This is a genomic window from Neochlamydia sp. S13, assembly GCF_000648235.2.
Taxonomy (GTDB): domain Bacteria; phylum Chlamydiota; class Chlamydiia; order Chlamydiales; family Parachlamydiaceae; genus Neochlamydia.
Genome location: NZ_AP017977.1, coordinates 1,153,432 through 1,268,774, shown reverse-complemented (window position 1 = coordinate 1,268,774; position 115,343 = coordinate 1,153,432). Strand labels below are relative to the sequence as shown.

At 38.0% G+C, this 115,343-nt stretch carries 95 protein-coding genes, 2 tRNA genes and 2 pseudogenes (2 of these 99 only partly in view); 58 read left to right on the top strand and 41 right to left on the bottom strand.

Annotated elements, in window-relative coordinates; genetic code table 11:
- A protein-coding gene (locus TY21_RS04875) for an IS630 transposase-related protein (RefSeq protein ID WP_130589547.1) crosses the window boundary here: on the bottom strand, positions 1-77 show its 5' end (the start). The gene continues 292 nt to the left of window position 1, outside the view; only the first 77 of its 369 coding nucleotides appear in the window; it begins with the start codon at positions 75-77; its stop codon lies off the left edge, out of view.
- Positions 78-136: 59 nt separating this feature from the next.
- Between TY21_RS04875 and TY21_RS04870 the strand changes: the two genes are divergently transcribed.
- Both TY21_RS04870 and TY21_RS04865 read left to right on the top strand, forming a co-directional pair.
- Positions 137-2,236, top strand: coding sequence for a tetratricopeptide repeat protein (locus TY21_RS04870; protein WP_368668650.1), 2,100 nt, complete (start codon positions 137-139; stop codon positions 2,234-2,236).
- Between the two features lie 8 nt (positions 2,237-2,244).
- Positions 2,245-3,660: a tetratricopeptide repeat protein gene (locus TY21_RS04865; protein ID WP_368668649.1), complete on the top strand. Its 1,416-nt coding sequence runs from the start codon at positions 2,245-2,247 to the stop codon at positions 3,658-3,660.
- Here the strand turns inward: TY21_RS04865 and TY21_RS04860 are convergent.
- On the bottom strand, positions 3,641-4,102 hold the full coding sequence (locus tag TY21_RS04860) for a transposase (protein ID WP_052354650.1): 462 nt from the start codon (positions 4,100-4,102) through the stop codon (positions 3,641-3,643). The genes TY21_RS04865 and TY21_RS04860 overlap by 20 nt on opposite strands.
- Entirely contained in the window at positions 4,096-4,734 is a 639-nt protein-coding gene (locus TY21_RS04855; protein ID WP_130589545.1) for a hypothetical protein, read from the bottom strand. Before TY21_RS04855 ends, TY21_RS04860 begins: the two co-directional genes overlap by 7 nt.
- 32 nt (positions 4,735-4,766) lie before the next feature.
- Here TY21_RS04855 and TY21_RS11850 point away from each other — a divergent pair, with 32 nt between their 5' ends.
- Positions 4,767-4,973, top strand: a complete 207-nt coding sequence (locus TY21_RS11850; protein WP_368668648.1) for a tetratricopeptide repeat protein — start codon at positions 4,767-4,769, stop codon at positions 4,971-4,973.
- Positions 4,974-5,228: 255 nt separating this feature from the next.
- Here TY21_RS11850 and TY21_RS04850 read toward each other — a convergent pair whose 3' ends face one another.
- From TY21_RS04850 to TY21_RS04835, 5 genes are all read right to left on the bottom strand, one after another.
- Positions 5,229-5,438 (bottom strand): hypothetical protein, encoded by a 210-nt coding sequence (locus TY21_RS04850; RefSeq protein ID WP_042239648.1) that lies wholly within the window; start codon positions 5,436-5,438, stop codon positions 5,229-5,231.
- On the bottom strand, positions 5,435-5,743 hold the full coding sequence (locus TY21_RS04845) for a hypothetical protein (RefSeq protein WP_158623026.1): 309 nt from the start codon (positions 5,741-5,743) through the stop codon (positions 5,435-5,437). The genes TY21_RS04850 and TY21_RS04845 overlap by 4 nt, the downstream gene beginning before the upstream one ends.
- Positions 5,744-5,804: 61 nt before the next feature.
- On the bottom strand, positions 5,805-5,963 hold the full coding sequence (locus tag TY21_RS10995) for a hypothetical protein (protein ID WP_158623025.1): 159 nt from the start codon (positions 5,961-5,963) through the stop codon (positions 5,805-5,807).
- A complete protein-coding gene (locus TY21_RS04840) occupies positions 5,942-6,250 on the bottom strand; it encodes a hypothetical protein (protein WP_042239652.1) in 309 nt (102 codons plus the stop codon). The genes TY21_RS10995 and TY21_RS04840 overlap by 22 nt, the downstream gene beginning before the upstream one ends.
- A gap of 103 nt (positions 6,251-6,353) precedes the next feature.
- A complete protein-coding gene (locus TY21_RS04835) occupies positions 6,354-6,539 on the bottom strand; it encodes a hypothetical protein (RefSeq protein WP_042239654.1) in 186 nt (61 codons plus the stop codon).
- A 246-nt stretch (positions 6,540-6,785) separates the two neighbouring features.
- Here TY21_RS04835 and TY21_RS04830 point away from each other — a divergent pair, with 246 nt between their 5' ends.
- A complete protein-coding gene (locus TY21_RS04830) occupies positions 6,786-10,475 on the top strand; it encodes a tetratricopeptide repeat protein (RefSeq protein WP_158623024.1) in 3,690 nt (1,229 codons plus the stop codon).
- Between the two features lie 142 nt (positions 10,476-10,617).
- On the opposite strand, the gene htpX is transcribed toward TY21_RS04830, so the two are convergent.
- The gene (htpX, locus tag TY21_RS04825; RefSeq protein ID WP_042243854.1) at positions 10,618-11,529 is read right to left on the bottom strand and encodes a protease HtpX; all 912 of its coding nucleotides are present in this window, start codon (positions 11,527-11,529) and stop codon (positions 10,618-10,620) included.
- A 666-nt stretch (positions 11,530-12,195) separates the two neighbouring features.
- Positions 12,196-13,188 (bottom strand): ROK family protein, encoded by a 993-nt coding sequence (locus TY21_RS04820; RefSeq protein WP_042243856.1) that lies wholly within the window; start codon positions 13,186-13,188, stop codon positions 12,196-12,198.
- Between the two features lie 236 nt (positions 13,189-13,424).
- Here TY21_RS04820 and aroA point away from each other — a divergent pair, with 236 nt between their 5' ends.
- The 8 genes from aroA to TY21_RS04780 all read left to right on the top strand — a co-directional run bounded on the left by aroA (position 13,425) and on the right by TY21_RS04780 (position 21,813).
- Complete coding sequence (gene aroA, locus TY21_RS04815) at positions 13,425-14,711, top strand: 3-phosphoshikimate 1-carboxyvinyltransferase (RefSeq protein WP_042243858.1); 1,287 nt, start codon at positions 13,425-13,427, stop codon at positions 14,709-14,711.
- Positions 14,712-14,777: 66 nt separating this feature from the next.
- The gene (locus tag TY21_RS04810) at positions 14,778-15,305 is read left to right on the top strand and encodes a shikimate kinase (RefSeq protein ID WP_042243860.1); all 528 of its coding nucleotides are present in this window, start codon (positions 14,778-14,780) and stop codon (positions 15,303-15,305) included.
- Complete coding sequence (aroC, locus tag TY21_RS04805; protein WP_042243862.1) at positions 15,295-16,383, top strand: chorismate synthase; 1,089 nt, start codon at positions 15,295-15,297, stop codon at positions 16,381-16,383. The genes TY21_RS04810 and aroC overlap by 11 nt, the downstream gene beginning before the upstream one ends.
- Entirely contained in the window at positions 16,380-17,852 is a 1,473-nt protein-coding gene (gene aroE / locus TY21_RS04800; protein ID WP_052354651.1) for a shikimate dehydrogenase, read from the top strand. Before aroC ends, aroE begins: the two co-directional genes overlap by 4 nt.
- A gap of 159 nt (positions 17,853-18,011) precedes the next feature.
- Complete coding sequence (locus TY21_RS04795) at positions 18,012-19,142, top strand: ABC transporter ATP-binding protein (protein WP_042243863.1); 1,131 nt, start codon at positions 18,012-18,014, stop codon at positions 19,140-19,142.
- A 1-nt stretch (position 19,143) separates the two neighbouring features.
- On the top strand, positions 19,144-20,013 hold the full coding sequence (locus TY21_RS04790) for an ABC transporter permease (protein ID WP_042243864.1): 870 nt from the start codon (positions 19,144-19,146) through the stop codon (positions 20,011-20,013).
- A complete protein-coding gene (locus tag TY21_RS04785; RefSeq protein WP_042243865.1) occupies positions 20,010-20,774 on the top strand; it encodes an ABC transporter permease in 765 nt (254 codons plus the stop codon). Before TY21_RS04790 ends, TY21_RS04785 begins: the two co-directional genes overlap by 4 nt.
- Position 20,775: 1 nt before the next feature.
- Positions 20,776-21,813 carry a PotD/PotF family extracellular solute-binding protein gene (locus TY21_RS04780; protein WP_042243866.1) on the top strand — a complete coding sequence of 346 codons (1,038 nt, stop codon included), beginning with the start codon at positions 20,776-20,778 and terminating at the stop codon, positions 21,811-21,813.
- Positions 21,814-21,910: 97 nt separating this feature from the next.
- Here TY21_RS04780 and TY21_RS04775 read toward each other — a convergent pair.
- The 6 genes and pseudogenes from TY21_RS04775 to tsaA all read right to left on the bottom strand — a co-directional run bounded on the left by TY21_RS04775 (position 21,911) and on the right by tsaA (position 27,146).
- Positions 21,911-22,226 (bottom strand): annotated as a pseudogene (locus TY21_RS04775) (type II toxin-antitoxin system HicB family antitoxin).
- Complete coding sequence (locus TY21_RS11845; protein ID WP_130589712.1) at positions 22,226-22,417, bottom strand: type II toxin-antitoxin system HicA family toxin; 192 nt, start codon at positions 22,415-22,417, stop codon at positions 22,226-22,228. The pseudogene TY21_RS04775 and the gene TY21_RS11845 overlap by 1 nt, the downstream one beginning before the upstream one ends.
- Positions 22,414-24,498, bottom strand: coding sequence for a hypothetical protein (locus TY21_RS04765; protein WP_042243867.1), 2,085 nt, complete (start codon positions 24,496-24,498; stop codon positions 22,414-22,416). Before TY21_RS04765 ends, TY21_RS11845 begins: the two co-directional genes overlap by 4 nt.
- 597 nt (positions 24,499-25,095) lie before the next feature.
- Positions 25,096-26,280 (bottom strand): DNA-directed RNA polymerase subunit alpha C-terminal domain-containing protein, encoded by a 1,185-nt coding sequence (locus TY21_RS04760; protein WP_052354652.1) that lies wholly within the window; start codon positions 26,278-26,280, stop codon positions 25,096-25,098.
- Between the two features lie 68 nt (positions 26,281-26,348).
- Positions 26,349-26,588 carry a hypothetical protein gene (locus TY21_RS04755; RefSeq protein ID WP_130589543.1) on the bottom strand — a complete coding sequence of 80 codons (240 nt, stop codon included), beginning with the start codon at positions 26,586-26,588 and terminating at the stop codon, positions 26,349-26,351.
- 141 nt (positions 26,589-26,729) lie between these two features.
- Complete coding sequence (gene tsaA, locus TY21_RS04750) at positions 26,730-27,146, bottom strand: tRNA (N6-threonylcarbamoyladenosine(37)-N6)-methyltransferase TrmO (protein WP_042243894.1); 417 nt, start codon at positions 27,144-27,146, stop codon at positions 26,730-26,732.
- A gap of 68 nt (positions 27,147-27,214) precedes the next feature.
- On the opposite strand from tsaA, the gene TY21_RS04745 reads away from it, so the two are divergent.
- The 3 genes from TY21_RS04745 (at position 27,215) to TY21_RS04735 (ending at position 29,727) form a co-directional block, all read left to right on the top strand.
- Positions 27,215-27,784: a hypothetical protein gene (locus TY21_RS04745; protein WP_130589542.1), complete on the top strand. Its 570-nt coding sequence runs from the start codon at positions 27,215-27,217 to the stop codon at positions 27,782-27,784.
- A 189-nt stretch (positions 27,785-27,973) separates the two neighbouring features.
- Positions 27,974-28,999 (top strand): DNA polymerase III subunit delta, encoded by a 1,026-nt coding sequence (gene holA, locus TY21_RS04740; RefSeq protein ID WP_042243870.1) that lies wholly within the window; start codon positions 27,974-27,976, stop codon positions 28,997-28,999.
- An 11-nt stretch (positions 29,000-29,010) separates the two neighbouring features.
- The gene (locus TY21_RS04735; protein WP_042243873.1) at positions 29,011-29,727 is read left to right on the top strand and encodes an SAM-dependent methyltransferase; all 717 of its coding nucleotides are present in this window, start codon (positions 29,011-29,013) and stop codon (positions 29,725-29,727) included.
- A gap of 13 nt (positions 29,728-29,740) precedes the next feature.
- Here the strand turns inward: TY21_RS04735 and hemW are convergent, their stop codons facing one another.
- From hemW to TY21_RS04720, 3 genes are all read right to left on the bottom strand, one after another.
- Positions 29,741-30,886: a radical SAM family heme chaperone HemW gene (hemW, locus tag TY21_RS04730; RefSeq protein ID WP_042243875.1), complete on the bottom strand. Its 1,146-nt coding sequence runs from the start codon at positions 30,884-30,886 to the stop codon at positions 29,741-29,743.
- 50 nt (positions 30,887-30,936) lie between these two features.
- Positions 30,937-31,419: a hypothetical protein gene (locus TY21_RS04725; protein WP_039384409.1), complete on the bottom strand. Its 483-nt coding sequence runs from the start codon at positions 31,417-31,419 to the stop codon at positions 30,937-30,939.
- Between the two features lie 87 nt (positions 31,420-31,506).
- The gene (locus TY21_RS04720; RefSeq protein WP_052354653.1) at positions 31,507-33,627 is read right to left on the bottom strand and encodes a cytochrome c biogenesis protein; all 2,121 of its coding nucleotides are present in this window, start codon (positions 33,625-33,627) and stop codon (positions 31,507-31,509) included.
- A gap of 242 nt (positions 33,628-33,869) precedes the next feature.
- Between TY21_RS04720 and TY21_RS04715 the strand changes: the two genes are divergently transcribed.
- Both TY21_RS04715 and TY21_RS04710 read left to right on the top strand, forming a co-directional pair.
- Complete coding sequence (locus TY21_RS04715; RefSeq protein WP_042243877.1) at positions 33,870-35,033, top strand: hypothetical protein; 1,164 nt, start codon at positions 33,870-33,872, stop codon at positions 35,031-35,033.
- 275 nt (positions 35,034-35,308) lie between these two features.
- The gene (locus tag TY21_RS04710; protein WP_042243879.1) at positions 35,309-36,700 is read left to right on the top strand and encodes a hypothetical protein; all 1,392 of its coding nucleotides are present in this window, start codon (positions 35,309-35,311) and stop codon (positions 36,698-36,700) included.
- Between the two features lie 280 nt (positions 36,701-36,980).
- Here the strand turns inward: TY21_RS04710 and TY21_RS04705 are convergent, their stop codons facing one another.
- The 3 genes from TY21_RS04705 to TY21_RS04695 all read right to left on the bottom strand — a co-directional run bounded on the left by TY21_RS04705 (position 36,981) and on the right by TY21_RS04695 (position 40,943).
- Complete coding sequence (locus TY21_RS04705; RefSeq protein ID WP_130589541.1) at positions 36,981-39,587, bottom strand: hypothetical protein; 2,607 nt, start codon at positions 39,585-39,587, stop codon at positions 36,981-36,983.
- Positions 39,584-40,234, bottom strand: a complete 651-nt coding sequence (locus TY21_RS04700; protein WP_042243883.1) for a hypothetical protein — start codon at positions 40,232-40,234, stop codon at positions 39,584-39,586. Before TY21_RS04700 ends, TY21_RS04705 begins: the two co-directional genes overlap by 4 nt.
- 397 nt (positions 40,235-40,631) lie before the next feature.
- The gene (locus tag TY21_RS04695) at positions 40,632-40,943 is read right to left on the bottom strand and encodes a transposase (protein WP_042243887.1); all 312 of its coding nucleotides are present in this window, start codon (positions 40,941-40,943) and stop codon (positions 40,632-40,634) included.
- A gap of 477 nt (positions 40,944-41,420) precedes the next feature.
- Here TY21_RS04695 and TY21_RS04690 point away from each other — a divergent pair, with 477 nt between their 5' ends.
- The 14 genes from TY21_RS04690 (at position 41,421) to TY21_RS04635 (ending at position 54,708) form a co-directional block, all read left to right on the top strand.
- The gene (locus tag TY21_RS04690; protein ID WP_130589540.1) at positions 41,421-41,609 is read left to right on the top strand and encodes a hypothetical protein; all 189 of its coding nucleotides are present in this window, start codon (positions 41,421-41,423) and stop codon (positions 41,607-41,609) included.
- A 357-nt stretch (positions 41,610-41,966) separates the two neighbouring features.
- Positions 41,967-43,658 carry a leucine-rich repeat domain-containing protein gene (locus TY21_RS04685; protein WP_052354368.1) on the top strand — a complete coding sequence of 564 codons (1,692 nt, stop codon included), beginning with the start codon at positions 41,967-41,969 and terminating at the stop codon, positions 43,656-43,658.
- Between the two features lie 190 nt (positions 43,659-43,848).
- Positions 43,849-44,004 (top strand): hypothetical protein, encoded by a 156-nt coding sequence (locus TY21_RS10990; protein ID WP_158623023.1) that lies wholly within the window; start codon positions 43,849-43,851, stop codon positions 44,002-44,004.
- 47 nt (positions 44,005-44,051) lie between these two features.
- Positions 44,052-44,897, top strand: coding sequence for a leucine-rich repeat domain-containing protein (locus tag TY21_RS04680; RefSeq protein WP_052354366.1), 846 nt, complete (start codon positions 44,052-44,054; stop codon positions 44,895-44,897).
- A complete protein-coding gene (locus TY21_RS11840; protein ID WP_079979833.1) occupies positions 44,860-45,042 on the top strand; it encodes a leucine-rich repeat domain-containing protein in 183 nt (60 codons plus the stop codon). The genes TY21_RS04680 and TY21_RS11840 overlap by 38 nt, the downstream gene beginning before the upstream one ends.
- 1,123 nt (positions 45,043-46,165) lie before the next feature.
- Positions 46,166-47,299, top strand: a complete 1,134-nt coding sequence (locus TY21_RS04675) for a 2-oxo acid dehydrogenase subunit E2 (protein ID WP_042239387.1) — start codon at positions 46,166-46,168, stop codon at positions 47,297-47,299.
- Between the two features lie 243 nt (positions 47,300-47,542).
- A complete protein-coding gene (lpdA, locus tag TY21_RS04670) occupies positions 47,543-48,934 on the top strand; it encodes a dihydrolipoyl dehydrogenase (protein WP_042239384.1) in 1,392 nt (463 codons plus the stop codon).
- Between the two features lie 514 nt (positions 48,935-49,448).
- Entirely contained in the window at positions 49,449-49,823 is a 375-nt protein-coding gene (locus TY21_RS04665) for a DUF423 domain-containing protein (protein WP_042239381.1), read from the top strand.
- Positions 49,824-49,848: 25 nt separating this feature from the next.
- Positions 49,849-51,015, top strand: a complete 1,167-nt coding sequence (locus TY21_RS04660; RefSeq protein WP_042239378.1) for a class I SAM-dependent rRNA methyltransferase — start codon at positions 49,849-49,851, stop codon at positions 51,013-51,015.
- 415 nt (positions 51,016-51,430) lie between these two features.
- Positions 51,431-52,501 (top strand): AI-2E family transporter, encoded by a 1,071-nt coding sequence (locus TY21_RS04655; protein ID WP_042239375.1) that lies wholly within the window; start codon positions 51,431-51,433, stop codon positions 52,499-52,501.
- Positions 52,502-52,636: 135 nt separating this feature from the next.
- A complete protein-coding gene (locus TY21_RS04650; protein ID WP_052354364.1) occupies positions 52,637-53,146 on the top strand; it encodes a BON domain-containing protein in 510 nt (169 codons plus the stop codon).
- 72 nt (positions 53,147-53,218) lie between these two features.
- Positions 53,219-53,653 (top strand): DUF948 domain-containing protein, encoded by a 435-nt coding sequence (locus TY21_RS04645; protein ID WP_042239372.1) that lies wholly within the window; start codon positions 53,219-53,221, stop codon positions 53,651-53,653.
- A 2-nt stretch (positions 53,654-53,655) separates the two neighbouring features.
- Positions 53,656-54,258: a YtxH domain-containing protein gene (locus TY21_RS04640; RefSeq protein WP_042239370.1), complete on the top strand. Its 603-nt coding sequence runs from the start codon at positions 53,656-53,658 to the stop codon at positions 54,256-54,258.
- A gap of 3 nt (positions 54,259-54,261) precedes the next feature.
- A complete protein-coding gene (locus TY21_RS04635; RefSeq protein ID WP_042239367.1) occupies positions 54,262-54,708 on the top strand; it encodes a YtxH domain-containing protein in 447 nt (148 codons plus the stop codon).
- Positions 54,709-54,766: 58 nt separating this feature from the next.
- Here the strand turns inward: TY21_RS04635 and acs are convergent, their stop codons facing one another.
- The 3 genes from acs to TY21_RS04620 form a co-directional block, all read right to left on the bottom strand.
- Positions 54,767-56,749, bottom strand: a complete 1,983-nt coding sequence (gene acs, locus TY21_RS04630) for an acetate--CoA ligase (RefSeq protein WP_042239364.1) — start codon at positions 56,747-56,749, stop codon at positions 54,767-54,769.
- 1,058 nt (positions 56,750-57,807) lie between these two features.
- Positions 57,808-58,125, bottom strand: coding sequence for a transposase (locus tag TY21_RS04625; RefSeq protein ID WP_052354362.1), 318 nt, complete (start codon positions 58,123-58,125; stop codon positions 57,808-57,810).
- 164 nt (positions 58,126-58,289) lie between these two features.
- Complete coding sequence (locus tag TY21_RS04620) at positions 58,290-58,658, bottom strand: IS630 transposase-related protein (RefSeq protein ID WP_042239363.1); 369 nt, start codon at positions 58,656-58,658, stop codon at positions 58,290-58,292.
- A 501-nt stretch (positions 58,659-59,159) separates the two neighbouring features.
- Between TY21_RS04620 and TY21_RS04615 the strand changes: the two genes are divergently transcribed.
- From TY21_RS04615 to TY21_RS04575, 8 genes are all read left to right on the top strand, one after another.
- Positions 59,160-59,468, top strand: a complete 309-nt coding sequence (locus TY21_RS04615) for an F-box protein (protein ID WP_130589538.1) — start codon at positions 59,160-59,162, stop codon at positions 59,466-59,468.
- 146 nt (positions 59,469-59,614) lie between these two features.
- Positions 59,615-60,796 carry a leucine-rich repeat domain-containing protein gene (locus tag TY21_RS04610; RefSeq protein ID WP_197725088.1) on the top strand — a complete coding sequence of 394 codons (1,182 nt, stop codon included), beginning with the start codon at positions 59,615-59,617 and terminating at the stop codon, positions 60,794-60,796.
- A 350-nt stretch (positions 60,797-61,146) separates the two neighbouring features.
- Positions 61,147-62,838, top strand: coding sequence for a leucine-rich repeat domain-containing protein (locus tag TY21_RS10985; RefSeq protein ID WP_052354659.1), 1,692 nt, complete (start codon positions 61,147-61,149; stop codon positions 62,836-62,838).
- A 278-nt stretch (positions 62,839-63,116) separates the two neighbouring features.
- Positions 63,117-64,232 carry an F-box protein gene (locus tag TY21_RS11285; RefSeq protein ID WP_052354658.1) on the top strand — a complete coding sequence of 372 codons (1,116 nt, stop codon included), beginning with the start codon at positions 63,117-63,119 and terminating at the stop codon, positions 64,230-64,232.
- On the top strand, positions 64,233-65,063 hold the full coding sequence (locus tag TY21_RS11280) for a leucine-rich repeat domain-containing protein (RefSeq protein WP_368668647.1): 831 nt from the start codon (positions 64,233-64,235) through the stop codon (positions 65,061-65,063).
- A 7-nt stretch (positions 65,064-65,070) separates the two neighbouring features.
- Complete coding sequence (locus TY21_RS11835) at positions 65,071-65,358, top strand: leucine-rich repeat domain-containing protein (RefSeq protein ID WP_079979912.1); 288 nt, start codon at positions 65,071-65,073, stop codon at positions 65,356-65,358.
- A 292-nt stretch (positions 65,359-65,650) separates the two neighbouring features.
- Positions 65,651-67,477, top strand: coding sequence for a leucine-rich repeat domain-containing protein (locus tag TY21_RS04580; protein WP_052354521.1), 1,827 nt, complete (start codon positions 65,651-65,653; stop codon positions 67,475-67,477).
- Positions 67,478-67,776: 299 nt separating this feature from the next.
- Positions 67,777-71,142: a leucine-rich repeat domain-containing protein gene (locus TY21_RS04575; protein ID WP_130589536.1), complete on the top strand. Its 3,366-nt coding sequence runs from the start codon at positions 67,777-67,779 to the stop codon at positions 71,140-71,142.
- A gap of 650 nt (positions 71,143-71,792) precedes the next feature.
- Here the strand turns inward: TY21_RS04575 and TY21_RS04570 are convergent.
- The 5 genes from TY21_RS04570 to TY21_RS04550 all read right to left on the bottom strand — a co-directional run bounded on the left by TY21_RS04570 (position 71,793) and on the right by TY21_RS04550 (position 75,037).
- Positions 71,793-72,308 carry a peptidylprolyl isomerase gene (locus tag TY21_RS04570; RefSeq protein ID WP_042244255.1) on the bottom strand — a complete coding sequence of 172 codons (516 nt, stop codon included), beginning with the start codon at positions 72,306-72,308 and terminating at the stop codon, positions 71,793-71,795.
- A gap of 25 nt (positions 72,309-72,333) precedes the next feature.
- Entirely contained in the window at positions 72,334-73,152 is an 819-nt protein-coding gene (locus TY21_RS04565) for an ABC transporter ATP-binding protein (RefSeq protein ID WP_042244253.1), read from the bottom strand.
- 66 nt (positions 73,153-73,218) lie between these two features.
- Positions 73,219-73,752 carry a hypothetical protein gene (locus TY21_RS04560; RefSeq protein WP_042244251.1) on the bottom strand — a complete coding sequence of 178 codons (534 nt, stop codon included), beginning with the start codon at positions 73,750-73,752 and terminating at the stop codon, positions 73,219-73,221.
- A 233-nt stretch (positions 73,753-73,985) separates the two neighbouring features.
- Positions 73,986-74,315, bottom strand: a complete 330-nt coding sequence (locus TY21_RS04555; protein ID WP_042244249.1) for a TMEM14 family protein — start codon at positions 74,313-74,315, stop codon at positions 73,986-73,988.
- A 5-nt stretch (positions 74,316-74,320) separates the two neighbouring features.
- Complete coding sequence (locus TY21_RS04550) at positions 74,321-75,037, bottom strand: dienelactone hydrolase family protein (protein ID WP_042244247.1); 717 nt, start codon at positions 75,035-75,037, stop codon at positions 74,321-74,323.
- Between the two features lie 527 nt (positions 75,038-75,564).
- Between TY21_RS04550 and TY21_RS04545 the strand changes: the two genes are divergently transcribed.
- The 5 genes from TY21_RS04545 to TY21_RS04525 all read left to right on the top strand — a co-directional run bounded on the left by TY21_RS04545 (position 75,565) and on the right by TY21_RS04525 (position 80,602).
- Complete coding sequence (locus tag TY21_RS04545) at positions 75,565-76,008, top strand: hypothetical protein (protein ID WP_042244245.1); 444 nt, start codon at positions 75,565-75,567, stop codon at positions 76,006-76,008.
- A gap of 362 nt (positions 76,009-76,370) precedes the next feature.
- Positions 76,371-78,599, top strand: a complete 2,229-nt coding sequence (locus TY21_RS04540; protein WP_042244243.1) for a Tex family protein — start codon at positions 76,371-76,373, stop codon at positions 78,597-78,599.
- Between the two features lie 459 nt (positions 78,600-79,058).
- A complete protein-coding gene (locus tag TY21_RS04535) occupies positions 79,059-80,351 on the top strand; it encodes a 3-deoxy-D-manno-octulosonic acid transferase (RefSeq protein ID WP_042244241.1) in 1,293 nt (430 codons plus the stop codon).
- Between the two features lie 99 nt (positions 80,352-80,450).
- Positions 80,451-80,523 (top strand) — tRNA-Met (locus TY21_RS04530).
- A gap of 6 nt (positions 80,524-80,529) precedes the next feature.
- A tRNA-Met gene (locus TY21_RS04525) sits at positions 80,530-80,602 on the top strand.
- A 1,110-nt stretch (positions 80,603-81,712) separates the two neighbouring features.
- Here the strand turns inward: TY21_RS04525 and tdh are convergent.
- From tdh to TY21_RS04495, 6 genes are all read right to left on the bottom strand, one after another.
- The gene (gene tdh / locus TY21_RS04520; RefSeq protein ID WP_039384512.1) at positions 81,713-82,747 is read right to left on the bottom strand and encodes an L-threonine 3-dehydrogenase; all 1,035 of its coding nucleotides are present in this window, start codon (positions 82,745-82,747) and stop codon (positions 81,713-81,715) included.
- Between the two features lie 38 nt (positions 82,748-82,785).
- Positions 82,786-83,973 carry a glycine C-acetyltransferase gene (locus TY21_RS04515; protein ID WP_042244239.1) on the bottom strand — a complete coding sequence of 396 codons (1,188 nt, stop codon included), beginning with the start codon at positions 83,971-83,973 and terminating at the stop codon, positions 82,786-82,788.
- 205 nt (positions 83,974-84,178) lie between these two features.
- Positions 84,179-84,718 carry a carboxymuconolactone decarboxylase family protein gene (locus tag TY21_RS04510; protein ID WP_042244237.1) on the bottom strand — a complete coding sequence of 180 codons (540 nt, stop codon included), beginning with the start codon at positions 84,716-84,718 and terminating at the stop codon, positions 84,179-84,181.
- A gap of 203 nt (positions 84,719-84,921) precedes the next feature.
- The gene (locus TY21_RS04505) at positions 84,922-85,530 is read right to left on the bottom strand and encodes an HAD family phosphatase (RefSeq protein WP_042244235.1); all 609 of its coding nucleotides are present in this window, start codon (positions 85,528-85,530) and stop codon (positions 84,922-84,924) included.
- On the bottom strand, positions 85,511-86,365 hold the full coding sequence (gene mutM, locus TY21_RS04500) for a DNA-formamidopyrimidine glycosylase (protein WP_042244233.1): 855 nt from the start codon (positions 86,363-86,365) through the stop codon (positions 85,511-85,513). The genes TY21_RS04505 and mutM overlap by 20 nt, the downstream gene beginning before the upstream one ends.
- Positions 86,366-86,850: 485 nt before the next feature.
- On the bottom strand, positions 86,851-87,378 hold the full coding sequence (locus TY21_RS04495) for an HdeD family acid-resistance protein (RefSeq protein WP_042244231.1): 528 nt from the start codon (positions 87,376-87,378) through the stop codon (positions 86,851-86,853).
- A 94-nt stretch (positions 87,379-87,472) separates the two neighbouring features.
- On the opposite strand from TY21_RS04495, the gene TY21_RS04490 reads away from it, so the two are divergent.
- From TY21_RS04490 to TY21_RS04475, 5 genes are all read left to right on the top strand, one after another.
- Complete coding sequence (locus TY21_RS04490) at positions 87,473-87,757, top strand: DUF167 domain-containing protein (protein WP_042244229.1); 285 nt, start codon at positions 87,473-87,475, stop codon at positions 87,755-87,757.
- 704 nt (positions 87,758-88,461) lie between these two features.
- Positions 88,462-89,883 carry a lipase maturation factor family protein gene (locus TY21_RS04485; RefSeq protein WP_052354684.1) on the top strand — a complete coding sequence of 474 codons (1,422 nt, stop codon included), beginning with the start codon at positions 88,462-88,464 and terminating at the stop codon, positions 89,881-89,883.
- Positions 89,884-89,899: 16 nt separating this feature from the next.
- Entirely contained in the window at positions 89,900-90,076 is a 177-nt protein-coding gene (locus TY21_RS10980) for a hypothetical protein (RefSeq protein ID WP_158623022.1), read from the top strand.
- Between the two features lie 753 nt (positions 90,077-90,829).
- Positions 90,830-91,624 (top strand): S9 family peptidase, encoded by a 795-nt coding sequence (locus TY21_RS04480; RefSeq protein WP_042244227.1) that lies wholly within the window; start codon positions 90,830-90,832, stop codon positions 91,622-91,624.
- Positions 91,625-91,659: 35 nt separating this feature from the next.
- Positions 91,660-93,312, top strand: coding sequence for a diphosphate--fructose-6-phosphate 1-phosphotransferase (locus TY21_RS04475; protein ID WP_042244225.1), 1,653 nt, complete (start codon positions 91,660-91,662; stop codon positions 93,310-93,312).
- A gap of 325 nt (positions 93,313-93,637) precedes the next feature.
- Here the strand turns inward: TY21_RS04475 and TY21_RS04470 are convergent, their stop codons facing one another.
- Positions 93,638-95,233: a peptide ABC transporter substrate-binding protein gene (locus TY21_RS04470; RefSeq protein ID WP_042244223.1), complete on the bottom strand. Its 1,596-nt coding sequence runs from the start codon at positions 95,231-95,233 to the stop codon at positions 93,638-93,640.
- 309 nt (positions 95,234-95,542) lie between these two features.
- On the opposite strand from TY21_RS04470, the gene TY21_RS04465 reads away from it, so the two are divergent.
- The 7 genes from TY21_RS04465 (at position 95,543) to TY21_RS04435 (ending at position 105,121) form a co-directional block, all read left to right on the top strand.
- Positions 95,543-96,187, top strand: a complete 645-nt coding sequence (locus TY21_RS04465) for a hypothetical protein (protein ID WP_042244221.1) — start codon at positions 95,543-95,545, stop codon at positions 96,185-96,187.
- 16 nt (positions 96,188-96,203) lie between these two features.
- Positions 96,204-96,887, top strand: coding sequence for a hypothetical protein (locus tag TY21_RS04460; protein ID WP_042244219.1), 684 nt, complete (start codon positions 96,204-96,206; stop codon positions 96,885-96,887).
- Between the two features lie 385 nt (positions 96,888-97,272).
- Positions 97,273-97,629: an RNA-binding protein gene (locus TY21_RS04455; protein WP_039384534.1), complete on the top strand. Its 357-nt coding sequence runs from the start codon at positions 97,273-97,275 to the stop codon at positions 97,627-97,629.
- Positions 97,630-98,035: 406 nt separating this feature from the next.
- Complete coding sequence (locus tag TY21_RS04450) at positions 98,036-98,389, top strand: RNA-binding protein (protein ID WP_042244216.1); 354 nt, start codon at positions 98,036-98,038, stop codon at positions 98,387-98,389.
- 251 nt (positions 98,390-98,640) lie between these two features.
- Positions 98,641-98,862 (top strand): hypothetical protein, encoded by a 222-nt coding sequence (locus TY21_RS04445; protein WP_042244214.1) that lies wholly within the window; start codon positions 98,641-98,643, stop codon positions 98,860-98,862.
- Positions 98,863-99,137: 275 nt separating this feature from the next.
- Positions 99,138-101,408: a hypothetical protein gene (locus tag TY21_RS04440; protein WP_042244212.1), complete on the top strand. Its 2,271-nt coding sequence runs from the start codon at positions 99,138-99,140 to the stop codon at positions 101,406-101,408.
- Between the two features lie 62 nt (positions 101,409-101,470).
- A complete protein-coding gene (locus TY21_RS04435) occupies positions 101,471-105,121 on the top strand; it encodes a HEAT repeat domain-containing protein (protein ID WP_130589535.1) in 3,651 nt (1,216 codons plus the stop codon).
- A 66-nt stretch (positions 105,122-105,187) separates the two neighbouring features.
- Here TY21_RS04435 and TY21_RS11830 read toward each other — a convergent pair.
- Together TY21_RS11830 and TY21_RS04425 are read right to left on the bottom strand one after the other, a co-directional pair.
- Positions 105,188-105,328 (bottom strand): annotated as a pseudogene (locus TY21_RS11830) (group II intron reverse transcriptase/maturase); the annotation flags it as partial.
- Between the two features lie 298 nt (positions 105,329-105,626).
- The gene (locus TY21_RS04425) at positions 105,627-109,682 is read right to left on the bottom strand and encodes a hypothetical protein (protein WP_042244208.1); all 4,056 of its coding nucleotides are present in this window, start codon (positions 109,680-109,682) and stop codon (positions 105,627-105,629) included.
- Between the two features lie 697 nt (positions 109,683-110,379).
- On the opposite strand from TY21_RS04425, the gene TY21_RS04420 reads away from it, so the two are divergent.
- Entirely contained in the window at positions 110,380-111,324 is a 945-nt protein-coding gene (locus tag TY21_RS04420; RefSeq protein ID WP_042244206.1) for a cation diffusion facilitator family transporter, read from the top strand.
- Entirely contained in the window at positions 111,324-111,851 is a 528-nt protein-coding gene (locus TY21_RS04415) for a DUF2937 family protein (protein ID WP_042244203.1), read from the top strand. Before TY21_RS04420 ends, TY21_RS04415 begins: the two co-directional genes overlap by 1 nt.
- Before the next feature lie 89 nt (positions 111,852-111,940).
- Here TY21_RS04415 and TY21_RS04410 read toward each other — a convergent pair whose 3' ends face one another.
- Both TY21_RS04410 and TY21_RS04405 read right to left on the bottom strand, forming a co-directional pair.
- Positions 111,941-112,885 carry a hypothetical protein gene (locus TY21_RS04410; RefSeq protein WP_042244202.1) on the bottom strand — a complete coding sequence of 315 codons (945 nt, stop codon included), beginning with the start codon at positions 112,883-112,885 and terminating at the stop codon, positions 111,941-111,943.
- 212 nt (positions 112,886-113,097) lie between these two features.
- On the bottom strand, positions 113,098-115,343 hold the 3' portion of the coding sequence (locus TY21_RS04405) for a hypothetical protein (RefSeq protein ID WP_042244199.1). 289 nt of this gene lie beyond the right edge of the window; only the last 2,246 of its 2,535 coding nucleotides appear in the window; its start codon lies off the right edge, out of view — the gene reads right to left on this strand; it ends in the stop codon at positions 113,098-113,100.

Below are 115,343 nucleotides of genomic sequence, written 5' to 3'. Positions count from 1 at the left end.
TCACTAGCTGTGGCCATTGAGCCGCCATTCTCTATATAATTCAAAGCTTTTTTTCTTAAATCGTGTGAATATACCATGCCAATTGATTATACATACATCCTTAGAAAAATAAAATTCAAATAACTATAGCTTAAAAATATTTAAGGAATTAGGGTTCCAAGATTTGTGCCAAGCCAAACTCATATGTAGAGAATGGAAGCAGTTAATTGAAAGCAGTACTTTAGCGGAAGACATCTTCAAGATAGGTTTAAAACTCGCTATTCAAAAGAATAACCCTATGCGCGAAAAAGTTTGCGCAGAAAAGCTAGTCCAAGAAGTATATTGTATAGAAAAACTAGGAGATATTTATCAGGAAAAAGGTACATCCGAAACATTACTTCAAGCTGCAGGGCTTTACAATTATGCGTTACAAATTGTTTCTGATGACAGAAAGAAATTTTTTGAAGAAAAGCTTTTGAAAGCTCAACATTTACTTATCAACGTGTGTCAGGGAAAAGTTTTAGATAATAATAGAATAAGAAAAGAATTTAAGGGCAATAGCCAAGCATTAAAAAAGTTTAGAGAGGAAATAGAGGGAAAAATTCAACTTCTGTCAGAAACTCCTTCTTTTCAAGAAGTGAAAGAGCTTTACGGTAAGATCGCTCTGGATATAAAGGCTTTTTTTAGCTTACTAGTTAACCAGGCGCTTAATGTCTTAGGCCCTGCCCCTTGTGAATATGCCATGATAGGCTTTGGTTCCTTAGCTAGGGAAGAGATGACTCCTTATTCCGATCTAGAATTTGGCATTCTTATAAAAGAAGATAACGACGCAAATAAGAAGTATTTTAGGAATCTTACAAATCTAATTCACTTGAAAGTCATCAATTTAGGAGAAACCATTCTTCCTGCTTTAAACATTCCTTGCTTAAAAGCCATAGATTTTTTCGATGGTATTACACCACGAGGCTTTGCCTTCGATGGGGCAGGAGTAGAAGGGAAAGGCTGTAAAACCCCTTTCGGCAATAGCAAAACATTTGAGCTTATCCAGACTCCTGAAAAGATGGCTCAATATATTGCTAAAAATGAAGAAGGCCATTGGTGGCATGAAAAAGAGCCTCATCTTCCGATGGAGCTTTTAACCTTTGTTCATTTAATAGGTAATCCTGGCTTAACTAGGCAGTATGGTGAAAAACTTCAAGAAAAGCTGATCATTACTTATCACGAAGGGCTCAACCTTCGGCAATACTTAGCTAAGCTGCATCTTTTACTAGCTGATATGAAAGCTTTTGATCCGAAAATGGGCGATTTAAGTAGACAGGGCATGCTCTTTAAAGTTAAAAATGATCTTTATCGGTTTCCTCATTTAGCTTTAGACCGGCTAGCCCTTCTCAAAAAAGTAGAGGCTTCTAACACTTTTACTAGGATTGATGAGCTAAACAAGCTAGGAATTATAAAAAATAACGCTGCTGTAAAGTTAAGTGAATGGATGAGTATAGCGCTATTTATGCGCCTTAAAACCTATTCACATTATCAAGCACAACAAGAGATGATGAATCCTCTAATTAAGCCATTTGGATTTGAAAATCCTGAATTAATCAAGAAACAATTTGCGCTAGATCTGGGAACATTAGAAAAAATAAAAAAGATTTATCGCACTTTTATTCCTTTCTATCAAACTATTGAGGAGTTTTTAACAGGCACTGAAGATAGCCTTAATTCTTCTGATTTGGAGGATAACTCGTTAGAAACTCAAGGTAGCATAGCCCTCAGGCTTTTTCAAAAAGAAGAAGCAAAAAAATGTTTTAAATTAGCAAGAAAAGCAAATCCAAGCGACCCTTATATTTTAGGTTTTCTTGGCAGCATTTATGAGGCTAGCGGGAACCTAGATAAAGCGGCTAATTACGCTGAAAAGGCTCTCCAAATTAGCCTTGATCTTTTGGATGAAAATTATTCCTTTTTGATAGCAATTTATTATAACCTTAGAGGCATCGATCAAAAACAGTGCATGTTAGAACAGACGGCTGAGCATACAAAAAGAGTACTCACTATTAATTCTAAGCATTTTGAAAATAATCAGTCCCGTATAGCAACAATTTTTAATACCTTGGGAACGATCTACAGAGAACAAGGAAATTTAAAACTTGCGGCTAAGTATACTAACCTAGCTCTCGCCATTAAGCTTAAGCTTTTAGGGGAAAACCATCCCGAAGTAGCAATATGTTACAATAGCTTGGGACTGATCTACAAGGATATTTAAAACAGGCGATCGAGTATGCTAAAAAAGCGCTCATTATTAACCGTAAGCTTTTTGGGGAAAGTCATCTGAGCATAGCAAAATCCTACAATAACCTAGGAGCAATCTATGATGATCAAGGCAATTTAGATAAGGCAGCCGAGTATGCTAAAAAAGCGCTAGTTATTAACCTTAAGTTGTTTGGGGAAAGCCATTCTCATATAGCGGAAAATTACAATAACTTGGGAACAATCTACCATAAGCAAGGTAATCTAGGGCAGGCGGCTGAGTGCACGCGCAAAGCTCTGGTTATTAACCGTAAGCTTTTTGGTAAAAATCATCCGAGCATAGCAAAATTTTACAACAACCTGGGAATAATTTGCGATGAACAAGGAGACTTAAAACAGGCTGTTGATTATAGCAACAAAGCTCTGACAATCAACCTCAAGCTATTTGGTGAAAACTACCCCATTACAGCAGAAAATTACAACAACTTGGGAGCAATTTACTATACACAAGGCAATTTAAATCAGGCAGCTGATTATATCAAGAAAGCTTTAAGTATCAATATTAAGTTATTTGGCGAAAGTCATTCCCATATAGCGGAAAATTACAACAACTTGGGAACAATCTACCGTGGACAAAGCAATCTAAAGCAGGCGGCTGAGTATCTCAAGAAAGCTCTGGCTATTAACCTTGAGCTATTTGGTGAAACTCATCCTTATGTGGCCATTATTTACCACAACTTAGGAGCTCTCTACGAAGATCAAGGCAATTTAGATATGGCTGCCGAGTATGTCAAAAAATCCCTTGTCATTGACCTTAAGCTTTTTGGGGAAAATAATCCCACTATAGCAAAACAATATATCATTCTAGGAAAAATTTACAGAGAACAAGACAATTTAGAGCAGGCAGTAGAGTGCTTTGAAAAAGCGCTTATTGTTACCCGTAAGGCTTTGGGAGAAAATCATCCTACAGTGGCAATAATTTATAATAACGTGGGGAAAATCTACAAAGAGCAAGGTATGTTAGAATCGGCGGCTGAGTATATAAACCGAGCTCTCGCTATTGACCTTAAAGTTTTCGGTAAAAATCATCCACATGTAGCAGCAATTTACAACAACTTAGGAACGATCTATCATAACCAATACAATTGGGAAAAAGCGACTAAATATGTCAAGAAAGCCCTTACCATTAGCGTGAAGCTTTTTGGTGAAAATCATCGATATGTTGCAGCAATTTACAACAATTTGGGGCAAATCTACAAAGCACAGGATAATCTAAGGGAAGCTCTTGAATATAGCCAGAAAGCTTTCGATATTAACCTTAAGCTTGTGGGCGAAAATCATCCCACAATGGCAATTTGTTACAATAGCTTAGGGCAAATTTATACTAAGCAAGCTCTGTACAGGACAAAAAATAATTTTTTCATAAAAAAACCCTCTTAGGTATGCTTGAAGATAACAATGGGTCAAAAAGTTTTAGCAACCAAAGAAAAAGGTTAAAACACCTAGGTGTTCCCAATAAGATTTTCCTTATTTTATCCAATCCACAGCGAAACAAACTTTTGGCTTTTCTGCCATGCTTCTTAATGCTAATAGGGACTACGTTTGCAGCTATATTACCTAGTTTATACGCCCAACAAAAAGCAATACTTAAGGCAAAGATAAGTTTCTCAATTCTGTCAGGATATGTTAAATGCGTATCTTCCAAACAAAAGCCTCGTGTTTTTAGACATGCAAATAAGGTTTCTATTTCCCATCTAGTTTTGTAAATGCTTACAGCTTTTTTTGGATTTTTATTAGTGACCACGATTAAAAGCTCATCTTTTAGACGGCTTGCAGCCACATAAAAGGAATGGCCAAGCATCTGTAAAGGTTGACCTAACACTTTTTTTTACCCTCTTTTAGATGACGAAACAAGTCTCTAAGAGAAACTGCATAGCCATTTCTTGCTCCTTTTACTAAAGTGTCTTCCTTAATACGCATATAAAAAGGAATCTCACTTTTTATCAGATAATCAAACCATTGACTCCCTATAAATTCTCTATCGCCAATAAGACCTGCAATCTTTGATGGGCCTAATTGCCTGATAACTTTTTCTAAAAGTTTAATGCGTTCATCAGTACAGGAATTACCAGCTTTATTCATCACAAACCAGGCCAAAGGAATAGCTGTTCCTTCATAGGCCATCGCTAAGGTTAAAATATTAATGTTTTTGCTGCCTACCTGCCAATTTGTTCTATCTATAATCAGCCATACTTTCCTTTTAATAGGAAATATTTGTAAAATGATTTTAAAAGCATCCAACATGTCAAATTTTAGTTCTCGGAAAAAGCGCTGTAATCTTTTGTAGTGGGAGTCTAGTTTTGCTTTTCCTTGAAATGCTGTGGCTAGTTGAGTAAGATTAACGCTTCTAACCCTAAAAAGAGCTAGAACAATTTGGCAAAAGCATGTAAGTCTTGCTCGGTTCCAACCTAAAGTTTGACTTAAAACTTCTCTTAGCTCGTCTATTTCTTTCATCTGTTTTCTCCTCGTAAAAGATAACAGTATAAATTTTTAGACGGGCTTTTTCAATTTTTGTCCTGTACAAAGCTAAGCAAGGTAATATAGCTAAGGCGGTAGAGTATTTCAATAAAGCTCTTGCTATTGACCTTGATATTTTTGGCGAAAGTCATTCTAACGTAGCAAGAGATCACAATAACTTGAGAATGATTTATCCAGAGCAAGGTAAATTAAATAAGGCTGCTGGAATATATTAATATGGATGTTAATTTTGAGAGCTAAAAATTGCCTAACATGTATTTTTAAGTCCTATCTATTACAGATAATGCTTACTCTTACGCGTCCTTTTCGCAGTATAATCGTTTTCTTACTTCCGAAAAGTAGATTATAAATTTACAGGCTGTTTAACTAAAATCTTAGATGATAGGAAACCTTTATTTAAAAATTTAAATAATCCAGGATAACAAGTGAGCGTGCCAACGGGTGTAAACAAAAGTGTTGGCAACCTTTTTTTAAGCAGCAGCTTTGTAAGAATTCCAGTAAGCTTCCCAATAGCTATTTAATCTACCTATTCTTAAGTTCAGCATCGCATTAGCATTTTCTGTCTTCCACAAAGCTTCCGCTATCTTCAGCCTTTTTTGTACCACTGCCTTAAGACTACTTTCTATCTCGCCTGACCCAATCGGTAAGCCTTTATCTAAAGCGCTTTTATAATTCATCATATCCAGTCTTTTTCCATATATCTATAACATCTCACTAAGCCATTTTCCTGCTCGGGATGATCTAGCGCCCTGAACTTGTTTTCAATCTCTTTGAAAACCTCTCGGCTTTTACCAGCTTTTAACTTCTCTTTACTTTCTTCTAACCACTTTTTTGGCTCAAAAATATTGCACCAAATGGCGGCCTCGGATAAATATCCACACAGATGATAAAAATCAATTAAATGGCCGCTTCGATTGCAAAAGTTTAGTTTTATTTGTTCAGCTATCCACGGAGCGCTATCACTTATGGCATGCACATATAGCATGCACATAGCTGCCTTCTTTCAGGCCCGCTATTAAAGCACACTCTAGCATCTGTTGACCTGCTTATTCTGCCGTTCCAATACTACCAGCATAAAAGCGGTTGGCTCTGTCCTTGCCTCTTGCCAAACTTAGTTTGGCTTCTTTCCAACATACTTTCCGTGCTTTTCTTGCATCTTTTTTTGCTTGTTTGTCGGCCTCATCTATCTCCACAATGGGTACCATACTCCCATCTGTTTCACTAATAATGATTGCTTCTTGACTAACCGCTTCTTTTTTAGCTTAGCTATTTTGCTTGCATGCTTTTGGGTAATCAATCTAACCATGGAAGAAGAACCTTCAATTCCATAATGCTCTTTCATCTTTTCTCCTACTTTTCCAAAAGCAATATCTGCTCCAAAGTCGGTTATTGCTCGCTCTAATGGTAAAGAATAGCCTTTGCATCTAACCTTGGAAGAAAAGGAAAGGGGTCTAATCAATTTTCCTGCTTGTAGGGAGCATCTTTCTTCCATACCTACTATCCCAAATGTTGTATGCCAACTTAGTTTTTTTGGAATGCTGTCTTAATTTCATTTCCCGAGCCTTAGCTTCTTGTTCATTTACTTGATGCTCTGCTCAATCCTCAAGGCATTTTTTCCCTAAACCCCTAAATTCGGGAATAAGAGCAAATTCAGCATCATCCGCCACTTCTATCCCTTTAATTCCTTCGGTAATATCTAATAATTCTCTAATGGATTCTAATAAGCTGGGATGATTCTTTAAGCGATTTACTACATTATTAACTTCTTCTTCGTTAAGCATATGCAACCTCCTTTTGCTATACTTTCAGTATGTATTAATCCTTCCTTATCTTGCCAACACTTTTAATTACACCCAGGCTTTCATGCCACTTTCTATGGTTTTAATAAATGATTATTCTCATCAAATTTTTTATTGGCGTTTTTATAAATTTTCCGTATTGTTTAGAAAAAACAATTTTATTTTTACCATTCAGCTGGAAGCATACTTTGGCCAAAAATTATAACTAGCTAAAAAATGGATAACCATATGAATCAGCTTTCATCAGACTCTCTTCGTATACATCCCTTAATATTTCCCGCATTTGAGAAAAAAGAAGAACCTTCTTTTTGTATAAGAGAGACTAATGCCTATAGAGAAATTAGCTTAAAAATATTTAAGGAATTAGGGTTCCAAGATTTGTGCCAAGCCAAACTCATATGTAGAGAATGGAAGCAGTTAATTGAAAGCAGTCCATTAGCAGAAAACATCTATACGATAGGTTTAAAACTCGCTATTCAAAAGAACAACCCTATGCGTGAAAAAGTTTGCGCAGAAAAGCTAGTCCAAGAAGCATATTGCATAGAAAAACTAGGAGATATTTATCTGGAGAAAGGTACATCCGAAACATTGCTTCAAGCCGCAGGGCTTTACAACTATGCGTTACAAATTGTTTCTGATGACAAAAAGAAATTTTTTGAAGAAAAGCTTTTGAAAGCTCAACATTTACTTATCAACGTGTGTCAGGGAAAAGTTTTAGATAATAATAGAATAAGAAAAGAATTTAAGAGCAATTGCCAAGCATTAAAAATTTTTAGAGAAGAAATAGAGGAAATGATTCAATCTCTTCCAGAAACTCCTTCTTTCCAAGAAGTGAAAGAGCTTTACGGCAAGATCGCTCAGGATATAAAGGCTTTTTTTAGCTTATTAGTTAACCAGGCTCTTGATGTTTTAGGCCCGGCACATTGCGAATATGCCGTGATAGGCTTTGGTTCCTTAGCTAGGGAAGAGATGACTCCTTATTCCGATCTAGAATTTGGCATTCTTATAAAAGAAGATAACGAAGCAAATAAGAAGTATTTCAGGAATCTTACAACTCTAATTCACTTGAAAGTTATTAATTTAGGCGAAACCATCCTTCCTGCTTTAAATATCCCCTGCTTGCAAACCATAGATTTTTTTGATGGTGCTACACCACGAGGCTTTGCCTTCGATGGGGCAGGGGTAAAAGATAAAGGCTGTAAAACCCCTTTCGGCAATGGTAAAACATTTGAGCTTATCCAAACTCCTGGAAAGATGGCCCAATATATTGCTAAAGACGAGGAGGGCCAATGGTGGCATGAAAAAGAGCCTCATCTTCCGATGGAGCTTCTGAATTTTACCCATTTGCTAGGAAGTGAGGAGCTAACTAAGCAATATAGGAAAAATGTTCAGCATGAGCTTGAGAAGCCTTATCAAAAAGGATTAACCCTTCGCCAGTACTTAGCCAAGCAACACCTTGTGCTAGTTGATATAGAAGCTTTCAATCCAGGAATGCATGAGACGGGCAGACAAGGCATGCTATTTAAAGTTAAAAATGACCTATACCGTTTTCCTCATTTGGCTTTGGACCGGCTAGCCCTTCTCAAAAAAGTAGAGGCTTCTAACACTTTTACTAGAATTGAGCAGCTAAATAGATTAGGAATTATAACGGCAGATGCCACTGATAAATTAAATGATTGGATGAGTATAGCGCTATTTATGCGTCTTAAGACCTATTCCCACTATCAAGCACAACAGGAGATGATGAATCCCTTGATCAAACCCTTTGGCTTCGATAATCCAGAGCTTATTAAGAAGCAATTTGCTTTAGATCATAAAGCCATAGAAAAGATAAAAAAAATCTACCGAATTTTTATTCCTTTTTATCAGGCTATGCAAGATTTTTTAGCAGGCAATGAAGATACACTTAAATCTTCTAATTTGGAGGACAACTCGCCGCAGGCAGAAGGTGATATAGCTTTTAGGCTTTTCCAACAAAAAGAGGCAAAAAAGTATTATAAATCAGTCATAAAAACAGATACATATAACTTAGAAATTTTAAATGCTCTTGGAATGATCTATAGTTATCAAGGAAAATTAGGCAAAGCGGCTAAATATATTAAAAAAGCACTTGCGATTGACCTTATTTTTTTTAACGAGACTCATTTCACGGCCGCAATAATTTACAATAACCTGGGAACACTTTATCTCGAACAAGGAAATTTAAAAAAAGCAGCTGAGTGTATTGAAAAAGCAGTTGCTATTGATCTTAGGATTTATGGCGAAAATTATCCCCACCTGATCACAGATTACAATAATCTGGGCCAAATTCATCACCACCAGGGCAATTTAGCCAAGGCGGCTGAGTATAGCAATAAAGCTCTTACTATTGGCCTTAAGATTTTTGGCAAAAACCATTCTACTACCGCGACGATTTACAGTAATTTGGGACAAATCTACAGAGATCAAGGCAATCTAGACAAGGCTGCTGAGTACGCCAAAAAAGCACTCACTATTAGCCTTAATCTTTTTGGTGAAAACCATCCTACTATAGCAGCAAATTACAACAACTTGGGAATGATTTACAAGGATCAACCAGATTTAATGCTGGCGGCCGAGTATATCAGGAAAGCGTTCGAAATTGACTTTAAGTTTTTTGGTGAAAATCATCCGAAAATCGCAATAATTTACAACAACCTGGGGCTAATTTATCACGAACAACAGGATTTGGAACAAGCATTAAAATATATTAAGAAAGCCCTTGCCATTGAACGTAGGCTTTTTGGAAAAAATCACCCCTCTATGGCCATACGCTATCACAACTTAGGAGCTATCTATCGAGATCAGGGGAATTTTGAACTGGCGACTGAATATGTCAATAAAGGCCTCTCCATTAGCAATAAGCTTTTTGGTATGCATCATCTTACTAGGGCAAGCTTTTACCAGACCTTGGAGGAAATCTATTACAAGCAAGGAAATTTAGAGCAGGCAGCTAAGTATGCTAAAAAAGCTCTAGCTATTAATCTTAAATTATTTACGGAAAATTCTTCTAAGGCAGCAATGTGTTATAATAACTTAGGAAAAATCTACTTAGAACAAGGCGAGTTAGAACAAGCTGCTGAGAATGCTAAGAGAGCACTCGCTATTAATGTTAAGATTTTTGGTGAAAATCACCTTGATGTAGCAATAGCTCATAGCAACCTAGGAATAATTTACCGTACACAAGGAAATGTTGAGCAGGCTATTGAAAATACCGAGAAAGCACTCGCTATTACACTTAAGCTTTATGATGAAAATTATCTTAATGTGGCAAGGTACTATAATAATCTGGGAGAACTCTATGCAGCTAAAAAATGTTTTGAACTGGCAGCTAGGTGTTTTAAGAAAGCTCTTATTGTTAATCTTAGGATTTTTAGTGAAAATCATCCCAGTACCGCTACAATTTGCGGTAATTTAGATTTTATTCAAGATGTGGCAATAGCTTATGCTAAAGCAGGAGAAATCTGCTTAGAAAAAGATTTGGAAAAGGCAAGAGAATATGCCAATAAAGCGCTTGCCATTGATCTTGAGCTGTTTCGTGAAACTCATTCCAACGTGGCCATAGATTACAACCTCTTAGGACTAATTTACCAAGAAGAATGTAATTTAGGACAAGCTGCTGAGTATACCTGCAAAGCCCTTGCCATTGACCTTAAGCTTGTGGGTGAAAATCATTCTAATGTGGCAATTTATTGCAGCAACTTAGGATCCATTTATTATAAGCAAGGCCATTTAGAGCAAGCGGCTAAGTATAGTAAAAAAGCTCTTACCATCGCCTTTAACCTTTTTGAAGAAAATCATCCCATTATAGCAAGAAATTATAAAACTCTGTGGCAAATTTACAACGATCAAGGTAATTTTGAGCAGGCGGCCGAATATAGCAATAAAGCTCTCACCTAATTACTTTCCTTTTCAAAGAAGCCTCATTCCCGGTGACAGCTTAACCTTTATCTAAAAAAGAAACCAAGCACGAAACTTTTCATGTAGAGGAGATTGCAGAAGATCGCAATCTCTCTCTATTTATTTTGTTTAGCTTAACATTTTAAAATCGATAAAGCTGCTGCAAGCGGGCAATACGATCATCTAAAGGAGGGTGGGAAGCAAACCATTGCATGAGCCCTTTTTTTGTCCCTGAGATTTTAAAAGCGTTGATCGCTTGTTGATTTTGATTAGGGTCTTTAACTTCAAAGTTGCTTTTCAAAGCTTGTAATGCAGCAATCATAGAAGAAGCGCCTACTAAGCGTGCACTTCCTGCATCCGCTCTATATTCGCGATAGCGAGAAAAGCTTGCGACTACTAGGCTGCCTAAAATCATAAAAACAATTTCTAAGCCAAAAACGATCATTTGGTACATAAAAGGAGAAGGTTCTTCATCCCGTTCTTTAGAGAAAGTTTTGCTAATACCATAAGCTACTATTCTTGCAAGGAACATTACAAAAGCATTAATAACCCCTTGTAATAAGGTCATGGTTACCATATCACCGTTAGCTATATGAGTAATTTCATGACCGATGACCGCGTCCACTTCATTTTTTTCCATACGCTCTATTAAACCTGAAGAAACGGCTACTAAGGAATTAGAACGAGAAGGCCCTGTGGCAAAGGCATTAAGTTCAGGGGAATAATAAATACCTACTTCTGGCATTTTAGGTAATCCTGCTTTTCTTGCTAGCTGATAGACTGTTTCAAGTACCGCACGTTTTTGTAAGTCGGGGGTATCTGGATCGATCATTTCTAATCCGACCATCCATTTGGCCATTACCTTGGACAAGAGTAGAGAAATAACCGCTCCTCCCATTCCCCATAATAAGCAGAAAATGGCTAAAGAAGGTAAATTGATCCCTTTTTTCATCAAGAAAGGTTGTAGATTAAAAAAGTAGGTAATGAATGAAATGAAGGCGACAACTAGAAAGTTAACAACGAGGAAAAGAATAATACGTTTAGCTAAGGCCATAAATAGACTCCCATTTTATCAGACGTTCTACGTAATCTTACAATTTAAAGGTTTTAATTGTGAATGGATTTCTGCTTGCGAAGGGCAACTCTTAAGAAGCAAGCTTTCTTGGCTAGAAGGTAGCTATTCAGGTTCTTATACTTTAAACTTCTATTAGGCATTAACTTGGCAATTTAAAAACTTTTTTAATTGTTAATTACCCAATACAAGAGCGAATAATTTTCCCACCCTTATTTTTTACTTATTTTCTTATGTATAGGTATGTAATATCCTTAGCCTCTCTTTATTTTAAGCAATTTGATGAGCATTTTATCCTGCTAGAAGCCTTATCTTTTAACTTCTTTTGTAAGTTGTCGTTAGATAAGAAAAAAACACCTGTTGGTAAATTTCTTGGAAGTAACCCCCCGCGTGTTTTTAGATAGGAGGTGATGGATACTCATTTGAGAAGGGGTAATTTCTTAGTCCTATCGGTCTAACCTGCCTTTATTTATGCATCGAGAAAACGTGCTACTCATTCTTTTCAAGCACTGGAAAATATTTTCGATTTTTGCCAACATTTGTGCAGCCCCTCTTAAGTTTGCCTGCTCCATTTCATATACAAAAACTCGCACAGTATAAAAAATTTCTTGTAGGGCTAAATCCAATAAAAACCAGACTTTAAGAGTGTTAAATCAGAGTTTCTTTATTTTTGGAAGAGTTCAAATGCTGATGCCAGGCTAAAGCTCCAGCACCTATAGTGCCGGCGTCTTCAGTGAAGATGGCGGGTAAAATTTCAAGCGTGGAAGTGGCTGCTTTTAGCGCATAATTTTTAACTCTCTTTTTTATATAATCCACTGCTTCGGGTAACCCATGAATAATACCGCCTCCTAAAATTAACCTCTCAGGATTAAAAATATTAATCATGTTGCTACAGCCAATCGTTAAAGCCTCCATGACTTCATTTAGAATTTGGCCTGCTAGGATATCACCTTCCTTATAGGCTTGAATGACAAGCTTTGCTGAGATCGTGGAAATATCTCCATTGGTAAGATTTAATAAAGCTTTTCCTTGGGAAGGATTATTGTAGGCCCATTCTTTGGCTTTTTTGGCTATCGTCCATCCTGAGGCCATCGCCTCGAAACATCCATGGCTTCCACAGGTGCAAAGTGGACCATTCATTTGAATAATTGTATGACCTAACTCGCCCGCACAGTTAGTGTAGCCAGACATAACTTTGCCTTCATTGACGATACCGCCGCCAATTCCTGTGCCAACAAATACACACACAATATTATTGCTGCCTTTTCCTGCGCCATTTAACCACTCTCCCCAGGTAGCTGCACGTCCATCATTGGTAATAGTTACAGGCAAGGAAGTTACCTCTTCAATCTTTTTCTTTAAAGAAATGTTATGCCAATTTAAATTGGGAGCAAAAACGATGGAACCATCCTTAGCGCTGACCTGCCCCGGTACACCAATTCCAATCCCGCAGATAAAATTTTTCCCCAAATCATGAAATTCTTGAATCGTTTGGATGATCTCCTGTTCAATCACTTCTTGCTGGCGATTAGCTTGGGTGGAAATTCTTTTTTTGTGATGAATAGTGCCATAACGATCGACCAAGCCTATTTCAATCTTAGTGCCTCCAATATCCATCCCAATTGCATATTTTTTTGCCATGCAGTTAGTCTCCTACTTTAGAAGTTGGATATAGCTAAATAATAATTATAAATAAACAAAGTTATTGGCAATTTTGCCAGTTATCCATACATGTTACAAAAAGTCACCTAATCTGATCCAAACATAAGAACGATAATTAAGAAAGAGAATTTGACTTCAGTTGTTTGCCTAAGCTATCCTGCCGTCTGTAGAGAAGAAAGTAAGGTTAGACAGCCAAGGGGAACGAGAAATTTTTTATGAAAACATTAGTAGTAAGGCCTTCATCTCTTTCAGGGGAAATTCAAATTCCTTCTTCTAAGTCACAAACACACCGAGCCATTTTATTAGGATCTTTAGGAAAAAATGTTTCTCTTGTCTACCATTATTTAAATTCTCCCGACTGCCTGGCCATGATGGAAGCTTGCCGTTATCTGGGAGCTAAAATTACTGCTCAAGGCGATCATCTACAGATTGAAGGTATCGGAGGAAACATTTGGGGAGCAGAAAATGTGATTAATGCCCATAATTCTGGTATAGTCTTACGTTTTATTTCTGCCATTGCTGCTTTAGGGAGTCACCCTATAGTCATTACGGGTGATGAATCAATCCGGCATCAACGTCCTATGCATGTCCTTCTTAAAACTTTAAAGCAATTGGGAGTACAAGCGATCTCCACGCGAGGAGATGGATTTGCGCCTGTGATTATAAAAGGACCTTTAAGGCCAGGGCAGGGTGTTATAGAAGATGGTTCTGACTCTCAAAATATCTCTTCTTTGCTAATGGCTGCTATTTTTTTAAAAGGTACTTTAGAGCTAGAGGTGCATCAGACTGGTGAAAAACCTTGGATTGATTTAACTTTGGATTGGCTCAAAAGATTAAAAGTGCCTTATGAAAACCATCGCTATAAAAATTTTAAAGTTCAGGGAATAGGTAGTTATGATGGCTTTGAATATGCAGTACCAGGAGATTGGAGCTCTGCTGCTTTTCCTATAGCTGCTGCTATCGTTACCCGGTCGGAAGTTGTGCTTAATAACCTTTCTATGCACGATCTGCAAGGGGATAAAGCTATTGTCAATATTTTTAAACAAATGGGTGCTGGCATAGAGATTGATGAGCAGGCCCACAGCATACATGTCTATCCAAGAGCATCTTTAAAAGGTATTACTGTAGATATCAATGATTGCATAGATGCTCTTCCTATCCTTGCTGTTGTGGCTTGCTATGCGGAAGGTCAAACCTCGATTATCAACGCAGCGGTGGCGCGTCAGAAAGAATGTGATCGCATAGCTTGTATAGCTACAGAATTAAATAAAATGGGAGCTCTTATTCAGGAGTCTCACTCGGGCCTCTGTATTACAGGAAATCCATTAAAGGGAGCCTCTGTTTTTTCTCATAAAGATCATCGGATGGCGATGGCCTTAGCGGTAGCGGGAATGGGCGCAAAAGGTGAAACAGCTATTTATCCTTCTAATTGTATTGAAAAAACATACCCAACTTTTGTTCAAGATTTTAAGCGCTTAGGTGCTCATATAGAGGAAGTTTAAAAGTAGCTTTTAAGGAAAATGTTTTTACCGACTAATCTTTTATCGTATGGATAAGGAAATTCTAACATGAATATTATTTTAGCAGGACCGCCACTAACTGGAAAAACAACGTTAGGTAAGCAAGTAGCCTGTAAATTCGGTTGGCCATTCATCGATACCGATATGTTAGTTGAGAAATGCTATAAAAATGAAAAAAATATTGAAGTTTCTTGCCGTGAGATCTTTAAGAGGGAAGGGGAGACTCAATTTCGTGCGTATGAGCAAGAAGCTGTTTTATCCTTGCAAGGTTATACTCATTCGGTTATTTCTCTAGGTGGAGGAGCTTTAGAAAAGTTAGATAATGTAAGGATTCTTAAAAAAATAGGTAAAATCATTTATATAAAAACTTCTTTGGCACTTTTAGAAAAACGATTATTAGATCATTCACTTCCTTCCTATCTGGAGAATGAAGAAAAGCCTTTGGAAGCTTTTCAGAAGCTAGTAAGAAGGCGCTCTCCTTTTTACGAATTATATGCTGACCAAATCATTGAAACAGGTTCCCTAAGTGCCTCTCAAATTGTAGCAATTATTTACGAGAGTTATCATGGCCAGTAATTCAATGGGAAATATTTTTAGGATTACCACATGGGGTGAATCCCATGGGCCCGCCATCGGCGTAGTTATCGACGGTTGTCCAGCAGGTTTACTGTTGCAAGAAGAAGACATCAACCAAGCATTGGCTTTACGTGCTCCTGGGCATAATATATACACTTCGCCTCGTCAAGAGAGCGATCGATGTCAAATCTTATCAGGTGTTTTTGAGGGTAAAACCACGGGCACTCCTATTTCTATTTTTATTAAAAACAGAGATGTAGACTCTAGCAAATATGAGCCTATCCAGAACCTTTTAAGACCCGGCCATGCTAATTTCACCTATTTGGAAAAATATGGCCTTTTTGACTATCGAGGAGGAGGGCGTTCATCAGCAAGAGAAACAGCCTGCCGAGTGGCAGCAGGAGCGGTGGCTAAAAAATTATTAAGGCATTACGATATTCAGGTTATAGCTTATCTTTTGCAAGTGGCTAATATAGCCGCGAAAGTTTCTTTTTCAGCTGATCTTTTCGATAATGTTTATAAAAGCCCTATTTACTGCCCGGATGCAAAAGCTGCTAAGTCTATGCAAAAGGCTATCATGCAAGCTAAAGAAGAGGGGGATTCTTTAGGAGGGATAGTTGAATTAATTGCTCATAACCTTCCTGTAGGATTAGGAGATCCTATTTATGAGAAGCTGGAAGCTAATTTGGCTAAGGCGATGATGAGCTTGCCTGCTACCAAGGGTTTTGAAATTGGCGCTGGCTTCCAAGCAGTGAAGATGCCAGGTTCTACCCATAATGATTCCTTTCAGCAGCACCAAGAAAAAATTACCACTGCTACTAATCATGCCGGTGGAACATTGGGAGGGATTTCTACTGGAATGCCTTTAATAGCACGTGTGGTATTTAAGCCTCCCTCAAGTGTGATGAAAGAGATGGCAACTGTTAATAGGCTAGGGGAGGCGGCTACATTTAAGCTGCCGGCAGGTTCGCGTCACGATCCTTGTGTCGCTATTCGAGCCGTGCCGGTAGTGGAAGCTATGGCAGCACTTGTATTAGCTGACGCTCTTCTTATGAATCGTTTATCGAGGTTAGAGTGATTTGCATAGTCATTTTAGGACCGACCCTAGAAGAAGCACGCTTGCAAATTCAGCAAGCCAGCTTGCATGCTGACTTAATTGAGCTGCGTTTAGATTACTTTATTCATCGCGAGCCTACTACCCTTAAGAGTTTATTAAAGGAATTTCCTTTACCGATGATTTTCACTCTGCGTTCTAAATCGCAGGGAGGTCATTATCCTTACGATGAAAAAACCCGTTTACAAGAAATTAAATGCTTGGCTGCTTGTAAGCCTGCCTATTTAGACATTGAAGCAGATGTGCCTCACGCTTTTATAAAGCAAATAAGCCAGGACCAGCCGGGCATTAAATTGATTATCTCTTCTCACCATTTTAAAGATACTCCTGCAAATCTGAAAGATATTTTGGATAAATTGCCTGTCATAAAAAATGGAATCTACAAAATCGCTACTCATTCCTTTTGTACTGCTGATATATTAAAACAGATGCAAGAGGCTAAAAATCAGCAAAACATCATTTCCATTAGCATGGGAGAAGATGGGCAAATAAGTCGAATTTTAGCTCCAGTTGTTGGAAGCCCAATAACTTATGCTAGCTTGGATGAGAAGCGTAAGGCAGCACCAGGCCAGCTACCTGCCCAGCAGCTGAGGGAAATCTATGGCTATAAAGCTTTAAACCCTCAAACGGCGCTATACGGCCTAATCGGAGATCCTGTATCAGCTAGCATAGGCCATCTCACTCATAATGCTCTTATGCAAGCTCTTAATTTAAATGCAGTTTATGTAAAAATGCGAGTAAAACCCCAAGATCTTAAAGTTTGTTTGAATCTCATGAAAAAATTAGGATTTCAAGGGTTAAGTGTCACCATGCCGCTTAAAAGAGAAATTATAGGCTTTTTAGATCAGGTGGATGAGGAAGCTCTCGCGATTGGGGCTGTAAATACTTTGCTATTAAAAGACGGGCAATGGATAGGCTACAATACGGATGGCAAGGGTTCTTTAGAAAGTATAGAAACGTGGGGAGCCGTTAAGGATAAGAAAATTATTCTTTTAGGAGCTGGAGGTGCTGCCCGCGCGATTGCTTTTGAAGCACGGCGCAAAGGAGCGGCACTCATCATTTTAAACCGTACTATCCAAAAAGCTAAGCAGCTAGCTTATGATTTTGGCGGCCAAGCGGGAAGCTTGGAAATGATGCAGGCATATTTTCAAGCTGGCTATGACATCTTAATTAACTGCACATCGCACGCCTTTCCTATAGCTCCTAGCAATCTTAGCAAAGAAGCGCTTGTTATGGATATTACTTCCAATCCTAAAGACACTGATTTTTTAAAAAGCGCCATCAAGAGAGGCTGCCGCATTGTATATGGATATCAGATGTTTATTAGACAGGCCGTCAAGCAGTTTAAGCTTTGGTTTCCTGAAAAAATTGATGAAAAAGTTGCTTTAGAAATTTTAGAAAAGAAAGCTTTAGAATCCTTACTTGTTAAGTAAATTGTTTAAAAGTTAATTTGAATGATTGCCGATTCCTCTTTATTTTTTATCCAAGTCTTCTGATTAATTTCCTGTGTAATTTCTTGATGTATTGCCTAGTCTTTGCTATCATGCTACCTGCTGGGTAAAAAGAACATTTAATTAAGATAAGGCTTGTTAATGACAGATTCCTTAGAGTTTATAGGTATATCCAAAGAATTTGGTAATGTAAAAGCCCTTCAAGATGTTACTTTTTCAATCAAGAAAGGAGAGTTTTTCTCTCTCTTAGGTCCTAGTGGCTGTGGTAAAACTTCTTTGCTGCGTATTGTAGCAGGTTTTGAGCGTCCAACCCAAGGAAAGATTCTTTTAGATGGGCAAGATATTACCCATATTCCTCCTCATCAACGTCCTGTTAATACTGTCTTTCAAAATTATGCGCTTTTCCCTCATCTTAATATTTGGGAAAATATTGCTTTTGGTCTACGTGTCGCTAAAAAGTCTCAAAAGGAAATCGATTTTGAGGTAGACCGCATGCTGCATTTGATTCAGCTTAAAGAATTAGCCTATAAGATGCCTGACCAGATTAGTGGAGGTCAAAAGCAACGGGTAGCTATAGCAAGAGCTTTAATTAATAAACCACGCGTCTTATTGCTAGACGAACCTCTGGCAGCATTAGATCTTAAGTTGCGTCAAAAAATGCTACTCGAATTAGATTTGATTCATGATGAGGTAGGTATTACCTTTTTATTTATTACCCATGATCAGACTGAAGCGATGGCCGTAAGCGATCGTATTGCTGTTTTGCGGCAAGGTAGCCTTGAGCAAATAGGAACTCCTATTGAACTCTATGAAGCTCCTAAAAGCAGCTTTGTGGCAGCTTTTATTGGCGATACTAATTTTTTGGACGGCCATGTAGCTGAAAAAGTTTCGCATGACTATAGTCTTTTAACGTTAGATAATTTTCCCAATGTTCTTTGCTTTAATGACAAACAGCTTAATGTGGGAGATCTTGTCCATCTGAGTGTGCGCCCGGAGAAAATGCATATTTCCCGCGAACAGCCTCCTCATCATCCTCGTCACAATCAGGTACCCGGAGTGGTTGAAGACGTGGTATATAAGGGAGCGCACACAAACTTTTGGGTAAGAGTTGAAGGTCATCGCATTGCTGTTACTCAGCAACACCGCCGCTTTTTACTTGATGAGCATCCTATTCGTTGGAATGATAAAGTGTGGATATGGTGGCATGCAGATGATGGCTTTATTTTAGAGAGATACAATCCCCAAGTTTCCATTGAAAAGCAGGGCGAATAAGATGAAGAAGGCTAAGCTAGAAGAGCTTGCTCTAACCATACCCTCTTTTATATGGCTCATTATTTTCTTTTTTATTCCTACGCTTGTAATCTTTACTTTTGCCTTTAAGCCTAGTGATCCTTTTGGAGGCATAGGGCAAGGGTGGACCTTAGAGAATATTTATACTTTGCTGGATGCTAGCTATTTATTATTAATATGGCGAACTGTTTGGCTGAGTGTGCTAACCACAGTTTTTTGCCTTGCTTGTGCGCTACCGGTTGGCTATCAGCTTGCTCGTGCTTCTACAAGAACACGCCAGCTTATTCTATTACTAATCATTGTTCCTTTTTGGAGCAGCTTTCTCGTACGTATTTTTGCCTGGAAAGCTTTATTGCATCCTGAAGGCTTTTTTAAAAATTTTTTAGTGCAATTACATCTTGCAGATCCTTCCGTATCTCTTCTTTATAATTCCGGGACGGTGCTATTAGTGATGGTCTATACCTATCTGCCGTTTGCTGTCTTACCCATCTATGCTTCAGCTTCAAAATTTAATTTTCAATTGCTGGAAGCTGCAGCAGATTTAGGTTCTACTAGGCTCTATGCTTTCGTAAAGGTTTTTCTGCCCTCTATTCGAAAAGGCTTGGGAACAGCTACATTAATGGTATTTATTCCTGCTATTGGCGCTTATGTGATTCCTGATCTTGTAGGAGGGACGCAAAGTGAAATGATAGGTAATAAGATCGCTCAACGTACTTTTATAGATCGCAATCTACCTTTAGCAAGTGGCTTATCGGCGTTACTCTCTATCATTATCTTACTGCCCATGAGTATTTTTACCCTTATACAAAGTAAAGCGAAGAAATTAAGCTTTGAAGGGCGAGCAAAAGAATGAAAAAAAGCCGGTTCCCTTTTATCATTACTATTATCGTTCTGATTTTTCTTTATCTTCCCATTATTGTGCTTTTTATTAATTCTTTTAATGATTCGCGTTTTGGGGGAGAATGGGCGGGATTTACCTGGAAATGGTATGAACGTCTTTTACGCGAGCGAGCCTTGTGGCAATCTTTTCGCAACTCGTTAATTGTAGCCTTAAGCGCTACTTTTGCCTCTTCAATCTTAGGGACGACAGCGGCTCTAGCCCTTTATCGCTATAAAACGCGTTTTCAAAAAGCCCACTATGGTTTAGTCTATGTGCCTTTAGTTATCCCAGATATTTTGACTGGGATGAGCTTGCTATTATTGTTTATGGCTTTAAATATTAAACTAGGCTTGTTTACGGTATTTATCACGCATACAACCTTTTGTCTTAGTTATGTGACGATGGTGATATTAGCTCGCCTGCAAAATTTTGACTTTTCCATTATTGAAGCAGCCCAAGATCTAGGAGCTAGCAGTTGGACGGTACTTCGCAAAGTTCTTATTCCTTTGCTTGCTCCAGGCATTGCGGCAGGCGCCATGTTAGCTTTTACCCTTTCTATAGATGATTTTGTCATTACTTTCTTTGTGGTAGGCCAAGGGACAACCACTCTACCTATCTACATCTATAGTATGATAAAATATGGATCCACCCCTGTGATTAATGCATTATCGGTAATTTTACTGATCTTTACTTTTATAATTATTTGGCTGACACAACATTTGTCAGAGGAGTAGTATGAGAAAGTGGCTGTTTTTTATGATCGCTTTTGTCTATTTAGCCATCCTTGTTACCACTTGCAGCACCCCTGAGAATGAACTGCATTTGTATATTTGGGCGGATTACATTAAACCTGAGCTTATTGAAAAATTTGAGCGGGAGCATAATTGCCGGGTAGTATACGATACTTTTGATAGCAATGAGTCCATGTACGCCAGATTAAAGTTAGGCGTTACAGGTTATGATGTGATCTTTCCTAGTGGCTATACCTATGAGCTGATGCTGCAGCAAAAAATGTTGAATCCTATCCCTATCACCTCACTTTCCTATTTAAAAAATCTTACCCCTCATTATACGCCTGAAAAGTTTGAGGGGGGCAGTGTCATCTATGGAGTACCTTTTGCGATGAGCTACAGTGGGATTGCTTATCGCAAAGATAAAATTAAAGTGGAAGATCAAAGTTGGGGAATATTTGGCCGATTAGATATGCGTGGACGCATGACGATGCTTAATGATATGCGGGAAACCATAGGAGCAGCCCTAAAATATTTAGGCTTTAGCGCCAACAGTATTAATAAAGCAGAGATTAATCAAGCGGTTGATCAGCTGCTTGTATGGAAGAAAAATTTAGCTAAATTTGAGAGTGAACAGAATAAACATGGAATCGCTAGTGCTGAATATATTGTGGCGCAAGGATACAATGGTGATATGCTCCAAGTCATGAGGGAAAATAGCCACGTAGGATTCTTTATCCCTCAAGAAGGCTCTATTATTTCACTTGATTATGCTGTTGTTCCGCAACACGCTCCTAATCCTAGCCTAGCACATGCTTTTATTAATTTCTTATTGGAAGGAGCGGTAGCTGCAGAAAATATGCAATTCACCTGTTTTCCTTCACCCAACCAAGCTGCTTATGCTCTTTTACCTAAAGAACTGCAGGAAAACCCCTCTCTTTTTCCTCCTCAAGCAATATTAGATAAATCCGAGGTACTGAGATATTTAGGTAAAGATGGCGAACTTTATAATCAAGCTTGGGATAAAGTTAAAAAGAGTTGAACTTGACCCGAGAAGCTTGCTAATGAGAGGGCTAAAAATTATGAAAAAGAAAATGAGCGAGGACTGGGAAGCATTTCCATTACTTGATTATTGAATCTTATAAAGATGTTTTTAAGACCGTGCTAATATAGCTGTTTAAGCTCATATGATTTAATTTAGCTTGGACGCTAAGCTTTGCATGTTTCTGGTGAGGGGTGTAAATTAAAATTTCCGGAGAAATGCTTCTCAGGTTCTTCTTTTCTTTTTGCACAAAAAGCAAGATAATCCTGCACAGAGTCTTTGAAAGCCTGCTCTAGTTCATCAACTGTTTTTCCCTGAAATGTAATGACGTCTCTTATTCCCAGAACTTCTCCGTGAAAAATTTTGGCTTCATCATCATACACGACATGGCTCGTATATCCTTTATATTTCATCATGGTTTTACTCCTGCATTTTCTAAGAAACGCCGCATCGAAACTAGAGCGCTTTTATCAGTCTCTTTTTTAGGATAAGGACGGTGGAAAGTAGCCCGTATGCCATTTAATACAAATCGTATGTGCGATCCTTCTCCCTCGGTAATCTTTACCTCAGCAGGGCGTAATAGAGCTTCTCTAGTTTTACCTATTCAACTAAGTATCGCCCTTCTTGTACAGTAAGAACGGTAACACCATAAGGCTCTACAGCCTGCTTTAATACATCGACATGTTTCTCATCTGTAAACGCAAATTGTATATCTTTGCCAAGTTCAGCATGACCAGTAACTAGGCTTTCTCCTTTAACATCTAGCTGATAATTTTTGGAGTCAATCGTGCTGGAAGCCCATATTAGAGGAAATGAATTTTTAATTAGTGATGCCTGACTAGGGGATAACTCTAAAGGTTTTACTTGATTAAACAGTTTAAGAATCTTTCGTATTTCTTGTACTTGGCTTCTTAACAAGTTCTTTAAAGTTATTGTTTGAATGCTATTTAGTTTAGGCAATCCTTTAAAGATTTCTATTAAATCTTCTTCCTTAGGGATCCTTATTTTTCTGGGTTTATAGATTCTTTTTCCCCCACCTTCTATTTCGACTAAGATGGTATAATTGTAGCTATCTTCTTGAGCTGTGACCTCGCAAACCATTCCTAGTTTTCTCTCCCCAGAAGATCGAGGAATTACTACAATTTGTCCTTTGGTTAAGATTTCTTTCTCATTAATTTTTCTGCCACGTTTTGGGAAAGGACTCCCAATTAATTTTCCTTTTGCTTCCCATCCTTCTTCTAAAGGGGATTTTTGGAAGATAGTTTCTGCTTGTAAAGCTTTTGCTAAAATTTTTGTTCGAATATGGTGCTTTAACCTAGGCCATCGAGTAGGATGCTGGTTCATCAATATTAATCTTAATACAGCTATTTTTAAACGATTGGTACTTAATCCAAGCATAGGATCAAAATTCAGAATTTTCTCTATTTCTTTTTGGGTATCAAATAAAGAGCGGGATTTTTGCGCGTAAGCCCAGCAGGTTTCAAAGCCATTCATAGCCATTCCTGATAAATTTTCCTTATTCACTGCTACCGGAGATATTCCTAACCCAAGCTCGCCTGTGAGAGGAGCAAGTTTATAATGTAGTAGAATACTAGTGGAGACTAAGGTGGGTGCTTTAAAAATCTGCTTTCCCGTTTTATCAGCTACTTGGGCGATCCTTTGCATTAAAGGTAGAGCGGCAGATCGAGAGCTTGTTATCCATTGAATTTTCTTTCCTTTCATTTTGCTATGCAAGGCTTGATTAGTAGAAAAAATCTCTTTACGGTAAGCTTGTAGTTCGGTTTTTAAAAAGTTTTTATCTTTAAGCTTTTCAGAAGGGATGCCTTTATGATATAAATAATGCTGAAATCTAGCCAGAATAAGGTTTTGCTTCCCTTCCATTTTATTAGTGTAGACATTCTCTTTAGTTTTTAATATGGAAGAGTTCATTTCTTCAAATTTATTATTTAAAGCTAAACTAGAAAGCTGATGCTCAAGGCTGGTAAATTCGAAAATAAGCTCCACAACTTTATTCTGGCTGCTTAACTTACTTAATGCATCTGCCAGTTGGACTGCTAAAGGGTTTTCAGGAGATAGGCTAGCCTGTATTCTACTTATTCTTTCTATTTCCACTTCCATTCTTTCAAATGTTTCAAAATCCAGCTCCTCAAAAGATTTTCTAGAAACATAGGTAGAAAATTTAAGAAGATCATTAATATTTATCTTTTCTTTAAGGTTCTTAGGGGATCTTAAAATGTTTTTGGAGGTAGGTGATACTGGATACCTGATGGGTGGGTTTTTCTTTAAACCCTGGACCTGTAGCCTAGCATTTTCTTTAGGGGAAAGGGGAAGGACTAAATTTTTGGGATTTAAAACATTTTTGCCCTTTATCGAAATTTTATTACCAGAGAGTAAACTATTTGCAGGAGAAATAACGACAATCACGTTTTTTCCTTTAAGGCCTTTCTCAAGCCAAACACGAGCAGCAATATTTTGAAAACATACTTTTAGCAGCACACCATAGATTAAGCAAATCAAGCGTTTAAGTGGATTAAATGCTTTGCTTTTATCTTTTAAAATGGCTAGGCGAACCTCTTTACCCTTCCAATTGGTAATTACTGTTGGTTGGAGAGAATAAGCATGCTTTTTGTAGCACAAATTCTCTTCATTGCCACTGATTTCAACTTGCTCGTATGTTAGAGCCATAAATAATCCTTTCTCTTAGGGATGGAAGCTAAACATAATAATGTTAAATGCATGAATGATTGCTCTAATTTTAGCAAAAATCTTAAGTAAAAGTTTTGTTTTAAGCAATAAATTATGCGCTTAAAAAAACTGGGCCTGCATACACAACCTCTGAAAGCTATCTCTCTATTTAAGAAGAGGCTTTTATATAGCAGTTGATTGTATAAAGAGCCGCTCAAAAGCCTATTAGCTTATATAAAAATCTGTTTTTCTTTTAACTAATCTTATACCTATGCAGCTTGAAAAATCAACAAGCATAAATAATCACTATTATGATTAGCTGCTTTCCGAGATGTCCATTCGGTCGATTGTTTGTCCCTGGTAAATTCTTTAACCACTTTCTTTCTCATCAAGGCATAATAATCATTTTTATTGCTAGAGGGGACCTTTTGAAAGGCGCTTAAGCATTTAAAGGAATAGTTGTTATGTTGAATTTATGTGTAGGTAAATTTCAGCAATAAAACATAAGAAGAAAAGGCAAACCAGGAGGGATAAAAGGAAAAACTTTTTAAAGATATTAAGTAAAAAGCTTCTGTCAATAATTTTAAGATAATCTTTTTATAGAGAAAATTTTTGGCAATGAACTTCCAACTGTCCCGAGGAGCCTCTAATAATACAAAAAGTGGGAGATAAGCGTATAATCTTTTCCACGTAACCCTCTTGGTATCCTATCCACGTTTTTGCCAATTCTTTTTCTACCAAGGTAATTAGCTCGGGTAATCGATAGTGAATAGAGGGCTTATAAAAATAAGAGAAAGCCTTAGATATTATTTCCTTATATTCCTGAATGCTGTGGTTATCGCAAGCATAGATTTCTTCCTCAATTTCTTGTAAAAATAAAGAAATACAATCTTTACGATCAAAAAAGTGGGTTTGCAGAAAGTTAACTACGCTTATACCCATCGCTTTGTTGGCGCTGATACGTTGCATGCGCTCGATAAGTTCATGGCGAGTGGCTATGCCCCCACGGCGGCGAATCCAGGGTTTAAAAAATACATTAAAAACCAGCTGCATATTCTCGAGGACTCTCTGCTTTTGCAGAGGAGTAGCCATTTTATTTACCACTTCTTGGATCCACTCTTGCTTTTTTTCTAAACTCAATTGACGCAATTCTACTTTTTCGCTAGGGGAGAGGACAAAAAGCTCCGTGAGATTGTAGGGTTCTAAAAGTGCATAAGCTTTTTTTCGTTCTTGCGTAGCGACCAAGCTTTGCAGCCAAACTAAAAAATCTACTTTTTTGCATTTGCCAAGCGAGCGACTTTCTAGATAACTGTTTAACTTTCGATTAATTTCTTCAAGATGTCCTTGACCTATTCCACGTAAAAAAACAAAGTCCTCTATAGAAGCTTTCGTTAGATCCCCGATAGTTTTTTTGCCGTTTTCTAGAAGAGCTTTTTCAATATATTTAGATAATTCTAAAACTTGGATGGGAACTTTTGTGGTGAAAGAGGGTATCCAGCCTCTAAACTCCTCTCCTAGGTCTAATTCATCTTCCTCATATGTGAACAATTCTTTTTTGCTTTTTAAGGGAGGAGGGGCTTTTGGAGAAAGCGTTTCTATACGTCTTATGGACTTGATATCAACATTTTCTAAAGCATAAATATTTTCTAGGCCATGGCTATAAGAAGTTTTATAGGTTTCCTCAAAGGATGGCAAGGTGGCAGAAGAAGGCTCTGTAGAGCGCTTCCGATGCCCTTTTGAAGGGAATAAATGCGTTTCTTGCTTAAATTCTAATACTGCCATACTTCTTACTCAACCATTTTCCATCCAGATGTTAAGGGATTAAGAATTAAGCTCCAAGTAAAAAGAAATTAAAGTCCACTTAAATTAAATTTTTTTAGAAATTCTCGATGGATATCTACATCATTCCAGACAGATTTCTTCTCTCCCTTGATCGTTTCCCTATCATAGCCTGTACTAATTTTTATAACGTGGATAGAAGGTAAGATGATTTTAAAAAAGAACCTCCATGCTTTATAAGCGAGTAGATAATCATTATCTTTACAGCGATGAATACGATTATTTGAGGAGGGGTAGGGATGGGTTGCCAATCTAAAATTAATTTCCTCTTGAAAGTTAAAGCTGCAGAGGTTGTTGAGGTAGCTTACTTGTGCAAGGGCTTCTTCCTCCCAGATAATTGGATAAGAGCTTCTCTTCTTGCAAGACTCTAGCCACCCTTGTTGGGTATCTGTCTAAGCATCTACATATTCAATATAAGGTTTGATGTCAAAAATAGGCGTGCCATCTAGCAAATCATGGTTAATGACATCTATCTCAAGTTGGCTTACACCCGTAATTTCCAAGCAGCTTAACCCTAGAGGATTAGGCCGATGAGGAGAGCGAGTAGCAAAAAGCCCACGCTTAGGAGGGCCGTGGGGCGTTAAAACTTTTGGCTTCCAATGGTGATTACGATGAAACCAGAAAATGACCCATATCTTATTAAAGCCCTCTAAATCGTGCAAAGCCTGTTCAAAATTTTGATGCCGGTTTAAGATTATTTTTCCTTTATTATTTTTAAATAGGCCTGCTTGCTTGGGTAAGGAGTAGCGTTCCTTTTCTAAAGTGTAAAAATAACCGATAGGGCTACATGATAAGGATGGTGATTGCATATATTCTTAAGTTTGGATATATCATTAGAGTCTAATTTTACTTAATACTAGGAGATATTCCAATGAAAATGATGAGATATGTAACAGTTGTATGGCTCCCTTTAACTTTAGCGCTTTCCCTTATCGCTTGCAAGAAGGAGCCGAGAGTAGAATCTCACCATACAGGCACCCAAGCGAAAGAAACAGAAAGAAGTAAGGAAAAGATTCAATATTCCCTGAAAGCTGATGGACGCCTATGGAAATTAGCGACTGAGGATACTCAAGAGCAAATGAAAATTACACAATACATTCTAGAAAATGAGCAGCCAGAAAATGCAACCGAGCTATTTTCTGTTACTGAAATGACTGATATCAATATTACCCCTGCCGAATATTTTTCTCAGTTCATCACGCAGCTACAAAAACGTTATGCGAATGCAAAAGTAGAATCTAAAGTGAGTGTGCAAAAAATAAATAGTCTTTTAGGTGAATGGTGGATTAATGGAAATTCTCCTGATAATACTCAACATGAGTGGATTCGCATCATTAAAAAAGGCAATGAAATTGCAGTTCTTCGCTACAGCACAATCCATACAGAAGATTTGGAGCATGCACGTAAAACATGGGAAGCTATCTTGACTGAAGCTAAATTTGAATAATTGTAAATTAGGAGCAAGTTTGCAGCTTTTTTAGCTGGGAAGTTAAAAATTACTTAACAAGTTTATTTCCATTAGAGCTAATCAATTTTGTTAAGCTAAAGGTGGCAAGCTTGCTTTTTATATCTTGCATACTCCCATGGGCATCTCTTTGTAGACTTCTTCTGGCGAGTTCTTTATAATAATTTTCTTATGAAATATAGTCATTTAAAAGCTTTTGAAAAACATCTAGAGAGCGCGGCGCCAGTACACTTTGCACCTGTTTATACGATTATTTGTAAAGATGAGTTTAACAGAAAAATAGCTTATGAAAGGCTTATTTCTCATCTTTTAGGAGAGCAGATCTCCAATCCAATGGCTCTTTGCATTTACAGCGATGAAAAAGTCGACATAAGCAAGGTTATGGCTGAATTACATTCTTTAGGCTCTTTTGTTTCTAAAAGGGTAGTGGTGATCCACCATGCTGAAAGCCTTTTAAAAGCGGCAACAGAAAAGCTGCTGGCTTATTACGAAAATCCTAATAAAAATGTCTACCTTGTTTTAACAGCAACCTCCTTGAATGCCTCTACGAATTTTTATAAGAAAAGTGAACGGGTAGGGATCATTTTAGAAATAGCGGAAGAAAAACCATGGGAAAAAGAAAAGTCTTTAAAAGAGTGGATTGATCAAACGATTAATCACTATGGAAAACAGATCAACCCTTCTGCTAGTCAGGCGCTTTTAAAACAGATGGGTACCGAACAGGCAATTATAAGCCAAGAGATAGAAAAATTAGTCTGTTATGTGGGCGAAAAGCGCCAGATCTCCTTAGAAGATGTAGACGCGGTTTGCATTCCTGTAAATACGGAAACGATTTGGCAACTAGGTGAAGCGCTCTTTCGCCGAGATGCCTCTACTGCTTTACGTATAGCTGTAGCTTTGCTTCAAGAGGGCACACCTTTGCTCATCTTGCTGAGGCAAATTCGTAGCCAATTTCAAACTGATTTTCAAGTATGCACCATTCTAGCCCAGGGGGGAAGTGGGGCAGAAGTGTCTAAACAATTTGGCTATATGAAAGGGCAAATTCTGGAAAGACATGTCCAGCTGGCTAGAAATTATGGGATGGCTCGTTTTCGCAGGGGGATGATTTTAATAGATGAGGCTGAAACGTCAGCCAAAAACAGCTCAACGGATCATTCTTATCTGATCGAGCGTCTTATAGCAAAACTTATCATTTAAGGTTAACAACTATGAATAAACCCGCTTTGTTACTTTTACCTAATCTTTTAGGGGAGCATCGTTATCATGAAATTTTCTTGCCCAATAGTGTAGATAAAGTCGTCTCTACTCTTGATGGGCTGATTTGTGAAAGTGAAAAGGCAGGACGTCGTTATCTAAGCCGTTTCAAAACTAAAAAACCACTCTCTGAGATGACGGTAGCTATTTATAATGAACATACTCCTGAAGAGGATATCGACTTTTTATTAGAACCTATTCGTAAAGGTGAGCGCTGGGGTTTGATATCGGATGCAGGCTTGCCTTGTGTAGCAGATCCTGGCTCTAAGCTGGTACGTCGTGCACGTCAATCGGGTATAGCCGTGCAAGTCTTTAATGGTCCTTCTTCTATTCTCCTGGCCCTTATACATTCTGGGTTTTCAGGACAACGCTTTACTTTTCACGGTTATTTAAAAGCGGATGAAGCAGGTCGCTTGAAAGATATTAAACGATTAGAAGCTTTATCGCGAACAGACCAGGCTACTCAAATTTTTATGGAAGCCCCTTATCGCAATATGCATATGCTTCAAAGTTTATTAAATACGTTAGCAGAAGATACTTGGCTTTGCACTGCTTGGGAATTGACTATGCCTGAGCAAGGAGTTGTTTCGGAGCCTGTACATAGATGGAAAAAGATGCCTTTACCCAATTTAGAGAAAAAAGCGGCCATCTTTCTAGTTAGTTGTCGGTAGAATTTATAGAAGTTTAGATAAGCTCGGTTGCTACCGTATCATAAAAAAGAACGCCTTGCTGGGAAAGACTTATCCTACTTGATTCTTTATTAATAAATCCTTGCTCTTCTAAGCAGGTAAGATTTTGTAATGTCTCTTGGCTAAGTGCACCATGTGCTTGTTGAAAAGTTTTTAAATCAATTCCTTCTCTCATTCTTAGGCGAATCGCCAATAACTCTCTTTGGCTTGCCTCAGGATCAAGCTGTTCTTCAAAATCAAGAGGGAAATTCCCATTATTCAATAGATAAGCATAACGATTAAGGTGAGCAATGTTGCGAAAACGTTTACCTTTCCAATAGCTAAATGCCGAGGGGCCCAATCCTAAAAAAGGACGACCTGCCCAGTAGCCTGTGTTATGCTTAGACTGAAAGCCCTCTTGAGCAAAAGCTGATATTTCATATTGTTTTAAGTTGCAGCTGTTTAGCATGGCTTGAGCCAGCTCATACATTTGTAAACTTAAGTCAGGATCTGGCAAAGTTTTCAGTAAAAGATCACGATATTTGAAAAAGGTAGTATGAGGTTCGATAGTTAAATTATAAAGCGATAAGTGTTTAATGGGTAATTTGCTTACCTGCAAAAGAGTTTCTTTCCAAATGGCTAGAGTTTGGTTAGGAAGGTCGTACATGAGATCGATGGTAAGATTTTTTAAGCCAGCTTCATAGGATGCCCAAACTGCTTCGATAGCTTTTTCTGCGCTATGCTGTCTTTCTAGCTTTTCTAATAAGGTATTACTGAGTGTTTGTATGCCTATGCTCACCCGATTGACACCGGCTAGTGCATAAGCTTGCATAAGAGAAAAAGTAATAGTTTCTGGATTGGCTTCAAGGGTAATCTCAGTGGTTAAAGGATCAAAGTTCACGTCTCGTTTGATCCATTCAATAATTTCACCTAGATACTCGACTCCTAATAAAGAAGGCGTACCCCCACCAAAATAAATACTAACAATTTCTTTATCCATAAGATCCGGAAGGCGTAACGACCATTCCTTAGCCAAAGCTTGCATGAAAATATTTTTCAGATCTTGACGATTAGGTAGCACATAAAAGTGGCAATAGCCACATTTATGTGTGCAGAAAGGTACATGAAAATAAAGGCTAATAGGCTCTTTAGGGGACGGCATTTAGATTAAACATCTTAATTTTTAACAAAGGAGGAGGCTCTTTATAAATTCTACCATTCATCTGCATCAGGGTCTATGATCCCTCCACGGCGCCATCGATTGCGATCACTAAAATAAGATTCCTCTTCTTCTTCCTCTTCTTCAGCATTTTCGTCGCGTGTAGCTCCCTCTTCATCTTCAGTTTCATCCTTTTCCTCAATCACAGAGCTTTCTACATCAATGGCATCAGTTTCCATGTCAAAAGCTGTATCGCCTATGCCTGCCCCTGTATCTCCCATATCTATGTCAGGGATAGTTGGCATCTCGGTGTAGCCTGCTCGGGCTGTAGGACGTTTGGGAGCTATATATTCTTCAGCTTCACCACTTTCTTTTAGAAACTTAAGTCTTTCTTTTTCTTCTTCAATTTTAGTCTGAATAGCGCGTATTTCTTCCTTATGTTTATCCATATCCTTTTTAGGAACGAGGCCAAGTTTAAGCCATTGTTCAAGATCGTTAAGTTCTACTTCAAGTTTTTTTAATCTTTCACTTTTAATATGTTTCATGGGGTTCCTATAAGCTAACCTATTATTGGGAGATTTGTGTAGGCTCTATGTAGCATGCTAAAATTTTAACAAATCATTTTATTTCCGTTCAAAAGATTTTACCTGTACGGCTTTTAAATGAAAATAGCCAGCAACTATTAAAAAAAATAGTTCCGCTAAAATAAACAGATAATAATAAATTTCTCCCCCTGCTCCGAATCCATAGCTATGTAATCCTGTACCTAAGATGTAGTTCACTCCATACCATGTAAAGCTAATAGCTAGCAAGCCTAATATTGAACCCATCGCTAATCCAAAGAAATAGATATGTTTAAAGGTGTAGGCATGGATAAAGATAAGATAAATGCAGCTAGAGATAAATGCCCAGGATTCTTTAGGATCCCAATCCCAAAAACGACCCCAACTTTGCGCTGCCCAAACCCCTCCTAATAGAGTGCCGGGAATAAGAAGGATAACTCCCACATAGACCGCTTGCAAAATTGTTTGGCCTAATTCACGCATCTCGGACGTTTCATGTTTATGAATTATATATTGACAAAGGTAGATTTGTCCTAAAACGCCTGCTAAGGCAAAAACTCCGTAGCTGCCTACTACCATTAAAACATGAATAATTAACCAATAGTGAGAATCTAAAACAGCTTGAACATTTTCTAAGCCGCTTCCTAAGCCTGTCACTTTAATCATAATAATTAAAGCTAAGGCTACGATAGATGCGCTTAACATAATGAAGGAATTTTTCATTTTCCTAGCAAGGACAAGGCTTGTTAATACAGCGATCCATGGTACATAAATCACCGTTTCAAACATATTAGATACTGGAGGACGCTCTAAAATAAGGCATCGAAGAACTAAAATTAAAGTATTTAAGCAAAATGCTAGGAAGGTACAGCAAGAACCAATTTTATTAAATTTTTGCTTTTTCTGGCTAAGTCCAATGGAGAATAGAATAATAGCTAAGCTATAGAGAGCGATAGTGGCTTCGATTAAAGGTAGTTGATAATACCAATGCTCCATTCTTAACTTTTTGATAGAAGGGTAAGTGAGAGATTTTCCCCAAGCCTTTTGAATAGGCTGTCCAATTAGGATAGGATAATTATCCATCAGTAGATAAGCTAGCTGCTGCTTGTATTCTTTATTGTTATAATCCTTGATAAGCTTATAGTAAAGATCGCGTAGCTGCTCAAATTGTTCATTTGGATAAAGAGTAAAATTGGGAATAGGCTCTAACAGATTTTTTTCTACATTGTAGTGATGCATGGTCAGAGTATTAAGAGAATACCATTCACCATCTTTGGAGGGCAAAACCTTGAAGATTGTGCCCGCATAAGCTAGCCGTTGGTTTAAAGGATATTCTTGCTCAAGAAATTCTGCGATTTGATAGGGAGCTAAGTTTTTTGCTGTTAATTGCCGATAAAGTGCTTGATATTCATTATCTCCCTCGGCGTAGGGGCCTTTTAGATAAGAAAACTGTTTTACAGCTTGTAGAATTCTTAAAATTTCTTCGTTAAGAGGACGATGTTTTTTAACATAGTCGGAAGTAAGTTCCTCAATGGGATCAGAAGTCATAAACCCGGCTTTAAGGTATTGCCAAGGAGGATTTTTAGGATGGTCGGTAATAAAAACCTGACCTTTTTTGAAGGTAGCCCACAGCCCAGAAGATAGATGCCTCAACTCCATTTTTTCTCTATTAGCGGGGTTAGGAACTTCAAAATAAGCTTTAAGGAAATGGTAGGTGACTAATTCTTTAATCAACGCAAGATTAGTTTTTTTACGTTCATAAATCGCTTGATGAAGCTGTTGATAGGTAAAATAATTATCTTTCACGGGCAGGTCTAATAATTCTTTCAAGCGGGCTGAGTAGATCCAAAAAAGAGGAATATCATCCCAGTTATAATGAGCCTGAAATTGAAGATGCCAAAGAAGAGATAAGGCCGAAGGTCCAACCTTATGAAAAGCCTGATAATGCTGTGCCTTGATAGATTGTCGATGATAATATTCTTCAAGCCATAAACGAGCTGTTACCTCTAAAGGCCTGAACCGGCCCTTAAAAGAGGCAGGCACTTCCTTCAAAGCTAGTTCACTTAGTTCATAACTATTCAAGGAAGAGGAAGGAATCAAAATTATTAGTAATAAGAAAGTTAATAAAAGATAAAAAAACGTTTTCAGCCAACCTAAATAAATTTTGTACACCTTATCCATTTACTTAACCTCTAAGTCCTACTACTTTTCGCTATCTTATTGAAAATAATCTTTTGCAGCAAATAGATGATGAATTTATTCTTTAAGGGAAAGCTTGGCTTAAAGCAAGCTTTACAGTGTTCTAAGGTAATATTTAAAATATAATTAACATTTTTTATTAGTTTATTAATTAATTAACTGTAATAGTTCTTTATTATAAATAAGAAATGTGTTATTGTGTAAGATTAAATTTTGGACACAATATGGCAGTAAGAAATATAAGCAAATTGGGCTCACGTGCTTTTCATATTTATGAAGGACCTGCCCATCAGGCGGATAAAAGAGAAAAAATAGGAAATTTTTTTTATTTTTTTGCTAATGTAGCGTTCGGTAAGAAAATAATCTTTCAAAAAGATGGGTATTCGGTAAAAGTCAGGAGTCTTGCTCTACGCATCTTAGCAGGTATGGCTGCTATTCTTTGCTTTAAGCTTACCCTCATAGGTAGGATTTTAATTGAAAGCTCAGCTTCCCATCGCTTAGCATTCAATACCCTTGTAAACATGCATATTTCTTCTGCAAATAGCCTCTTACCTCCTAAACATAATAGCTCTGTTGATTCCTATTTAAGTCGGTCGTGCGCAAATACCGTTACTAAGCCTAGGTCCCAAAAAGGCCTTGAAGGTTTAAAACTTGAAGGTTTAAAAAAAGTAAATAGGCTCACTCTTAAGAAATGTAGGTCACTCAAGCCAAAATCGGCAGTTCTTAATGCTCCTTTTGTGGTAACTCCCCAGATTTTATCTAGAGTTAAACTAAAGCCTATTCAACCAGGTCTTTCTCATGCTTCAGCTAAACTAAGTGTAAACACTAGCCTGATCCCTGCGCAAGCACAAGCTAAGCAGATAACTAAGAGCAGCTGTCCTATATCCAGTTTATCAGTACCGTACCGAGAAACTCTAAAGAGGACTCATTCGGCTGATGCAGACTCAGAATTAAGCCAGAAAGATTTAGTGGCTCATAAATCTGTGAGCATGTCAGATCTTTTGTTAAATATGAGTGGTGCATTCTGGTGCAAGCTTTCGCAGCTTACGGAGAAGAATGCTTCATCTGCAGGAGAAGAAAAATCTCCTATTGAGGAAAGTGAATGGGAGCTGAGTGAGGATGATCAGAATGGTCAATTTGATTATACCGAGCTTGACCGTGAATTTTTAAATAAAAACCGCTCTTATAACTCCTCTTGTAGCTCTAAGAGTTTTACAAGTAAGAACTTTCATGATGCTTTAAGAAAAGAGGAAAAAACTTCAAACGAAGACAAACTAGAAAAGACCTCATGCCAGGAATTGTTAACGAGTAGCTTAAATAGTTTACGCCTAGCTATAGCACAAGATGAAAGCGAGAGTGAAGAGGAAAGCTTAGATTTTGGCTTTTAGAAATGAGGGAGTAAAACTATCCCGCTGTTCCTTAAGATTCATAGGTTAATACCTCTGCATAGTGGAAATACTTTATGGTAATCTTTTTATTTACCCAAGCTTATCTGTTAAGACTTTGCTCATTTGTCAAAAAATAGGAAATCACTTTCCGCCTCGTATCTCTACCTCTTATTTCTATAAACTTCTAAACAGGCTTATTAAAGTTGTAATTGTAAACTATTTGGGTATTTATTAATATGCACGTTGGTATTCAAATTTTTGCATAAAGGTGTCATATGGCTACAAGTGTTACTAGATCTAAGTTTTTTTCTATAGATGCCTCTCCCGCTAATTGGGCTCTCCATAAAGCTGTTTTAAGTGAAGCAGGTAAATATCGTTTAGCTGCGCGAAGTTGGGTGTTTGTATCGACAATATCTTGTGTGCCCTCTGCAGGCCAACAACTAGCTAATCTTATTATCAAAATGGCTGCCGCTACTTATATCACTACATTAGGTCAAATACCTGCTTTGAAAAAAAGAAGTTGGAGTAAGCTTGAAAGCTGTAACCTCATTTCTGAAAATCTTTCCAAAAGTTGGATGAATGTTGCTTTGCATGCCTATAAATTTGTGATGTTTTTAACTATTTCTCCTATTTGTTGTTTAATAACTGGTATCGTTTCGCCTAAAACATGCAAAGATATTCATGATAAATTGCACCTTACTAGTCCGCAGCAATCCCAGGCTGACCTAAATAAATCACCTTCTGACCCTACCTCTTTACCATCTTCTCAAGCAGTTGAATCTTTGCCTGCTGCTAAAAAAGCTGCGCTATCTACAGATACACAATCTCGTCCTCTCCCTGCCATTCCTGGTAATGGAGTGCCTCCACCACCACCTCTCCCACCTAATACCTTCATCAATTCCTCAAACATAGAAGAGGACAAGGATGTCGAAGATTTGCTAGACCTTATTTTAGCGATGAAATTAAAAAGTGTAACTCCCCAAGAAGATGAACAGCATTCCGAAGCTGAAAACGATCTCTTATTACAAACATTAGGAAGTGCTTTTAATCAAATGGCCAATAAACTAAGTGACGAGCCAGGATCGATAAGCAGCTCAGCACGTAACTCGGTAAACTTGGATGAATGGCGGGATACCCCTAGTCATTCTGCACGTAACTCAACCATGTACGCACAAGAATCACTCTCAATGGGGATTGAACGAGAAAAGTTAGCGGAGGAAGAGCTTTTACAAAGGTTAGAGTCAGTCAAAAATGACGACGAGCATGTAGAAAGTCAGGTACAGCTTCCTGCTCAAGGTGATATTAAAAAAGAAGAGCAGACTTTGGAAGACAAGAGAGAAAAAGACAATGAGCAAGAGAAAACTTTATCGATGGAAGATATTCATCAGAAGATAAAGAGAAGACGTCGTGCGCTTGAGACTTTTAATACGCTAACGGCAGCTCAGCAATCTCTTATCCGTACTAAACTTAACCCTAATCAGAAAAATATTCTTAACAAGCTAGTTGAATTGCCACCTGAATCCAAAGCTACCCAACAACCTCAGCATGGAAGCATGGCCAACAAATCAACAAAGGTTGCTGTGGAAGCTAATAACCCATCTGCTTCTAAAAGCAATAAAAGGCGAAGAAGAAGGAATGCTGCTAAAAAAAATGTTAAGCCTTCTTAGAGCTTTACATGGAGGCAGGGCGGTAGCAGAAGTATTAAATTATACCAGCTTATTTAATAACTTCTTCGCCTTACCTCCAGCTATGTTTATAAAGATCCCTGTCGCATGCTCATGTGTAAGCTAAAAAATATATTAAAGCATTTAGGTTTTTATAAATTAATTATAGGCTTTTGAGCAGCTCTTTAGGCGACTCTTAATCTTTAGACAGGCCTTGATAATGAGGGAGCTGATAGAGTGTGAAACAAATGGCAGGCGCTACTATTAGATCCTGCAGACTCTTTTAGCGTCTTTTGTAGGGTTGCATCCACCAGAGTAACCCAATTCCTAAACTTATCATCAGCACCCCTGGATAGGTTAGCCAATACTTAGCAGGATCATAATTCACTAAAATCTGTGCATGTTGGACAGCCACTTCCGAAGAGGGGGAGAGGTTGGCTAAGTAAAACCGATAGCCCTCAGCTGTTTGGTAGATATTATTCATGCTAAGGGTTTTTTCTATTCTAGTATTCCTTTTTAAATCATGGATAAAAATGTCACTTTCATAGCTATAAGGCTGGCTTGTACCTGGATAATTAATCTGCCGAGCATCATGTAAACGTATTTTATAAGGAATATCCCTAAATAAAGGTTGAAAACGTATAAGATACTTCCCTTTCAAAATAGGCCAAAGAAGCTTTTTGCCGTATGGATCATAGGTGAGAGTGATAAGCTCTTTATAAGTGCCTTCTTTCAATTCCAAGGTAAGCAAAGGAAGATTATGCTCCCATTTGGGCAAGGATTTATCTTTGGTTTGCTTTAAAGTTAAAGGGGTCTTGAGTATCACTTCATCGGCGTTTAAACTAGCTGAAAGGGCACTAGCTTCCTCGCTAGAAAGGCTTTTTGTAGCTAAAGGAGCGTTGTAAAGTAAATGTGTGATTAGTTCTGCTTTAGAGGGCTGGTAGCTAAGAGTTTCTTCTTTATTCTGAATTTGATAGCTTATATAAGCTTTTTTTATCTCTTCCAAAGCATATGAATTGTCTGGCAGCGCGTTGATCAACAGGGCCAATTGCGGTGCCCTCATGGGTGCTAAGGGAGATAATATTTTTAGGACCTTATCAAAATATAAGCGGCTTGCATGGTAAGAACGAATGATCGGCTGAGATTGCATAGGCTCGCGCAGGTTAGATAAAGTGATACCGTAAGCTTTTAAATAAGCTGACAGGGCTTTAGCAGAAAACATAGGTGGCATCTTAGGAGGGGGCGGTAGCTGTGAAGCTACAGAAAATAATTGCTGCGCAAATAAAGAGATCATAGGATCAACAGAGTTGTTATCTAATGACATGAAAGGGAGTGCAAAAGGCCATTCTCTCTTTATTAAAATTTGCGAAAAATTTTTTTCTTTCTCTAATTCTTTTTCAATTTCTTCAAGGAAAAGACATAGCCATCCGCAGGCATACTGCTCTTGTTGGGTAAGAATGTTCCAGTTTAACTTATGGAAAAGCCTCTCTAATGAAGGCGAATAAGGAGCTGTAAATAATAAAGAGGATGAGTTTTCCCAAGCTTGTAAAAAATTTAATGTGGCCTCTGCAAACTCTTGTTGAGACGCATCAGCGGCCTGCTTTAGCAATTGTAGGGGAGGAGAAAGAGTAGAATAGTGTGCTAAGCCTTGCCGTAACTTTATGGCAATCCGTAAGAGTTCTGCCTGCTCTTTATCTGTACGGCTGCAAGGAAAATCGTCAAAGGGGAAGGGCATTTGCACTTTATATCCTTCAAAGCCATCATCATAAGCGCTAATGGAGGTAAGCTTTTCCTTTTTGAATGATTGAGTATATACCTCACCATGGGCATTAAAAAAGTAAAGATAATTATCTTCTTGCTCGTCTTGCATAATCAAGCAGGTGGGCTCTTTAAAAAAATCAAGAGTAAAAAGCAGCTTTCCCCTATGAGGGCTAGAGATATTTTGATTAAGCAAGCTATCGGGACCAGCAAGTCTGATCACCATTTTTTCATGGTTAATTTGCACCTGTAAAGTAGGCTGGGCCAGCTCATTCAATGTTGGGTCGTTCCACTCCAAAGCAAAAGAAAATTGAGCTGTATTTATATCTAAAGGAGCTAACAAAAGTTTAGCTAAAGACTCTTCTACAAGAATTTTTCCTCCTGCGGTTTCAGAAATCTTTACGGTTAGATTATGCAGATAGAAATTTTTAGCAGTCTCACTGATAAAAGGGGTTTTTAAGGCAATCAAGTTCCATGGCTGAGCCTTTTCATGATGAAAATGAGCTTTAAAAGAAGGGGGAAGATGCTTGTTATCCTGGAATTCTATTAGAGGAATGGGAGTTATACCTGCAATGATAGCTTGATTACCTTTAACCCATGTTTCTTTACGTTCATAAGAATGAGGAGCATATTCAATAACCCGCATCTCTACATCTTCAAACTTCACTGGTTGGTGCATCAATTGATTTAAAGGATACTCTCTTTGAATATTCTTAGGAGAGTTTTCTATTCCCTTTTTCTCTAAATGGATAGCATAAGTATTCGGAAGAAAAATTTGGTGGCTAGCTCCCCCTTCTATGAGACCCATACAGCCTTGAATGCCACAGTAATTGTTGATAATAAGGCCGCTTAATAGCATGAGTAGTCCGCAGTGAGTTATCAAAAAGGGAATATGTCTAACACGAAAAGGCCATCTTCTCAATGCGGAGACCAAAATATTAATAAAAAATCCTCCTGCTAGGCTACGAAATAGGGGATTGTGGTAGGTAAGATAGGCAGAGGCAAGATGAGACTGGCTTTGCGCTTCTAGAATTGTTCCTAAAGCAGCTCCAAGAATTGCTAACGCCATTAGCATGATGGCAAGTTGTATACTTCCTAAAAAATGATAAAATTTTAAAAGATGTTTCATCATAAATCTTCAATAAGGTGGAAACTTCGAGCAAAAGCAATGATAGACTGCCGATATTTTTTCATGAGGGATGGGGGGCCTATAGCTTTGATGGTTACATCGCTTCTCATTTGTCTATATTTTTTTAGAAGGTAGGGCAAGTTCGGGGCGACAAGGTGGTGATAATGCTCGGGAGCTAATTGCAAGATCCATGCAAAAATTGTTGCTTGCCTTCCCTTTATCTCTCCTGTAGCTTCAAACAAAAAGCCACAATACCCTCCAAAGGCTTGAGATGTTAGGGAGACGGTTTCTAGATTCAAAGGATGAAGTTGTCTTTTCCAACGAGAAATGTAGGTAAAAGGGGAAGGTCGCTGATAAATGCTATCGGAAGGAAAATTATGGATAGCCACAAAGACTTTTTCATCCTGATGAACGATATAAAATTCTATAATTGCTTGCCTAGTATCAGCACGAGGATCTGCAGGAGAAGGATGGTGTTGTATCCAATTAGCATCCACTTTTAAGCGGTAGATGATGGGCTTGCTTTCAGAAGTTCCCTCCCCACGTGCGGCAATTTCTACGTATTTTAAAGAAGGATTGAAAGAATCTTGAGTTGAACAGCTCCAACTAACCCAAGTGAGCAATATAATTGCGAAAATTTTTATTCCCATCAAAAGTTTTTATAAATAAGTGATTTTTAATAAAATTAGAGGCCTATAAAGCTAAAAAATTTTTTATCTGCCTAAAGCGCTCTAAACGCTTGTGACTTCTCAAGTCTTAGTTTTTTTACCTAAATCAGGCCTTGTTGCGTAAATGATCTAATAGCTCGTATCCCTAAGTTAGCACCCATTGCCTTGGGCATTCCAAGTTTTGTCCTCTTGTTCATAACCAAGGATTTGGCATATAATTCTGCTTGTTGATAGGCTAATTTCCTAGAACGAAAGTCTCCTCCAAAGCTTCTTTTAAAGCGGCACATCACCGTTTCGGCAAGCGATCTTCTGTGATAGCCGCAAAGCTTCTTCCAGAGCTGCCTAGCCTCCTCATCTCCTCCAAAGCCTTGAATGATTTTTAAAGCATCCTTTCTTTTTTCATCCAGGGCTTGTCTGCCTCTTGGCTTAGCGTTCTTCCTCTTCTGGGAGGTACCAAAGGATCTATACCCCGCACATAAGATGATCGACAGAAAGCTTGCCTATCATAAGCGTCATCTCCATAAGCAGTTTGTACACTCTTTGGTAGCTCAAAGATCATTTTGCTCGCCACTGAATCATCGGCTTTATTGCTCTTCGTTAATTCACTTAAAATAATCTCATGCGAATCTGGGCAAATGGTTAGATGAATCTTTCTCCAAATTCTTCGTTTGGCTTTGCCACGCTGGCGCACTTTCCACTCTCCCTCACCCTAGACCTTTACTCCAAAAAAATCAAAGGCTATGTCTATTGGACGCTTTAAGGCTTAACTTTTTAAGCCCTTGCCTAACCTTCTTAGCACGCCTGCAAATGCGAGTATAACTGCTGGTATAACAAGGAATAGGCAATCCCAAAGTCAGCATAGTAATCAGCGATAACAAAAATCCTCGTAAGGCTTAGGAGATGCAAGTGATAAACCGCTTGCGGTAGTTAAGCTTTTTTCCATAGCTTGCCTATATTTTTGTTTTTGTAAACTAATTTTATAGCTCTTAAGCGTTAAAGAGCAATCTTATCGCATACACTTCTTATCATTTACGCAACAACGCCACTTTAAGGCGAAAATGCTTTAAATCATGTTGGGGGCTATATAGTAGGGGATAGCGCTCTCTATACGCAAACTACCTTACAAGTCTTTAAAAGAGAACAAAGCTTTTTTGCCACGCATGTGCCCATGCAAATCAAAGAGTCCAAAGAACTCATATGTGAAGCGCCTTACGACAAAACGGTAGAGATAGTAGAGGGCTATCGAGCTCTTAAGACTACCCCTTGCCATGCAGGCGTTGAACTAAGGATGGGTAGTCATCCTCAGCCAAGTGGCCTATCCAAGAGAATGCCGTACTTTAGCCAAGCATTACCTTAAGGACAATGAAAAAGAAGCCGAAGCCTTTATTAAGCTCATGCAGTAAGAGTTTTCATGTCCAAACGATGCTAAGCGCCAATTAGATAAGTTTGTAAAAAAACTTAAATATATACAAATTATAGAACCTCGATTTATTGCAACTCAAAAGCATACTACGTCTGGTCGGCCCAAAGCTGCGCAAAAACCTTCTATATCTAGCTATCGCCTACAAGGCATAGTAGCTTGCTCTTTACCTAACAAGTTAGCTGATCCCCCCGGTGATAAGGATGCTAATTGGTTTGACTTACTTTTTTAATTTTTTTATATTGCCTCTAATAAATAAAATGCTGAAAAGTCATCACTACCCAAGGAAATAAAATGCATCCTATCTCTTCGGCATCTATTGAAAGCTTGCCCAATGAATTGCTGCTCCCTATCTTAGAGGCTTGCGCAGTTCCTTCCTTATTTAGCGTCTGTAAAAGATGGCATCATCTGCTGGGTTCTGAAGTGATGCCTTCTCTTTATAAACAGATAGGTAAAGTACATGTTTCCCAAGGGGATATTAACAAGCAGGCTTTTATTTTAGATAGGATTTATAAGCTGGATGATAGGCTTTCTGAAGGAGAAAAAGCTAAGGCAATCTTCAAGGAGGCCTTTACTCTAGCTAAATCCCTTGCTCCTGCGGAGCTAGAATTTAAATGGAAAACCCAGGAAAAAAGGTGTTTTACTCTGGCTAACTATGCCTCTTATCTGCTCAATATTAATCGCCTTTTACTTTGGAAAAAACTTCCTGGTAGAGGGGAATACTTAAATCAAGAAAAAATCAAGTATTTACCTTTAGAAAAACAAGGGGAGCTTCTTAGAGGTTGGATTGAAGAAAATTGTAAAAACATCACGATTTTAGATTTATCTGGAGTAGGCTTGACTTATTTACCCCCAGAAATATGCCAGGTGTCTCAGCTGCAAGAGCTTAATTCAAGCCAAAACCAACTCACCAGTCTGCCTACAGAAATCGGGCAGCTGTCTGAGCTGCAAGATCTTTCCTTAAATCAAAACCAGCTCACCAGCCTTCCTGTAGAAATCGGGCAGCTGTCTCAGCTGCAAACGCTTGAATTAAATCGAAACCAGCTCACCAGCCTGCCTATAGAAATCGGGCAGCTGTCTCAGCTGCAAGATCTTTTCTTAAATCAAAACCAGCTCACCAGCCTGCCTATAGAAATCGGGCAGCTGTCTCAGCTGCAAACGCTTGACTTAAATCAAAACCAGCTCACCAGTCTGCCTACAGAAATCGGGCAGCTGTCTCGATTACGAGTGCTTTGCTTAAATCAAAACCAGCTCACCAGTCTGCCTGCAGAAATCGGGCGGTTGTCTCAGCTGCAAGTACTTTACTTAAATCAAAACCAGCTCACCGCTCTGCCTACAGAAATCGGGCAGCTGTCTCAGCTGCGAACGCTTTCCTTAAATCAAAACCAACTCACCCACCTTCCTGTAGAAATCGGGCAGCTGTCTCAGCTGCAATGGCTTTACTTAAATCAAAACCAGCTCACCAGTCTGCCTATAGAAATCGGGCAGCTGTCTCAACTGCAAGAGCTTTACTTAAGCCAAAACCAGCTCACCAGCCTGCCTATAGAAATCGGGCAGCTGTCTCAGCTGCGAACGCTTTCCTTAAATCAAAACCAACTCACCCACCTTCTTGCAGAAATCGGGCAGCTGTCTCAGCTGCAATGGCTTTACTTAAATCAAAACCAGCTCACCAGTCTGCCTGCAGAAATCGGGCAGCTGTCTCAGCTGCAATGGCTTTACTTAAATCAAAACCAGCTCACCAGCCTGCCTGGAGAAATCGGGAAAATGTCTCGGCTGCGAAGGCTTAACTTAAATCAAAACCAGCTCACCAACCTTCCTGCAGAAATCGGACAATTGTCTGAGCTACAATGGCTTTACTTAAATCAAAACCAGCTCACCAGTCTGCCTGGAGAAATTGGGCAATTGTCTCAGCTTATCATACTTAAATTAGCGGAAAATCCTTTGAAAGATATTGCAGAAAAAATAAGGCAGCGTTTTCAATTGTAGAATGGCCAAAAGTACTTTTAAATTGGGAGGGGCTAAAACGACATTCTGGGCTAATTTTAAGAAAATTGTAGCAGCAAACTTAAGCAAATTTTCTACTCTTGCTCAAACCATTGATTACTCTTTTTTAAGTATATGTCGATGATAAAAAATATAAAATTTAAATCACTAAATTACTACCCAAGGAAATAAAATGCATCCTATCTCTTCGGCCTCTATTGAAAGCTTGCCGAATGAATTTCTACTCCCTATCTTAGAGGCTTGCATAGTTCCTCCCTTATTTAGCGTCTGTAAAAGATGGCATCATCTGCTGGCTTCTGAAGTGATGCCTTCTCTTTATAAAAAATAGCCCAGCTTCATTTCCTCAAGGGAGATGCCACTACCCAGCAAACTCTTATGTTAGCTAGAGTTTATCAACTCAATCATGTACCTACCTCTACTGAAAAAGTCTATCTATCTTTTAAACAAGTTTTTACCTTAGCTAAATCTATTTCTCCTTTAGAATCTAAAGAGAAAACAGAAGAAAAAAGAGGCTTAACGCTGGCTAATTACTCTTCTTATCTCTTAAATATTAATCGCCTTTTACTTTGGAAAAAACTTCCTGGTGGGGAAGAATACTTGAGCCGAGAAGAAATTAAGCACTTGTCTTTAGAGGAAAAAGGGGAGCTTCTTAGAAATTGGATTGAAGAAAATTGTAAAAACATCACGATTTTAGATTTATCTGGAGTAGGCTTGACTTATTTGCCCCTAGAAATATGCCAGTTATCTAAGCTGCAAGCGCTTGACTTAAACCAAAACCAGCTCACCAGCCTGCCTGCAGAAATCAGGCAGCTGTCTCAGCTGCAAACGCTTGAATTAAATCAAAACCAGCTCACCGCTCTGCCTGTAGAAATCGGGCAATTGTCTCAGCTGCAAGGGCTTGATTTAAGCCAAAACCAGCTCACCAGCCTTCCTACAGAAATCGGGCAGCTGACTGAGCTGCAAACGCTTTACTTAAATCAAAACCAGCTCACCAGCCTGCCTGCAGAAATAGGTCAATTGCCTCAGCTGCAATATCTTTGCTTAAATCAAAACCAACTCACCGCCCTGCCCGCAGAAATCGGGCGGCTGTCTCAGTTGGAAGCGCTTGACTTAAATCAAAACCACCTTACCAGTCTGCCTGCAGAAATTGGGCAGCTGTCTGAGTTGGCATGGCTTGACTTAAATCAAAACCAGCCCTGCAGAAATCGGGCAGCTGTCTGAACTGCAAGAGCTTTACTTAAATCAAAACCAGCTCACCAGTCTACCTGCAGAAATCGGGCAGCTGCCTCAGCTTACCGAGCTTGAATTAGCGGAAAATCCTTTGAAAGATATTCCAGAAAAAATAAGGCAGCGTTTTCAATTGTAGAGTGGCCATAAGTACTTTTTAAATTGGGGTGAGCTAAAATGAAATAAATAACTTTTAGCCATCTTATCTTTAAACAAGTAATCCGCACTTAAATCAAAACCAGCTCTCCATTCTGCCAGCAAAAATCGGGCAGATATCCAAGCTGCAAAAGCTCCACTTAAGTGGCAACCTGCTTACCATTCTTCCTATCATCTTATGTGCGGGTATAGATCCTTTGGTACCTCCCAGAAGAGGAAGAACGCTAAGCCAAGAGGCAGACAAGCCCTGGATAAAAAAGAAATGATGCTTTAAAAATCATTCAAGGCTTTGGAGAAGATGAGGAGGCCAGGCAGCTCTGGAAGAAGCTTTGCGGCTATCACAGAAGATTGCTTTCCGAAACGGCGATGTACCGCTTTATAAGAAGCTTTGGAGGAGACTTTCCCTCTAGGAAATTAGCCTATCAACAAACAGAATTATATGCCAACTCCTTAGTTATGAATAAGATGATAAAACTTGGAATGTCCAAGGCAATGGGTGCTAACTTATGTGATATATCTTTAGAGTAGCTATTAGATCATTTACGCAACAAGGCCCCCTAAATCATCAATTTTTTCCTTTAAAATTTATTTAGCAATATTAAAAATGGGTTAAAAGTCCTAGCATTAAAAGCAATTTGGTTAGGCAAGTCTTAATGGAAATGACTAAAAGAAAAAGGAAACTTTACCCTCTATTTTAGAAACAATCATTAAAGCATGGGTGAAGGGCAAAGGAAATTTTTGTAGGCATGAGGCTAAAAATGCTAGCGAAGGGGAGAAACGATAGTCTAGAAGGACTTCATCAGAGTTCTTAAGTTACAGAAAATTAAAAAAATTTAATAAAAGCTTTAAAATTGGCTAGAAAAAGTGCCGGAGGAGTCTAAAAAGAGCAATAGTTATAATTTTTCCTCCTTAGTTGTTGCTAAGGATTTTTTTAACGCCCTTTCCTTGCCAAATAGAGGAATGAAATAATTAGTGCATTTTCTGTTAGAGAGGGTTATGTTTTGCATAAAATGAAACACACTGTCATCATGCTAATTTTATTTTTCTAGATAGAAAACTTCATAATTTTAGACTAGCGACTAACCTTAAAATGAATGAGATTAATAATGAAAGTTGAATTTAAAGTTCCTTCAATGGGAGAGTCTATTTTTGAAGCAACTGTAGTTAGTATCATTAGACCCTCTGGTTCACATGTAGGAATTGAGGATGAAATCCTTGAGTTAGAGACTGATAAAGTCAATCAGATGGTATATGCTCCTCAAAAGGGGATAATCCATTTTAACATACAACTCCACGATAAAGTTACCATCGGTCAGGTATTAGGATATATTGATACTGAAGCTGCAACCAAATCTTTAGAACTTAGTTTCCCACCTCAGCAATTTTTACCCTCTATACAAGCTGCCGTGGAAAACTCTAAAGAATCTTCTAAAAGCATGCGTTACCTAAAAGAGGATTTTATTAAAGAGCTTAAAGAAGAAGGTCAAAAAAGGTCTCTTTCTTCTCTTTCTGAGCAGGAATCTCTTGCTTGGTCTTTCCATCCGCAGCAATCGCATGGCAATAAGGACTTTACCCAAAAAGCCTCAGTTTCTCAGGTCGCCCAGGTAGAAAATACAGCCACAATGCTGACAATATTTAATGAAGTAGATCTGTCACAGATTATCCACCTACGTGACAGATACCAAAAATCTTTTATTAAAAAATATGAAATTGAGCTAGGTTTAATCTCTTTCTTTGTTAAAGCTTGCGTGGCTGCTTTACCTCAATTTCCCTCTATTCATTCGTACCTTAAAGAAGAGCAAAGCGTTCAGGGCTCTTCTTACGAAATGGGTATAGCTGTGGAAACTGAGCAGGGTGTCGTGGTACCACTCCTTTGCCATAGCGATAAGCTTTCTTATGCAGAGATTGAAAGGACTATCGAAAAACTTACCCATCAGGCTTATGAAGGCTCTCTTTCTGTAGGAGACCTTCATACAGGCAGCTTTGCCATCACTGATGCTGGCCTTTATGATTCTATGCTTTCTACTCCTCTTCTTACCGGTAACCAAAGAGCTATTTTAGCCCTACATAATATTATTAAACGTCCTATTGTTGTTGCCGATCAAATTACCATCCGACCTATCATGTATTTAGCTTTAAGCTACGATTCTCGCTTTGTTAGACGTAAAGAAGCTGCCGCTTTCCTAGCTTATTTAAAAGGTATTTTAGAATGCCCTGCGGTTATGCTCCTTGGGCTATAAGCAAATAATTTAGGATTTTAAAGAGAGAGTAAGGAAGGATTAAGGGTAAAGGATTGGTAGCTTTTGTAAAACTCTCATTAGATCTCTACTAAAACAGTAGAAGAGCTATAAAAGCAACCAATAAAAATTGGCGGAGATTTAGCAGGCAAGCTAGCAACTGCTGCTTTTCCTGATAAGGCCCTTTTTATTGCAAAAAAGTCCATTATTGAAATAAAAGTAAAAGAAAAAAAACAGGCGGCTGGCATGAAACAATTCGATGTAGTAGTAATAGGGGCTGGACCAGGCGGTTACGTGGCAGCCATACGTGCAGCTCAATTAGGAATGAAGGTAGCCTGTATAGAAAAGGCCCAAACGCTAGGAGGTACTTGTTTAAATGTGGGCTGTATTCCTTCTAAAACCTTACTACAGTCTACAAGATATTGGGAATGGCTTGAAAAAGAGAGTAAAGGCCTAGGAATAGAATATAATGAAATAAAAGTTAATTTTGAAACGATGATGCAACGTAAAGCAAAGGTTGTATTTAGCCTTACAGAGGGGATAACGAGCCTATTTAAAAAAAATAAGGTGGAAAGCATCAGAGGTACAGCCAAATTTGTGGATCCCCATTTGGTTGAAGTAACAGATAATGGCCGCATAGAGAAGATAAAAGGTAACTATTTTATTCTAGCCACAGGATCAGAAGCCGTAGCATTGCCTTTCTTAGCTTTTGATGAAAAGAAAATTATCTCTTCTACGGGAGCCTTGAGCTTGGAAAAAGTGCCCAAACAAATGGCCGTAATTGGTGCAGGGGCGATTGGAGTGGAGATGGCCTCAATTTATCGCCGCCTAGGTACTCAAGTTCATATCATTGAAAGGGCAGAAGAAATATGCCTAGCTATGGATCCGACGATTAGAAAACTTTTGTTAAGGGGATTAAAACAACAAGGAATAAAATTTCATCTTTCGGCTCAACTCCAATCCGCAAAATATGAAAGAGAAGGAGTAACTATTGAATTTGAAGAGGGAGGCGAAAGGAAAAATTTACATACCGATCTCTTGCTAGTAGCTGTGGGAAGAAAGCCTCATACAGAAGGACTCGGCTTAGAGCAAATGGGTATAAAAAAATCAAGCAGAGGAACATTAAATATTGATAATTTTTTCAGGACCAGCCTACCGCATATTTTTGCCATTGGTGACATTGTGGATGGCCCTATGCTAGCTCATAAGGCTTCAGATGAAGGCATGGCGGTTGCTGAGATCATAGCTGGAAAGGCAGCCTATGTTAATTATATGGCTCTTCCTCAGGTGGTTTATACTCATCCCGAAGCTGCGGCTGTAGGGCTTAATGAGCCTGAAGCACGAGAAGCTGGATTAGAGGTAATGGTAGGTACTGCCTTTTTTAAAGGAAACGCTAGAGCACGCTGCATGGGCGAGAGTGAAGGAATAGTAAAGATCATTGGCGATAAGAAATCGGAAAGGGTGGTTGGGTTGCACATATTAGGCTCGCATGCCTCAGAAATGATTGAAGAAGGAGCTCTTGCTATCCAAAAGAACGTTACCTTGGAAGATATTGCTCGCTTGCCTCATTCCCATCCTACTTTAACAGAGGCTATCAAGGAAGCTGCCATGGATGCGTTAGGGTATGCGATGCATTAGCAAAAAAGTAAGTGAGATGGGTAAGTTTTTGCCTATGAAAGGAGGCTTAAATTTTTCCCCTTAGAGATTTCGCCCTGCTGCTTTCATAGTTTCCTAGGAAAAAATATTAATAATAATTGTTTCCTATTTCTTCAAAGTTTGTTCTAAAATTTTAAAGTCTTTGTTAGCACAGCTCAAATAGGCTCTGTAGGTATACTCTAGCAAGGGAAGTAAACCTTGGAAGCCAACCCTTTTCTTAAGAACAGCGCCCAGGCTTCAAAGAACTTTTTTCGAGGGTAGGCGTTCCATTCCCTCTGCAAGCCCTATTATCTTTATTCCAACAGTACAGAATAACTACTGTCCAGTAAAAAAATTACTGGAGTATTTTTAATAGGCGCCTATCAAAATATATCTCTTAAAAGATATTTAAAGGGCTTTTAGCAGAGATAAAAGCTAAGTTGAAAAAGTTATCTAAATCCGATTGATATTTAGTAGCCATCCAAGCTAAGCTCTTTTTGTTTGGAGCCTTTATAATATGACATTTTCTTATTTATTCTTTTCTATAGGTGCATTTTTTGCAATGACTGCAGTCATTTTAGGTGCTTTTGGGGCTCATGCTTTAAAGCAGAAAGTTTCTAAAGAAAGGCTGGTTACTTTTGAAGTAGGTGTTCGTTACCAAATGTACCATGCTTTAGGATTAATTCTATTAGCCTTAGCGCCTCAGCATCTTTCCGGGATTTTACTAGAAACGGCTGGTTGGTTATTTACGGCCGGCATTATTGTATTTTCTGGAAGTTTGTATTATATGGCTTTATCCGGCAATGCATTAGCAGGGCGGATAACTCCTCTCGGCGGCCTAGTTTGGATTATAGCCTGGTTTTGTGTCTGTTATGCACCTTTAAAAAGTTAATCCTCTCTCCTTAGTAGTTTAATTTATGCTCGTTAAAAAAGTTACGTTGAAAGTCGGTAAAGAAAAAGCTATTTTAAATCGCCATCCGTGGATTTTTTCAGGAGCTGTCGCTCATCTGCCTCAAAATTTATGTGGAGAGATTCTTCCTCTTTATTCCCATCATGGTGATTTACTAGGCAGTGCTTATTTCAATTCAAAAGCAAAAATTTTTGGGCGGATGCTCTCTTTTGGAAGCCAGCCTCCTTTAGAAGCTTTTAAAAATAATTTAGAATTAGCTACCGCCCTGCGCACCAAGTTTTTCTCTTCTGACACCACGGCCTATCGTTTAATCAATGGTGAAGGTGATTTTCTACCAGGACTCATCATCGATCGGTATGAGAAAGGGTTTGTGGTGCAGATATCGACTTTAGGAATGGAAAATCTTAAGCCTTACTTATTGGATTATCTTATAGAGACCTTTCAACCCACATTTATTTATGAAAAATCTTTACTGCTTTCTCGAAAAGAAGAGGGTATGAAAGCCACAGAGCAGTTGCTGTATGGAAAATTAGAAGAGGAAGTAAGCATTCTCGAGAATGGAATAAAATTCTTAGTCAATCCTGTGCAAGGGCAAAAAACAGGCTTTTTTTTAGATCATCGTGAGATGCGTGCACAGGTTAAGAACCTGTCCAAAGATAAACGTGTTTTAAATTGTTTTGCTTATACGGGTGGATTTAGTATCTATGCAGCTGCAGGCGGAGCTACTCAAGTAGATTCTGTCGATATTTCTAAGGTAGCTTTAAACCTTGCCCACAAGAATGCAGAGTTGAATGGTGTTTCTTCTTGCATGCACTTTTATCCTAAAGACGTTTTTCAATTTTTAAGAGAGTCCTCGTTGGATTACAATTTGATTATCTTGGATCCTCCCGCCTTTGCCAAACATCGCAAAGATATCATTCCCGCTTGCAGAGGGTATAAAGATATCAATCGTATAGCCTTACAAAAAATGCCTTCTCAAAGCTTATTGTTAACATCATCGTGTTCCTATTATGTTAACGATCAGCTCTTTCAAAAAGTTGTTTTTCAAGCGGCAGTTGAAGCTAGGCGCCAAGTGCGTATTATTGGCAGACACCGCTTAGGGATCGATCATCCTCTTAATATTTATCATCCAGAAGGGGATTATCTAAAAAGCCTATGGCTATATGTAGAATAAAGCTTATTTAGCCAAATATAAAAGCTTTAGAGGAGAGATTACAAGCGGCAGTAAGCTTATGTTTTATTAAGCAATCTATTAAATTTAAAATTTGGCGAATGAAAACCCTTATAATTTCCTGATATCAATAGCTTTTATTGATGACATGCTGGTCTCAAGAGCGTTTATAAACTGCTAGGAATAATTCATTTTTGTACATTAAGGCCCTGAAAGTTCCTTTAAACTTTGTTTCCTTCATGCTAAGTGGTATTCAGGGGGCTTTAAGAGGCGAACTTTTAAGAGTTTTCCTAGAAGAGTTTTTAAAGTATAAGTAATTCTACTCTTGCTGGGATATCCATCAATGTAGATAATGAGACCATAAGAAAAATTACTTCTATTAATCCGCACTGCATCAGACAGGACAGAACAGTTGACTATGTGGTATAATCAAAAATTTTTCAGTAATGCTCTATTAAGTTTAGTGATCCTGCTAACATTATTTATAGGCTTTCAGCTTTTCCCTTTCTTTAAATTAGTTTTTCAGTTTGTTACCACCCTTTTGCTGCCTGTAATTATTGCCGGCTTATTTTATTATATCTTCCGCCCTATTGTCAGATATCTTGACCAAACTAAGATCCCTCGTTATTTGGTTATCATTTTTATTTACTTGTTCGTGATGGTAGCCGGTAGCCTGTTGATTAGTCTTGTTTGGCCTTACATTGAGAGACAAATCACAGCTTTTAGATCTTTTCCTCAACAAAAGCTTAAGGAAGTAGAAAATAAAACTGTAGATTTGATGAATGTATTTAACTTTTATTCTCTCTCTCCTGAGCAGCTAAGAAATTTATTTTATCATTACCTTCAAGAAATAACGCAATGGGCTAGCGGAGGAATTGTGAGCAGTATAAGCTCTTTAACCACGGTCGCCTCTTATTTTATTATCACTCCTTTTATTTTGTATTATTTTTTAAAAGATGATCAGCATGCTTTTGAGAAATTTATAAACCATGTGCCTTTTATCTACAGAGAAAGTGTCACAAAGGCGTTAAATGATATAGATGAAATATTATCTAGCTATATCAGCGGGCAGATAATCATTGCTTTTATAGTAGGTGTTTTAGTTTTTATCGGCTATTGGGGAATTGGGTTAGAGTATGCATTTTTACTTGCCCTAATCGCAGGCCTTTTTAATTTAATTCCTTTTTTTGGAACTCTTATTTCGACATTACCCGCTTTACTTGTAGGATTAACCTCCACTCCTTTTATGGGCTTAAAAGTGCTAGCAATCGTTTTGATTGTCCATTTAATAGATTTAAACTTTATCTCGCCACGGATTGTAGGAAAGCGTTTGAATATCCATCCTATTACAATTATTATCCTTTTAGCTACAAGTGCTTCATTGTTTGGCTTTTGGAGCCTTTTTTTTATTGTGCCTTTCTATGCTATCCTCAAAACGCTGAGTATAGACCTTTGGGAAAGAAATATAGCCGAAAAAATGGCTGTTTAGCTTAAACGAATGGATATTATCCATTTAGGTGTGCTTTTAAATAATATTTGCAAAAGAGCTGTATATTTTTTAACATTTAATATACAGATCAAATTAAACATGAATGTCAATCTAAATAAATCAAGGAGAACCTCGATGAAAAATCTTTTCAAACTGTCTTTAGCTACTATGACTGTTCTAGCTGGCGCTTCTATGCTGCATGCGCAAGCTGTAACTTCACAGGAGGGGCTTTCTAACCTAGAAAAATCCTCTTATCTTAACTCTGCTCCTTCCCAGACAGAAATAAAAAATTCTTCTGTGAATACAAGCGGTGTTCAAACTCCAGGACATTCTGCTGGCCAAACTTATACACAACCATCTAATCTTCCAAGACACTCGGACGCTAAGATTAGTTACAGTGAAACAAAAAAAACTGCTGCTTGGACAGATGGAGATATTTCCCAAAAAATTCGTTGGGCGATTAAAGATGATAAAAAACTTTCCTCCTATGCTAAAACTGCAGAAGTTAGTGTAAACAATGGGAATGTGATTATAGCAGGCTCTGTAAATAACGAAGATGAGAAAAATCATATCGCTTCAATAGCTCGTCAGGTTCCTGGCGTGAAAAGTGTGTCAAATAACCTTGTAATTGCAAACAGCAAATAATGAGTGTATGCTGCTAGGGAAAGTTAGGCTTGAACTAGCAGCATTTTTTCCAAAGAAATCAAGGAATAAAAAATGGATAGTCATGTGATTTATGCAGTTTGTGCCGTGTCAGCTACGTTAATATTTAGTATTATAGCTTTTTTCTTAGTTAAAGCTCTTAAAGCCGTGCTCGAATCCGTTCAACATGTTAATTCCAGCCTATTTCGAATGGAAAATAAAATCGAGCCTCTTGTTCAAGAAACTTTGCGACTTTTAGAGAACTCTAATAAGATTGCAATAGCAACTCAAGATAAGCTCTCTAATTTAAATCCCATTTTAGATTCTATCAACCATGTGAGCGCAGCAGTCAATAAAGTCACTCAATCATTTAATGAAAATGAAGATGAAAACCCATGTAATTTTTATCACGTTGAGAAAAAAAATGATTGGAATGAAATTGTAGGTGATTTGATAAAATTGTCTACAATAGGAGTCAAAACCTGGCAAAAAATAAAAAAAGGGAGATAATTATGGTTAAAGTTAAACCCCGCAATAAAAAGCCCTTAACCCCTCCAGAACCTTCTACAAATGATCAAGTCTCTAACATTGCTTTAGGAGCTGCCGCAGGATGCCTCATTGGTGCAGCTGCTGCTTTATTTTTTGCTCCAAAGCCTAAAGGTCATAAGTTTACAAGAGCGCTTGATTCTATGTATGATCAAGTCAGTGATACAGCTCAAGAGTATGCTCATGAAGCTATGGAAAAAGGGCATAAAATTTATGATAATGCTAAAGATTCCATCGATCATATTTGCCATGCTGCTTCCGATGCTTTTTCAAGCTATAGTACTAATAGAAATATTGTACTTGGCATTATTGGAGCAGGATTGATCGGAGCCTCAGCTGTATATGCTTTATCCCAACAGTCTTCAGAAGAGGAAGAAGGGCTGGTAGATAAAATAAAAGCGTGCAATTGGTTAGATGTAGCCAAATTTGTTGCCGACAAATTTTCTGGTAAAAGCCAGGAGGAGGATGACTCCGAAGACAATGAAGAGCACTATCACCCTGTTCACCGGATGATGGATTGGGCAATGACCGGTCTTAATATCTGGCAGGAGATGAAAAAAAGGAGGTAGCTTGTGCGTAACACCCCCGGCATAGTTTTAGGTGCTTTGGTGGGCGCAGGGCTTGCTAGTGCATGTGCTCTTCTCCCTTTTCGACAGCAAGGAAAGAAAAATTTTAATCATCAAAAAAAAGAGGGGAACATAAAAGGAAAGCCCTATGCTAAAGAAACTTTTTTAAATAAAGTTTCTCCTTTTACAGCGGTAGCTATCCCCTCCACTGTTAAGGCCTTTGCGGAAGGAACGGTTATAGGCCTAGTGCTAGGCATTAGCTGTGCTGTGCTGTTAACGCCCCAAAGTGGCCGGCAACTACGTAAAGAACTAAGGAATAAATATCAGCGTATGCTAACTAAAAAGCCTGATTTTATTCCTTCTTCTGACCTCACTCCAGCGCCTCCAAAGCGGACTAAAAGAGTGAATCAAGTTGTTGAGAATAAAAAGAAAAAGCGTTCTCCGCCTAAATGAATAAGTAAAAAGTAAAGCATAAAGTTAAACGCTCTTTAACTTTATGCTTTACTCATTTCTAGTCGCTTTTCAATAAAAATTCAAGCACTGAAGGATCAGCTAAAGTGCTTATATCTCCCAGTTCATCTACATTACCTTCTACCACTTTTCTTAAGATCCGACGCATAATCTTGCCGGAGCGAGTTTTAGGTAAAGCATCAATAAATCGAATGTAGTCAGGAACAGCAATAGGGCCAATCTCTTGGCGTACATGCTGGGCCAATTCTTTCTGTAAGTCAGGATGGCTCTCTACATTGTCTTTAAGGATGACAAAGGCATATAAGCACTGTCCTTTGACCTCATCAGGTTTAGGGACTACAGCAGCTTCCGCTACAGCTGGATGGCTCACTAAAGAACTTTCGACTTCTGCTGTACCCATACGATGCCCAGAAACATTGACCACATCATCAATTCTTCCTAAGAGCCAATAATCGCCCTCCTCGTCTATCGAACATCCATCTCCACTAAAATAGACATTTTGGAAAGTTTTAAAGTAAGTATTAATAAATTGTTGATGATCTCCCCAAGTAGTGCGCATCATTCCTGGCCATGGTTGCTGAATACATAAGCATCCTCCTTCATCGACATCGCAAGGAGTTCCATCATCACGTAAAATAATAGGATTGATACCGAAGAAAGGTTTGGAAGCGCTTCCAGGCTTGGCTTCATGACAACCCGGTAGAGGAGAGATCATGATGCCACCCGTTTCTGTTTGCCACCAAGTATCTACTACGGGACACTTTTCTTGTCCAATATTTTCATAATACCACATCCATGCTTCTGGATTAATGGGCTCTCCTACAGTACCTAAAAGCCTTAAGCAACTAAGATCATAGCCTTTTAGATAAGATTTCCCATAACGAATTAAGGCTCTAATGACTGTCGGAGCGGTATAAAAAATATTTACTTGAAATTTTTCAATGATTTTCCAAAATCTTCCCGCATCAGGGTAATAAGGGGTGCCTTCAAACATAAGCGTGGTAGCACCATTTGCCAAAGGACCATACAGCACATAACTATGACCAGTAATCCACCCCAAATCTGCAGAACACCAATAAACATCCGAATCTTTAATATCAAAAATATATTTATGGGTTAAAGAGGCATACAGTAAATAGCCAGCTTGAGTATGAACCACCCCTTTGGGTTTACCAGTAGAACCGGAGGTGTATAGAATAAACAAAGGATCTTCAGCATTCATCGGTTCTGCAGGGCAAAATTGAGAGGCATTTTCCATTTCCTCTTCATACCAAATGTCGCGTCCTGGTTGCATTGAGCAAAGCTCATGCGTTCTTTGAACTACAATTACCGTTTCAATAGATGGAATGGAGGCTAGCGCTTCATCGGCAATAGATTTTAAGTAGATTGGCTTACCTCCACGCAGGCTAGTATTTGCAGTTACTAGCAATTTACAAGAACAGTCATTCATGCGATGACTTAGGGCTTCAGCACTAAAGCCTCCAAAAACTACCGAGTGAATAGCACCTATACGAGCACAAGCTAGCACGGCGACCGCGATTTCTGGAATCATGGGTAGGTAAATGCATACTCGGTCACCTTTATTAACGCCCCATTTCTTAAGCACATTAGCAAAACGGCAGACTTGGATATGCAGCGTCTGATAATCCCAAATTTTCGTTTCCTCTTCATTGTCTCCTTGCCAGATGATCGCAGGCTTTAACTTTCGATGCCCTTCTAGATGCCTATCTAAGCAATTATAGCAAAGATTGAGGATACCATCTTCAAACCAGGTATGATGGATAAGGTTACTGTTGGATTCCCAACTATAACGGGCTGCAAGGGTAGGCTTTTTAAACCAATCCAATGTATTTGCCTGTTCAAGCCAAAATTCATTGGGATGATGAATAGACTTTTGATACATTTCTGTATATTGAGACAGATCCTTCATATGCGCCTGGTTCACAAATGACTGAGAAGGAGCAAATTTGCGTTTATTATGACAAAAGGTCTCTACAGGGGCTAATGTTTTATTGTTATGCATATAATGTCCTAAAAATATTAAGGTTGTAAATATACCAAAAGAGCTACCAAGCGTGAAGTAATTTTTTATAATCTATGCATATCCCTAGCTTATTTTATTAAAAAATTTGACCTTAACATGATAAACATGCTCTCTTAGCACACATACATTGTAATAATGGGGGCGGGTGGGCACATTTTGTTAAGAGGGATAAATATTTAGAGACAAAGAAGGAATGAACAAGATAATCACCTTAGATTAAGGGAATCATAGGGGAGTGCGTGATTTATTTTAAAAAATATAGGGATAAATCAATGCGATTATAACTATCGGTTAGCCCTAAAGAGTACCTTAGGTTTTTTTTAAATGGGCTTTTTATGTGAATAATAATTATATTTTTTGACAAACTTGTCTTGTCTTTTCGCAGAAGAGTAAAATATGAATGGATCTTTAGCTGGTGAGAAAACTTTTCGAATGGCTGTGGAGAATTATGTGGGTAAGGCAAAGTTTTCATGAAGCCTCTCAGGACGGGCAAAAAGTCTATCTAAATAATAAGAAAATTAAGCTTATAGCTTATTTTTAAAACTAAACCAAGCTACGAACGAAGCAAAGCAGAGTTTGCGGCTGCAATAATTTATACCTAAAGACATTCAATATATCACTTCATGAAAATTTGCTCTAACAATCCGGGCTAGCTAAATGTAAAACTGTCGACTACTTAAGCAAGAAAAAATGGCCTGGTTCAGCACCTAATTGGCAACATGTTGAAGCAAAGGAAAATAGATATTTCAGATTGGCTAATTACTCCTTATATCTTGTAAAGATTAGTCATCTTTTGACCTAAAAAAAAATTTGGTGGAAAGAAATATTTAGTCGCAAAAAGAAATCAAGTATCTACCTTTAAAATAAGAAGAAAGCCTTTCAGCGAATGGAGTGAAAGGCATGGCAAAAATATGATGAGGTAAGATTTAAGAGAAGTTAGGTTAATTTCTTTATCCCCATGAGATAAGGCAACTATCGCAGCTGCAAGGGCTTTACTTAGTAAGGCACCTATATTGATTTAAATTTTATATTTTTTATCATTGACATATACTTGAGAAAGAGTAATCAATGGTTTGAGCAAGAGTAGAAAACTTACTTAAGCTTGCTGCTACGATCTTCTTAAAATTAGCCCAAAAGGTTTCAATAGGGTTTGAATCTGGAGAATAAGGCGACAAAAATAAAATCTCACACCCTGCCTTTTTGATAGGCTCATGAGTGGTTTGCAATTTATGGAAGGTAGCATTACCCCTAATTAGAACTTGCTCCGCTTTAAGTTTGGGTATCAATGTTTTTTCTAGCCAGAAGTTAAATAAAAGACAATTACAGGTACTTGTATAACAAAAAGGAGCTACCATCTAGGACTTCCATTTAGCTGCTATAAAGCTTTCTGTAGCAAATGAACGACCTGCTAGAGCACCATAAATCTTTTCTCCTAGAGGTGATCTTGCATGCTGGCGCTGTGAGTAGGCATTCATCCCGCTTTCATCTATGTAAATTCTATTTTCTTCCGAAATATTTTCTAGCTTTTGTCTACATTCCTCTCGCTTATCCTCATCTCTTTCCTTATAGAAGGGTGTATTTTTTTCAAAGTGATTTTCAGTCTTTTACAGGCATAAAAAACTGCAGCTGTTGTCACTCCGAATTCCTCAGCTATTTCCCTAAGGTATGCATCGGGAGTTTGTTTTATATATAGTTTCAGCTTTTCACTATCTATTTTAGTGGGGCTCTGCCGTCTTTTTTTAGGAGCTAGATTACCTTGTTTTTTCCGCTTAATCCAGTTTGTTAACGTACGAGCTGCTACGCCAAACACCACACTAGCTGTGGCGATTGAGCCGCCATTCTCTATATACTTCAAAGCTTTTTTTCTTAAATTGTGTGAATATACCATGCCAATTGATTATACATATATTCACAGAAAAATAGAATTTAAATAATTATAGCTTAATTTTTCTTTCAGAAGTATAGCAGCTGCAAACGCTTGGCTCAAACGATAACCAGCTTACTAATCTTTCTAAGGATATAAGTCAGTTGCATGATTATCTGCCTCTTAATTTGGACGGAAATCCGCTGCTAAGCATTCCAAGTAAAATAAAGCAAAGTTTTCACCTCTCGTTAAAAAGTTTGCTTCTACTTCATCTAATAGGCTAAAGAAAAGAAGCGGCATGTTTAGAAGACTTTAAGGATATGATAAACTTCTTAGATCATCATAAAACATTAACGTCTAATAAAAGAAGACGAAGAATTTCCAAAAGCTTTTTATAGCCCTCTATTTTTAAGTTTAAAGGCTAAGAATTTGTCTCTAAAATCTTTTTGTACATTTTGGATTGTTCATGTATATAATGTCCTAAAAAACGGCTGAAAATATGAATAATTAAAAGAAGGACATATAATGAATCCTAGCTCTTCTATCAGTATTGAGCATTTACCTAATGAAGTGCTCACCTCTATTTTGGAGTATTGCCCTAGGCCTGCCCTACTTAGGGTTTCTACTAGATGGCGCCATCTGCTAGCTACTGAAGTCATGCCTTCTCTTTATAAGCAAATAGGTAAAGTACATGTTCCTCAAGGGAATGATAGCGAGCAGGCTTTTATTTTAGATAGGATTTATAAGCTAGAAAGTGGACTTCCTGAAATAGCAAAAGTCAATGCAATCTTTAAGCAAATCTTTACTTTAGCTAGTTCTCTCTCTCTCCGTTAGAATTAGAATTTAAATGGAAAACCGAGGAAAAGAGATATCTTACCCTGGCTAACTACTCCTCTTATCTTGTAAATATTAATCGCCTCTTAATTTGGAAAGAAATTCCAGGTGGAAAGGAATACTTAAACCAAGAAGAAATCAAGTATTTGCCTTTAGCAAAAAAAGGAGAGCTTTTTAGAGATTGGATTGAAAGGCATGGCAAAGTTATTACGAGCTTAGATTTAACAGAAATTGGTTTGACCTTTTTACCTGCAGAGATAGGGCAGCTATCGCAGCTGGAAGTGCTTTACTTAAATGATAACCAGCTTACTTCCCTTCCCGTGGAGATAGGGCAGCTGTCTCAGCTGCAATACCTTTACTTAAACAATAACCCGCTAACCTCCCTTCCTGCAGAGATAGGGCAGCTATCGCAGCTGCGAACGCTTTTCTTAAGCGACAACCAGCTTACTTGCCTTCCCGCAGAGATAGGGCAGCTGTCTCGGCTGAGAAATCTTGGTTTAAGCAGAAACCAGCTTATCTCTATTCCCGCAGAGATAGGGCAGTTACCTCAGCTGCAAACGCTTGGCTTAGACAATAACCAGCTTACTTCCCTTCCTCTAGAAATAGGGCAGCTTTCTCAGCTGCAATACCTTTACTTAAACAATAACCCGCTTACCTCCCTTCCGACACAGATAGGACAGCTGTCTCAGCTACAAACGCTTAACTTAGAAAATAACCAACTTACTTCCCTTCCGGCAGAGATAGGACAGCTTTCTCAGCTTCAAGGGCTTTACTTGCAGAATAATCAGCTTACTTTCATCCCTGCAGAGATAGGGCAGTTATCTCAGCTGCAATACCTTTACTTAAACAATAACCCGCTTACTTCCCTTCCTGCAGAGATAGGTCAGCTATCTCACCTGCAAACGCTTAGCTTAGAAAATAACCAGCTTACTTCCCTTCCTGCAGAGATAGGGCAGCTATCTCAGCTAGAAGCTCTTATCTTAAGCAGCAACCAGCTTAACTCCCTTCCTGCAGAAATAGGGCAGCTCTCTCAGCTGCGAAGGCTTGGCTTAAGCAGCAACCAGCTTGCCGCTCTTCCTGCAGAGATAGGGCAGCTATCTCAGCTAGAAGCTCTTATCTTAAGCAGCAACCAGCTTAACTCCCTTCCTGCAGAAATAGGGCAGCTATCTCAGCTGCAAGACCTTGACTTAAATAACAACCAGCTTACTTGCCTTCCTGCAGAGCTAGGGCAGCTGAATGCGCTTCAACGGCTTAACTTAGAAAATAATCAATTAACCACCCTTCCTGCAGAGATAGAAAATCTACTTGCTCTAAGTAGACTTTACTGAATGAGAATCCGTTGTAAAGCATCCAGATGAGCTAAAGCAGCGTCTGCGCTTTTAGCTGAAAAAGTTTGTTCCTTCATCATCCAATAGGTTAAAGAAACTAATGGATATCCTTAGAAGGTTTTAAGAATATAGATAAAATTCTGGGGGCATTCAGAGACATCCATATCTGAAATCGTATCTTTCCTGCTAAAAAAGAGGAAGAATTTCCAAAAGCTTTTTATAGCCCTCTATTTTTAAATTTAAAGGCTAAGAATTTGTCTCTAAATTTTTTTTGTACATATTAGATTGTTCATGTATATAATGTCCTAAAAAACGGCTGAAAATATGAATAATTTAAAGAAGGACATATAATGAATCCTAGCTCTTCTATCAGCATTGAGCATTTACCTAATGAGGTACTCACCTCGATTTTGGAGTATTGTCCTACGCCTGCCTTACTTAGAGTTTGTACTAGATGGCGCCATCTGCTAGCTACTGAAGTCATGCCTTCTCTTTATAAGCAAATAGGTAAAACGCATGTTCCTCAAAGAGATGTTAGCGAGCAAGCCATTATTTTAGATAAGCTTTATAAGCTAGAATCTGAGCTTCCTGAGGTAGAAAAAGTCAAAGCAATCTTTAAGCAAACCTTTGCTCTAGCTAGCTCTCTTTCTCCTTTAAAATTAGATTTTAAATGGATAACTGGGGAAAAGCAATATTTTACCCTGTCCAATTATTCCTCATATTTTGTAAATATTAATCGCCTCTTAATTTGGAATAAAATCCCTGGTGGAAAGGAACACTTAGATCAAGAAGAAATCAAGTATTTGCCTTTAGAAAAAAAAGGAGAGCTGTTTAGAGAGTGGATTGAAAGGCATGGTAAAGATATTACGAGGCTAGAGATAACAGGAGTCGGCTTGACCTTCTTACCTGCAGAGATAGGACAACTTTTTCAGCTGGAATGGCTTGACTTAAGCGGCAACCAGCTCACCACCCTTCCTGCGGAGATAGGGCAGCTATCGCAGCTGCAAACCCTTAAATTAAATAGCAACCAGCTTGCTTCTCTTCCTACCGATATAGGGCAACTTTCTCAGCTGGAGCACCTTGACTTAAACAATAACCAGCTTACCTCCCTTCCTGCAGAAATAAGGAATCTTTCTCGTCTGCTATGGCTTTACTTAAATAACAACCAGCTAGCAAGCCTTCCTCCAGAGATAGGACAGCTATCGCAGTTGCAATGGCTTGGCTTAAACAGCAACAAGTTTACCGTCCTTCTTCCAGAGATAGGACAGCTTTTGCAGCTGAAAACGCTTAATGTAAGAAATAACCAGCTCACCTCCCTTCCAGCAGAGATAGGGCAACTTTCTCAGCTGCAATACTTTTACTTAAATAGTAACCAACTTACCTCTCTTCCTGCAGAAATAGGAGGGCTTTCTAAGCTTGAAGCGCTTTACTTAAGCAACAACCAGCTTGTCACCCTTCCTGCAGAGATAAGGCAGCTGTCTCAGCTGCGAAACCTTTTCTTAAACAACAACCACCTTATTTCCCTTTCTATAGAGATAGGACAACTGTCTCAGCTGCAAGAGCTTTACCTAGACGGTAACCAGCTCACATGCCTTCCCGCAGAGATAGGACAGCTGTCTCAGCTGCAATGGCTTTACTTAGATGACAATCAACTTATCTCCCTTCCTGCAGAGATAGGGCAATTATCGCAGTTGCAAATGCTTTACTTAAATAACAATCAGCTTACCATTCTTCCTGCAGAGATAGGGCAGCTGGGACAGCTGCAAAGGCTTGGCTTAAGCAGCAACCAGCTTACTGCTCTTCCTGTAGAGGTAGGGCAGTTATCGCAGCTGCAGACGCTTATCTTAAGCAGCAACCAGCTTACCCGTCTTCCTGAAAAAATAGGGCAGCTATTGCAGCTGCAAGATCTTTTCTTAAGCGAGAACCAGCTTAACTCCCTTCCTGTAGAGATAGGGCAACTACCTACTCTGAAAATTTTTCAGGTGAAAGGAAATCCGCTGCAAAGCATACCCGATGAAATAAAGCAGCGTTTTCGGCTGTAGCTGGAAAGTTTGTATCTTCATCACCTAATATGTTAAAGGAACGAATGGGTATGTTCAAAAGGTTTTAAGGATATAGATAAACCTCCCGGCTCATCAAGAAACATTAACGCCTGATAAAAGAGAGGAAGAATTTCCAAAAGCTTTTTTATAGCCCTCTATTTTTAAGTTTAAAGGCAAAAATTTGTCTCTAAAATTTTCTTGTATATTTTGTTTTATTCATTTATGTATTACTCCAAAAACGCATAAAAATATGCATAAAATCTAAAGAGGCCCATACCATGAATCCTAGCTCTTCTTTCACTATTGAAAACCTACCTAATGAGGTACTCACCTCGATTTTGGAGTATTGTCCTACGCCTGCCTTACTTAGAGTTTGTACTAGATGGCGCCATCTGCTAGCTACTGAAGTCATGCCTTCTCTTTATAAGCAAATAGGTAAGATGCATGTTTCTCAAGGAGATGTTAGCGAGCAAGCCCTTATTTTAGATAAGCTTTATAAGCTAGAAGCTGAGCTTCCTGAGATAGAAAAAGTCAATGCAATCTTTAAGCGAATCTTTAGTTTAGGTAAATCTCTTTCTCCAGTAGAATTAGAATTTCAATGGAAAACCGCAGAAAAAAGATATTTTACCTTTTCTAATTATTCCTTATATTTTGTAAATATTAACCGCCTTTTAATTTGGAAAAAAATCCCGGAGGGAGAAGAATACTTAAACCAAGAAGAAATCAAGTATTTGCCTTTAGAAAAAAAAGGAGAGCTTTTTAGAGATTGGATTGAAAGGCACGGCAAAGATATTACGAGCTTAGATTTAACGGAAATCGGCTTGACTTCTTTATCCCCAGAGATAGGGCAGCTACCTCATCTGCAAACGCTTAACTTAGAAAATAACCAACTTACTTTCCTTCCAGCAGAGATAGGGCAGCTACCTCATCTGCAAACGCTTAACTTAGAAAATAACCAACTTACTTTCCTCCCAGCAGAGATAGGACAACTTTTTCAGCTGCAATGGCTTCACTTAAACAATAACCAGCTCACCACTCTTCCTGCAGAGATAGGGCAGCTAACTCAGCTGCAAACGCTTAACTTAGAAAATAACCAACTTACTTCTCTTCCCCAAGAAATAGGACAGCTTTCTCAGCTGCAATACCTTTACTTAAACAATAACCAGCTCACCACTCTTTCTGCAGAGATAGGGCAGTTACCTCAGCTGCAAACGCTTAACTTAGAAAATAACCAACTTACTTCTCTTCCCCTAGAAATAGGACAGCTTTTTCATCTGCAATGGCTTGACTTAAACAATAACCAGCTCACCACTCTTCCTGCAGAGATAGGGCAGCTACCTCAGCTGCAAACGCTTAACTTAGAAAATAACCAACTTACTTCTCTTCCCCAATAAATAGGACAGCTTTCTCAGCTGGAATACCTTCACTTATACAATAACCAACTTACTTCTCTTCCCCTAGAAATAGGACAGCTTTCTCAGCTGCAGGACCTTTACTTAAACAATAACCAGCTCACCACTCTTCCTGCAGAGATAGGGCAGTTACCTCAGCTGCAAACGCTTAACTTAGAAAATAACCAACTTACTTCTCTTCCTCTAGAAATAGGACAGCTTTCTCAGCTTCAAGGGCTTTACTTGCAGAACAATCAGCTTACTTTCATCCCTGCAGAGATAGGGCGGTTATCCCAGTTGCAAACGCTTGACTTAGAAAATAACCAACTTATTTCCCTTCCCATAGGAATAGGACAGCTGTCTCAGCTGCAGGACCTTTTTTTAAACAATAACCAGCTCACCACTCTTCCTGCAGAGATAGGGCAGCTACCTCAGCTGCAAATGCTTAGCTTAGAAAATAACCAACTTATTTCCCTTCCCAGAGGATTAGAACAGCTGTCTCAGCTGCAGGACCTTTTTTTAAACAATAACCAGCTCACCACTCTTCCTGCAGAGATAGGGCAGCTACCTCAGCTGCAAATGCTTAGCTTAGAAAATAACCAACTTACTTCTCTTCCCCTAGAAATAGGACAGCTTTCTCAGCTGCAATACCTTAACTTAAATTGCAACCAGCTCACCGTTCTTCCTGCAGAAATAGGACAGTTATCACAGCTGGAATACCTTCACTTATACAATAACCAACTTACCTCCCTTCCTGCAGAAATAAGTCAGCTGTCTCGGCTGAAGCAGCTTAACTTAACAGCAAACAGCTTACCTCCCTTCCTGCAGAGATAAGGCAGCTATCACAGCTACAAGGCTTGGGTTAAGCAACAAACAACTTATCTCCTTTCCCGCATGGATAAGGCAGCTATCGCAGCTGCAAGGACTTGACTTAAGCAACAACCAACTTATCTCCCTTCCTGCAGAGATAGGGCAGCTATCTCATCTGCAAGGACTTGACTTAAGCAACAACCAGCTAGCCTTCCTTCCTGCAGAGATAGGGCAGTTACCTGAAAGGTTAAATCTTAATTTAAAGGAAAACCCGCTGCGAAGCATTCCAGATGAAATAAAGCAGCGTTTTCGGCTGTAGCTAAAAAAGTTTGTATCTTCATCACCTAATATATTAAAGGAACGAATGGGTATGTTCAAAAGGTTTTAAGGATATAGATAAACCTCCTAGATCATCAAGCTAGATCATCAAGAAACATTAACGCCTGATAAAAGAGGGGGAAGAATTTTCAAAAGCTTTTTATAGTACTTTATTTTTAAGTTTAATGGCTAAGAATTTGTCTCTAAAATTTTCTGGTACGTTTTGGATTGTTCATGTATAGAATGTCCTAAAAAACGACTGAAAATATGAATAATTTAAAGAAGGCTTTACAATGAATTCTAGCTTTTCCATCACTATTGAACATTTACCTAGTGAGATACTAGTCCCTATTTTAAAGGCTTGCGCTAGCCCTTCCTTATCTAGTGTGTGTACAAGATGGCGTCATCTGCTAGCTACTGAAGTCATGCCCTCCCTTTATAAGCAAATAGGTAAAATGCATTTTCCTCAAGGAAATATTACCGAACAAGCTTATATTTTAGATAGGATTTATAAGCTAGAAGGTGGACTTCCTGAAGTAGCAAAGGTCAATGCAATCTTTAAGCAAATCTTTACTTTAGCTAACTCTCTTTCTCCTATAGAATTTAAAGGAAAAGAGGTAAATACAATTTTTAAGCAAATCTTTACTTTAGCTAGCTCTTTTTTTGCTTTAGAATTTAAAGATAAACCTAAGGAAAAGAGATATTTTACTTTGGCTAATTACTCATCTTATCTTGTAAATATTAATCGTCTTTTGATGTGGAATAAAATTCCTGGCGGAAAAGAGTACTTAGACCAAGAAGAAATCAAGTATTTGCCTTCAGAAGAAAAAGGAGAGCTTTTTAGAGAGTGGATTGAAAGGTATGGCAAAGATATTACGAGCTTAGATTTAACAGGAATTGGCTTGACTTCTTTACCCTCAGAGATAGGGCAGCTGTCTCAGCTGGGATACCTTGACTTAAACAATAACCAGCTTGCCTCCCTTCCTGCAGAAATAGGCCAGCTATCTCAGCTGCAATGGCTTTACTTAAACAACAACCAGCTAACAAGCCTTCCTGTAGAGCTAGGACAGTTATCGCAGTTGCAATGGCTTGGCTTAAGCAGCAACCAGCTTACCGCCCTTCCTCCAGAGATAGGACAGCTTTTGCAGCTGAAAACGCTTAATTTAAGAAATAACCAGCTCACCTCACTACCGGCAGAGATAGGGCAGCTATCTCAGCTGCAATACCTTTACTTAAATAGTAACCATCTTACCACTCTTCTTGCAGAGATAGGGCGGTTTTCTAAGCTTAAAGCGCTTTATTTAAGCAACAACCAGCTTATTTCCCTTCCTATAGAGATAGGACAACTGTTTCAGCTGCAAGAGCTTTACCTAGACGGCAACCAGCTCACATGCCTTCCTGCAGAGATAGGACAGCTGTCTCAGCTGCAATGCCTTCACTTAGACGACAATCAGCTTACCACTCTTCCTGCAGAGATAGGGCAATTATCGCAGTTGCAAATGCTTTACTTAAATAACAGCCAACTTATCTCCCTTCCTGCAGAAATAGGGCAGCTTTCTCAGCTGCAAAAGCTTGAAGTATACTACAATCAGCTTACCACTCTTCCTGCAGAGATAGGGCAGCTTTCTCAGCTGCAAGACCTTAACTTAAAAAACAACCAGCTTATCTCTATTCCTGCAGAGATAGGGCAATTATCGCAGCTGCAAGAGCTTGACTTAAACAACAACCAGCTTATCTCTATTCCTGCAGAGATAGGGCAATTATCGCAGCTGCAAGAGCTTGACTTAAACAACAACCAGCTTATCTCTATTCCTGCAGAGATAGGGCAATTATCGCAGCTGCAAGAGCTTGACTTAAACAACAACCAGCTCACATGCCTTCCTGCAGAGATAGGACAGTTATCACAGCTAATATGGCTTCGCCTAAACAACAACCAGCTTACCACCCTTCCCGTTGAGGTAGGACAGCTATCGCAGCTGCAAGAGCTTTACTTAAACAACAACCAGCTCACCACTCTTCCTGCAAAGATAGGGCAACTACCTGAAAGGTTAAATCTTAATTTAAAGGAAAATCCGCTGCAAAGCATTCCAGATGAAATAAAGCAGCGTTTTCGCCTGTAGCTAAAAAAGTTTGTATCTTCATCATCTAATGTGTTATAGGAACGAATTGGTACGCTTAGTTAGAAGGCTTCAAGAATATAGATAAACTTCTGGGCGCATTCAGAGATATTCATATCTGCAATTATATCCTTCCTGCTAAAGAAGAGGAAGAATTTCCAAAAGCTTTTTATAGCCCTCTATTTTTAAGTTTAAAGGCTAAGAATTTGTCTCTAAAATCTTTTTGTACATTTTGGATTGTTCATGTATATAATGTCCTAAAAAACGGCTGAAAATATGAATAATTTAAAGAAGGACATATAATGAATCCTAGCTCTTCTATCAGCATTGAGCATTTACCTAATGAAGTGCTCACCTCTATTTTGGAGTATTGTCCTAGGCCTGTCTTACTTAGGGTTTCTACTAGATGGCGCCATCTGCTAGCTACTGAAGTCATGCCTTCTCTTTATAAGCAAATAGGTAAAGTACATGTTCCTCAAGGGAATGATAGCGAGCAGGCTTTTATTTTAGATAGGATTTATAAGCTAGAAAGTGGACTTCCTGAAATAGCAAAGATCAATGCAATCTTTAAGCAAATCTTTACTTTAGCTAGTTCTCTCTCTCCGTTAGAATTAGAATTTAAATGGAAAACCGAGGAAAAGAGATATCTTACCCTGGCTAACTACTCCTCTTATCTTGTAAATATTAATCGCCTCTTAATTTGGAAAGAAATTCCTGGTGGAAAGGAATACTTAGACCAAGAAGAAATCAAGTATTTGCCTTTAGAAAAAAAAGGAGAGCTTTTTAGAGATTGGATTGAAAGGCATGGCAAAGTTATTACGAGCTTAGATTTAACAGAAATTGGTTTGACCTTTTTACCTGCAGAGATAGGGCAGCTATCGCAGCTGGAAGTGCTTTACTTAAATGATAACCAGCTTACTTCCCTTCCCGTGGAGATAGGGCAGCTGTCTCAGCTGCAATACCTTTACTTAAACAATAACCCGCTAACCTCCCTTCCTGCAGAGATAGGGGAGCTATCGCAGCTGCGAACGCTTTTCTTAAGCGACAACCAGCTTACTTGCCTTCCCGCAGAGATAGGGCAGCTGTCTCGGCTGAGAAATCTTGGTTTAAGCAGAAACCAGCTTATCTCTATTCCCGCAGAGATAGGGCAGTTACCTCAGCTGCAAACGCTTGGCTTAGACAATAACCAGCTTACTTCCCTTCCTCTAGAAATAGGGCAGCTTTCTCAGCTGCAATACCTTTACTTAAACAATAACCCGCTTACCTCCCTTCCGACACAGATAGGACAGCTGTCTCAGCTGCAAACGCTTGACTTAGAAGGTAACCAACTTACTTTCCTTCCCATAGGAATAGGACAGCTTTCTCAGCTTCAAGGGCTTTACTTGCAGAATAATCAGCTTACTTTCATCCCTGCAGAGATAGGGCAGTTATCTCAGCTGCAAACGCTTAGCTTAGAAAATAACCAACTTACTTCCCTTCCAGCAGAGATAGGACAGCTTTCTCAGCTTCAAGGGCTTTACTTGCAGAACAATCAGCTTACTTTCATCCCTGCAGAGATAGGGCAGTTACCTCAGCTGCAAGCGCTTAACTTAGAAAATAACCAACTTACTTCCCTTCCGGCAGAGATAGGACAGCTTTCTCAGCTTCAAGGGCTTTACTTACAGAACAATCAGCTTACTTTCATCCCTGCAGAGATAGGGCAGTTACCTCAGCTGCAAACGCTTAACTTAGAAAATAACCAGCTTACTTTCATCCCTGCAGAGATAGGACAACTTTTTCAGCTGCAATGGCTTGACTTAAACAATAACCCGCTTATCTCTATTCCTGCAGAGATAGGGCAATTATCGCAGCTGGAAGTGCTTTACTTAAATGATAACCAGCTTACTTGCCTTCCCTCGGAGATAGGTCAGCTTTCTCAGCTGCAATACCTTTACTTAAACAATAATCCGCTTACCTCTCTTCCGGCAGAGATAGGTCAGCTATCTCAGCTGCAAACGCTTAGCTTAGAAAATAACCAACTTACTTCCCTTCCTGTAGGAATAGGACAGCTTTCTCAGCTTCAAGGGCTTTACTTGCAGAACAATCAGCTTACTTTCATCCCTGCAGAGATAGGGCAGCTATCTCATCTGCAAACGCTTAACTTAGAAAATAACCAACTTACTTCCCTTGCCGTAGGAATAGGACAGCTTTATAAGCTTCAAGGGCTTTACTTGCAGAACAATCAGCTTACTTTCATCCCTGCAGAGATAGGGCAGTTACTTCTGCTGCAAACGCTTAGCTTAGAAAATAACCAACTTACTTCCCTTCCAGCAGAGATAGGACAACTTTTTCAGCTGCAATACCTTTCTTTAAACAATAACCCGCTTACCTCCCTTCCGGCAGAGATAGGCCAGCTATCTCACCTGCAAACGCTTAGCTTAGAAAATAACCAACTTACTTTTCTTCCCATAGGAATAGGACAACTGTCTCAGCTTCAAGGGCTTTACTTGCAGAACAATCAGCTTACTTTCATCCCTGCAGAGTTAGGGCAGTTACCTCAGCTGCAAACGCTTAGCTTAGAAAATAACCAACTTACTTCCCTTCCAGCAGAGATAGGACAACTTTTTCAGCTGCAATGTCTTGACTTAAACAATAACCAGCTTATCTCTATTCCTGCAGAGATAGGGCAGCTATCGCAGCTGGAAGTGCTTTACTTAAATGATAACCAGCTTACTTGCCTTCCCGCGGAAATAGGGCAGCTTTCTCAGCTGCAATACCTTTCCTTAAACAATAACCCGCTTACCTCCCTTCCAGCAGAGATAGGTCAGCTATCTCAGCTGCAAACGCTTAGCTTAGAAAATAACCAACTTACTTTTCTTCCCATAGGAATAGGACAGCTGTCTCAGCTTCAAAGGCTTTACTTGCAGAACAATCAGCTTACTTCCATCCCTTCAGGGATAGGGCAGTTACTTCAGCTGCAAACGCTTTACCTAGAAAATAACAAACTTACTTTCCTTCCCGTAGGAATAGGACAGCTGTCTCAGCTGCAAACGCTTGACTTAGAAGGTAACCAACTTACTTCTCTTCCGGTAGAAATAGGACAGCTTTCTCAGCTGCAATACCTTAGCTTAAACAATAACAAACTTAATTTCTTTCCCGTAGGAATAGGACAGCTGTCTCAGCTGCAAACGCTTGACTTAGAAGATAACCAACTTACTTCCATCCCTGCAGAGATAGGGCAGTTACCTCAGCTGCAATACCTTAGCTTAAACAATAACAAACTTACTTTCCTTCCCGTAGGAATAGGGCAGCTTTCTCAGCTTCAAGGGCTTTACTTGCAGAACAATCAGCTTACTTTCATCCCTGCAGAGATAGGGCAGTTACCTCAGCTGCAAGCGCTTGGCTTAGATAATAACCAACTTACTTCCATTTCCCTAGAAATAGGACAGCTTTCTCAGCTGCGATACCTTAACTTAAACAATAACCAGCTTACCTGCCTTCCTGCAGAGCTAAGGCAGCTATCTGAGCTGCGACACCTTGACTTAAGACACAACCAGCTCACCACTCTACCTACCGAGATAGGGCAGCTAACAAAATGGTTAAAGGTTTTTTTAAATGGAAACCCGCTGGAAAATATTTCAAATGAAATAAAGCAGCATGTTCGCTTGTATATAAAAGACACCCAATAGGTTAAAGAAACGAAAGGGTATGCTTTCAAAAAGTATTAAGGATATAGAGAACTTCCCGGCCTATCAAGAGACATTAACATCTAAAGTCTTATCTGCTAATAGTAGGGAGGGAAAATTTCTAACAGCTTTTATATTCATTTATTTTTAAATTTAAGCCCTAGAAATCTTCTTAAGATTTTTTTGTACTGTTTACGTTTTTTCCTTATTTTTTGTCTTAAAAAAACGACTAAGAACATGCATAAAAATTTAAAAAAGCTCTACGGATGAATCCTAGTCTTTTTATCACCCTGCTAGCCTCTATTTTAAAGATTATGCTAGTCTTTCCTTGTTTATCGTTGTTGAGGATGGCGTTATCTGGTGCACGCCTTGGCCCAGGCAGATATGGAGCAATACTCTAAAATAGAAGGTAAGTATCATCAGGCAAGTGTTCGAGCGCGATAAAATAGCTAAGATTTATTCATATAAGTTTTTCAAGTCTTATGCATGCTTTTAGTTGCGGTTGCTGGAATCTATAAAAAGCAAAATAGACAAGCAAACCTTAAAGGCAGTATAAAGAGTAAGGGGAAAAGCATTAACGTTTTCCCCTTTTATGATCCTCTCAATAGAACGCTTAAATTTAGCTAAAGAGCTGCTGGTAAGCAACAATAATGTTAAATCTCTTGCGTAGCAGATAAGATTTCGACCGTTTCTAAAGGCACATCACGGTGAGGTCCTTTAGAGCCAGTTTTGACTTTACCTATCTTGTCAACCACTTCTAGCCCTTCTATGACTTGACCAAATACGCAATAACCATATTCATGAGCAGCGGGACTCTTAAAATTAAGAAAGTCATTATCTACAAGATTGATAAAGAATTGAGAGGAAGCGCTATGAATTTCATTAGTCCGCGCCATAGCTATGGAACCTCGAATATTCTTTAAGCCATTATGAGCTTCATTTTTAATCGAAGCTTTTGTGGGTTTTTGATCAAATTCTTGATTAAAACCTCCTCCTTGGATCATAAAACTGTCAATAACCCGATGGAATATTGTCTGATTAAAATGGCCACTTTCCACATAATCTACAAAGTTTTTTACAGTAAGAGGGGCTTTTTCTGGATAAAGCTCTAGTTTTATATTTCCCATAGAGGTGGTGAATAATACGATAGGATTTTTTTTTGCATTCATTATTAAGTCCTTATATTAGTTATGGTTAACGGTGTCGAACTTCGATCACGCACTTTTTTTCTGCCAAAAGATCAATGAGTCCTGATAAAATTTCTTGATTTCCTTTATCCAAATTAGCATCCCATTCATCTAACAGTAAAACCTCTACATCAACTTTATCGGCAATTTCCTGAAGTCGCTTACGTAAAGATTCTCCCGTCGAGTGCTTATTAGTTTCAGAAGTAAAAGATAATTGATTGTGAGTGGGAAGAAGAAAGGCTTTGCTAGCCAATGCATCTTTTATGAGAATAAGTGCAGTCGATTTACCACAGCCATTTTCACCTCGCAAAGTTAGACGGCCTTTACGCTGGGTCAAACGTATAAGATTGCTATGCGATTCGATAGAAGGAGGAGAAGTTATCGACATAGGATTATGCTCTGCTACTGTCGAATGGTGTTTAGCGCTAATTTTGGACCAATTAACTTTCTTTTCAAGAGATGAAGGGGAATCTTTAGATGCTTGTATAGATCGATAAATAGCTGTAAGCTTGCTGCGATGCATTCCCCATCGAAAAGCTAAAGACAAGGTTTGATAAGTGTAGGAAAGGATTTGGAAAAGAAGGGGAAGGATAACTACAAAGGCAGAAAGCTTAACAGGATCTTGCGCATGTTGAATAGCTGAGTAGATAACTACTCCTAGAGAAGGAATAGAAGTTATTAAAGCAACAAATATAGCTAAAACTTGATCAAATCTTTCCAGATCAATGTTACGTTGTAAACACCGCTTCAAACGTTGCGAAGTTTTTTCGTCCCAAAGCTTAAAATTGTAGCCGTTGCCTAATAAAACGTTATCCCATGCTGCCAATAATTGTTGCGAAAGATCTACGCGGGCTGTTAAAGCTTTTCGAGTAAGTTGGCGTTGAGTGCGGCGTTATCCTTTCATAATAGCAATGACACATAGTACAGAAATGCTATAAGCTAAAGCAAAAAGGGGTTCAACGACTATGGAAAGGGCTAAAATATTTAATATTACACTTAATACATAACCTGAGAGCTCCCAAACATAATCGATCAAATCTTGAAGGGCTGAAGGGCCCTCAGAAGTTAATATAGATAGCTTTTCTTCTTTAATGGCTTTATTGTTCCATTCTCCAATATTATTTCGGTTAGAGGTAACAAACGCGTGAATAAAATGACGCTGAGCTTCTTGTTTCCAATGGGTTTTGACTATCAGCGCAATGCAGCCAGGAATGTAGGGGAGTGCTAAAGAGGTTAAGTAAAGCAGCATGTAAGGTAAAAAATTTTGGTGGGAGGCAATAGTTTCTACCAATTTGACAAGCCAGAGGGTAGAAGAAGCTTCGAGAATTTGCTGAAAGGTTAAAATTCCCATGCAGGTTAATCCCCAGCGATTGAGCAGTAAACCCATGATTTGTTTACGGACTTTTAAAGAAGTGGGATCAAACATCTGTTTTTAACCTTTAAGGTCATATTAAAAGAGAGCAAATTATGCCTTATCTAGAATAAATAATTAAAGACTATATATACAATCTAGGAAATTTAAATGTTAGATATTGAGAGTCAAAGGCATAAGGTTGATTTAATAAGGGGACTCAATAAGATTAATCTTATCTAATAAATAGCGTTTGGAACCGGCCGAACTATAGGGTAGAAATCCTTTCTAGCCTATAGCTCAAGACATTAAATTAATCTAGCTTTCTTTTTGCCTTTAGTAAGAATAAATATAAGAGAGCTGGCGCTCAGGATGATCATTAGGCCTGCCGGCATAAACTTGGTGGTAATGGCATAACGATAAGTAAAAAATAAAGTTAATAATAGGTGTATGAACACCACTAATGTATAAGCTAAAATACTTTTTCTAAACATTCCTATAGCACCTATAAATAATAAGGTGGCTGATAAAGTTGCTGCAATCAATGAAGGATAGCTATGGGCCTGTATAAATCCCACCATTCCTCCTGACATAACGATTAAAGCGTAAGTAATGGTTATCCATGCAGACCATTTCATCTTTTCTATCTCCCTAATGTTTCGTGAAAAAAATTCTTCATCGCTAGCCAAGCTCTTGTGCTCGCTTTTTCATTATATATTAGACCTTTCTTTTTATCATTGACGAGTGGGTTAGTAAAAGCATGGGATGTCATCCCATAAATATCCATTTGCCAATCCACACGAGCGTCATTGAGCTCTCTTTGAAGATATTGAATTTCTTTTGAAGGGCATAATGGATCTTCATAACCATGTAAAAGCAGGATAGATCCTTTAATATTTTTAGCAATAGGGAAAGAATTAACACCTGAATAATTAATTACAGCATGAAAGCTTACTACGCTTTTTATCGGTGCTCCACTCCTCAGTAACTCGATGACTGCTAATCCACCAAAACAGAACCCAATCGCGCCAACTCGTGTGCCATCCACTCCAGGCTGCTTAAGTAGAGTTTCAAATGCTGCGCTGATTCTAACTTGCAAAAGCTTACGATCCAGGTAAAGAGGTTTAATTAAGGAAGATGCTTCTTCATCACACGTAGCATTCTTTCGGTGGCCAAACATATCAATAGCCAAAGCAATATAACCAAGATCAGCTAGCTCATGTGCTTTTTTGCGTGCAAACTCATCCTGACCATACCAAGCATGGGCAATAAGGATCGCTGGTTGGGCATGACGCATTTCTTTGGGATTGACTAGGTAGCCTTCGCAACAAAGGCCGTCAGCTTGATAGGAGACATTCATTTCTTTCCTAATGCTTTTTTTTATGTTTAAAATCTAAATTACTCGATTGTCTAATTTCTTAATATAAAAAACTTCTTTTTTTTAAGTATCCTTTTTTGTAGCTAAAAAATTTTTACGTTTAATATGTAACGGTAGCGATTAAACTGCTTTGGAAAGCTTGCCAAGAAAGGTTTTTATCACTATTAATGTTTGCTCGAGAAATGGTAGGAAAGCTTGCTTTTTGATTGATGCAATAAAGAAAAGTGAATCTTAAGCTAGGAATAATAAGCAAAAAGAGAGCCAAAAAGGAATATATTAGAGTTAATTATGCCATAACGTTTAACCCTCTTAAAGGGTACTTTAAAAACATAAAAAAATAAATACATAAAAACCTTTAAGGGAATTGGCAGAACATATTGGCCTTAAGAAGTGGAGTTTAAAAGATACTTATCCTAAAATTTTTTATAATTCTTGGCTTATTCAAATTGTTGCTCTGAGTAAGGCAAATATGCTATAAGTTCGAGGAATAAATAATTAAAGTGATTATTATGGAAGATAAGGGGAATAAATTAAGTTTATATATTCCGCCAGGAGGCCCTCCCAGCGTTACACCTAGCCATGAGATTTATCATTTAATGGGAGAACATAACATTTTCAAAATGTTGGAAGAATTTTACTTAGAGCTGGATAAAAGTCCTATTCGAAAGATGTTTCCAGCAGACATGAAAGAAGCTTCAAAAAAATCAGGAGCATTTTTTGTATTTCTTTGTGGGGGCCCGCCGTTATATCAACAGCGCTTTGGTGCTCCTATGATGCGTAAAAGGCATCTAGCTTTTCCTATCGATGAAACAGCTCGCCAAGTGTGGTTAAGTTGTTTTCATAAGATTTTGCAAAGCGCGGACAAAAAATTTAATTTTCCTATGCAACATATGGCAGGATTTTTGAATTTTTTGGATAAATTTTCAAGTTGGATGGTTAATGAGAAAACTTAAATACTTGCGCGGCTTAATATAAATTTTTTGCTTGTCCACCTTCGTTCATAAGAAGCAGCAGTTAGAATAGAAAAGCAAAATCCTCATTTTTCAAATATTTGAATCTTAGGTAGGCGCATAACTACCTAAATAGGTTTTCTAGTCCTTTCTTCTTTATCCTTAGGATAGCAAATGACTTAAATATGTAAGAGGAAATTCTAAGGGTTATTTACCCCATTAAGATGAGCGATTTTCGATATGAGCAAAGGGTGAAAGAAAATAGCTATAAATTCTTATGGATGAGAAAAGTAAATGAATAAATTTCTGAAAAATTATCACAACTTTACGCCTTTTATAGAGGCATTAATACGGGTAAATTAAGTATGGCTATAGATGCTTTTAAATTTTTGGTAGAAGAACTCGAATTACCAGTAGAAAGTATACAAGCGGTCATTAAGTTATTGACTGAAGGTAATACTATTCCTTTTATTTCTAGATATAGAAAAGAAGCCACGGGAAATTTAAATGAAGTGCAAATTCGAGCTATTCAAGAGCGATATAATTACTTGCTCGAGCTTGAAGAGCGAAAAAAATCCATAATAGAATCTATAGAGCTACAAGGCAAGATGACAGATTCTTTAAAAATCCAGATTCAAAATTGCATCTCTAAAGCTGTTCTGGAAGACCTTTATTTACCCTATAAGCTTAAAAAACGTACTAAAGCTGCCATAGCTAAAGAAAAAGGTTTAGAGCCTTTTGCTTTACGTATCCTGGAGCAACCTATAGCAGGTCATCCGTTTGAGGAGGCTGCAGTTTATATCGATGCTAAAAAAGGGGTAAGTAGTATTGAAGAGGTTTTAGCAGGCGCTTTAGATATTGTGGCCGATAGTATTGCAACAACCCCTGAAGTAAGAGCTTATGTACGCGAGTGTTTTGAAAACGACGGTGTTGTGGTGTCTAAAGTGGTGGAAGGTAAAGAAAGCGTAGCCAGCAAGTATGAAGCTTATTATTCTTTTCAAGAAAAAGTCTCTAAAATTCCTTCTCATCGCTATTTAGCCATTCGTCGCGGAGAAAAAGAAGAAATATTAGATTTTCATATAGAAGTGGCTGAAGAAAATATACGAGATTCAATCAAATCTATCATGAAATATAATCCTCGTTCACCTTTTGCTGAATTCTTAGAGAAAGGCGTGACGCAAGCTTTTAAACGCTACCTTTCTCCTAGTGTGGAGACAGAAATTAGAGTACAGCTTAAAATGCAATCAGATCGTGCCGCCATAGAGGTTTTTGCCGAAAATTTGCGCCATCGATTATTAGATGCTCCCTTAGGTTCTAAGGTTGTGATTGGAATTGATCCAGGCTTTCGTACGGGGTGTAAATGCGTAGTGATTGATGAGACGGGCAAATTTATCGATTATAAAACCATTTATCCCTTTCAATCGAGTACAGCTAAGGAACAAGCACAAAAAATTTTATGGCAAATGATTAGCAGTTATCCACCTTATGCAATCGGTGTGGGAAATGGTACGGCAGGTCGAGAAACAGAAGCTTTTGTACAAGAGGTACTTACCAAAAACAATTTATCGAAAATTATCTTGCTTGCCGTGAACGAAGCAGGGGCCAGTGTTTACAGCGCCTCTGATATTGCGCGGGAGGAATTTCCTGAGCTTGATGTAACTATACGAGGAGCTATTTCTATAGCTAGAAGGCTCCAAGACCCTCTTGCTGAGCTAGTTAAAGTTGATCCTCAAGCTATCGGCGTGGGGCAGTATCAACACGATGTCCATCAACCTTTGCTCAAAGATAAACTGCACGAAGTTGTTGAAAGTTGTGTAAATCATGTAGGAGTAGAGCTAAATACCGCCAGTGCAGCTTTATTAAGCTATGTGGCCGGCATTGGACCTCAGATGGCTTTAAAAATTGTTAAACATCGTGAAGCACAAGGGCCCTTTAAAGGGCGTAAAGACCTTAAAAATGTTCCTGGGTTCGGAGCTCGTACTTTTGAGCAGTCTGCCGGCTTTTTGCGTGTCAGAGCAGGAGAGCATCCTTTAGATGGGTCAGCTGTACACCCTGAAAGATATGAAGTAGTAGAGCATATTGCCAAGGATATGGGTGTACCCTTAAATGCTTTGATAGGAAATGAAAACTACATTCATAAAATTGAAATCAAACGTTATATTTCAGGGTCTTTAGGGGAGCCTACTCTTAAAGATATCATAGCTGAATTACAAAAGCCCGGGCGTGATCCACGGCAGAGCTTTGAAAAATTGCAGTTTCGGCATGACGTTAATGCTATCCAAGATCTTAAAGAGGGCATGATTTTAGAAGGGATTGTTACTAATGTAGCTGCTTTTGGTGTATTTATAGACATTGGCGTTCATCAGGACGGCTTTATACATATATCAGAGCTAGCCGATCGATATGTTAGAGAACCTTCAGAAGTAGTGCATTTTGGCAAGCGACTTAAAGTTCGAGTCTTAGCAGTTGAAGTGGACCGAAAACGTATTTCTTTAACGGCTCGTACCGTAGAAGCTAATAAAGCTAAAAAAGAAAAAGGTCCAGCGAAGAAGGAAAAAAAAGGTTTTAGTGCCAGTCCTTTTGCTAATCTATAAATTTAAGCTTTTGAAGTTGGGGGATAAAGAAATTAAAAAAGCTTTATTGTTTGTCTTAAGGCACATCTTGGCTTTAGGATGTCTCGCTTGTTATTGTGTGCCCCGTTTGCTAAAATGTGTAAAACGTCATTCTTAAGTGTTAAACCAAAATTTAAGCTCGTAGCGTAATAAAGTTGTTTCTCTCTTGAGAAGGATGGGTTTAATTTTTTAACCTTCTTCCTTCCCGCTTATAGGCTTAATTACGGCATAAGATTTCTTTGATTAGCTATAGCAAACCTATAGAGCATTTGTGTAACCAAGATAGGGGCTAAATTAAAAGATAGTTTATTTATTCATTTGGTAAGAGCTTCTTGTGCATTTTGCTTTGAATCTAGCTTATACCCATCTTCTTGCGATTTTCTCCTTCATCCTTTAATCCTAATAGATTAAGATACATTTAAAATTTATAATTAGGATATTATGATTCTATCTTTCTTATATGACTCCATGTTATGCCTCTTAGCCCTACTTTCTCTACCTAAAGTGTCCTATGACTATTTCATCAAAAAAAAATATCAGCAAAGCCTAGCAAGAAGGTTAGGATTTAATTTTCCCTTAATTACAAAAGGGGAGCGTAGGTTGGTATGGATCCATGCTGTCTCAGTAGGTGAAGCTAAGGCAGCTACTTCACTGGTTAAAACCCTAAGAACACAGCTTCATGATCCTGTAATTGTTATCTCAAGCGTCACTGAGGCAGGACATGCTGAAGCTAAGCGGAGTATCCCCCAAGCCGATTATCATATCTATTTGCCTGTCGATCTTGCTTTTATTATTCGTCCTATTATGAAACGAGCAGCTCCTGATTTGGTTATCCTCGTTGAAACAGATTTCTGGTATAATTTCCTTAAAGCTGCTAAAGACTTAGGGTCTTTAATTGTAGTAGTCAATGGTAAAATATCCGAACGTTCTTTCCAGCGATTTTTAAAAATTCCTTATTTCACTCATAAACTTTTCTCCTTTATTGACCTGTTTTGCTTGCAAAGCAAGCATTACTATGAACGTTTTAATGCTCTTGGCGTAGACCCGCATAAAATGCAGATTACGGGTAATTTAAAATTTGATGATGAGTATCCTCGTTTCACGGCTGAGCAACATGCCGCTTGGAAAAAACGATTTCAAATTGAGGAAATAAATCAAATCGTTGTGTTAGGTTCCTCTCATGATCCCGAAGAAAAAATGATACTGGAACAAATGAAAATTGTTTGGGAAGAACTACCTCATGTAAAGTTAATTATTGTACCAAGGCATCCAGAGCGATTTAATGAGGTGGCTAGGCTTTTGGAAAAAGAATTTATTTCCTACGTGCGTTTTAGCCAAATCGATCAGCCTGTTAATAATGCTAAAGTCATCTTAATTGATGCTATGGGGTTATTACGCAAATGCTATCAACTTGCTGATTTAGCGATTGTGGCAGGAAGCTATACCGCAAGGGTAGGTGGGCATAATATCTTAGAACCTTCTTGGTATGGCGTTCCAGTACTCTATGGGCCTTATATGCATTCTCAACCCGAGTTGGTAGAATTAATGGAGGATTATAAAGCGGGCCGTCAAGTAGATATTAATCATCTCAGCCACGAAATGATAGTACTACTAAAGGATTCTCAATTGCGGCAATCTATAGGAGCCAATGGTGTGCGCATGTTTAAAGATATTAAAGGAGCTACCCAAAAAACTTGGAATTTTATTGAACCCCTTATCAAAAAAAATGCCTGATGAGAGATTAGGAAAGGCTTTTTCATTATTTGTGCAATTTATTTAATAAAGCCTTGCTTTAAAATAACGATTTTGTTAACTTATCTACTTATTCAGTGACGCGGGGTGGAGCAGGGGTTAGCTCGTTGGGCTCATAACCCAAAGGTCGGAGGTTCGAATCCTTCCCCCGCTATTTTATGGCGGTATAGCTCAGTCGGTAGAGCAACGGAATCATAATCCGTGTGTCGTCGGTTCAAATCCGGCTGCCGCTACATCATTTACTTCTATCCATCAGACTTTCCCGATTATATTATTCTTATTTAATTATACTGGCCTGCAGCTCTAAGATAAGATGTGGCTTATTTCCTCTATAAACATCTCATTTTCAAATTCTCTGGCTTTCATGGAACGTATGAAAGCAAGTCAAGCTATCATCCTGTCTATAAGCAATCTTAGGTAGCTAAGATACCTATATAGATCGTTGTAGAAATATTTATGGAATAACTATAAAGGTTTATGAAAAATAATAAAGATTTTATCTAGCATGGAAACTGTTATATGCTTTTAACATGCTTTTGAAAAGAAATTTAAAAATAATTAGGGCTACATCTTACCAACCCTCATTCTTTGAAACGAAGGAAACCCCTCTAAAGCTGTCATTAAAGCATTTTCAATTTAAAAATATCTGGGTAATCAAACTTAACAGGATTCTTAAGCTAGATGTTAAGCAGGTTATAATACGCTTTTGAGATACTCCTTATGCAGCCTCGTACTTTATAAAAACCCCTCGAACTAAGTAGAGAGACATGTTTCAGAGGGTGATTATGTAGACTAAGTTTTTTTCAAAGCGTATAAAAATCTATGGATATGCATTTAAAGCTTCACAAGCTGCAGAAAAACTAATAACGTTTTAGCTTTATTGGAGCAGCTGAATTAGACTATATGCAGGTTGGTAAGGAAAAGCTTGTATGTTATTCCATAAGGCAAATATTCTTTTTGCTAAATTTCCTGAGAATTCAGCGAACCTAGCGATATGATTAAGAAGCTATGAAATAAAATTTTATGCTTTAACTAGAATGAGGGGAGGCAAAAGGTAAGGGCTTACATACCCTCACCTTTTTCTTCAATTAACATTAAAAAAGCTTTCTATCCATGCCTTTTAAAAAAGCTAACGCCATATATTTAGAGGCCGTGTTGAAAGATCCCTGGAACGGTCCTTAGAGAATCCTGGTCACTTATAAAGCTATCGTATTTTATCCAGGAGCTTTAAAAACTATTGTTGAAAATTTTCACAGTTTTAAAAAGGGTTGCTCTAAATTGCTATTGTTAAGCTATATCTATCTGAACCCTTTTTTGCCTAAATGTTATGGAAGCTTATTTTTTCAGGTGCCCTCTAGCCAGTCTAAAATAACTTTTCCTGATTGACCTGACATCATCACTTCAAACCCAGTTTCAAATTTGTCAATAGGATAGTGGTGGGTAATTAACGGCTCTATTTCAAGGCCACTTTCCAATAAATTAACCATTTTAAACCAGCTAGAAAAAATTTCTCTTCCGTAAATGCCTTTAATAGTCAGCATTTTAAAGATAACAAGGTCCCAATCAATTAAGCATTCGGCAGGTAAAATACCCAGCAAAGCAATCTTCCCACCATGATGAGCATTTTCTAAAAGCGTTCTTAAACCATCCGGGTGTCCGGACATTTCCATGCCCACAGTAAAGCCATTCTGAATATCGAGAGCTTTCATAACCTCTTTTAAAGAAGTATTAGCTACATTGACTATTGTTTGTGCACCTAGCTTTTTAGCTAGCTGTAACCGGTATTCATTCACATCGGTAATGACTACTTGATGAGCTCCAGCTTTAGCAGCTATGGCGGCTGCCATTATGCCTATAGGCCCCGCACCGGTAATAAGAACATCTTCTCCTGTAAGATCAAAGGTAAGAGCAGTATGTACAGCATTTCCATAAGGATCAAAGATGGATGCGACATTATCTTTAATGGAAGGAGGGAGGGGAAAGACGTTTTCGGCGGGGATATTAAAGTATTCAGCAAAACAGCCATGCCGATGAACGCCTACACCTAAAGTGTTTATACATAGATGCTTTTGGCCTTTAAGGCAGGAAATGCAGCTGCCACAGGTAATGTGCCCCTCGCCGCTCACGCGATCGCCTACTTTAAGGCCTTTAACATTTTTACCTATCTCAGCGATTTCTCCCATGTATTCATGCCCCACTACCATAGGTACAGGAATCGTCTTTTGTGCCCAGGCATCCCACTTATAAATATGAATATCTGTGCCACAGATAGAAGTTTTATGTGTTTTAATTAAAACCTCATCTTCTTTAATGGAAGGGATGGGAACATCTTCCATCCATAGGCCTTCTTTGCGGTAACTCTTAACTAAAGCTTTCATGATGACCTTACATATATGTAATTTAAAAGACAAAGATGTTAGATGATTTTAAATTCTTTGCCAACATTTTCAAATGCTTGTATGGCCATATCTAATTCTTCTTTATGGTGGGCTGCTGACATTTGCGTACGTATACGTGCTTGTCCTTGAGGGACGACAGGATAGCAAAACCCTATCACATAGACTCCCTGCTCTAACATACGAGCAGCCATTTGCTGAGCTAAGACTGCGTCACCTATCATGACAGGAATAATAGGATGTTCACCAGGTAGGAGCTTAAAACCTAATTGGGTCATTTTTTCACGGAAATAGAGACTATTATCTTTTAATTTCTTTCTCAAATTCTGGCCATTTTCTACTATTTCTAAACATTTTATGGAAGCATACGCGATAGCAGGTGCGAGGGTATTAGAAAAAAGATAAGGCCTTGAACGTTGTCTTAACCATTCTACAATTTCTTTACGTCCTGAAGTGTAACCTCCCGAGGCACCACCTAACGCTTTTCCCAAAGTACCGGTAATAATATCTACCCGTCCGATAACCTCGCAATGTTCTGGTGTGCCGCCTCCTTTTTCCCCTAAGAAGCCTACAGCATGCGAATCATCTACCATAACAATCGCCTCATATTTGTCTGCTAGATCACAGATGGCTTTTAAGTTAGCAATGCTGCCATCCATAGAAAATACACCATCGGTAGCAATCATTTTAAATCGACACTCTTTAGCCTCTATTAATTGTCTTTCTAGATCTTCTATATCATTGTTCTGATAGCGCAAACGCTTGGCTTTACAAAGTCTTATTCCATCGATAATGCTAGCATGATTTAAAGCATCACTAATAACAGCATCTTCACTACCTAAAAGAGTTTCAAAAAGGCCTCCATTGGCATCGAAGCATGAAGAATAAAGAATAGTGTCCTCAGTTTTCAAAAAATGAGAAATTTTATTTTCCAGCGCATGATGTATGCTTTGCGTGCCACAGATAAAACGTACCGAAGACAAACCATATCCATATTTATCATAACTTTCTTGAGCAGCCTTAATGATTTGTTGATTATTAGCTAGGCCAAGGTAGTTATTGGCACAAAGATTTAGCACCTTATTCCCATTAGCTAGGGTAATGGTAGATTGCTGAGGAGAAATAATTTCAGATTCTTTTTTGTATAGACCCGTATTTTTAAGTTGTTCAATTTGCTGTTTGAGATTTTTTAGAAAAGATTGATCCATAAAGTACTCCGTTTTTAACAGAGTAACATTTCTATGTATCTACTGACAAGCAGATCGTAGAAGTAGAAATATAAGAAGGATTTGGAGAGTAAAAAGAGGTTAGGACTTAAGATACTTATGCTTTAAAGCTTTAAAGAGTTTTAGCTAGATAAAAATTGTCTTTCTAATGCATATGATTTCTATGCATTAGAAAGACCTTTAATATTTAGGTTAGAGGAGGAGCTTCTGGGAAATCTACTTGAGTGCCGATAATGTTATTAAAGTAATTGGTAAACATGTTAACAGCAATATTAAGCACAATTTCTATAAGTTCTTGATCAGAAACATCTTCATTCTTTAACGCGACGACATCTTCTTCAGAAACCTTACCTCGTTTCTCTACTACTATTTTAACAAATTTAAGAATGGCTTTTGTTTTAGGTTCTTGAGCCTCTCCCTTGCGCGCTAGTAATATTTCTTGCTCAGGAATACCGTGCGCCTTAGCAGAAAGAGTATGCGCAGATACGCAATACTCGCATTGATTAGCTTGGCCAATAGTTAAAGCAATCTCCTCTCTAACTTTTGCAGATAAATGAGTATGAGCAGCAGCTTCGCTTAAAGCTAGAAAAGCTTTCAAGGTTAAAGGGGAGTTGCCCATATTCTGGAAAATATTAATAACCCTACCCATCTTTTTCTCTAGGGCCTCATATAACGGTTTAAGCTCAGGTCCAGCTTTTTCAGGAAGAACGGGGGTGACGCGTAACATAGCTTTTACTCCTAGGTGGCTGTTAAAATAGAGAATTAACGAAACTCAAGGTTTAATACAAGATTTTTTTTAGAGCTTCTAATGTTAATGAGACATTAGCAGCTAGGCGCTAGAAACTTTTGTCAGTCTTGGTTAGTAAAATGGTTATTAAAAGTTCGCTCTCCACAAAATGTTGATAAACAATCAAGCGGTAAAGTTTTTATTTAAATAATTTTTAACCTTAGGAGCTCGTCGTGTACATGCTGGTGCTCTTGACAGACAATTGCATCGATACCCATCTTCTGGGCAGTTGCTACATTTGCTAAAGAATCATCAATAAATAGACATTCCTCTGGCTTCAAAAAGTATTTGTCTAAGAGAAATTGATAAATTTTTCTGTGTGGCTTAACGGTATGAATTTCGTAGGAGAAGACGGCGCCATCAAAGCTATCTAAAAGGCTTTTGTATAGAGATATCTTCTTAAAAAACTCTCCCGAAATGTTAGATAGAATAAAAGTTTGCTTTTCCTTTGCTTGAACTTGTTTTAAAAGACTAATTCCTTTTTCTAGAGGCACTAGCTTTTCTAAAGAAAGGCTAACAAAACGTTCAATATATTGACGGGGGTACCAAGTACTAAGCTGCTGCACAGCTTCCTCTAAAGAAAGGATTCCTGCGTCTAAATCAGTCCACGTTTGTGTGTAAATAATTTTCTCGATATGCAGAGGGAAATCAGGATCTTTTTCTTTAAGAAGACGTGAAACTTCTTTAGGATTCCAATAAAAAAGCACTCCTCCTAGATCAAAAATTACTTGCTTATAAAGGCTTGATTTCATTAAAGATCTCACTCTTTTGGCAAGTGGGGCAAAGATGAGTCCCTCGCTGGGCTACCACAATTTTAATAATAAGTGTGCTACATCTTGAGCAGGCTAATCCTTGCTGGCGAAAAACTTTTAAATGATGCTGATGACCCCCTCTTCTTCCGCTAACGCTATAGTAGTTACTTACTCCTACACCTAAACTTGTTCCTTTGTTTTCAATCCCTTTGTTTAGCACATTTCGAATGGCTTGGTGTAATGCTTTTATCTCTTTTTTAGTCAGAGAATTAGTTAATTGTTGGGGATTTATTTTAGCTTCCCATAAAGCTTCGTCAACATATATATTTCCTAGCCCTACAATATGCTTTTGATTAAGAAGAAAGGGTTTAATTTGAGAAGCATACTTTTGCAGCATAGAAGTTAATGCTGAGCAGGTAAAGTTAGAAGAGAGAGGTTCTAAACCAAGTCTGCTTAATTTCTCTGCTGAGTCACTATATAAAGACCACCGTCCAAATTTTCTGGGATCTTCATAACGTAGGATTGTTCCATCTGTAAAAACTAGGCGTATATGTTCATGCTTTTTAATAGGCAACGGGTTGGCGAGCCATTCAAATTTACCGCTCATACGCAGGTGTACGAACAAAGTACTTTGTGACAAAGTAAATACCAAATACTTTCCACGTCTTTCTAAGTTATTAATAGACTGACCTTGGATTTGATGTATAAATACTTGATCATCCGAGGTATCAATTATTCTAGGCCACTGTACATAGGCGGTTGCAATTTGTTTACCGACTAAGCCAGTCGCGATAAGTTCTCGTACGATAGTTTCTACTTCTGGAAGCTCAGGCATATTTAAGCTATAAGCTAAAATGATGTGGATAAAAATTGAGTATATTAGATGGTTAAATAGTCTGGCAAACCTTTTTTATTGCAAGGGAGTATTTACAGGCAAGTAAGTTAAATGGTAAGCGTAGGCTCAAGGTTTTGTAAAAGCTCTAGAAGAGGAAGGAAACTTTTAGCATTCATGAAGGAAGGATAAATATAAAATCAAATTTTGAATAGTTACCTAGTCATCAATATTATTACTTGTTTGCCAGGTAAACAAACCAAAGGATAAAGAATAGATGCATTTTACTTAAAATTTTTTTTAAACCGGAGGAAAGTTAAATTGTTTTTTTTTAAGGGCAGGCTAATGAAAGGCGTGAAGTCCTTTTTATCATATTTAACACTATAAGCTGGCCCAGCACACTTGGCTAGCATTAGGGCAAAATTCTTTTAATTCCTTTATCTTTTTATTGCTTTAATGCGTCTTAATATAGAAGCAGAGAGGTTTTATTACTTAGTGGTAGGAATGTGAATAGCGAGCGCTAAGAGTGAAAATCCGAACCAAGTCATATTAATTCCTACCAATGGGCCAATTATCCATCGAGAAGTTTCGGGCCAATCTGAGAGAATAATACCTGACATCAAAAGGGCAATAATTCCGCTAGAAAGCAGCCACCCCCAATTAGGTGTACCTTTTATTTCAAGACTAATGCTTATTTTAATGATGCCTTCAACCAAAAAAAAGAGGGCAGTTAGTAGAGTAAGAGTTTGCATACCTGCCATAGGATAGATAAGCATGCAAGCTCCTACTAACATAGAGATAATCGCACAAGCCAACGATAAGGCTCCCCCGGGTTCATGGATAGCTTTAAAAGATTTATAAAGTTGAGCGCCCCCTCCTAGAAAAATAATACTCCCTACTATTAATTCAATACTTAAGGTCGCTATGAAAGGGGCAGTAATAGCTATCCCTCCTAAAATAATTAATAAAATGCTTTCCACAATAAAAGCTATGCGATACTTTTGTAAAATATTCATGGGAAAAAGCCTCCTTATTCATTAACTTCATTGATATTTCATGGCTATCCTTAAGCTTAATTTATAAACGCATAATCTGTAAAATATATTCAATATGTTTAAAAGCAATTTAGCTCCCATCTATCTGCCTATTAAAGTCGTTTTGAAAGCCAAAAAAAGTGAAATAGCAGGCTGGGAAAATGATCGCCTCAGAATACGTCTTTCCGCTATTCCTGAAAAAGGGCTAGCGAACGATGAGCTGCTTAGGCTTCTTTCCATTACTTTAGGTATCCCTAAAACTTCTCTGCAGATTGTGCAAGGAAAAACCGCGCGCCTAAAAATCGTTCGTATTGAAGGGCTTTCCCCTCAAACGCTTCATCATATTTTATTGTCTAAATAATATTTTGTTCTGGCAAGATTTGAATTTATTTGAAGATTTTCTGCCATTTTTCCTTATTATCACTTAGGCTACTTTTATATAAAATTTTGTAGAGAGGGAGAAATATCTCTGAATATTAAGATTAGCTTAATATTTTTTGTTTTAGCTCAGATTTCTTCTGGCAAGGCTTAAAAACCGTTTATTAGTAATATTATGCTTATGATAAAGCACTTAAGATATTATTCATTTTCTTTATACCAAAATTAGACAAAGAATAAAGAAAAATTATACTCAATCAATTAAGCAATATAGTGTATAGAAAACTAAATATGTGGAGCTCTGCTTGATTACAGAATTTTTCTTAAGTCAGTACGGATAAGGAAGTATGCTTATATCATTGCAAATGAATTAAAAGGTGATAAGTGCGGGCTCAAAGGGGGAGAGTAATACTTATATAACCCAGCAGGCTATTATCAATTTTTAGCAGGAAACTGAAATGTTTGCCCTCTATATTTTATATGGATGATGGGCCTAACTAGGGAAGGAAAAGTTAAAATTATTATCTCCTTTAATAGGTGAGAGCAGGGCCATAGTCTGCAAGGAAAATAAAATTTTAAAGAGATGAAATAATATAAAAAAGACTCAATAAAGAATTCACTTATTTGAGTTGATTATTTAGGCAATTTGCTAATAAATAATTATCAATTAACACATTAAGCTGGTATATGCAAAATTTTATGGAGTCAAATGCTACCTTTATAGCAGGGCAGTGGGCATTTATCAAATTGTTAGGTTTATGTTACCTCCTTGCTTTCTGGTCCTTATTTATTCAAGTGAAAGGTTTATATGGGTCTAAAGGCATCCTTCCAATGAAGGAGATTTTTAGCGGCATGCGAAGGAGAAAAACGTATAAGCATTATTTAAAAACACCTTCTATATTTTGGATAAGCACGAGTGACAAAATGCTAAGAGGGGTAGCCTTAGTAGGAATAATAGGGGCAAGCCTAGTGCTTTGTGGGGTTGCTGTTAGCTGGATGCTCTTTATTCTTTGTTTATTATATTTATCTTATGTTTCTCCTTCTCTTTATTTTTTGTCTTTTCAATGGGATGTTTTATTGATAGAAGTAGGGTTTGCCGGTTTCCTTTTATCTTTACAATCGCCTCCTTTACCTATTGCTGTATTCTTATTGTGGGTTATTCTTTTTCGTTTAATGTTTTCTTCAGGGATAGTGAAATTTCTATTAGGGAGCCAGGAATGGAGGAATTTATCTGCCATGCAATATCATTATGAAACGCAGCCGCTTCCTAATAAAATAGCTTATTTCCTTCATCATCAACCCAAATGGTTATCTCAACTATCCACGCTTGCTGTCTTCTTTTTTGAAATTATTTTACCTTTCTTTATTTTTACTAATCCAGACTTCAGAGTTTATACCTTTCTTATCCTTGTATTGTTCCAATCGATCCTAATCTTAACAGGTAATTTTACTTTTTTTAATGGGCTTACTATTGCGCTTAGTTTTATGCTTTTGGAAGATAATTATTTGCCGTGGCTGCAACCCTACCTCCCGCTTTCTAATTCTCCAAGAGAACTATTTACTTCTCTTTGGGTCTCTATCTCAGCCATATCTTTGATCGTGCTAAATTTTTTCCAACTTGTCCAGCTTTTTCGCTCTTTACCTTCGGTAGAGCGGGTTTTTGCTATAATAAGTCCGTTTTATCTTGTCAATAAATATGGCCTGTTTTCATGTATGGTTACTCGGCGTTATGAAATTGAAGTGCAAGGAAGTGAGGATGGTAGGACATGGAAAATATATGAATTTAAATGGAAGCCTGGGAATCTTAAAATTTCTCCTCGCCCGGCAGCACCTTATCAGCCGCGATTAGACTGGCAGCTTTGGTTTGCTGCCCTTGGAGAAGTTAAACACAATCCCTGGTTTACACGTTTTATCTATCGATTAATGGAAAACTCGCCAGAAGTTGTAAAATTGATGAAAAATAATCCTTTTCCTGATAAGCCTCCTACATATATGCGAGCTAATCTCTATGAATACCATTTTACAACACTTCAAGAGAAAAAAGAGTCAGGCAATTGGTGGAAGCGTCACTATGTAGGCATTTATTTGCCTCCTGTGAGTAAAAGTTAAAATATAGGAAGGCTGTGTGGAATATATAAAGGAAAATAGCATAGGTAGCACCAATAAAAGAACTTTTAGCCATGATACAAGCGTAAAAAGCAGATTGGATAGGCTATCTAATGTGGAAAAAATTTATGCTGTTGAAAAAGAATTGTTTGATCGGCTTTTAAATGCCTCTTCTACTACTCATAAAATCCTTTGAATCTTTAAGAAAGAAGATTAGGCTTACCAAGCCATGCTGGATATTGATCAGGTCGTAAAAAGTATTAATAACGCTAACGGTCTTTCAAAGGATATACTTGACGGGTCCTTTAAACAAAGATTTACTAAATCGATTAATTAATAAATAATGCACCATTTTTTCAAGGTGGCTAGGAAATAGTATTCTTCTGATAGCTATAGATGAGTGCGCTCAATTGACAGTAAGAAATAATAAAGCCACTCTTATTTCTACCTCGCTAGAGTTAAGACCTCATTTGTAGTTAAAATCAAGAAGTTTAGTCCCAGCAAAATGTTTTTTAATGTTTATTTATAGAGCTGCTAGCTCGTTGGTTTCATCCGCTAAAGATAATAATTGCATCTTTTTGTTGACAGCCGGGCCTATAGACGTAATATATAAAACATTTGGAGACAATTTAATTGCAAAAGTGAAGAAAAAAGAAAAAAACTAACGATTGAGGCGTGCAATTAAAGGTAAATCAGATTGCTTAAGAAGAAGAAAGAGGCATTGCATCTAAAGCATATCTACTTTTTATTGTACTTGTACGCATTAAGGGCAATATATTAGGGGTCTTGCTAAATAATTACCAGGCAGGCCATGCATCTGCATTCTTCCTGTCTATATCGCTAGGAAATTATTAGATGAGCTATGCGCTGTAATTAGTTAATTGAAGTATAAGTCGCAGCTCTCAGAGGCTTTGCTTTTAACCTGCTTGAATGTAAAGGAAAGATTTCAATGGAAAGAGTAGAGGAGAAAGAAGCTATCGTTCTTGAAGTGGAAGGATACAAGCTCTTTGGTGTTTTACACCTTCCTTTAAAGGGAGAAAAAGTTCCTGGTATTTTAATGTGCCATGGTTTAGCAGGGAATAAGATAGGCCGTTTTCGCACTGCTGTTACTTTAGCTAAAGAATTAGCAAAGAGGGGAATAGCATCCCTTCGTATAGACTTTCGAGGTTGTGGCGATAGCGATGGAGATTTTTGCGAAGCAAGTGTGAAAGGATTGTTAAAAGATGCCGGCGCCAGCTTAAGCTATTTGCAAAAGCATGCGCGTATTGATCCTTATCGTCTAGGTGTTATGGGCCGCTCTTTCGGTGCGGCAATAGCTCTTATGGCAGCGCACTCGCATAAGAACATTAAAAGCCTTGCTTTATGGGCTCCTCTATACAACACAGCACAGTGGCAAGAGGCCTGGCGTATTTTCCATGACGTTCATACACCTGCAAAGGTACGCGAACAATTGCTAAGCATTGAGGGACAACAAGGTAGCCCTATATTTTTTGAGGAGTTCTTCAATGTTGATCTAGCACCTACTTTAGAAGCCTTAGCCGATGTGCCTTTGTTGCATATCCACGGGCTAAAAGATAGCGTGGTTAAAGTAGATCATGCAAACCTATATGAAAATAAACGCTCAACTGCGCGAGCAACCTCTAAATTTATAAAAATACCAAAAGGGGACCATCATTTTACCCATAAAAATGATCAAGAGTTAGTTATTGCTGAAACAGTCAATTGGTTTAAAGCCACATTGTGAAGAAATAAATAGTAATTTATAGAGCAGGAGCTTTTATGCCTAGTACTTTACAGAAAATCCGCATGGAATACCAACCTTTGTTACCGCCTTTATTAAATGACATCCATTCACTTGCTCTTATTCCTACCGGCAATTTAGTGGTGAAAGATTCTGCCTTAGCACATCTCTTTCCCCATACTTATCAGCGACCTCACTTAAAAGTCGCAAAGAGCCAAATTCAAGAACAATTTCCTATGCGTATAGGCTTTGTGTTTTCTGGAGGTCAAGCAGCCGGAGGACACAATATTGCTTCTGGGTTGTTTGATTCTTTAAAAAAATTGCATGTTGATAGCCAGCTCTTTGGATTTTTAGGAGGACCCGATGGTATCGTTAAAAATAAATATATAGAAATTAATGCGGAAGTTTTAGCTTCTTATCGTAATCAAGGGGGCTTTAATTTAATTGGAGCAGGTAGGACAAAGATAGAAACCTCACAGCAATTTTTAGCAGCTGCTCAAACAGTAAAAGATTTAAAGCTCGATGGTTTGGTTATTGTGGGTGGGGATGACTCTAATACAAATGCCGCTTTGCTTGCAGAGTATTTTTTAAGCCAGGGAATGGCTACTAAAGTAATTGGTGTACCCAAGACAATTGATGGGGATTTAAAAAATGAATTTATTGAACTTTCTTTTGGGTTTGATTCGGCCACAAAAACATATTCTGAATTTGTAGGAAATATTCTTGTCGATGCTTTATCGGCAGAAAAATATACATTTTTTATCAAGCTTATGGGGCGAACAGCTTCTCATATTGTGCTAGAAGTGGCTCTGAACACCCACCCCAATTTGGCTCTTATTGGAGAAGAAGTTGAAGCGCAAGGATGGACTCTTCAAGATATTACCCATATAATAGCGGACTTAATAATTGAACGTGCTAAAAGTGGCAAAAACTATGGCGCCATATTGATCCCTGAAGGGCTTATTGAATTTATTCCAGAATACAAAATCCTAATCAAAGAATTGAATACCCTCTTAAGCACAAAGCAAATGTATGCTGAAAAAATTGAATCTTTAATACCTAACCAAGAAAAAATTAATTATATTAAATCTTTTCTTTCTTTAAAAGCTCAGCAAAGCTTACAAACTTTACCCGAAGATATTCAAATGCAGCTATTGCTGGATCGTGACCCTCATGGCAATGTACAAGTAGCTAAAATTGATACCGAGCGTCTTCTTATTGAAACTGTCCGCCAAGAGTTAACAAAACGATTAGCTCAACATTCTTCCGTGGTAAAATTTAATCCTCAGCCTCTATTTTGCGGTTATGAAGGTCGCGCTTGCTTACCTTCTAATTTCGATAGCCAATACTGTTATACCTTAGGTCATCTAGCTACATTATTGATTCAGGCGGGAGCAACTGGCTATATGGCATGCATACAAAAATTGAATGAGCCTATAGAAAATTGGGAACTTTGTGGTGTACCTCTTGTTTCTATGATTCATTTAGAAGAACGTCATGGAAAAACTAAGCCGGTGATTAAAAAAGCATTAGTCGAATTAACAAGCCCTATCTTTAATTATTTTAAGCAAGAAAGTGTCAAATGGCGCTTAAATGATGATTATATCAATCCTGGCCCTATGCAGTTTTTTGGCCCTGAGGAAATCACCCATAGTAAGCCTTTTACTCTAATGAACAAAAATAGTAGATAGGCAAGCTTTAACGCTTAGGAGAAGATTTTTATAAAGATATTCTAAACTAGGCAAGGAGGGGGGAGGCAATAGGCCGTAATAGCAGAAAAAAGTGATAGATATATTTTAATTGAAGTAAAGGAAAAGCTTTTTGAGGACAAAAAGGAGATCTCTAAATAAAAAGATAAAATTTAGAAAACCTTGTCCAATGTTTTTAAACAGCTGCTTATGTAGTTATCTTGAAGCAACCCCTTTAAATGGACGGGGAGTAAGTGAAAAAGCCTTTCCTTTTGATCAGGACTGCCTTTTTAGGCTTATTGCTAAAGTTAATAATAGGCTTAAAAGATTAAGGGGGACCCTCATTTATATCTTTTAAAAAGACATATTTAATGTCTAAAATCCCTATGTCTGATAGGCCTATACCTCCTAAATTCTCGCTTTCTGCATAAGGGAAAGAACCAAAAAGCAAAGGAGCAATAGGCATGGAGTCCATAAGAAGTTTTTCAGCATTTTCTAAATATTTTCTGCGTGTATCGCTATCTTTTTCCAAGTAAGAAGAAGCTAATAAATCAAGATATTTTGCGTTTTCGTTCTGGCTAAGGGTGAGATTGTAAATTTTATAATTAAAGTTTTCTAAAAAACCTAGAGGATCACTAAATCTTGTACCCCATGAATTCAACGTGATTTGGTAATCTCCTTTTTCAATATATTGGGCGAAAACTTCAGGTTCTTGCTTTTGTAGCTGAATGGTAAAACCAAATGCATGATTCCACTGCTGCTGCACAGCTTGAGCAATTGTTCCTTGCATGTCTGTATTAGCATAAGTTAAGGTAAGCTGAGGGAGAGAATCTTTATCCATTTCCATTTCTTGTAAAGCCTCTTGAAATAATTGCCAAGCTGCTGGAAGATCATTGTCTTGAGAGTAGTTTATAGCTTCCCAATCTTCTAGGGGTGGAATTATCCCTGTTGCAGGCAAGTTAGTTCCTTGGGTAGCCAGCTCAGCAATAACTTTTCTATTTAGGGCCATGTTAAAAGCTTTACGTATTTTGACATTGCTTAGGAAGTTAGCTTTTGTATTGAAGTGTAGCCCATGCATAATTGCTGCAGGCTTAATCTTTAATAGATCTTGGTGTTTTAAGGTCGGCACAGCCTGTAAGGGTAAATGGCTTAAAGGGGAGCCCACATAATCCACCTTTCCTCTTTCAAACATTTTGTAAGCTTTGTTTCCATCCATCGCCGACAAGACCACAGCGTCGATAGCGACCACTTTTGCATCCCAATAACTGGAATTTTTAACGAGAACAATTTTTTCTGAGGGTTTCCATTCTCTAACTTTAAAGAGGCCATTAGTTACTAAGGGATAATTTTCCTTTTTCTGGAGGAATCCTAGAGAAGGATGAACGGGAAAATACAGAGGGGTGGTTACTGCCTTTAAAAAATAAGGAGTAGGATTTTCCAGCTGGATCATTAGATGCTTAGAATCTAACGCTTTAATGCCTACTGCTTCTGCAGAGCCACTTCCTTCTTTAAATGCCTTGGCACCTTTAATTATATAGAGTAGATCAAGATTTTTGCTTGGAAAAGAAGGGAGTAAAACACTCATCCATGATTGTTCGAAATCTTTTGCTGTTAAAGGAGTGCCATCACTCCATTTTGTATCCTTGAGGACAAAAGTATAAGTTTTTAAATCAGCAGATACTTCTACAGATAGGGCTACTGCTGGGATAACGTTGCCTTGATGATCTATCTTCATCAAACCCTCATAGAGCATATGCAAAAGATTTTTAGTAATTAAATTAGCTGGATAGCGTGGGTCCATGCTGGAGGGAGACTCCTCGTAAGCCAATCTAAGTATAGCTTCTTGTTTTTTAGGCACCTTTTCATTTTGGCAAGCTGAAAGCAAAAATATAATGAGTGCGAGTAAAGAAAAATTTTCTTTCATATCAATCCTCCTCCTCCTGCAAAACCAGACGGTGTGCAAGGTCTATTAAAGTACAAGTCAAGCAACTATTCTTTCCAGCAAGCTTAAAATTAAAGATAAAAGCCTTGTTTTTCAATTAATTAATTTATTTAAATCTATCCACTTATCATTCAAAGCAAATGAATTATTTTTAAAGACGTAAAGTAAATTTAGCTAGCATTCTCTGCGGATAAAAATAGCAAAAATTTTTCTTTTCTTATTTTTGTTGTAGCATTATGAGGGATCCGTTATAAAAAAATTTAATCATACAACAAGTGGATGGGATGGTCTATGTTCAAAAGTTTTCTAGTGGGTAGTATTATTGTAAGTTTAATTGGAGCTTTTACTTTGTATGGATACGGAAAAAATATTGTAGACGACATGTTTTTGGCTTCAAAGAATTCCTATAAAGAAAATAGCAGCGTTTCTGAACCTGTCCTTGAAGGGTGGATAGATTATATACCAGCTTCCAAAAGCTTTACTTCAAAATTTCCTACTATACCCCAGCACGCTACCGATCGGGCCTTAGATAGTAAAACTAAAGAATCTAAGCAATATGAGATGTATGTCTCAGAAAATAATGATCATGTCTTTATGATTAGCGTAATATCCTTTTTAGACGTTAACAAAATACGAGATAGTGAAAAGGCTTTAAAAAATATTGTCGATGATATGGTGGTATCAAACCCAGGAAACAGATTAGAAAAGTTTCAGCAAGGAAGCCTAGAGGATATTAAAAATGTAGAATTTTTAATTACTAATGAGTCTTATACTATTAAAGGACGTGCCTTTTTAGCTAAAAACAAACTGTATGTTTTATCCGTATTGTCTAAATCGGCAGCTGATCCTAGCTTAGAATTCGAATACTTCTTTAAATCCTTTAAAATAAATAAAGATAGCTCTCCTAGTCTGTTGTCTTTTTCTACGAAAAACTAATATTTTAAGGAAGTCTATGGTAAGAATAGTTTATGCTTTTATTTTAGCGGTGCATTTGAAGGCGAGTATGGTGTGTGCAAATCCACCTTCTTCTTCAATTAATCACCATCCTTCGGCTATTTCTACTGCTCAAGCTTCTGGATCATTAAAAGCTCCCCTTATTTCCTTTAAAAAGCCTTTAAATCCTATTTCAAGTGAGGGCTTCCCTTTTACCTTGCCAGGGATCGTAAGTTTAAAAGACAATCAGTGGGTGGGAAGCGATAATTTATATAACTTAAAACCAAATATTCGCATAACTTTAGAGCTAGTGAAGGGCGAGAATAAGAATTTTGACATTAATGAAGAAGAAGTGAAAGGGCATATTCAAGAAAAACTTGCCAGAATAGGGATTAGCTCAACAACTTTGCATGAAGCTAACCAGCCTTTCTTACCTCTGTTTCATGTACTAGTGTTAGTTGATTCTATCGATCAGTTCTATACTGCTAGCTGTTCATGTCGTTTATTTGAACCTGTTAGTCTAAAGCGTGTCTCTTTAGAAAAAGGAATTATTTATCAAGCAATTACCTGGGAGAAACAAGAGCTGATTACTTCACCAAAAAAAGATTTTTCCGATTTATTAACTAAAACTCTTAATGGTTTAACAGAAGATTTTGTGAATAGATTTCTTTATTTTCAAAAATTAAAGTATAAAGTTCAGTAGGCTGATAAAACTTTTATAAAAGAATCAGCTAGGCTAAAAATTATAATTTTACAAATCTGTAGACATTAATCTAAAAAAAGCTGATAATTTGAGTATCTGCAATTTAATGAGGCGAGCTAGTATCTAATAAGTATTTAAAGTCGTAAGAAAAATTATGAAACTAGAGAATTTTAAATCTTTTAATCTTCTCTTGGACTATGTTTGGGCTTCATTAGATGTCAAATTTTCAAGATTTCCCAACACAGTTTACTTATAAGGTCTAAGGGCTCGTACCAATAGCCTTTATCTTATAAATCATTCTTTCCTAGCGCTTAAGAGCTTTTTATAGATCTCTCTTTTTCTCCTTTAATATTGCAGTTGTTAACCAACCCAAAATGGAGTCCATATGAAGAAAATTTTTGTAGGCAACTTATCCTGGAAAGCAAGTGAAGAGACTTTAAAGCCTCTTTTTGAAGCTTTTGGAACTGTTGTCTCCATCAAAATTATTAAAGATCAGTATACAGGCAAATCTAAAGGTTTTGGATTTGTTGAGATGGAAACTGATGATGAAGCTGCAAAATGCATCCACGAGCTTAATGAAAAGCCTTTCTTAGAGCGTAATTTGCGCTTGAGCCCCGCCCAAGAGCGTCAAGCTGGTGCAGGTGGTGGTCGTGATAATAGAAGCCCTCGCGGCAACGGTGGGGACTCCTATCACCGGGGTGGTCAACGTTCTAATCGAGATAGATCTTTTGCATCTGAGTAATAAGATTATCGATCTTAAACGATTTCTAAAAACCATGGTTTAAGCCATGGTTTTTCCAATTTTTTAACTTCGCAGCTTGAATAAAACGATGTAGGCAGATTTAGTTATTAAATAAAGTATAGAAGCTAGAAATACAGGTAAATAGAAGCATTATCAATTATATAAAATAATCTTACTTTATTAAATTACTAGAATTCATGCTAAATTTTTTTAATATTCTTTCACATCCTTACGATTGTAAGCCACAAGGATCTAAAAATTTATAAACTAAGCATTTAAGTAAAAGTTAGCAAAGGAGAGCGGTTGCTTACCACCCTAATGCTAGCTCTTCTTACCTTTAAATACTTGCTTTTAAACATAAAAAAATACAGTAAAAAATTATTATAATATTTCAAACGGAGTCCATATGAAGAAAATTTTTGTAGGCAATTTATCCTGGAAAGCAAGTGAAGAGACTTTAAAGCCTCTTTTTGAAGCTTTTGGAACTGTTGTCTCCATCAAAATTATTAAAGATCAGTACACAGGCAAATCTAAAGGTTTTGGATTTGTAGAAATGGAAGCTGATGATGAAGCTGCAAAATGCATCCACGAACTTAATGAAAAGCCTTTCTTAGAGCGTAATCTTCATTTAAGTCCCGCCCAAGAGCGCCAACCAGGTGCAGGTGGTGGTGGCCGTGACAGTAGAAGCCCTCGTGGCAACGGTGGAGATTCCTATTCTAGAGGAGGACAGCGTTCTAATCGTGATAGAAATTACGATTAATAGACGCCCTTATTTCTATCCAGAAATTTTAAAAACCATGATCTAAACAATCATGGTTTTTTATTTTAAACTTAGTTAAAAAAAAATTGGCCCATCAGCAGATTAATAAAACCTTCCAATCTAGGGCCGCGCAAGCATGGCTCATTTTCTTTAAGTTCAGGGCGTGTTTGTAGATGGCAGCAAGGGCATCTGCTCGTTACTAGATCTATTTGGCATTCCTTAAAAATAAGTAAAGGATTATAGCTTTAGCCATGATTATATGTCTTTGCTTGCTGGTCTATATCCTTACTCAGCGTCACTTGCGTCAACAATTACAAAGATTATCTACCTCTATTGTTAATCAATTAGGAAAGCCTACAAAGATGCCTACCCTGCGTTGGATCTTCCGAGTTCTTGAAGGTGTTTATCTCTTGATAAAATGTACCCTTGAAGGTATGAAAAAGCTAATCCTTAATTTAAATCCTAATATATAACATATGTTACAAGTTTTAGGACCCTTTTTCAGAAATTATATACTCATGGAAATTAACTTGCTGAATGTGGGCTAGATTATCAAGGTCTTTAACAAAGATATTTTTAATGCTAATAGCCTATTCTTAAACTAAAAAACTTGCATAAAACTAAAATCCTTAACTATCATTAAGTTATGAATAAACCAAAGGATGGAAAGAAATTAATTACCCCTTCCTTGTTTATTAGGAGGCCCATTTTTTCATAACATAGTATTAAATTAACCAAAGAGGTCACTATGTCTATGTCTATTCAACGAGATTTTCCTGCAATCCAACGGTTTGAAAAGCTAGGAGATACCGATTGGGAAACCCTCAAGAAATTATATGTCACAACTTTTTACCTAGAGGCGGGCGCTCAGGAGCAAGCTGCTCAAAAGATGCAAACCCACATAGAGGACCGCGATATAGTCGACTATGCCAGCTACCGAGAAGCAATTTTAAGAATATTTCCTTCTTCTTATTTTAATTTAGAAGCTGAAATAGCAGGTAGGATAGCGAAAACGGCTACTGATGGGTATACCTTTACGGCGAAATGGTACGAATTTATAGTCACCCAAAAAACAATTCATGTGCCTAGAGATTTAGAAAAGTCGCAAAAGTGCAAGATTGCTATTAAAGCTCCTGGTAGCCGCAAATTAACCTCCGATATTGATACTTCTATTCTAACCACGTTTACAGGAGAAGGCTCTTTTTTTGAGCATGCAGAAGCAAGGATTAAAAGGGAAGGACCCGATTTTGAAGGTCGCATTACCAATGCTATCATTGATGGTTTTTATAGCATTTCGGAAGAACTATTTAAGATGACCTCTGCTTCCCAGCGAGATTCGAATGCCTATGCAGATACCCTAGCCAAAGATAAAGAAATCTATCCCAAATTTCTTCACGATGAAGAAAATAATCCCTTAATTCAAGGAGAGAGGCTTTTTTCTGAAGAAGAATTTACCAAAATATTTAAAGAGTATAAATATCAAAAACATGTTCAAGAAATGGCGGCAAGTTTATTCTCCCTGCATGCTAGCTTGGAGCAAGAGGAATGGCAAGCATTTAAAGATCTTGTTAAAAAAAGGCTAAGCAAAACCCTTAAAGCAGAATTGCCTAAAGATGCCCAAGAAACCCACATCTCGCTCTGTCAGCAAGATTATGATGCCATTTTTCAAGGGGTAGAAAACATACACAATCATTATCTAAACAAACTTAATGATAAAATACAGCAGCTAAGCCAATTAGATCCTCTACCAGTACGTGCACAAGACATTACAATTGCCGCTCTTAACAGGCTCTATTTTGAACATTTAGAACAATGTACAGATTGCTATGAACAAATCCTAGCTTTAAAGAGTAAAAGGAAGCCTTTAATGGATGAATTAGAGGCAAAAAAGCAAACATTAGATAAAAAGCTGGCCGACTTAAAAAAATTAGACCATAATAGTGACGATGAAGATATCCAAGAGCTGATTGAAATAAAGCAAAAGAATTGCGCTGTATTGGAAGAAAGTTGCCGTAAGTTAAAAGATTCACTACGCCAAAAAATCATTGAAATAGCTCAACTGCAAATAAAGCATCAATCTCGTCAAATCCTAGCCAGCACATTTGCTAATGAAGCTTATGTGTGTCGGTCCGCTGTGTATCATGTCGTGAATGGACAAAGCGGTGCCGCAGACCTTCCTATCTCGCAACAAACCCTATTAGGCTCGGCTCTTCAGCAAGTAGGCTTTAAGCTTTTACATAGTAAAGAATTAATTCATAAAGGTTATTCTTCTGAAGAGGTCGCTTATTATACAGCCAAGTATGGACAGCGGCTTTTTAATCTTATTTTTAGTGGACGCAATGCAGAGCTGGAAGACAGGATCATAAATCGTTTAGCACAAGGTAGAAAAGGAAAGGATTTACCTAAGTTTACCTATCTTAAAGCTAAACAGGTAAGACACAATGCTTATCTCACTTTTACAGAGGAAGAGTTAGCTCTTCTAAATGATCAAGCAAAAATTATCCAGCGTATTAAATCAAACCCTACGGTTTTAGATGCTGAAAAACCTAGAAAAACACTTGAATTAATACAACAATTACGTGCTCTTTCTACCGAAGAAGAAAAAACGCGTTATTTTGAACAGGAGAAAAAGCTTTATTTATCGATTAGCGCTAAATTAATCGGCCTGGTTTGCGCTTCTAGATTAGAGCAAAAGGGCTATCTATGGGGAAAAAATTTACGCATCCTTTTTAAAGCTGAGCAAAAAGAAGAGATAAAAGATTCACCATCCGTTATTCCCACTCCAGTGCCTCTGCAAACTCCCAAGCTTCTAGAACCTATCTCTGAAGGGAGTGCTATAGATGAACATCATAGGATAGGCCCACATGCAAAAAACTTGGTAATGGGTATAAATGGAGGAAAAGCAAGAGTAAGCCATATGTATCAAGAATCTCATTCTCAATCCGCGGTAGTGGCCAATCCTTCTGAAAAAACTGCTCAATTGTTAGCTACAGGGGTGTTTGGAAACAACCCAAAGTAAGCAGCCCATCAGTACAACGCTCTGCTGATGGGTTAGATGGTTGTGAGCACAGTCTTACAGCTTTGCAAGCCACGCCTGGACATTTTAATGTCCAGGCTAACGCTAGTCAAATCCATTTAGAGCAAAATGCAAGGCTGCTTATTAGCCCTATTATTCAATACCATGCATTGCAGCCCTTGTCTCAAGTACCCCTCAATCCACAAACTCTCATTAACTCTCTTCGAAGCCTTTACCTTTCTCAAAAAACCCTTTCTATTTTTAGAATTAAAGCAGAGCAAGAGTGGGAATTTAAAGTTCCTTTAGAAGACATTTATGTACGCTTAGGGATCATTGAAAGCAAAGAAAGAAGAGTGCGTGACCAAGCACTTGATAAACATTCCCAGCAAATACAAGATGATCGCATCCCAACCTTTGAAACCATCTACGAACCTAAACAAAATATTGAAATTGAAAAGCTTTTCGAGCACAAAAGCCTTGAAAAAGAAAATGCTAAAAGAATTTACATTCAAGGCGCAGCAGGAATTGGTAAGAGCACTTTATGCCACTATATTGCCTATCGCTGGGCAAAAGAGGAGCTTTGGCAAGGCATTTTTTCTTATCTTTTTTGGATTCCTTTAAGAAACCTTACTTTAAAGAAATATCCTGCTGATACAGAGTATACTCCCGCTGATCTTATTGCTAGGGAATATGCAGGCAAAATTGATTCAAGAGCAATTGAGGCTTGTATAAACAATGCCATTTTACGGGAGAAAACTCTTCTTGTTTTAGATGGCTATGATGAACTTTCTGCAGAAGCTCAAGGAAATACAAGCCTGGCTACAGCCTTTAAGGAGCTAAAAGAGTTATTTCCCCATATTCTAATTACCTCAAGACCTGGAAGCTGCTCTTTTAACCGTTCTTGTGAGCTAGAGCTTTTAGGTTTTGATAAAGAAGGGGTCGAACGTTATATCGATAGATTTTTCAAACAAGTTCAAGCAGAAGAAAAAAAACAAAAACTTTACCACTTATTACAAAGCTCTCCCCAGGTCTTAAGTCTTGCTCAAATTCCCATTAACTTGACTCTTCTTTGCTGCCTCTTTAACGAAGAGCCAGAGGTTTTTGATTCTACTCAATCCATTACGATGACGGCTATTTACGAACGGATTGTTAACTGGATGTATAAATGGTTTCTATTAAGAAGAATTGATCAAGGCCAATCCAGTCAAACTAAGGAGAAAATTCTTACAGAGAAAAACCTGCGTTATAATCAAGAAGTAGCCAAAATTGCTACAGCTTTTGAAGAAATGGCTTTTTTTGCCATGGAAAACAATACCCTTTATTTAGGAAAGCAAGAGATCGATGACTTTAGAGGCAACGCAATCACATCCAATGAGCTTGCCGATTGTGGACTTCTTCGCATTCCTGAAGGAAAAGGGTATTTTATTCACTTAACCTTTCAAGAATTTCTAACCGCTTCAAAAGTTGCCAATCAATATCTGCAAGGAGAAAATAGACAAGCATGTCAAAGTTTTTTATGCAATTATAAGTTTGAGCCCCGTTATATCCTAGTCTTGCGCATGATTGCGGGATATCTTTCCTTGTCTACTTCACGTAATCGACGTTATTTAAATTCAAGCCCGCTACAATCCTTTTTTGATGACCTTTTTGCTGAACCTCACGACCTAGCTGTCAGAAGCGAACTCCATTTGATTGCGAGTTGTTTTGAAGAGTGTCAAAATCCTACTCAGGTGAGGCAGTACGAGGGTTTCATAGAGCTTGTAAAAGACTATATGATAGATCTCTCCTTGTTAGGTTTAGACTTTGAAGGATTGCTTAGGAATAAAAGCCTTTTTAATCATCCTAAAATAATGCATACTATCGAACGATTATTATCTGACCCACATACCATAAAAAACATGCTACTCATGCTAATGAACTTAGCAAACCTCATAGCAAAAGAGCAAAGATTATGTCTAGAAATAGTAAGATCGATTGTTAAGATTCTTAAGGACCGTGATAACTGTTATGGTGCTAAAGACACTGCAGCCCGTGCTTTAAATATAGTGGTAGGGCAAATTGGCAAGCTTCCTAAGGAAGCGGCAGATGCTCTTGCTCAAATTCTTATGGAGGGGGATAGTGATGTCACATGTATTGCTGCCTATTATATAGAAACATTGGCAGAGCAAGGAAGCAAGCTTCCTAAGGAAGCACTAAATGCTCTTATCCAAATTCTCAAAGAGGGGGATAGCGATGCCACATATGTTGCTGCCTATGCTCTAGCACTAGCGACAGGACAAGGAGGCGAATTTACTAAGGAGGTGGTAGACGCTCTCATTCAAATTCTCAAGGTGGGGGATAGTGATGCCATATCTGCTGCTGCCACAGCTCTAGCAATGGTGGCAGAGCAGGGAGGCGAGTTTGCTAAGGAGGCGCTAAATGCTCTCATTCAAATTCTCAAGGAGGGGGATAGTGATGCCATATCTGCTGCTGCCGATGCTCTAGCAATGGTGGTAGAGCAAGGAGGCGAGTTTGCTAAGGAGATGCTAAATGCTCTCATTCAAATTCTCAAGGAGGGCGATAGTGATGCCATATCTGCTGCTGCCACAGCTCTAGGAATGGTGGCAGAGCAAGGAGGCAAGCTTCCTAAGGAAGCGGTAGACGCTCTCATCCAAATTCTCAAGAAGGGGGATAGTGATGCCATATCTGCTGCTGCCGATGCTCTAGCAATCCTGGCAGAGCAAGGAGGCAAGCTTCCTAAGGAAGCGGTAGACGCTTTTATCCAAATTCTCAAGGAGGGCGATTATACTGCCAAAAGGCATGCTGCCGATGCTCTAGCAATGGTGGCAGAGCAAGGAGGCAAGCTTCCTAAGGAAGCGGTAGACGCTCTCATCCAAATTCTCAAGAAGGGGGATAGTGATGCCATATTTGCTGCTGCCGATGCTCTAGCAATCCTGGCAGAGCAAGGAGGCAAGCTTCCTAAGGAAGCGGTAGATGCTCTTGTCCCAATTCCTCAGGAAGGCGATCGTGCTGCTAAAATGTTTAATGTCGATGTTTTAGGAGTAGTGGCAAAGCATGGAGGCAAGCTTCCTAAGGAGGGGTTAGATGCTCTCATCCAAGCTCTCAAGGAGGGCGATTATGGTATCAAAAGGCGTGCTGCCGATGCCCTAAGAGCAGTAGCAAAACAAGGAGAAAAGCTTCCTAAGGAAGCACTAAATGCTCTTATCCAAATTCTCAAAGAGGGGGATAGCGATGCCACATATGCTGCTGCCGATGCTCTAGGAATGGTGGCAGAGCAAGGAGGCAAGCTTCCTAAGGAAGCGGTAGACGCTTTTATCCAAATTCTCAAGGAGGGCGATTATACTGCCAAAAGACATGCTGCCAATGCCCTCGGAGAAGTGGCACAGCAAGGAGACGAAATTGCTAATAAAGCCTTAAATGCTCTCGTCCAAATTTTCAAAGAGGGTGGCCCTATTGACAAATGGTATGCTGTCGGGGGCCTCAAAAAAGTTGATAAGAAGGCTTTATTAAAAATGAGCATTGAAGCATTTCCTTTAATCGCTAGCGTTTGTTTCTTTGCTGCAAACAGCTTTTCAGTTAAAGGCCAGCAACTTCAAATTTCTGACAAGACAACAACTTATTTCTGCAAGGATAAATTAATGCTGAACTACGAGGAAATAAGAGAAAAATCACCTAAAAAGCTTGCTATATGGCGAAAACAATTAGATAACCTCTAGTTTGGGTTTTTGGACGGCAATTAAGAGCTCATCTTACGCAGACATAGAATTTCTTTGTAAAGTTTGCAGTTCTTGATAGGCTATTTGAGCTAGTCTATCACTTACCGTAGGTATTCCCAAGATTCTTTCTCCACCACTTTTCTTTGGTATTGGCACCGCTTTTACAGGCGGTGGGAAATAGCTTCCCGACTTTATCTTGTTCTAGATGGCGCACTTGCTTTTTAACATACTGCCAAAATTCTTTTGATCCGCCATGATTGTTATTAAGAAAACGGATGATTTTGTCATGGCTAATCTGGCCATCTTAAAGATTCGATAGCCCTGTGACTGGTGCTTGTTGGTTTTGGCTGATAAGATAATCCGTATAAATATCAAGAAGATCAAGTTTCATTTTTTTCTCCTCATTTCAAAGAAAAAAATATACCCTTAGAATAATTTTTTCAACTCATCTGTGTGTAAGGTGAGTTAAAAGTATTTTTGCGTACATTTTTAAGAGCACTTGAACCTAAAAAGGCAATAGATTACGCAACAAAGAAGAGGCTTTTTCTTCTACCTTATGCAAAGGATGGCTAGAAGAACTGGAATTAGGAGGTAATGTCTCTTCTGAACTTAGCGTTCCATTTTCTGTACTCCATGGCAAAGGATGAGTTGTAGGAGCGGGAGCTTTTCCCTCTTTTAAGCCTCCTGCAGCAATATGCAGAGCAGTACCGATTAACATTCCTTCAGGCCCTCGATTAGCAGCTACTAAAGCCGCAATTTTTGCTGTTGCTCTCTTTGTATCGATAGAAGCATTGTTAATTTTGCCTTTAAAAGGAATTTGTAGCATATAATCTTTCGCTAAACCAGTAATGTTAAAGCCGTTAATTAAAGATTGAGCCGTCAGGCCAATTGTCATATCCACGCGGTTCTTATCTAGATTTACACTTCCCCACGTAGCAATAGGGTAGGAATTCATAATTAGCATATCCATACGCTGGAAGAACATCTTTCCTGCCTGCATATTTATGTATAAAGGTGTAAACCAAACGCAGATATTATCGCTTTTAGTAGTATTAAACAGGCTTAGAATAGAACCTAATTGCCCCCCTTTCTTAAAACGTACTTTTCCAAGTTCTAGAGAAGCAGCGCCTACTTTAACCGCTTTAATATCAAAGTTTTTGATGGGTAAGCTAAATCCTTCCGCTTTAATATTAATATTAAGAGGATTGTCAGACCCAATCAATCCTTTAGTTAAAGGAAGAATATCTTCTAATACATATTTACCTAACTCGGGGGTGAGAGCTATCTGAGTATGAAAATCTTGATTAAGGGTTAAAATACCCTTTTTTAAGGTTGCATCTAAAGCTATACTTCCTCTTTTTCCATTTAAATTAGCAATAATGGGCCCATGCAAACGATCAATCTTTATACGTACATCAGCATTCACATAATCGCCTAAAATGGCCGAAATGCGCTGAGGTAAAAGATTTCCCACACTTGCAAATTGAGTTAAAGCTTTGACAGGAAACTGCTTACATTGAGCCTCAAGCGACATTGTTAAATGATCCGTGTTTAACTTGCCAGATGAGCTAAATAAATGATTCATTTGACCCATGACTGAAAAGGGAAGAGAGGAATGATCGGATGCGACACCGTGGTCTCCTTCCAAAGAAAAAGCAATGCTTTGGGCTAGCTGCTGACTTTTAACTTTTCCTCGGATGTTTTTGATCCACACATGGCTAGGAGTGCTTTTATCGTCAATATTTAAATGATCCACGTAGATGTGAGAATTAATACTTGCTTTTAACCAATGGGGATGATCGTTAGCATGCAAGGGAAAGGCTAGGGAATTTATGTCTAATAAAATTGTGGAAGAACCAGTTAAAATAACATGTGGTGATTTTTTATTGGGATTTAGCATGCGTTGACGAATGATCTGAAAGCGCTCGGGAGTTAAGGTAAATTGGGCGGTACATGGAGAGCTAGTCTTGGCTATGACCATTCCCTTCTTAATTTCGAAATTTCCTTGTCCTTTAGTTCCTTTGCCACTCCATGCTAACTGCATACTGCCTTCTGGCTGGTTAAAATTTGAAAGATCAAGCAAAGCATCTATATTAAATGATTTTCCTATAAGCATGCTCAAATCCTGATATCCTCTAACTTTTTCTAGAAGAATGACAGGAAAGTTAACAAGCTGAAGCTTGCTTTTTAGCTGCATTTTAGAAAAATTTAATTGGCCTCCTTCTCCCCAATTAGTTAGGCGAATAAAGCCATTTATCGAGCCCTCTTCATGGGTACCATATAATTTAGTTAGACCTTCGATTTGCAGGTGAATGCTATTATCAACCTCCTTAACTTCCCAAGGTAGAGACAAATGGTGAATGGCACCCGCGTTTTCGGACAGGTTGAGCTGATCAATTTTTATCAATCCTTTAAAATTTGAAGAAGTTAAGTCTAGAAAATTGATGCCCTTTTTGTCTGCTTCCATGCTTATATAAATTTTTGAAGAATCCTCTAAGGAGTTGGTGTTAAGGCTTAAAGCCTTTAGAGCCTTAGGGGTCAATGTGTAGCTAATAGTAGCAGGGGAACTAAGAAAAAGTTTTTCAAAATTTTCTAAGCGTCCGCTGAATTGGGCTTGCCCTAGAGAGCTGTTAATTTCTGCCTTAAGTTCTTCAATCATTACTCCTGCAGGCTTATTTTCTATGTCAGCAATCAGCTGCAGATCAGCTTCCGTCCCTAGCAAATGCTTTAAAGACAGATTATTAGGGGGAGGAGCCAATTTAGCTGTAAAAGTTGTTCTACTTCTTGCTAGCGGCTTTCCTTCCAGTTCTCCTTGAATGTTGGTAACTTCAAGCAGCCTCTCATTGTTAAAGTTAAGGAGATTAACTTGTGGAATACTGATCTGAGCAGCAAGCGTTGCTTTTTTTAATCCTTCAACATCAAGAGTAGGTATTTCTATTTTTTTTAGGATAACTTCGATGGGTACTAAGTCTTGAGATTTTAAGGGGTATTTATGGAGGAACCATTTGTTTAACAATGAGGAGGGAAGCTGGTAATTAATCTTTGTAGGCTCGATTAAAGTTAGATGAGGTGAGAAGTTTAAGTAGATAGTATCCATCTCAAGGGTGTCGGAAGCAAATTTAAGAGCAAGAAGAGGGGAGTCTTTATAAGAGAAATTAATTTGCGCATCAAAAGTTTGACCTAAAGTGTCTACAAGTAAATGAGGATGGCTACTCATCTCTTCCACAAGTAAAAGCGGAAGTCCTTTAAGATCCAATGATATTTCTGCATTTTTCAACACGCTAGCAATTTTAGGCCTAAACACTTTATTCAACTGGCCCTTGAAGTTCATTTGAGTAAGTGAATGATTTCTTAAGATTTGGCTATCAATGTTAAGGATGATTTTACTGCTTTTATCTAATGCATCAAGCATGAGATTAAATTTTTTCAAAGAAATATTTCCTATTGGCTGTGAGAACGATAAATCAGCCTGATCAATCACTAACTTTGCTTGCATGTAAGAATTGATAACATCGATGTAATTCTTACTTTTTTTCTCAGAAGCAACAACCAATTCCATGGCATTCAGGTTAAAATGTCCTTTGGTAGCTTGCTTGAGCTGAAACTTATTATTATCTGAAACGAACTGGTTAATAAGATCTACAAAATGAGGCTGCAAATTAATTTCAATAAAGTCCGATTCTTTTACAAGGATGCGATCATCTTTTAATAAGCCACTTATCATGCCTTGCACCCAAGGTGATTTAATATTCAACCTCAGGCCCATTCCCTCTGCGCTGTTAGATTGATGAAGTTGTAAATTTAATGTCTCTCCTAAAAATGCCCTTAATAGGCCGCGATAGCGGGCATCTAAAAGGGCTATTGTTTCATCTAATAAACTGACGGGAAAATCTCTTGCTTCCACCTGTAATTGAATAGCACCTATGGGCTGAGAATTGAAAGGGTGGGAAATAAAAAATTTGGAGCTGTTTTTTTGATTGTTTATGGAAGCTTGAAGATTAAAGAAACCTTCTTGCTGGCCTTGCACAGTATGTCCACTTATATAAATATGATTATCTTTTTCTAGTGAAGTAGAAAGGGACATGTCTTTTAATAAAATTACTAATAATTTTTGCTCGAGGGATGTTTTAGGAGAATTTCTAGCTTGCAGAGCATAATGAATGTTTGTACGGCCTTCAGGATATTGAATAATTTCTGCATTTAGCCCGCTAAACTCGAAATTTCCATTTTTTCCCTGATTAAAAAGTAGCTTCCAAAGAGGAGTTTTTGCAGCAGCTCTATCTAATGACCCAATTTTTTGCTCTTCGTTATTGAAAAGAAGAGTATCTGCTAATGTTTGCTCTCCAAACCAGCTCAGCGTTAAATGTTGGAAAGTTATTTTCCCTGCAATATGAGAATTGATTAGTTTCTCTAGCTGTTTATTCCCCCACTTGGTGGAAAGAATAGAGGGTAAAAAAATTATACCAACTAAAACGGCTAAGAAGCTCGTGATTAAAGTCCGCCAAATGATAGTAAAGCTTTTGCGTGGCAAAGAGGGAAGAGAGGAATCATGATTAACCATTTAACAGGCTCCATTTTAAAGACTTATGATTAAATATCACTCTACATTATAGTAGCGCTTAAAACTATTTCTGTAAAGGAAGTAAATTGTAATACAGTATTTAAGAAATCAGGCTAAAGAAAAAGATAAACAGCACGCCCTCTCATCATTTAGCGGGCAAGCCAGAAGTTGAACTAGTCTTTAGAATAAGTAAATATTAAAAGCTCTATCTTGGCAATCTTATAAGAGGTTTCTATAAAAAAGGAGCTTACTGGATAGATGACCTAATAGGTTATCTCTTAGGTCAAGTCTATACCCGGTCTTGTTATCCAAACTGACATTCATCTTCCTTTAGGCATCTTAAATGCTCTGCCATCTTTTTATAGCCCAGAATTTAGCACACAACCCTGCTTGTTGATAAGCTACTTTTAAGAGTGAAAATCTCTTACAAAAGTACTTTTAAAGCGCTACATCGCCGTTTTGGTAGCAAGTGTAGATAGTCAGGGTGTGAAAACCACAGACTGTGGAGGCTAAAAGATTATGAGGGAGGAAAAAAATCAAAGCGAGGAAAAGAGATATTTCAGCGAATACTTAAAGGCTTTTTACTCGATTGCCCTATAATAGCTTTAGGGATAGAAGGACCTTTTTATAATCACCTTGCAGAGAGAAGGAATATAATTCTTTATCGTTTATCCTCCATTCTTTATATTTTAAGATTATGAGCCATTATCCTGATCCTGTTAAGCTTCCTTCCTATGTATCCATAGCACGTCGTGAACGTAATCGTCAGCTTATCCTTTCTGCTAAAAGAGGGGTTTATATACGTTTGCTTATTACCTGGGCTGAAAGCATGGGAGCATGGGCTTTTGCCAGTTCTGCTTTAACACTTGATGCTATCTCCAGTTTTGTAGATGTTTTTTTTAGTATTTCTTTAATTTATTTTATAAAATTTGCTGAGCGACCTCCAGATAAGAACCATCCCTTTGGACATGGGCGCTTCGAGCCTTTGGTGGGAATGCAAATTGGCATAGTCATAGTTATTATTGGCTTGTTGGCATTCTTTCAACAACTTTTTCATCTTTCTGCAGATAACAACGAGTTACGGGCTGCAGCAGCTTATGCATGGATAATTCCTGCCCTGGCTGTTTTTTTGCTGGAAATCTGTTATCGCCTGGTGATAAATACAGCTAGAAAGCAAAACAGCCCTGCTTTAGCTGCTGATGCCTTGCATTATCGCTTGGATAGTATCACGAGTGCAATAGCGGCCCTAGCCTTAATTTTAGGAAGTTATTTCCCTGCTTTAAGTGCTTTAATTGATCATCTAGGGGCTCAAGCCATCGCATGCTTTATGATAGGTATAGGAGTATATGCTGCAAAAAATAACCTTTATCAGCTCATTGATAAAATTCCTGCTAAAGAATATTTTGATAAGGTAAGGTCTGCTGCCTTAAGCGTGGAAGGGGTAGAAGAAACAGAAAAAATACGCATCCAACAATATGGGCCGGATGCTCATATTAACATTGATGTAGAAGTCGATCCTCATATGTCTGTAATGTTAGCCCATCAAATTACTCAAAATGTGCGTGTCGAGATTCAAAAAGCTTGGCCAGCGGTTAGAGATGTCATCGTCCATGTAGAGCCTTATTATCCGGGGGATCATTAGTGCTTAAGGGCTTAGTAGGTCTAATAGATCGATTGTTTGCTGTCATGGGTGCCTTAGCTTTTTCTCAATTTCCTCTCTATATCCAACAATATCAACAGAATTTATTAGGTCATGTTGAAGAATTAAAAATTCAGCTGCAGGCAATGCAAAGCGCTGCCTCGGTTACAGGAAAATCTTTACAGCAGTATATCGTAAAATTCTTAAACAGCGCAGATACGGATTTCCAGCTGCAAGGTGCTTTAATGAATAATATGGTTGAACGTTACTATACACTCAATGACAGCTTTCAAGCATTGCAGGAAGCTTCTATCTATTTTAAGCCTTTTTTATTTATTAAATATGGTGATTGGAAAATTGCCAAATTAACATGGCAATCTTATAAAATAGGTATCTCCTTTACCTCAGAAGGAGCTATCTACGCAGGAATAGGGGTTATTGTGGGCGTGGCTATTTATGGGCTTTTAAACAAGCTTATTAAAGGCCTATGGGGATATTACTATCAAGCTGCGGAAAAAAGCAGGATATAAGTAATTCACTGAACGAGGTGATAGCAAAAACAATTCTGGGTGGATCCTAAGGTGGCGTTCGCTGGAATCCTTTTTATTAAGCTTTTATGTTACAGAGGCTGTGAAAAGGAGTGGTCGCTATTTTCTTTCTTTTTTATAATATTTTCGGGCGTATCAACTTCTTGGAATTTCCAATGGATAGGCCTTTCAGTAGTAGAGCTTGATGCTACAAATATTTCTTTTTCAGTGTCGCCGGGAGCTAGGTAGATGACCTGAGGCTCGGCAGAGCCCCAATAATAAAAACGAGTCAAAGCTTGCAATCTGGGATCATGGGGATATAACTTCACCGTTAAACTTTGAAGAAGCTTACCCATTTTACGAAAATTCCTTAACATAAAGTTAAATTTATCAATATATACATTTCTATCTATATCGCGGATAGGTTCTTTTTCATTTCTAGTATTCATGTCTATCAAGGTGTCCATAAGAAGACTTTCGATGATTTCTTTTTTAATTTCGTTGAAAATGTGGATATAAATGTTTAATTTTTCTTGTTGGCTAGATAAACTTAATTCCTTATTTCCTATTTCTTCCAGCTCAATTCTATTGCATAAAGTGCTAATTTTATTATTAAAATGCAATAATAAATCTCCGCCTGAGGTCTCATGCTCTTTTTTAAATCTATTGGTAACGGGCGAGGATAAAAGTAAGTGATAAAGTGTATTAATAGTGGTACATTCTTGGCTTAGCTGGGCGTTTTGTGTCCTATATTTATCATTTTCTATTTTGAGAGTTTTATATTTATTTTCTAATTTTTTATTTTTTGATTTATATTTTTCTTTTTCCTGTTCTAAATCACAATATTTTTTATTTAATTTTTTATTTGCCATATTTAATTCGTTAAATTCTCTAACTAAATTAATTATTTTTTGATTAATAGCATCGCGTCCACTTGCAGAAATAGAAGAAATAGGTAAGAGACCTGGGGAATGAGCTTCTGGCGTGGAAGACTGGGCAGACGAGCTCGTTAAACATGGAGACGATAAAGAATTCATACAATCAACCTTGTAAAAAAATATATAAACAAATTTCTTATAGCGGCTATAAATTTATTTATTACAGATAAGTATTTTTAAGAGAAAGTTATTTTTGCTTGCTATTTCATAAAAGACAGAAGGATAAACAGATAGATATTGGAGGAGAAATTGAGAGAATTAACAATTTTAAAGACATAAACATTTAGGCAAATGCAAAGGAAAAAGCTTTTTTATAAGTTTTTTTCCTCACATAACTGATTCCAAAAATCTCTCATCGGAGGAGATAAAAATTGCCAAAGTTTTTTCAAAGGTACAGGCCATTTATGATGATGCTCAGTGTCCACAAAAGCAATCCTATTATCTTTAGCGATGGGCATGTTAAAATTATAGGGAGAGTCATTAAGTCCTAGCTCTTGAAGGAGAATATAAATCCAAGAAAGTGTATGGCAATTAATTATAGGGCTTTTCCACATTTTATTGTTTTCTTTTCCGGAAAAGATATCAATTTCATTTTCTATGACAATAAAATTTTTCCTTTGTAAATTATTTTGTTTTAAAGGATAGGGAGCCTCCGGTAAAGGGTATATCCATTTAGTAGGAACTACAAAAAGGTGATTAATATGATGCCGATTCAACGCTTCTTGGATAGAAATAGCGCCTGCGACACGTGCATAACAACGCTCCGAATCATTAATTTCTATTTGATCATCTCCAAAAAATTTAAAGATAAACCCTGGAATATTCTTATTTCTTGTTACAATTGTCTTGCTAAAGCGCATGGGAGTGGGCTGCATGAATCCTGCTTTTTGCAAACTCTCTTTATTTTGAGTCACGCGTTTACTAAAGAGACGATCTAGTTTAGGCTTAATTGGGTGATTCTCAGGTAAGAAAAAGGGTTGTAATTGTAGCCAAATACTTGGTTCTATATGGGAAGGTTGGACATAATAGTTAGGATAAAGGGAAGGAGCATTTGCGCTTTTGGAAATAGGTGGATGAAAAGGCACCAATAGATGGACATAGGGGGGAGGAAACTCTATTCTTCTAGCTTCTTCTTGTAATGAATCGCGGGGGATTTGAAGTACAGTACGAGGAATAGCTAATTCATAATCATACACGCGAATAAGAGGTGAAGGTGTAGAGTATTGACCTTCTCTTTCGGCGATAATGCGATAAAAGGCATAATCAGACCCAATTTTTATAGAACAATGGGGTGCGGAGATTAGCCAATTATCGACTTCATCAAATAATTGTTGATCATGATCCATCCAATTATACTGCTTTTGCGTATAGAGGGAGGGAGTGAAATCCAAAGCATTGGAGGCAAAAATATGGTATTGGGTATCTGAAAATTCAGATGGTTCCCAACTAATTTCATATTCTTTTTCACCTATTTTTTTAAACACCGGGTGAGCAACAGGCTTAGGCTTATCAACAGTAAATTTAAAGGGTGTTGACCACTCGCTCCAATAGCTATCTTGTAAAGTTTTAACACGAAAGTAGTAATTTGTTTGAGAATTAAAAAAAGTATCAGTTAGCTTATCAATCGTCACTCTATTTTTAAAATCTTCTATACGTTGAAAGTTAGGAATAAGATAATCGAAATTGATATCCGTAGATATTTGCCACCATATTTTTTCGGTTAAATTACTAAGCGAAGATAACTCAAAGTAAGGAGATGTATGATCAAAGTGTGCGCTAGGGTTGACAATGCAAACATCGGGGCTTTTCTTCAATTCTAAATCATAATGGACAGTTAGCAAGGTAGCGCCCACATCTTTCTTTGCTCCTATGTCCACTACATTTGATCCAAGTGTCCATAGGTGTTTTTCGCAATTTTGGCCCACAAGGGTAAGGGTTCCTGTAGGGTCATGGGCTCTTATCTCTACAGTCCATACAGGCACTTCAAAATCATACGTACTTTGAGAGGCTATAATTTTCTTCTGGTTTTCAAGTATAATCTCTTCGGAAGTATGATTGATAAGCTGGACGATAGGATAAGCAGAGGTAAGATATAAAATAGAAGAAGGTAAAGCACGTTCTGCTAAAATTACAGTTTGTTCCACAAGACCATTATCATAGAAAGTAAGAGTTTCTCGGGGATATAAAGTAGAGGACTTGTTTGTCCATTGCATACCAGGCTTTACATCATTAGGCTCAAAGCCATCAAATTCTTTAGGAAAGATATCTAAATGAGCAAAATTCATACTCGATCGTGAAAAATCAAACTTACTTTCTAGATCCGAAGCTTTTGTCCTTAATACCAGAAAAGGGTCATCAGCTACCTCTTCATAACCGACAAGAGTGTGATTGTCTAAAGCAAGATATCCTAATTGATGCTTCTGGTCTATGAGATGCCAGTGATTATTAAAATAAAATTCTTGTAAATCACGCTTACTAGCAGGCACCTTTCTAAACGGCAAGTTTATACTGCACCCTAAAGAGGAGGAGTAAGCTTCATTTTCTGCTATCTTTAGTT

Coding starts and splice junctions, on each gene's coding strand:
- TY21_RS04840 (WP_042239652.1), bottom strand. CDS start 6,250: ATGGAAGAAAGATGCTCCCTACAAGCAGGAAAATTGATTAGACCCCTT.
- TY21_RS04440 (WP_042244212.1), top strand. CDS start 99,138: ATGTCTATGTCTATTCAACGAGATTTTCCTGCAATCCAACGGTTTGAA.
- TY21_RS04830 (WP_158623024.1), top strand. CDS start 6,786: ATGAATCAGCTTTCATCAGACTCTCTTCGTATACATCCCTTAATATTT.
- TY21_RS04420 (WP_042244206.1), top strand. CDS start 110,380: ATGAGCCATTATCCTGATCCTGTTAAGCTTCCTTCCTATGTATCCATA.
- TY21_RS04450 (WP_042244216.1), top strand. CDS start 98,036: ATGAAGAAAATTTTTGTAGGCAATTTATCCTGGAAAGCAAGTGAAGAG.
- acs (WP_042239364.1), bottom strand. CDS start 56,749: ATGCATAACAATAAAACATTAGCCCCTGTAGAGACCTTTTGTCATAAT.
- TY21_RS04570 (WP_042244255.1), bottom strand. CDS start 72,308: ATGAATGCAAAAAAAAATCCTATCGTATTATTCACCACCTCTATGGGA.
- TY21_RS04675 (WP_042239387.1), top strand. CDS start 46,166: ATGAAAGTTGAATTTAAAGTTCCTTCAATGGGAGAGTCTATTTTTGAA.
- lpdA (WP_042239384.1), top strand. CDS start 47,543: ATGAAACAATTCGATGTAGTAGTAATAGGGGCTGGACCAGGCGGTTAC.
- TY21_RS04780 (WP_042243866.1), top strand. CDS start 20,776: ATGAGAAAGTGGCTGTTTTTTATGATCGCTTTTGTCTATTTAGCCATC.
- TY21_RS04425 (WP_042244208.1), bottom strand. CDS start 109,682: ATGGTTAATCATGATTCCTCTCTTCCCTCTTTGCCACGCAAAAGCTTT.
- TY21_RS11285 (WP_052354658.1), top strand. CDS start 63,117: ATGAATCCTAGCTCTTCTTTCACTATTGAAAACCTACCTAATGAGGTA.
- TY21_RS04765 (WP_042243867.1), bottom strand. CDS start 24,498: ATGGCTCTAACATACGAGCAAGTTGAAATCAGTGGCAATGAAGAGAAT.
- TY21_RS04680 (WP_052354366.1), top strand. CDS start 44,052: ATGTTAGCTAGAGTTTATCAACTCAATCATGTACCTACCTCTACTGAA.
- TY21_RS04460 (WP_042244219.1), top strand. CDS start 96,204: ATGGTAAGAATAGTTTATGCTTTTATTTTAGCGGTGCATTTGAAGGCG.
- holA (WP_042243870.1), top strand. CDS start 27,974: ATGAAATATAGTCATTTAAAAGCTTTTGAAAAACATCTAGAGAGCGCG.
- TY21_RS04855 (WP_130589545.1), bottom strand. CDS start 4,734: ATGAAAGAAATAGACGAGCTAAGAGAAGTTTTAAGTCAAACTTTAGGT.
- TY21_RS04710 (WP_042243879.1), top strand. CDS start 35,309: ATGGCTACAAGTGTTACTAGATCTAAGTTTTTTTCTATAGATGCCTCT.
- TY21_RS04660 (WP_042239378.1), top strand. CDS start 49,849: ATGCTCGTTAAAAAAGTTACGTTGAAAGTCGGTAAAGAAAAAGCTATT.
- TY21_RS04510 (WP_042244237.1), bottom strand. CDS start 84,718: ATGTTACGCGTCACCCCCGTTCTTCCTGAAAAAGCTGGACCTGAGCTT.
- TY21_RS04810 (WP_042243860.1), top strand. CDS start 14,778: ATGAATATTATTTTAGCAGGACCGCCACTAACTGGAAAAACAACGTTA.
- TY21_RS04540 (WP_042244243.1), top strand. CDS start 76,371: ATGGCTATAGATGCTTTTAAATTTTTGGTAGAAGAACTCGAATTACCA.
- tsaA (WP_042243894.1), bottom strand. CDS start 27,146: ATGCAATCACCATCCTTATCATGTAGCCCTATCGGTTATTTTTACACT.
- TY21_RS04445 (WP_042244214.1), top strand. CDS start 98,641: ATGATTATATGTCTTTGCTTGCTGGTCTATATCCTTACTCAGCGTCAC.
- TY21_RS04705 (WP_130589541.1), bottom strand. CDS start 39,587: ATGATGAAACATCTTTTAAAATTTTATCATTTTTTAGGAAGTATACAA.
- TY21_RS04515 (WP_042244239.1), bottom strand. CDS start 83,973: ATGGATCAATCTTTTCTAAAAAATCTCAAACAGCAAATTGAACAACTT.
- TY21_RS04410 (WP_042244202.1), bottom strand. CDS start 112,885: ATGAATTCTTTATCGTCTCCATGTTTAACGAGCTCGTCTGCCCAGTCT.
- TY21_RS04835 (WP_042239654.1), bottom strand. CDS start 6,539: ATGCTTAACGAAGAAGAAGTTAATAATGTAGTAAATCGCTTAAAGAAT.
- TY21_RS04495 (WP_042244231.1), bottom strand. CDS start 87,378: ATGAATATTTTACAAAAGTATCGCATAGCTTTTATTGTGGAAAGCATT.
- aroC (WP_042243862.1), top strand. CDS start 15,295: ATGGCCAGTAATTCAATGGGAAATATTTTTAGGATTACCACATGGGGT.
- TY21_RS04690 (WP_130589540.1), top strand. CDS start 41,421: ATGCAAATCAAAGAGTCCAAAGAACTCATATGTGAAGCGCCTTACGAC.
- TY21_RS04545 (WP_042244245.1), top strand. CDS start 75,565: ATGGAAGATAAGGGGAATAAATTAAGTTTATATATTCCGCCAGGAGGC.
- TY21_RS04575 (WP_130589536.1), top strand. CDS start 67,777: ATGAATCCTAGCTCTTCTATCAGCATTGAGCATTTACCTAATGAAGTG.
- TY21_RS04580 (WP_052354521.1), top strand. CDS start 65,651: ATGAATTCTAGCTTTTCCATCACTATTGAACATTTACCTAGTGAGATA.
- TY21_RS04465 (WP_042244221.1), top strand. CDS start 95,543: ATGTTCAAAAGTTTTCTAGTGGGTAGTATTATTGTAAGTTTAATTGGA.
- TY21_RS04505 (WP_042244235.1), bottom strand. CDS start 85,530: ATGAAATCAAGCCTTTATAAGCAAGTAATTTTTGATCTAGGAGGAGTG.
- TY21_RS10990 (WP_158623023.1), top strand. CDS start 43,849: ATGCATCCTATCTCTTCGGCCTCTATTGAAAGCTTGCCGAATGAATTT.
- aroA (WP_042243858.1), top strand. CDS start 13,425: ATGAAAACATTAGTAGTAAGGCCTTCATCTCTTTCAGGGGAAATTCAA.
- TY21_RS04715 (WP_042243877.1), top strand. CDS start 33,870: ATGGCAGTAAGAAATATAAGCAAATTGGGCTCACGTGCTTTTCATATT.
- TY21_RS04685 (WP_052354368.1), top strand. CDS start 41,967: ATGCATCCTATCTCTTCGGCATCTATTGAAAGCTTGCCCAATGAATTG.
- TY21_RS04625 (WP_052354362.1), bottom strand. CDS start 58,125: ATGGTAGCTCCTTTTTGTTATACAAGTACCTGTAATTGTCTTTTATTT.
- TY21_RS04720 (WP_052354653.1), bottom strand. CDS start 33,627: ATGGATAAGGTGTACAAAATTTATTTAGGTTGGCTGAAAACGTTTTTT.
- TY21_RS04485 (WP_052354684.1), top strand. CDS start 88,462: ATGCAAAATTTTATGGAGTCAAATGCTACCTTTATAGCAGGGCAGTGG.
- TY21_RS04735 (WP_042243873.1), top strand. CDS start 29,011: ATGAATAAACCCGCTTTGTTACTTTTACCTAATCTTTTAGGGGAGCAT.
- TY21_RS04470 (WP_042244223.1), bottom strand. CDS start 95,233: ATGAAAGAAAATTTTTCTTTACTCGCACTCATTATATTTTTGCTTTCA.
- TY21_RS04550 (WP_042244247.1), bottom strand. CDS start 75,037: ATGAATGTCTCCTATCAAGCTGACGGCCTTTGTTGCGAAGGCTACCTA.
- TY21_RS04795 (WP_042243863.1), top strand. CDS start 18,012: ATGACAGATTCCTTAGAGTTTATAGGTATATCCAAAGAATTTGGTAAT.
- TY21_RS04745 (WP_130589542.1), top strand. CDS start 27,215: ATGATGAGATATGTAACAGTTGTATGGCTCCCTTTAACTTTAGCGCTT.
- TY21_RS04665 (WP_042239381.1), top strand. CDS start 49,449: ATGACATTTTCTTATTTATTCTTTTCTATAGGTGCATTTTTTGCAATG.
- mutM (WP_042244233.1), bottom strand. CDS start 86,365: ATGCCTGAGCTTCCAGAAGTAGAAACTATCGTACGAGAACTTATCGCG.
- TY21_RS04475 (WP_042244225.1), top strand. CDS start 91,660: ATGCCTAGTACTTTACAGAAAATCCGCATGGAATACCAACCTTTGTTA.
- TY21_RS04785 (WP_042243865.1), top strand. CDS start 20,010: ATGAAAAAAAGCCGGTTCCCTTTTATCATTACTATTATCGTTCTGATT.
- TY21_RS04620 (WP_042239363.1), bottom strand. CDS start 58,658: ATGGTATATTCACACAATTTAAGAAAAAAAGCTTTGAAGTATATAGAG.
- htpX (WP_042243854.1), bottom strand. CDS start 11,529: ATGGCCTTAGCTAAACGTATTATTCTTTTCCTCGTTGTTAACTTTCTA.
- TY21_RS04760 (WP_052354652.1), bottom strand. CDS start 26,280: ATGGCAGTATTAGAATTTAAGCAAGAAACGCATTTATTCCCTTCAAAA.
- TY21_RS04615 (WP_130589538.1), top strand. CDS start 59,160: ATGAATCCTAGCTCTTCTATCAGTATTGAGCATTTACCTAATGAAGTG.
- hemW (WP_042243875.1), bottom strand. CDS start 30,886: ATGCCGTCCCCTAAAGAGCCTATTAGCCTTTATTTTCATGTACCTTTC.
- TY21_RS04850 (WP_042239648.1), bottom strand. CDS start 5,438: ATGATGAATTATAAAAGCGCTTTAGATAAAGGCTTACCGATTGGGTCA.
- TY21_RS04535 (WP_042244241.1), top strand. CDS start 79,059: ATGATTCTATCTTTCTTATATGACTCCATGTTATGCCTCTTAGCCCTA.
- TY21_RS04820 (WP_042243856.1), bottom strand. CDS start 13,188: ATGGCAAAAAAATATGCAATTGGGATGGATATTGGAGGCACTAAGATT.
- TY21_RS04640 (WP_042239370.1), top strand. CDS start 53,656: ATGGTTAAAGTTAAACCCCGCAATAAAAAGCCCTTAACCCCTCCAGAA.
- TY21_RS04455 (WP_039384534.1), top strand. CDS start 97,273: ATGAAGAAAATTTTTGTAGGCAACTTATCCTGGAAAGCAAGTGAAGAG.
- TY21_RS10985 (WP_052354659.1), top strand. CDS start 61,147: ATGAATCCTAGCTCTTCTATCAGCATTGAGCATTTACCTAATGAGGTA.
- TY21_RS04700 (WP_042243883.1), bottom strand. CDS start 40,234: ATGGGAATAAAAATTTTCGCAATTATATTGCTCACTTGGGTTAGTTGG.
- TY21_RS04655 (WP_042239375.1), top strand. CDS start 51,431: ATGTGGTATAATCAAAAATTTTTCAGTAATGCTCTATTAAGTTTAGTG.
- TY21_RS04845 (WP_158623026.1), bottom strand. CDS start 5,743: ATGCTATATGTGCATGCCATAAGTGATAGCGCTCCGTGGATAGCTGAA.
- TY21_RS04790 (WP_042243864.1), top strand. CDS start 19,144: ATGAAGAAGGCTAAGCTAGAAGAGCTTGCTCTAACCATACCCTCTTTT.
- TY21_RS04480 (WP_042244227.1), top strand. CDS start 90,830: ATGGAAAGAGTAGAGGAGAAAGAAGCTATCGTTCTTGAAGTGGAAGGA.
- TY21_RS04560 (WP_042244251.1), bottom strand. CDS start 73,752: ATGTTTGATCCCACTTCTTTAAAAGTCCGTAAACAAATCATGGGTTTA.
- TY21_RS04555 (WP_042244249.1), bottom strand. CDS start 74,315: ATGAAATGGTCTGCATGGATAACCATTACTTACGCTTTAATCGTTATG.
- TY21_RS10995 (WP_158623025.1), bottom strand. CDS start 5,963: ATGGTACCCATTGTGGAGATAGATGAGGCCGACAAACAAGCAAAAAAA.
- tdh (WP_039384512.1), bottom strand. CDS start 82,747: ATGAAAGCTTTAGTTAAGAGTTACCGCAAAGAAGGCCTATGGATGGAA.
- TY21_RS04650 (WP_052354364.1), top strand. CDS start 52,637: ATGAAAAATCTTTTCAAACTGTCTTTAGCTACTATGACTGTTCTAGCT.
- TY21_RS04490 (WP_042244229.1), top strand. CDS start 87,473: ATGTTTAAAAGCAATTTAGCTCCCATCTATCTGCCTATTAAAGTCGTT.
- TY21_RS04645 (WP_042239372.1), top strand. CDS start 53,219: ATGGATAGTCATGTGATTTATGCAGTTTGTGCCGTGTCAGCTACGTTA.